This is a genomic window from Streptomyces halobius (genome assembly GCF_023277745.1).
In the GTDB taxonomy this organism is placed as follows: Bacteria; Actinomycetota; Actinomycetes; order Streptomycetales; family Streptomycetaceae; genus Streptomyces; species Streptomyces halobius.
Window position 1 is genome coordinate 3105432 of record NZ_CP086322.1, and the last position, 114182, is coordinate 3219613.

A 114182-nucleotide genomic window follows, 5' to 3' on the forward strand; every position below is an offset into this window, starting at 1 on the left:
CACCGGGTTGCACCTGCCATCGGGTTCTCAGTTCGTGGCCGGGGACCTCGCTGTTGGTGTGCCAGGGGGTGCCGGTGAGGCGGGCTGCGGCGCGTTCACGGGCGGCCCGTACGCGTTCGGCCACTTCCGCGGTGGATTCGGCGCCCCGGCCGAGGGCGATCAGTTCGGAGCGGGCGACCGGTTCCACGGCGATCCGCAGGTCCACGCGGTCCATCAGGGGACCGGACAGCCGGGCGCGGTAGCGGCGGATCGAGGAGGGGCGGCATTCGCATCCCCCGCCGCTGGTGCCGTGCCGCCCGCACGGGCACGGGTTGGCCGCGAGGGCGAGCAGAAAGCGGGCAGGCATCCGCATCATGCCCGCAGCGCGGGCGACGACGACATGGCCGGATTCCAGGGGCTGGCGCAGTGCGTCCAGGACCTTTGCGCTGCACTCCGCGGCCTCGTCCACGAACAGCACGCCGTGGTGGGCCAGCGATACGGCCCCAGGGCGGGGCAGTCCGGTACCGCCGCCGACGAGTGACGCCATGGTCGCGGAGTGGTGCGGGGCGCAGTAGGGCGGCCGGTCGACGAGCGGTTGTCCCGGCGGGAGGGTCCCGGCCACGGAGTGGACGGCGGTGACCTCCAGCGATTCCTTCGACGACAGTGGCGGCAGCAGCCCGGGGAGACGCTCGGCGAGCATGGTCTTGCCGGCTCCAGGAGGTACAGAGCATCGGAGTAAGAACCTCGGATGAAAGCTGACCCCGGCGGTGCGCTAACACCCCGGGGCCTGACACAGGAGTGGAAGCCTCCCAGTGCGCGTTCATCGTACGTCCCATGCCCGGGATTTTGTGATCATCCCGAACTCCGCCGCCCGACACCGGGGCCTGTCCTTCACGGCGCGCGGCATCCTCGTTCACCTGCTCTCCCTGCCTGATGGTGCCCGGGAAGACGTTCGTACCATGGCGGACCGCAACCCGGGCGTTGGCCGTCGGGGTGTGTCCAAGGCGGTCCAGGAGTTGGAGGACGCGGGGTACTACTTCCGCCGGACGATCCGTGATCCGGAGACGGGCCGGGTCTGGACGGAGACGTTCGTCTATGACACCCCGCAGGATTCGCCGTTTCCCGCTTCTCCGGGAACCGGTGCTCCGGGTGCTGGGAGCGCGGGAACGCTCCCTACGGGAGTAAAGAACCCGGTTGAAGAACCCTCCCCCGTGGCCCAGGAAGCGGCTAGCGCTCCGGCCGTCAACGGGCGGGAGGGGGAGGCGCCCAAGAACACGGACTACGCCGGCCGTGGGGCGGCCCTGCTGGCTCGCCTGGCCACGGCAGACTCCCGCCTGGTGCTGGGCACAGCCGAGACGCTGCTACTCGCCCCGCTGGCCGGTGAGTGGCTGGAGCGGGGGGCGTCGGAGTTGGAGGTCCGTAACACGTTGACGGCGGGTCTCCCTCCTGTCGTGCACTCCGCCGCCGCGATCCTGCGGGACCGGCTGACGCGGAAGCTGCCCGCACCCCGTACCCGTTGTGACGCCGCTGCTCCGGCTGCTCCGCTCCCGGAGTGCGCCGAGTGCGCCGCGCCGTTGCCGCGTCATCAGGAGACGGGCATCTGTGGCCAGTGCTCCGGCGTGGCCTCGGCTCCGTTCCCGGAGAACCCGACGGTGGGCCTGGCCGCCTTCCGTGCCGCGCGCCGGTCGCTCCGCGCTGCCCAGGGGGTGACTGCGTGATTATCGGGATTCAGTGCTGGGACTGTGGGGACGAAGACGGTCCGTTCGTTCACGTCGGACGCCACACGTACCTCTGTGAACCGTGCCGGGCGGATGCCCTGGCGATTCTCGACGGACTGAAGGACCTAGCGGCACTGATGAGCCGCCGGAACGACGGGGGCCGTAAGTGAGCACGACCAATTCCATGCCTTGGTACGCGCGTCCAGCTGCTGGGGTCGTTCTCCTGGCCGCGCTGATCATGTCCGCTCCCGGTGAATACGCCCTGGCCGTCCTGGCCGGGTGGTCGCCGTGGGTCGCGTGGCTCATGCCGGTCTGTGTGTCGGTGTATGCGGCCGTGGCGGCCATGTTCGTGGACTCCCGGCCCAAGGGGGCGCCTGGCCGGGGAACGGCCGTTTTGGGGGCCGCCGGGGCGCTCGCTCTGGCTCTGGCCGCCCAGGTGACCGCGCACCTGATATCGGCCGGGTTCGCCGCGTCGTCCGCTTGGCTGGTGGCCGCTGTGTCCGCTGTGCCGCCGGTTGTGGTCGCGCACATCATGCACATGGCGGCCAGGGCTCACACGGTGGCCAGGGAGGTGCCGGTGGCCACCGCGGATTCCGCCGAGGCGGCCACGGACGTGTCCGGCCAGGACTCGACGGACGCGGACACGGAGGCGGACGCGGGCCAGGAGTTGGCGGACACCGGCGCGGACGTGGAGGCGGACGTGGTGGACGTTCCGTCACGGCCGGCTGAGTTGTCCGTGATCGTTGGCGGGGCCGGTCAGGCGGACACGCTCCCGGGGCTGGATGTTGTCCGGAAGAAGTCCGGATCGCGTGGCCGGACGCCGGAGGAGATCCGGGAGGCCGTGGCCGCGTTGGAGGCGGACGGACAGCCGGTCAACGGCTCCACCCTGGCCGCCCATCTGAAGGTGTCCGACCGGACAGGGCGCCGGTATCTGGAGGAACTGGCCGCGTGACCGGTCACGGACCAGCCCGGCAGTCTTTTGGTTCCGGACACGGCCGCCGGGCAACGGCAAAACCCCGCCCATCCACCACGGGGGGAGCGGATAGACGGGGCCGTGATGATCCTATGCGGTTGACCGGTCACCGGATGGGCGTTCCTGGGGATTGTCCGGCAGAGCGTTGCCCGGTACGCGGTAGCCCTCGGCCTCCAGGCGCGCGATGATCTCGGGCACTGTGAGCCCTTCGGTGCGTAGTTCATACATGCGTTGGTTGATCTTGGCGCCGGGTGCGTCGTTCATGCTGCGCAGGGTAGGGGCGGGGTCTGACAGTGAGGATGTTGGTGGCATCGCTCGGGGGTCTGACTCTGGGTCTGACTGGCGCTTCGGCTGCCTGTGCGCGGCAGCCCCCATCCCCGCCTCCTCAGGCCGCACCAACCGCCACCGCATCAACCGTGGTGGAGACCGGCACGCCAACAGCGCTCTCTACACCATCGTCCTGGTCCGCATGCAATACGACCCACGGACCAGGGACTACGTCGCCAGACGCACCGCCGAAGGCATGTCCACCAAAGACGTCATGCGGTGCCTGAAGAGATTCGTCGCCCGCGAGGTCTATAGACACCTCAAAACCGCCGGTGCCCCAGCTCCGACGCCGGCCACGTGAACGAGGCGATCAGGGCTTCACAGCCGGCTTGACGAGCTATAGGAGCTTCAACGGGCGCAGAGAGGCCCCGCCCATGAGATGGGCCGCAGCACGGAGGCTTCACTGTCTGCCGGTTAGAGCGCGTTGTGGATCTCTGCGCATACCTCTGTCGTGGTCGGCCGATCGGCAGGCTTCGGGCTCATCATCTGTTCGATGAGGGGGCCCAGCGGCCCGGGTACGTTGATCGGCCGGTGTGGCTTGTCCACGATGGCCTGGCGCTGGTCCTTCCGGTCGGCGTCGTCCGGGTAGGACACGTGTCTCCAGCCGGTGGCGGAGATGAACCATGAGGCCCCCAGCGCGTACACGTCGGCCTCTTTCGTGGGCACAGCCGTGCCGGTCGTCAGGATGCCTTGCGAGATCTCTGGCGCTTCGTAGTGGACGAGGCAGCCCCGATATTGGAAGTCGTAGGCCGCGGGCACTGCGCCGCCCTGGGCCAGGCCCAGGTCGATAAGAAAGGCTCCGTCGGGCCTGAGGATGAAGTGATTGGGTTGCACGTCGCCGTGTGTCCATCCCCTTTCGTGGAGGTGGGCCAGAGCAGTAGCGCACGCGAGTGCATCGTTCAGGCTTGGTTCCTTGGGGTCTGTGGAATGCCGGCCCGGCTGCCATAGGTCGAAGAGAGAGGTTCCGTGGCGCCAGGGCTGGGCGCTCCAGGTGCCTTCGGCCCATTCGCCGAGGAGCACGCGCTCAGGGGAGATGAGCTGCCGAAGAATGGTGGCTTCACGAGCGGGTGCCAAGGCTGTCCACTTGTGAATTTCGGTCGGATAGCCGAGCTTGACCGCGTAGCGGCTCTCGGGGGTTTGCACGTCCCAAACGGTGGAGCCCCGCCGGTCTACGACGAGTTGCGTGCTTTGTGGTCCCAGGGCGCTTTTGACGTGTGTGGGGAGTTCGAACGGTCCGCTGGGCATCGTTGCGTCCTCTCATCGACAGGGGCCGGCCCCCGGCGGGGCGGAGGCCGGTCCGCAGATCGGAGCAGGCTACTGGTGATCAGTTGTAGTAGTCGCGTCCGTCGTCGCTGTCGCCGGTCGGCGGGTTGGGTTCTCCGGCGTCGTCTTCATCCTCGCCGCCGCTGGATACGACGTACGGGCGTCCACAGTCCGAGTCGCACTGCCCGGCGTTCCGGCCGTCTACGGTCCAGAGATCGTCCAGGACCGTGAACCCTGCCGATTTCATGGCACGCGCCGAAGCACTGATAGCTTCGAACGTGCGCCCGCCACCGCCGGGGCGCGGGTTGTGGTGCATCATGCGCCCGGCGTGCTCCTGGCAGAAATCCGCGTAGTCCTTGGTGTGCAGGATGAACGCGTGCAGCGCGTGATCCACGTCATCGGACGGGACCATGGGGACGGTTGCGGTTGCCGCAGTCGCGACGAAGGCCAGAGCCTGATCCGTCTGCCGTTCCGCGCGCTCCGGGGGCTGCCCGAAGTGGGTGACGACGAACCGCACGATACTGTCGAACAGTTCGGGACTGGCCAACGATCGGCCGGTCCGTAAATCGTTCAGTGTTGCGGTCATGCCGTGTTCCTCCTCCTTGTTGGAGTGGTGCACTGCACTTGCTGACCCGTCCCATCCTGGGACGGGGGTCTAGGGTCCGGGCTCAGCCGATGCGCGACAACACCGCCATCAGGCCGGCCCAGAGGACGAACAGGACCAGGCCAGCAGCAGTCGCTGCTACGACCAGGTTGATCGGGCGGACGTTGGCTTCGCGCTGCTGCTTTTCGCGTTCCTCCCCGGCCTTTCGGTGTGCGTCGGCATCACACTTGGGGCAGCCGGTTATCTCATGTTCTGCCACGCGTACGCCCCTTCTTGATTGGTGGAACCCGCCCCCTGCTGGGACGGAGGTCTATGCGGCGCGGCCACTGCGAGCGGCTTTCCCTCGGGGTTCGCCCCACAGGTCGAACTGCTGGGCGAGCCATCGCTCACCTGGGTGCCCCCAGTCACGGTGAATCTTGGCCATGGACACGCCGTCGCGGTACAGCCGGATCACGTCGTCTTTATGGACAAGCACGGATTCTCGGGCTGCCATCAGGTCTTTGTGTGCGCGTCCTTGCATCGCAGTTCTCCTTGTTCGTCGGTAGGGCCTGCCCCCTGCCGAGATCTTTCGGCCGGGGGAACCGGAAAGGGCGTCCGGCAGGGGGCGGGGGTCTGTGGCGGTCGCCCCGGGCCCCTGCTCAAAACTCCGGGGCGACCGCTTCGCGCTCCCCTCTGCGTCTCCCTCGCACTGTCAGAGGAGACGGGGCCGGGGGTCTTGGGGCCCTCCGCGAGGAGCGCGCCCGGCCATGACCAAGCCGGGGGGTAACGCACCGCTCCCCGGTGGTCGTGCATCATCGGCACCAGAGAGCGGGAGTTCATGAGAGCTTGCCCGCAGCGATGAGAGCGACGAAGAGCGTGACCGTGCCCCAAACGCACAGAAGGAGAATTCCGCCGACGAACGTGCCGTCCACGTTGATCTTGCGGCGTCGCTGTTGCCCTGTCATCTGCGGGCCTCCTCCTTGACGCAGTGGCCGCACGGTTTCCGGCCGTCGCGCTCCGCTTTGCTGCGGGATGTGACAGTTATGACCGGTGCGGGGCACTTGCCGAGGGTGTAGCAGCTCGGTACGGCGTGGTAGCGGGCTCCGCTGCTCTTGGCGACGTACACCCGGCCATCTGGACCCACTCCGCGAAGGGCGGAACCTCGCTCAACGGTCCGGGATCGGAAAGGGTGTTCACTGGCCGGACCGGGAGCGTGGAACACGAGCGTCACGCCATGCGTCTCGCAGCGGTAGGTCCATCGACTCAGCCGCTGCATGTCGTGAGCCGACTCCATAGGGCAGCGCATGGCTACCGCTTCCGGCCGGTGTTCTTGCCCGAATCGGAGCCGCCAGACGACTCTTTGTTCTTCTCGCGGTTCTTCCGGCTCAGGTCGTCGGTGGTGCCGCTCATCGCTGCTTCCCTGATGGTCTTTACGAGTAGCTCAGACTGGGCGTGATCCATCGACGGAGGGATGATCCGGGTAGCTGTCCAGGTGTTCCACAGGACTGCCGAGGGCGTATCCGTGTCGATTCCGGCCGTGTGCAGTGCGGCGTCCAGTGCCTTGGCTACCTCACGCGCCAGGGTCCCGGGTACCCGTCCGCCGATAGCCTGAACAAGGCTGATGGCCCAAGGGATTGAGAGCGTGGCGAGGCGGATTCGGTTGGTGACGACCCCCTCGACCATGTTCTGGGTGATGACGGAGGGTCCGGCATCGAGCCCCGCGAGGGCCAGCGCATCGTCCAGGCGCTGGCGTACATCCCTCACGGCCCGATGCGGCGTCCTCAGCATGGGGGCAGACATGATCACGCGCTCCTCTCCGTAGTGCTTCCACTACCGGGGCGACTCAGCGTGACCTACAGTCGGGAACCCTTCAAGTAATCAGAACCGAAGGATGGGTTGGGGAAGCCATGGTCAACCGCAGGGAGTTGGACCCTGAAAGCAGCCCGGAAGCGGGCTACGGGGCCCGTCTGCGCAGGTTGCGGGAGGATCGCGGTTGGGGTCAGGAAGATCTAGCCGGGATCATGGAATATTCCAGTCAGCATATTTCGGCTGTTGAAACTGCTCGGAAACCGCCAACCCTGCGTTTCTCGCGTAGCGCAGACCGCGCCTTCGGCATCGCGGAGACAGCGGACACGTTCGAGCGTCAGTGGCGCGAGATCAAACACGGCAGCCTGTTGGAAGGCTTCCCACAGTTCGTGGGCCATGAGGGGCGCGCAGCAGAGATCCGGCTATACGAAGTGGGCGTCATTCCTGGGCTTCTCCAGACACCGGAGTACGCAACGGTCATGGCGGACAGCGAGGTTCAACGGGGAGCGATCACCCCCGAGCAAGCTCACGAGCGGGTGACGCTTGTTGCGGAGCGGCAAGCCGCGCTCGTCCGCACGCCCCCGCCGCTGGTCATCGCCGTACTGGACGAAAGCTGTATCCGCCGGCCCATCGGCGAGCCTGCTGTCATGGACGCGCAGTTAGCGCGGTTGGCTCAGTTCGCCGAGCAGCCGAACACCATGCTCCAAGTCGCCCCGTTCAGCATGGGGGCTCGCCGACCGTTCAACCTGCCGATAACCGTGCTGACGATGCCGGACCGCTCGCTCATGTCGTACGCCGAGTCCGCCCAGCGTGGGCATCTCGAACGGGACAACAGATTCGTACTGCCCATGGTGACGGCCTACCATCAGCTACAGGCCCAAGCGCCTTCCCAGGCGCAGTCTGTGGCCATGATCAACGAGTTGCGAAAGGGCACCCCGTGACGACCGAATCCCCCCGCTGGTTCAAGTCCTCCTACAGCGCCAACGGCGGCCAGTGCATCGAGGTCGCCGCAAACCTCGTCGCCTCGTGCGGCGTCGTCCCCGTTCGGGACAGTAAGGCCCCGAAGGGGCCCGTCCTCTCCTTCCCCTCTACCTCTTTCTCTGCCTTCATTGCGGACATCAAGGCTGGCTCTTTCTCCAGCTGACCAGTGGGTCCTTCCGCCTTGTCCGCTATGAGCACGAGAACGGCCCCCTTCACCATCGCTAAGCGAAGGGGGCCGTTCTGTCAGGCTGCCAAGTAGCAAGCCACCTTCAGCACGTCGTCCAGGTTTGCGGCTGGGCCAGCCAGCTTCCGGGCCCTCAGGAACAACACCTCCTTGTCCGGCTGGCCGAACCCGGCGGGCGGTTCGACGGGGCGGAACAGATCCGCCACGGCCGCCCGGTGGCACCCGGGCCGCTCCGCACAATCCGCGGAGCAAGCCCCGTTGTCCTCGGGGCATAGCGCGGGGGCAGGCTCCGAGGCGGTAGTGGTCGGCACCTGCGGGGCCTGTTCCCCCTCCGCCGTGATAGACGCCAGTGTGACCGTACGGGCGAACCGGCGGGCGGCCTCCGGGGCCAGGTACACGTACGCCGGCGGTTCGGGCCCGTCGTCCAGGCGCTGGACTTCCACCTCCACGTATCCGTCCGGGTCCGCCTGCACCGTGGCGCACGTCCCGCCGTCGTAGTCGCACTCGAACTCTTCAGCCATCTGTGGTGCCTCCAGGGATCGTTACTAGCTGTTCCGCCGGCCGTCTACCGGGCGTGATCATTCGTCGGTGTCGTCCAGGTGCCAGGGGGCCGGGGCGTCCGGGTCGGTCTCCAGCTCCAGGTCCTGGCCGAGGTCGGTCATGGAGGCCCCGGCCAGCGTGGCGTCCTCCAGGGTCATGAATCGCATACGCACGGGGCGTGTCCTCCGGTGATGGCCCAACAGGCCAGGGTGTGGGTGTACTTGCTTGCGTTGCAGTCCCGGCAGGCGGCCACGACGTTGGCCGCCACGTCCCGCCCGCCCCGCGCGATGGGGAGCACGTGGTCCAGTTCCTCCGCCGGGCCGTCGCAGTAGGCGCAGCCAGCCCAGCGGGCCAGGATCTCCACGCGGTCGTACGGCGCGGGGCGTGGTCGGCGGGACGCCTGGCGGACAGGGAAGGGACGCCTTCGGCGTTGCCTCACGCGGCCAGGTCCATGTCCCGCTCTGCGCACTCCAGGACCAGCGTCTGGACGGCCGTGCGGAGCCGGTCTAGGGCCCGCTTCAGCGTCTGGCGGGAGGTGGCCACGGTGATGCCCAGCGCTTCCGCTATGGCGCCGTGGTCGGGTATCGGAAGGCCGTCGGCGTCGTAGCCGTTGAACAGATGGGGTTCCGGGTCGAACCCGAACGTCATGCGGACGATGCGGTCCGCGTTGCCGTGCAGGGTCGCCAAGAGGGAGTGCGCCAGGGCGTGCTTCCGTGCGCGGTCCTGGCGGACCAGGTCGGAGGGCTCCACCAGGTCGTCCGGCACGCCGTAGCCGTTGGGGTCCACCATCGACTCCCCGACGGGGCCGCCCTCGCGGCTGGTGGGGTCGGGGGCGTCCAGGGACTCCGTGCCTTCCAGGGCCAGGCGGACCATGTGCGCGGCGCCTGCGCTCAGGCGGTGGTGACGGGAGGGCAGGACGGTGACCAGGTACTCCGCCGCCTCCATGTCGCCGCCGACGATGCCCATGCACTTCTTGAAGGTCATCACGGCGTCCGCCGAGACGGCCGGGCCGGAGCGACCGGTGGAGCCGTCCCAGATGGCGCCCTTGATGCGGGTGTAGGCGTAGGTGCTGAACTTCGCCCCGCCGTCGGGGTCGTATCGGTGCAGGGCCTCCAGGGCTGCCACCCGGCCGTCCTGGCGGAAGTCGTCCAGCTTGTCCCCGTACCCGGCCGAGAGGCTCGGCGTGTGCGCCATGCGCTTCTCCGCCAGGCGGTAGACCATCCCCTCCAAGCTCTCCAGTGCCTGGGCGGCGGCCTCCGTGTCGCCGGTCTGGGCAGCACGAATCAGGGCGGGGTGGTGCATGGGGTGGTGCTCCTTGGAAGAGGACCCGGAATGACCGGCTTTGTGGTCATGCACTGGGGCCCGTGACAGGCGGAATGCGCACATCTGTTCGAATAAATGGACAGAGGGATGCCCGGGTCTGTCGCACGTGTGTTCGAATGGTGGGCAGGGCTGTGCCCTGGCGGTGCGCGGGCAGGGGGTATCGCCACGCGGCCCGCCGTGGGGCGCGTGGTCAGGGGGTGGGGGTCAGCTCAGAGCGAGCGGATACAGAAATGCCCCCGTCGCGGCGCTGAAGGCCGGTACGGGGGCTAGGAGAGTGGGAAGCCCGTCCGGCTCAGGGCTGGGACGGATTAGAAGTGCCGACGGCCTTGGACAGGCGGGCAAGGCGCGTCAGGGCGCACGCGCGGTCGCGCGGCACGCGGGCCACGAGGGCGTACAGGCGCCGCCGGGTGGCACGCGGCAGGTAGCGCAGGCGTCCCCCGTCGGGCGGGCAGGCGACGGAGGCGAGGCGGTAGAAGTTCACGCACACGGCGTCGCGGAGCTGCCACAGATGGAGGGCCGCCACGGCAGGGGGCCGGGCCCCGCTGCGCACCCCGGACATGCGCCGGAGGATGCCGCGCAGCTCGCCTGTGCCCAGGCCGGGGCGGCGTCGGATTTCGTGGTGTGTCGCGTTGAGTGCCACAATCCTGTCCGTAGTAAGCCGAGTCCCGCTCGCTCTCGCCAAAGGTTGGGCGGGTCCTCGAAAGCTGAAAGTAGCTCCCCTGCAAGGGAGTTACGGGACCGGCGCCCCGGGGGCTGCAACCCCTGGGCGCCGGTTCCCTTTACCGGCCGCAGTGACGTGCGGTACCGGACGGAATCGCGGGTGTCAGTGACCCATGCCGACTCCGCCGTCTACCGGCAGAACGGCACCGGTGATGTAGCCGGCATACAGGCCGTAGGATCCGGGGAACTGAAGCGGGGTCAGTTATCTACTCGCGCCTGTCTCTGGGCTCTGAACCGAGGGCGAGGCACGCGAGCGACGTGGCGATCGCCAGGATAATCAAAGCCGCTACTGTGAAGAGCAGTACCAGTTTCGACAGCGCTTCCCATACGGCAACGAGCGCGCACAGTGCGATCACGTTTCAGCCCCCTTCCCTTCTGCTTAGCTTGCCAGTGCCATTCCGTGGCGCGCGAGTTGCGCACCTCGCTCTGGGTCAAGCATGAGTTTGGCCATTACGCCATCGCTGACGATGGCAGGCAGGGTGTACTGCCACATGTCCGTCAGGTACTCGTCGAGGTCATGCCGCTTGGTGAACGCCTGTGACATGTTTTGCACTCCTGCAAAAGCTGCCACGAAATACCTGGAAGCCCTGTTAACGTCCACCTCGGGCCGAACTTCCCCCTGCTTTTGGGCCTCTGACAGGATCGATACCACGAAATCGATCCACATTTGCATGACCCGTGTCCGGTCGACGCGATCGGTACCCTGTTCCATCGTCAGGCGTGCGGCACCCCGCTGGATCGGGTTGATTCGCAGCCCATATACGAGCAGGTAGGTTGCGTCTACAAGTTCCTGCACCCGCAGATGTTGCGGAGGAACAGACATTCCCTCGAACTGCTCCTCGAAGATGGCAGCGGCGACGGCCTGCTTATCGCGGAAGTGGTAGTACAGGGCACCGCGCGTGACCTCAGCCTCTTTTGCGATGTCGCCCACCGTGGTCATGGGATAGCCGTGCCTATCGAAAAGGGTCGCTGCGCATTCGAGAATGCGGCTACGGGTGCGGATGGAGCGCTCCTGCTGGGGGGTCCGTTCCGCCCGGCCATCATGAGTCACTACACGTCTCCATTTCGTCTTCGTCGAGTTACGCGGTGCGTTCGAACTGCCAACGAAGGTAGATAACGAGTCGTTGAGATCACCAACGTGTAGGTTTTTTGGCGCATATCGAACAAGGCGCTCGAAATGATCTAGACATTGAACATTTCCGCAGGTCACAGCCCCGCCTAGGAGGATCCAGACAGTTCGTGATCAATGAGCGCGAGTGACGCAAGAGGCATTAAGAGATGTAGATCACTCGCCATACCTGCACCTAGGCCGAAAAAGCGAGAGGCCCCGCACAGGCGGGGCCCCTCTGTCAGTAAACCGTCTCCGATTCAGGCAAACACAGCCTCGAAATCACTACTCGCGGGCACCAACAGCCTCAACTGGCGCTGCGCATATGAAACTTCACGCACGCATGGCGTACAGGATTGTCACGGGAAGGCCGCTGGCCGACGCATGCCGGATGGCGTTTCGCTCTGCACGGTCGCGATGCAATCGCCGTATGCGGGCAAGTCCGGTCTCGCAGGCAAACAAGGCTCCGGAATCCCTCCCAGCCGGATAAGCGCATAAGCAATGCGCTTATAGACAAGGCAATTTACTCCTGTGACCGTACTTAAGGGCTGTCCCGCAATTGATCTCTGGCTCGGCGCGGGCAGGTTCGGCCGGGGGCGGTCGAGTGCACCTACCCGGCGAGGGTGAGGTTGTGGAGGCGTGCGATGCCGTGCACCGTGTGGTGGACGCCGTCGCCTTCCAGGTGGCTCAGCCCGGTGAACGGGGCTGTCCAGAACGGCTCCGATGTCGTGATCCACCAGCCGTGCCGGGATGGTCTCACCCCGGCATGGTGATCCTGGGCCTCTGCTCAGTCGGGCAGGTCGCCGTTGCCGCCGAGGTTGGCGACCATGCGGCGCAGGACGTTGATCGTGGTGACGAAGTCGGCTGTGGGGATGCCTTCGTGCGTCTGGTGATGCACACGCAGGTTGCGATCCCTGGCCCGGAGGCGGCCGGCCTCGCCGGCCTCGGTCAAGGTCATGGCCCCGTCCTCTTCTGTCAGCCATCCGCGGGCGACGAGGTCGTCGAAGACGCCGTTGAAGTCGATCCCGAGGTCCTCGTACCTGGCCAGCCGCTCGATCAACGTGGCGCGGGTCCACCTGCCCGGCTCACCGGCAACATGGTTGAGCGTCCACCAATGAGGCTGCGTGAGATTCTCCACCGCCAACTGCGCACGCAGAGCGCCGACCACCTGTCGGTGCGCCTCACCGCTCCACGCGCCGATGGGCTGGGCCGCCAGCTCTTCCTGCGAGTACTCCTTGAGCGTCACGTTCACGCACCTCCCGTAAGCGATCATCAAAACGCGATCACCGTAGAACCTCAAGATAACTTGATGTCAAGGGGCTGTCACTGACCGGCTCGCAGGAGCAGCGCGGCGCATCAAGCCCGAGATGGCCGGCTCACTGTCGAGATCACTTACGGGACAGCCCTCAGGCGGCTGGGGCCCACTCTGGCGGAAGGCCGTAGCCGCCAGCCCACGTACGACCGTAAACCTCCGCATCCGTGCCGATAGGAACACCGAACAGGTCCATGCGGACTGCCTCCGCTACCTCCCGGGCAATGTCGGCCGCCTCCGTTTCCAAGGCCGTGCCCAGCGCTTCGTCATGCACCCACAGGTTTAGATACTGGGTCAGGCCCTTGTCCTGAAGGTCGATGAGCGCCTGACCCATCGTGTCCCGCGCCGTTGACTGGCACATGTAAGCCACGCCCTTATAGAGCTTGTCCCGGTCGAGGACCAGGCGCCGACCGGAGGGCGTGCGGATCTCGCAGTTGTTCGCCAAGGCGTGGCGCTGGAGGCCGCGGGCCCATCGCTTGATTCCCGGGTACGCCTTGGCGTAGCGGGCCAGGGTGTCCCGCATAACCTCCACCGATAGCCCGGTCTGCTTCGCGAGGGTCTTGGCCCCACCCTGGTAGGAGGTCCCCAGGCCCGCGACTTTGGCAAGGCCGCGCTGGTGCTTCGTGAACTCGGCCCCGAACATCAACGTGGCCGTGTGATCGTGCAAGTTCCTGCCGCCTCGGATCGCGTCACACATGCGCGGTTCTTGTGAGAGGGCGGCCAGGACGACCAGCTCCACCGACGATTGGTCCACGCTGAAGTACACGTTTCCCGGCTCCGCAATCACGGAGCGGCGGATCTCCCAGCCTTTGGAAGGCAGCTGCTGGAACGGCGGGTCCGACACCGACGCGCGGCCCGTCTTGGCGCCCAGTGTGTTGATCTTCGGGTGTACGCGGTCCCCGGCGTCCCGGCGCTCCAGCATGGCCAGGGCGTACGACTTGCGCCACCGGCCCGCGCGCTTGGCGTGGAGCACGGCGTCCGCCAACGGATTGGGGGTGCGAACGTTCAGCCGCTCCCACTTGTCGTTCAGGTCCGCCAGGGGCAACAGGACTTCCTTGGCGACACTGAGCCCTCCGGAATCCGTGCGGTCGTCCCACTGCTCCCCCATTCCCTGGAGTGCGGCGGCCACCTGTCGGTCACTGTTGACGTTCTCGACTCCGTACCGGGCGGCCTTGGCCGCGTACCGATTCGCGGTTTCCAGAAGGCGGTCCACCAAGCCCTCTGTGTAGGGCACGTCCAGGAGCATTCCCCGCCGCTCCAGTCCTGCGCAGACGGCCATAAGCCGGTGTTCGAACTCCACCAGCACGGGCGGTATGCCGTGGCGGACCAGCTCCTGTTCCAGGTGTGGCCGGAGGCGCGCGGCCAGGAGCACGTCCAGGCCCGCGTACCGCTGGTACGTCTCGTCCTTGTACGGCACGCCGGCCCAGCCTGTTTCCTTGGTCAGCCCGTAGGCCCGGAACGTCTGGGTCAGGCTTTCCTGAGTGTCAGGGGCCGCCGGGTCCACGTACCACGCAGACAACGGCTTGAGGGAGATACCCACGCCTCCTTCGTAGTCCTGCCGGGAGTCCGCAAGATGCGCAAGGATCTTGGTGTCCCGCACGCGCGGGGCGACGGCTTCCAAGGGCGCCACACCGTGGCGGTCCAGGACCAGGAGGTCATACGCGGCGTTGTGGATGACCAGCTCCGGGCACCGGGCGACCACCGTCCGAGCCAACTCCATGAAGGCCGGGCCCCGCTCCACAGGGACGACGAACGCGAAATCCACGGTACCGTACTGGACCGTTCTGAGGCGGTGGCGGGGGCTGTAGGTGTCCAGGCCGGTGGTCTCGGTGTCCAGCGCGAGGGAGCGCGGTTGGTGAGCGGTCAGCCACTCCCGGGCCTGCCGGGTGTCCTCTTCCGTCTCCAGGGCGTGGATGGTCGTTGCGGCCCCGGCCAGGGGGTGGCGGTAGGTCTTCACTCCGGTGGTGCTCCGTCACTGTGCGTCGGTCGCCGGCCCAACGCTCCGTGACACGCGAAAGGGGCCGCCCCGTGTCGGGACGACCCCATGTCGCACGCTTACGCGGCGGTTCTGGGCTGGCCGAAGATGTCTGAGGTACCCCCATGCACTGGGGTCCGTGACACCGCACGGCAGTCCGCAAGGTTCGCCAGCCCCCGGACGCCGTTCACCTTGGCCTCCCGCACGCCGGGGAAGGTCCGCAACGCGTCGTAGAAGCGGTTTCGGGTCATCGGGTGGCGGATGCCGCACTCCTCCGTCCACGTCTTGTAGCGCTCCCAGGTGTCCGACCGCGGGACCTGGGCGCCCTCCTGGACCACGTACTCCTCCCCGATGAACCCGGACAGGGGATGACTGGTGTCTCGGTAGTGCGCGGTTCGCCGCTCCACCGACTCCGGAAACTCCAGGCCCCGGCCCGCCGTGTACTCCCGGTACCAGGCCACGGCCCCGCGCACCGCCCATGCCGCGATGCCCTCCCGCTCCTGGCGGAGCGTGGCGGCCAGGTGCTTGTCCTCGCGGCCCCGGAAATCCTCGTTCCACGGCACGACGCGCACGCGTTGCCATAGGGCGGCGTCCGTGGCGTCCACGTCGGGGACGTAGTTGGTGTCCACCTGGACCAGGCACACTGGCCGGAACGTGATCTCGTCCCTCGCGTATACGCCCCGGGCCGTGATCGTCTGGTCTCCGGTGACTGCTTTCATGAGCGCCTGATCCAATGGCATGTTGGCGGGCCACTCGGAGGAGATCACCAGGCGCCGGCCCCGCAGTCCCACCACGTCGGCGCGCGGCCCGCCGTTCTCCTTCCGGCGCTGGAACAGCGACGCGTCCGCCCGCTTGGTGGCTTCCCGGAACACCTCTTCCAGGGTGCTGGTGAACGTCGTCTTTCCGTTGGTTGTCGGCCCCACGTGCATTACGAAGATCCGTTCCACGCCGTACCCGGTGATGCCGTAGCCGGTAAGACGCTGCAGAAAGGCCGGCATGTCCGGCGAGTGAGGGTGGCACTCCTCCAAGAACCGTTCCCAGCGCGGGGCTTGCGCGTCGGGGCGGTAGTCCACGTCCACGAAGTAGGTGTTCAGGTCCGCCGGGTCGTGCGGCCGAGCCTGACCAGTCCGGAGGTCCACCACGGCATCCCGGAACGGGAGGAGGTTGGGGTCCGCATCAAAACGGTCCGCCGTGGCGTACACACCGGGAATGGAGGCCAGCATCTCCACCATGCCCTTGACCTTGCTCGCTTCCTGGGAGCGCATGACGTGCTTGGACAGCTTTTCAGGGTCGTGGCCGGACTCCTCCCCCATGGCGTTCACCATGGCGCGCACGTCCGCGTACAGAGCCTCCTTTGGCACGTGCCGCCAGTGCTTGCCCTGCCACTTGTAGACCCCGGCTCCCGGCACCATGCGCACATGTCCGCCGAGCTGGTGAAACAACCGCACGGCGTTCCCCAGGTCCGTAAGGGGGAGGGTGTCGGGAACCTGCGCCGTCTCCCCAGACGGAACATGTTCTGTCGCCTCCTGGTCCACAACGTGGAGCGGGGCACGGCGGACGGCCGCGTGGAGCTGCCCGGGGAAGGTGTCCGGGTCGCGGTGCCTCCAGTCGGTCAGGTCGTCCCCGGCGTGCGGGATCTCCAGACGCCGGACCATCACCCCGGCGCGAACCAGGGCGTCCGCAAGGGCGTTGGTAAACTGGGCTCCGGCGGTGTCGCGGTCCCCGGCCAGCACCACGTCCCGGTCCGCCAGCCCCCTGGCCAGCTCCTCCACCAGGGCGTCATTGCGGGCCAGGCCGGCCCCACGCACCGCCACGGCGTCGTACCCGACCCCCACGGCCGTCAACGCGTCGCCGGGGCCCTCGGTGACCAGGACCGTGTCAAACCCGCTGTGAGCGGTGAACACCCCGAACTTGGCCCATGCCGCGCCCTCCGGGGAGGTGATCGACAGCCACCGCGCCGGGCAGTGCCCCGTCAGGTCCCGGCCCTGGAGCCCGCGCGGACGGCCGCTGAAGTCGTGCAGGGGCACGGTGAGCCGCGCGTACTTCTGGTAGGCGGTGGAGCGGTAGGGGAACTTGTCGTCCTGGCCGGGGAAGTCCACGCCCAGGCCGAGGTCCACGGCCCGCTCCGGCTCCAGGCCGAAGCGTTCCACCACATAGTCCCGGGCCTCCGGGCGTTCCGGGTCCAGGAACGCCACGTTCGTGGTGTCCACGTACTGGGCCAGGGCGGCCAGGCACCCGGGGTCAAGGTCTCCGGGCTTCGGCTTGGCGGAGGCGTGCGCGCCGTCGCCGGGGGACCAGTCGAACAGGTCCGCTGACCGCATGCCCAGGGCCGCCAGGATGGCGTCCCGCTCGCACCCGGCCCAGCACCGCACCAACAGGCGCCCGTCTTCCTTGAGACGGAAGAACAGGCTGGGCCGGTGGTCGTCGTGCACAGGGCACGGGACCCCGTACTCCCCGCGCTCCTCGATGACCTCCGGGAAGCGGGCCAGGAACCGGGTCAGGTCCTTGTTCGGCACGGGTTTTCTCTCCTCAACGCAAAGCGGGCGTGTCCGAACCCGTTCACTGGGGCCCGTGACACGCCCGCACTGGGGAGGTCAGTGCTTACTGTGCGCGCCCGTCGGCCTCGCGGAACGTGGCCAGCACCTGGGCGAACGTCTCCAGGTCCATGACCGCGTATCCGTCCCCGACCGGCCGCCGAGGCGCCTTGACGATGGCCACCCCGTACGGGTATCCGGCGTGCGCAGCTTCGCGGTTGGCCTGGCGTACATAGTCGGCCAGCCGGATACCCTTCTCCGCCTTGCACTCCAGGACGAACGGACGGGCGTGGAGGTCTCCCACGTCCCGGGCTCCGATCTGAGCCGGCCGTGTCACGTTGTCGGGGTCGTGCGGGTCCCGCCAAGGGTAGGCCGCATCCTTCCAGTGGTCCACGTACTGGCCTAGGACCACGTTCAGATAGTGCCGGACCTCCGTCTCCCAACGGGTGCCCTTGGCCTTGTTCGGGTTGCTCACCGGCGCCTCCGGCGGATGAGTCGGACCAGGAGTCCCAGGGCCAGGAGCTGAAAGAGGACCAAGGTCAGGGCGACGACCGCCAGCACTTGGAGGAGCATGTCAGACACCTGCCAGCACCTCCCCCGGCACCGTCACGGCGACGTGTTCAGCCGCCACGGTCTCCACACGGAACGTGGACCGCTTAACCCAGCCGGACTCATTGCCGGTCGGCTTGACCTTCAGCATGGGGAATATGCGCCCCTTGTGCTGCTCGGTGTAGGTCCGCAGGACCGTTGCCTCCACCATGCGCACGCTGTTGCCCCGGCGGGCCGCGTAGACCAGGGTGTCCCCCTCGCGGATCTCCTGGCCGGTGAAGTCGTGGATATGGCCGCGCTTGGCCATGCTGCTCTCCTCTTGCTCTTGGTACAGAGACCGGCCAGGCGTCGCGGTTCGGGGCCTGGCCGGCCATAGGGGTGTCTGCCGGCCTCGCCGTGCGTGATCAGAACGGGGCGGAATCCGCGGTGGCCTGAGACAGGGACGGAACGGCCGTGGCTGTCTCCGCCGGGGCGGGACCGTGGACTTTCAGCACCGGCTTGCGGTAGGCCACGTCCACGCCGCTCTTGGTCTGGAACTCGACCAGCTCCAGAGAGAGCGTGCACAGGGCCGGGCCGCCGACGGCCTCCAGCTCCCGCCAGACGGATTCCAGAGACTTCATGAAATCCCAGGAGCCGGTCATCAGCCGGAACTTGCCCAGCTCCGGAGCATCATGGAGCCGAAATTCCACGCGCTGGTCGGGCTTCGGGCCTCGCTCTGCCTTGGCCGCTGCCTTGCGCTCCTGGAGCGTCTGAGGGCAGCCACACGGCTGGCCGTTACGCGGGTCTTCCTCGTCGGTGAACTCCACGCCGTCACAAACATGAATGGGTCGCCCGGTCATGCCGTAAAGCGCCATACGGAACGTCACGGCATCCGGGTCGTCCACGATCACCTTTACGGCGTCCGCGTCAGTCAGCACCTCCAAGGAATCCTCCTTGGTCGTCTCCCACGCCTGGGGAGCACCGCCGTACAGCTCCGCGACGGCCTTGCCCACCTCCGGGTCACCGGTCGTGACCCTCCATGCCTTTAGGCCAACGAGGCGGTTGTTGAGCTTCTGCCCCGCCCTGAAACGGCCCACGTAGTCGCTGGCGAACGTCTTGGGGCGGGCGTTGGGGTCGGTGTCAAACACGCGGAGGGTGCGGGCCACTGTGCTGGCTCTCCTTGGGAATTGCTGGGAAAGAGGCAGCGAAAAGGCCCGGCGTATGGCCGCCGGACCTCTCGCTGTTTCCATGCACTGGGGCCCGTGACACCGGCCCCCGCCGCTACGCCGCGCGGCGCTGCGTACCGGTCTCCACCTCCCCGCCCGAGGCCACCGGGCGCCCAATCACGCCCCGCTTGGTCCCGCGCTCCCAGTCGAAGACGGCCCGCAAGTGACGGAAGACCTGGAACAGCTCCGGCGTGTGGCGGACGGGGACCAGCTTCCAGCCCTCCGGGCGGACGTGGAGAACGGCCGCCGCGTCGATGGCCGGCACCGGTACGGATTCGCCCGTGTCGGCGCGGACGATGCGGTCTGCGTTCGCGTATGCGGTCAGCTGTAGGGCCAATTCCTCATGAACGCCGGAGCGGGTGGTCTTCCAGTCCAGGACCACCGTCTCCCCGCCGATGCGCGCGATGGCGTCAAACGACCCGGCGTAGTTGTGCCGATCGCTCCACACGGCATCTTCCAGGAACAGGAACTCCGGCTGGACCGTCTCCAGGAACTCCCGGAAGTGGCCGGCATAGGCCCGGAGATCCGGGTGAACGCGTGTCACGTCCTCGCCACGCGCCAGGCGCTCGAACACATCGTGGGCATCCGACCCAATATCTGCCGCCTGTTTGGTCACCCGGCGCGGGGCGCCCTTCAGGTAGTCGATCGCTCCGGCGCGGTCGTTCATGGCCAGGCCCACCAGGGAGCCGATGTTGTCCACGGCTGCCGTGGCCACCTCCTTGGCGGCCCAGAACTGAAGGAACCCCTTCGGGAGCATGGACAGGATGGAGGTCACACCGGGCGCTTTGGCCCCGGTCTCCGGGTCCACGTAGAACCGGCTGCCGGACCGGCTGATGGTGTTCAGTGCTGCCACGGGTCTCTCCGCTCGTCACGGGCCGCCAAGGGCCACTCAGGTGCCTACGGCGGCATTCACCGGGGGACGTGACAGGCGGAGTCAGGGGGCAAGAAAAGTGACCTGGGGACCTTCTTTCTCTGTCCTTCACAAGTAGGGAAAAGAAGGACCCGAGGTCACTTTTCTTGCCCCCAAAGACAGCAGGGGCCCCGTTCCGGAGTGGAACGGGACCCCTGGCGGGAGAGCGACGGGCCGGTTACTCCTCCAGGCCCTTCAGCTCCCGGAGGAGCGCGTCCGCCTGGTCCCGAGCGGCCCGTCACTCTTTTTTTCTGCAAGTACAGAAGGGCGCCATGGATAATGCAGTCATGAGCGATAAGAAGCCCACGGCCCCTTACGGCATCGGCATGTCCATCGGCCTGGCGCTGGGCGTGGCCTGGGGTAGCCTTACGGATAACCTCGGCACCGGAATTGCCATCGGTGTTGGCCTGGGAGTGGCGTTGGATGCCCAGCGCGCCAGACATGGCAACGACAAGTGAAACGAGTCCTAACCGCCTCTGCCTTTGTCATCGGCCGGTGCCGTCACCTGTCGAGTTCTCCAGCACGGTGGCCGGGTTGTACTTGGCCGCCACCTTCCGGGACGCGCCCTCGCCCAGGAAGAGGATCACCAGGAACGTGATCGCGTCCACGGCCTGGTCATTGACGGCCACGTCTGCCACGGCGGGAACGTAGTGGCCCACCAGGACCAGGAGCGCGCCGAGCGCGGTCCGTACCCGCACCGGGTTATCCCGGATGGCCTGGCGGATCAGGTCGAACATTCAGTCTCCCAACTTGTCGATCAATGCGCGGACGCTGTCTTGGAGTTCGGCCAGCGTTCCGCCGTTGTGGAGCACGTGGTCCGGCGTCACGCCGTCCAGCTCCGTTTCCGAGTGGTGGTTTCCGGCATCGCCCTCCAGGCCGGCGCCCGGCCGCTCCACGCGGACAACCACGGCTCCCGCCTCTCGGAGGGCCGCCAGTTCATTGACATACCGCACGTCCGTCACGACACACGGCATGTTCCATTCGGTGCCCTGGCGGGCCTGGGCCAGGACCGGGCGGACCCAAAATTCGGGGTCCTGGTCTCGGATGGCCTGGCCGTACTTCTGGAGGAGCCGCCGGACCTCCACCAGGGCCTTGGCGCCCTCCCATCCGCCGTGATCCTCCAGGGCGTCCGTCAAGCGGTAGTCCTCGTAACAGCAGCACGAGGTCACCAGGGGGTTAAGGCGGATCAGTGCGGCTTTCAGTTCGTCGGCGAACGCCAGCCGGCTGTAGGCAGACTGATGGCCGAGGATGGCGGCCACGGTGTCCTTGCCGGAGCGGGCCTTACCAATGAGTGCGACGTGGGGACGGGACAGGGGACCCTCCAGGTAGAGCGCGTTCCGGCATGGTGATCTCATGCACTGGGGGGCGTTACGCCCCTGCGGACTTCAGGGCCGCCACGATCAATGTGCCTAGGGACGTGACAGCAGCAAGGGGCAGGGCGTAGCGCCACCGCTCCAGGCCACGGAGCCGGGTTTCATGGTCGGTCAGGGTCTGGGTGACCGCCTCGTGGGTCTGGGACAGGCTCCGCACATCGCCCCGCAACGCCACCAGTTCGTCATAGATCTCGCGGGCCCCGATGGTGACACCGCCCAGCTCGTCACGCTCGCTCATCTCACCCCTTCACGGTGAACCCGTGCTTCACGCCCAGGAGCCGAAGCGAGGCGATACCGGGGATGCCGTCCGGCGGACCGCCGACGCGTGCCCGCTTCTGCCAGTTCGCGTACGCGATGCGGGTCATGGACCCGAACGAGCCATCGCACCACCGGGTATCCAACAGGCCCTCCGCCCTCAGAGCCGCTTCCACGTGGCGCACGTCGGCCGGGTAGGTGGTGCCGCCCTGGCTCAGGCCCGGGTCACGTACGGCAGCCGCGCGGATGTGGGACAGGGACACCACCGGCTTGGCCTTGGACGGAGGCTTGGCTCGCTTGTCCGGAACCGTGATCTTGTCTCCCGGGTGGATCAGGTCCGGGTTCTTCACCTGGGGATTGACGGCCAAGAGCGCCGCGAGGGAGACACCGGCGGAGGCGGCGATCTTGCCCAAGGTCTGGCCGGCCTTCACCGTCACGGTCTTGACCTTGCCCGAACCGGCATGGGAGCCGCCCGTGGTCGGTCCGGAGGCCGCGGCCTTGTATGTGAACCCTGCCTTCCCCTTCAGGGCCGGGTCCGCCGTGGTCACGCCCTCCGGGTACCGGGGCAGGCCGTAGCCGTGGACGTAGGCGGCCCGGCGCCTGCGGCGCTTGAGGTATACCCCGTCCCCCTCGGCGCTGCCGTTGGCGTTGGTGTTGCCCTCCACGGTGGTGATGTACGTGGAGTCGTAGGCCACGACAATGCCCGTGTGGGAGCTCGCCGACTGGCCGTAGATCACCTGGGCGCCAATGGCCGGATACGCCGAGTACCGACCGCGAGACCTGAACCAGTCGTATGCCGTCCACACGGATGCCGTCACCGGGAACAGGGAGGCCGCCCCGGCCTGCCTCGCGCACCAGCTGACGAACGTGGCGCACCATGCCTGATTCTGGGACCACTCCAGGCCCGGCACGGCCGGGCTGTAGCGCTGGTGGTTGTTCCAGTGACCCCCGCTGTATCCCTCGCGATAGCCGATCTCTCCGCGCGCTATGCGGATCATGTCTGCGGCCTTGCCCAAGCCGTCCTCCTGTTGGCATGCGAAGACCCCGCCGGTATGCCCGACGGGGCCCTGTGAATGGGTGCTGTGGTCGGGTCAGGACGCGACGCCGTACATGCGCTGGACGCAGGCCCACACGGTGGACGACGCCTTGGCCCGTGCCTGGAGCGTGATTTTCGGGTGCGCCCCGAACTCATAGCCGGGGATCTTGAACGTGGTCTGGATGGGCTTGCCGGTGGCGCCGGAGGCCACCACCTGACCGTCCACGGTGATGCGGATGTCCCCGCCGTTCCCGTTGCCTACGGCCTGGGCGAACACCTCCAGGCGCGGGTGTTGGATCTCCGGCCATGCCACTTGGAGGTCCGTCCAGGACGTGTCGCTGGTGGACGGCCAGTCGGTGGCCTGAGCTGGGCCCATGGGGATAGGCAGGTGGGGGCGGGCCAGGCCACCAGCCACCACGTCCTCCGACAGGAGTTCGTGGCCCTGGGCATCCTTGATGCGGACCGCCTGGGCCTGGTCGTCGGCGGTGGTGCCGTTCCACACCGACAGTGCGACACTGCCGTCCCTGCGGCGGACGATCAGGGCGTGTTCTCCGGCGATGGGTCCGGCCTCGCCCACGCGGAAGGTTTCCGCGCCGCCGGGCTGGCGGACGGACAGGCCGCCGCCCTCCCCGATCTGCACGTCGCCGTGCATGATCTGGTTGAGCGCCGGCCGACGGTTGGCCGCCGTCGTCAGGGCCCGCAACTCCGCCTCCAGGCGCCGGAGTCGGTCGTTGATGTCCTGCGGGATCGTCGCCACTATGCGGCCTCCAAGTACAGCTCCGCGGATTCCTGCTGTCCGCGCTGGGCCGGGGTCACGTTCAGTCCGACCACGCGAAAATCCGCGTCCAGACCATCGGAGAACCAGGTGTCCAGGATGCGGAGTCGCACAGCGGAGCCGATGAGCGCGGGCGTCACCTGTCCGTCCAGCCGGGTCCGGATGGACGGGATCACCACCGGGTCCTTGGCGCGCGCCAGGTCCGCCTTCGCGTGCTCGTTCAGGGTTCCCAGCTTCTCCACGGTGTTGTAGTCGCTGGATCCGTCCAGCCGGGGCCATCCGGCCTTCAGCTTGTCCGGGTAGGACCACACGGTGGACATGATCGGGTTGGACACGTCCGCCTGGTTCTGGTTATCCGTGGCGCCACGGCTCTGCCAGGTGTTGGCCATGCCGGTGGCGTCCTGGGGCCAGGAGTAGTTCAGGACGTTGCCCGGGTAAGTCAGCATGACCGGCGCGGCCCCCGCCGTGATCGTGGGGTATCCGAGCTGGAGCCGCTTCACGCGCTCCCCGGTCGAGGCATCGCGGTAGACCTGGACGCGCCATTCAAAGCCGTTCTCGACGGCCGCCAGGCGGTCCAGGGCCTCCCGGACCCGGGTGGCGTCGAACCGCGAGTACGTGCGGTCCCGCCGTACGCCTGCCGTCTTGGTGTAGTCGATGCGGATCCCGATGTCTCCGCCCTCCTGGTCCGTGGCGTACGTCGCCAGGTCCCGGGCAATGTCGAACTGGTCCATCTGCCTGGCCTCCAGGGTGTCCCGGAGGATGCAGTGGTCCCAGTAGGAGTCAAAGGTGGCCGCCTGAATGGTCACCGTCACGGCGCCACGATCGTCTACGGCCGGGGTCATGGTCCACACGATCCCGCCCCACCACAGATCCGATCCGCGCTCCACCCACAGGGCGGTCCGGCCGGGAACCACGGCCCGCTTGACGCGGGCGGCCATCGCGGCATCCGGTACCGGGATGGTGCCGGACAGGGCGCCGGTCTTGCCTATGTAGTCGTCGAAGGTGACGCCCTGGACAGGGAGCTGGTCCAACGTCTGGTCTGTGCGCAGGTCAGCGAACAGAAACCGGTACTGCGACAGGATTCAGCTCCTCAGAGGATGTACGTGGGGGTGATGCGAACGATGTTGCCCTTGGTGAGCGTTCCATTCGGCGCCCAGGTGCGGAGCACGACCGTGCCGCTCGGGCTGATGCGGCATCCGCCGTCAGCGAATCCGTCACACGCGATGGTCTCCACGTCATGAGCCGGACGGAACTGGCGAGGAATCGTGAGGATCGTTTCGTCCGGGATGTTTCCGGAGCCGTTCGCGGTGATAGGCGCGCCGGTCCGCTCTACTTCAAGGACGAAATGGGTCAGGCCGCACGTCTTCTTGCCCTCGAAGACTCGGACCTTCCAACCCGGTTGCAGCTTGAAGTAGCTACTGGATTTCTCCACCCGGGCCGTGAACCGCTCGTCCGTCACCAGCGTCTCGGCGCCCTTCCGGTACAGGCTCACGTCCCCCAGTTCCAGCCGGCCGGAGTAGCCGAGGCGGACCACCGGCTCCCAATCGGTCCCGTTGGAGCGCTCCAGGATGCCGCCGTAGTCCCGCCACTGCCCGGGGTAGGCCGCTGGCGCGTTGCCCAGGGCGATACCGCCCACGGCCACCGTGACCTCCCGGCGGTCTGCTACTGCGGTGGACCAGTGGATGCCGCCCGTTCCGGAGGACGCTCCGGCCGGGACCGTCACCTCCCACAGGGCCATGGCGGCTCCGGTGAGCGTCGGGGCGGTGGGCGCGGCGGCCGGATCGCCTTCCACCACCTCTACGGTGGCTTTCACCTCCCCGGAGGAGTCATACGGGTCGTCGTAGACCCGCAGCGCCACCACGTCCACGCGCGGAAATTGCGCGTCGCCAGGAGCAATGGTCACAGACTCCGGAGCCGTCACAGCAATCGGATAGGCGCCCTGATCCGTGGTGCCCTGGATGATCGCGCGGCCCACTCCCACGGTGAGGTCCATCTCTCCGGCGGCGTACAGGGCAAACGGGTTTCCGCCGGGGATGACGCCGGAGCGTGCCGTGAGTTCTCCGGCGGGTGCGAACGTTCCGATCGGGACCACGCGGGTGTCCTGTCGGGTCTGGCCCCCGCCGTCCGGTCCCCGCGTGACCAGCCATCCACTACGAACCGTCACAGCCGGCCCACCTCCCTTACCAATATGCGTGGCGCCACCGGACCGTCACCGAGGCGCGCGGGTCGTACGCGGCCATGTCCGCGCGAAATGCCATGGGCGTGGAGCCGGGCTCCACGATGAACGCTTGCTCCGGCTTGGAGACCCGGGTGGCCGTGTGAAGGCGGGAAGCCGAGCCGTTGAGGACGACCGTCCCGGCCGCGCAGTCCACGGTGAGCGTGTCGCGCTCCGCCAAGGTGATGTCGTACTCCAGCACCAGGCCGCTCCCGGTCTGCACCAGGGACGGGCGGACGACCGGGCCCCGGAACTCCACGATGGGGTGAGCCGGGGCGTCCCCGGCGTTCGTGGCGTTCACGGAGCCGGTGGACCCGGCCGGGCCCCAGTCCAGGGGCCATTCCAGGCCGCCACCCCAGTCCAGCCCCGGTTCCGACTCCGGGAGGCCGACGCGGGCCCGCATCTCCGTGACGGAGTACCTGCGCGGGTCGGAGCACTCCCACACGATGCTCCCCGACGGCTCCCCCTTGGTGTACTGGCGGTCCGCCGGGAGGGACCGGCGGGTGACACGTCCGCGCATCATCCGCCGGGCCCCGGCGAGTTGGACCACCAGCTCCCGTTCCTCCTGGCCCAGGGCGGTGGCCGCCCGTAGATGGTTCAAGATGGCGGGGAACGCCTCCGGGGCTTCCGGGAGGATGGAGAAATCCCACTGGAGGACCCGAGTGCCGGCCAGTATCTGGCCGAGCCACGCGCCGTGTTGTCCCGGCATGGCCACGTTGGCCACGTCCACGTCCGGGAGGTCATCCCAACCGGTCAGCCTCTCGCCGACGAACGGCGTGTGTTCCCCCAACAGGAGGTTGCCGAACTGGATTTGGCAGTCCTGCGCTATCAGGCCGTCGGCCATCAGCAGATGCGGCGCCAAGTTACCCCCTTGCCTTCATGCGCCATTCCAGTTCGCGGGCCACCTGACCAGGGGTGAGGTTGCCCGCGTTGAAGTTCTCGATGGTGAGTGCGGCTGTCGGTCCGGCGCCACTTCGGGCAGACGGAACATGTTCCGTCTGGACGCGCACCGGCTCCCCGACCATGGCCGGGATATCGCCGGTGATGCCGCCCAACTGCCGCTTAAGCTGGGGCACCTGGTCCTGAATGCCCCGCATGAAACCCTTCAGGAGAAGGCGACCGTTCGGAGTGAGGATGCGGGCGTCCAGCTCCGCCGGACCCTTCCAGTCCGGCAGCATGGACGTGATGCTGGACAGCTTGTCTCGCAGGCTGCCGATCATGGACGTGACGCCGTTGATGAAGCCGCGGATCAGGCTGGCTCCGGCGTTCCAGAGCGTGGAGCCAAGGTTGCCCAGGGCGTCACGCGCACGGCCGGGAAGGCCCCGGATCGTGGCCACGGCGGACGAGATTCCGGAGGAGATCCGGTCACCCATGGACGACAGTCCGGCGCGGGCCGCCGAAACGACGTTGGAGCCCATGTCCTTGACCGCCGACCAGGCGCGGGAGGCCATGTTGCCGAAGAACCCGACCACGGCACCGACGCCGGAGGACACGATGGAACCGATCTTGGAGAAGATCGTCCCGAAGAACGAAGCCAGCCCGGACAGAAGGGACTTGGCGGCGTTCAGCGCTCCGGAGAAGTCGCCGCGGAACAGCTTGACGATCATGTTGATCGCGGGCACGACGATGGACGTGATGTACTTCGCGGCCAGCTCGGCGAGCACGCCCGCGATCTTGCCGACGATCTTGATCACGGCCGTGATGATCGGCATCAGGGCCTGGAGGGCCCCGGCCAAGAGCGTGCCCAGGGCGGTGATCAAGGGGCCGCAGGCGGCCAGGAGTTGACCGAGCGCGGACCCGATGGTGGCCAGGGCGGGAGCCAAGGCGCTGACCAGTTGCCCGACCAAATCCCCCAAAATTGGGGCAAGTTTGGCCACAACGGACAGGATGGGGCCGACGATCGCCGGGAGCTGCGCTAGGACCGGCTTCAGGGCCGTGAGCAGCGCAGACGCGATCTGAGCGACCAGGCCGCCGACGATCTCCAGCGTGGGGCCGAGGACGCCCGCCAGTTGGACCGCGAGCTGGGCCGCGATCGGCAGGATGGCGGCCAGGGCCTGGGAGGCGACCTTGACGACGGGCGCCAGTCCGGCACCCAAACTCTGGGCGAGCTGGACGAACGCGGGAGTCAGGGTCTGGACCGCGTTCTGAATCGGCCCTGACAACGTTGTTACCAACGCGTGGACCAGCGGCAGGGCAGCCTTCAGGGCAGCCCCCAGGACCTGGGAGACGGCCTTTCCGACGGCCGAGACGGTCTCGAACAGGGCCCGGAACGTCTCCTGGGCCTCCGGTGTCGCCGTGACCTTGGCGGCCGTAGCCGCCAGGTCTGAGAGGACTTGGAGGGCTCCGCCTCCGGCGTCGGCCGCTGCCCCCAGGACGTTGCCCAGGGTCTTGCCGACATTGGCCAGGACGCCGCCGAACTGCTTGGCGACTCCCACCGCCGCCTCTATGGACGACTGCATGGCGCCCGACTCGAACGCCGTAGTCATCTTGGCCCGGAGCCGGTCCAGGCCCCGGCCCATGGAGGCCGTCATCCGCTCGAACGTCGGGGTGGCAGCCGCGCCGAGCTGGACCAGGCCCTGGAGGACCGTTCCCGGCAGGCCCCGCATGTTCTTAAGGCCCCGGGTTGCGCCGCTCAGCGCCTTGCCCAGCGTGCCGTCCTCGGCCAGGGTCCGCGCCGTGCCGGCCGCATCCTTGGCCATGGCGTTGAGCGCGGACGCGGTGCCGGTGAGCTGGGTCTTCAGGACCGGCAGGATGGAGTTTGCCGTCTTGGTGAGCGTGTCGCCCAGGCCCTGGAAAAGCGTCCCCTGGACGGAACGTTTCACCTCGTCCCAGGCAGGCGCCAGCGCCTTGGCCTGGGTCACGAAATCCTGTGCAGCGGGGGCCAGTTTGGCCATGGCCTCCGCGTCGCCCGACAGTGCATCGGAGACGCCGGACATGCCGACCTTGAGCGCGACCCCGGCCGATGCCAGGGCCAAGACGGCCGGGGCCGCCACACCGGCCGCCGGGGCCATGGACGCAATGGACGAGGTCAGGCCCGCCACCGCCGGGACGGAGGAGGCCATAGTGGCCAACTTGCCGACGGACCCCACCAGGGACAGCACACCCCGGGCCGCGCCGCCCGACCCACCCCCGAGAGACGAGACGTCTCTGCTCAGCGCGGTAAGGGCGTTGCGGTCCGCGTCCACGCGGGCCGGGAGGGCCAGCGGGGGCGTGATGTGCGCCAGCTGGCGACGGAGCCGGAGCACTTCCCGTTCGTTGACCTCCAGGCGGACGCCGAGGGCGGCGTTCGCGCCCTGGAGGCGTTCGCGGAGCCTGTCGCGGAAGGCGGACAGGTCCGGGTCCACGGTGACGCGGACCCGTGCCCGTATTCGTGCGAGCTGGGTATTCAGCCGCTCCCGGAATCCGGTCAGGTCTGGGACGGCCTGGACCTGGACGCGGGCCCGGCGCTCGATGCGGTCTAGGTACCGCTGGAGACTGGTGGCGAAATTCGCCGTGTTCGGCAGAACGCGGATTGCCAGCCGCCCGGCCTCGCGGCCTCCGGGCCCGGCCATGAACTACCCCCTGGGTGCAATGGGCTTGGCCAAGGGGTGTGTGGACAGGTCAAGGCGCGCACGCTTGGGCTTGTCCGCCTTGACCTGTGGAACGTTGACGGGAGTCGGCTCCCGTTTGAGTCGTCCGCCGGAGACGCGGACGTTATTGGCGTCGGCGAACCGCACGGCGTTCAGGAGCTGGGCCAGGAGGTGGGTTTGGACCGTCCACCCCCGGTGTTCGGGCCCGCCGGCCAACGATGCGGCCAGGGCGGAGTCCGGTGGTAGGTGCTCAGACAGTTGCCAGGCCCGGCGGGGCGCCAGCGTGCCTCTCCACACGTCGGCCAGATCCAGGCCGTAGAACCGTTGGAGGTCCGCCCGCAGCGCCCCGCCGTGGCCTTGGTCGATTAGCTGTCCGAGCGCGGAGCTTCCCCCACCTGGGTCTCCTCCTGCCAGTCACCGACCGTGCGGACGAACACGGCCAGGGGCCAGTCCTCCATCTCCGTCTTCAGCGCGGCGGGGTCGTCGGCGACTAGGAGGAGAAGGTCCCGGATCTGCGGGACCAACTCCTCCAGCTCCTCCGCGCCGGTCTCGCCGAACTTGCCGAGGATGACCCGGGCGGCCTTCAGGCCCTCGTCGGGAAGCATGAGGATATTGCGGAGCTGGACCGTCTTACCGGCCCGTGTCTCCAGGTCCAGGCCCGCGTACTCCGCCGCAGCCTCCGCCATCATCTCCGCGCAAGAAAGTGCCAAGGTGTGTCCCCAAAGTCGTTGGTGGTGCGGTCCCTTGGGAATGCAGACCTCCCGTCCGGGGGACCGTCCGGACGGGAGGGCGGTCACGGAGCGCTCAGCCGGCGCTCTACGCAACGTGAGGGCGTTACTCGCCCTCGCCGCCCGGGTCGGGCGGGGCCGGGGCCTCGATCTGGGCCCATTCACCGATGGCGTTGCCGATCAGGCTGGAGCCCAGGAACGTGGCCTTGATCGGGAACGACATGAAGTCGGTGGCCGACAGGCCCACGGCGTCCGATCCCAGGAGGGAGACGCGCGGATGCCACAGCGGCAGGTAGTTGGTGCCGTCCACCAGGACCACCAAGAGCGCCTTGGTCTGCGGCAGAGGCGTGGCGGGGATACGGAACGACTTGTCCGCCTGCACAGCCCCAGGGCCCGCGCCGAAGTAGAGCTGATAGGTCAGCGCCGTGGCCTGAATGGACTTGATGGTGACGGAGTACGTCACGTCCGGTGTGGTGGCGCGGAGCTTGGCATTCTGCCAACTTCCCTTGACCTCGGGGTCTTCGCCATCGCGGCCGAACTCCGGCAGGTCATCAAGGGACGTATGGCCGATGGACTCCCAACCGGCCCCCGGGGCCCGCGGGTCCAAAATTTCCTTGGGCTTGGCCGTGTCCGGGTCTGCGATGTAGATGTAACCGCCCGCCGGGACTATTGCGGCGTCGTCAATCAGGGCCAAAGGGGCCGCCTCCAGGGGTAAGTCAGATGGGCCGCGCGGTCACGCGGTACGTGGCCTGGAACCGGAAGAGGTCCGGTCCGGCCGTCGGTTCGCCGGTCCGGATCTCCGCCGGACCGCTCACGTCTGCAAAGCGGCTCAAGTAGCCGTCGGTGCCCCGGCACTGTCCCCGGCACGCGTCGGCCAGGACCACGCGCGCAACGCGGGCCAGTCGGGACGCTTCCCGCCGGTCCGTGGCCGCTGCCTGTACGTCGATCAGCGCCACGTCGATGCCGAGCGGGTTGGAGGAGCCTCCCGGCACCCGGCGGGCCACGATCAGCGGGAGTCGGTCGGCCCAGTCATCGGGCCAGGCCACACGGACCGTGGCGCCACTCAGGCCCTCGCGGAGGGCGTCGACCACCAGGGCGTCCACGTCGGGGAGTACCGGCCTCATAGGCCCGCCTCTATCGCGTGGATACCCGGCACCCAACGCCCGTTGGGCGCCACGTGGCCGTAGTTGATCGCGAACACCGCCGGGTCCTCCAAGGTCACCGTGGAGTCTGTGCGGTTCGTGCGGACGGTCATGCCGGAGGCAAGGGCCCCGGTGTGGCGGTGCGCTTCGACGACCGCCCGCACCCGGTCCGCCCGGTCCTCCAGCTCATCCGCCACGGCGTCCCGGACGCCGGGCAGGTGCGCCACGATGCTGTCCAGGTGGGGCTTCACCTCTGCCACGTCATCCCCGCTTTCGGATCGTTGCCACGTCGTGGGCCAGGCGCCGGGAGCCGCCGAAGTGCTGGGGCTCCCCGACCACGGCCCAGACGTGCCCGGCCCACTCGACGCGGGACCAGGGCCCGGCCGGGAGCGACCGCGAATAGACGCGGTACTCCGTCCCGGTCAGGTATCCCGGCTCCCCGCTTTCGTCCGTGGTGGCCGGGAGTACGCGGGCCCGGAGCGTCACCGGCTGGCCGGGGCCCGGTTTAGTGCCGCCGTAGCCGTCGTCCACGTCCACCGTGGGGTAGACCGTGACCTGATCCGGGCCGGAGTCCAAGAGGTTCACAGCGAACCCCCCAGAGACTCCACCGGCACCGCAAACACGCCGGACGCGCCGACGGCCGCGCGGATCAACCGGGCTTCACCGTCGGTGAGGCCGGCGCCAACGGGCAGTGATGCCGGAAGCTGGTACTGGTAGGCGCCTTGCAGCTCCGACCGGTACCCCTCCGGATTCCTCACCCGCCGCTCCGCAGCCGCCAGGGCGACGGCCACGACGATGGCCGGGGCCTTGGCCGGGTCGGGCCAGGCATCTCCGTACGCACGCACGGTGGCGGAGGCGTCCGCCAACGCCGCCTGCGCCTGCGCCCGCTCCTCTCCGACCAGCTCCCGCCCCAGTCGCTGTTCCAGGGCCGCTATGTCGGCCAGGGGAGTCATGCGGCCCCCTACTTGTCGGCCGGGGGCTTCGGTGGGGTCGGCATGTCCAGGCGGACCGCGCGGACCAGCTTCTTAGCGCTGCCGACCTTGTCCGTCATGACGTTGTATCCGGCGTAGACGTTCAGGATGGAGCGGTCCCGCAGCTTGGCCGCGTCGTAGTCGCGCACCCAGCGCATGGACAGGCCGTTGTAGGACTGGCTGGATCCGCTGGTGACACCGGCCGGAATGGCCGGGGCGCGGGTAGCCAGCACGAAGGCGGACGGGATGAACGCGTATGCGGCGCGCGGGTTGATGGCGTTGGATACCACCAGGTCGAACCCGGCCAGCCGGCCCAGGGTCGCCGAGCGGAGGGCCGAGTCCGAGCCGGACTTGGACACGTCGTTGATGCGGCCGGACTTCAGCAGGGCGGTTTCCACGTCCGCGCCCATCAGGATTGTGCGGCCCTCGGTGGGGACGTTTGCCTTGTTGAGCGTGGCGCGGGCGTCCACGATGCCCAGCCACGGGTCCGTCTCGTCCACGGTGACGGTGTTGGTGTAGTTGGCGCTCTCGATCATCGACGCCACGCCTGTGTCAATCGCCTTGGCCACGGCGTTGACCTGGGGCTGGAGAACCTGGGAACCGAAGTCCCGGATGTCCAGCGTTAGTTCCTCATCGGTGACCGCGATCGCCGAATAGATGTCCTTGTTGAGCTGGACCGTGGTGTAGTCCTCCGCCAGCTCGTCCAGGACGATGTCCGAGCTGCGGTCGTTGCGCCACTCGTATTCGCGGGCTGTGATGGTCGCCGGAATCCGAATCGTGACCGTGTCGTTCTTGGCGCCGGTGAAGTCGAACCCGCCGTTCGTCCACACCAGACGCGACAGAACCATTTCCCGCTCAAGAAGACCAAGGGCCGTAGCCGCGATCTTCTCGGACTTCAGAAAGCTGTTAGCCATGTGCTCCGCTCAGGGCTGGGGCCCCGGGCCAGCACGCAGCACAACCACCAAGGGCCCTTGGACATGAACCCTTGGTTTTTCTTCTTACGCGTTGAATTAGCGGCACTCTTATTGCCGGCGGCTGGCCAGCCGTGACGTTGTCGGCGTTCCCCCTTTTGGCGGGGGCGGTATCACTCGCTCAGGTGGCGGACAGTCGCGAATTAGTGAATCTCCCGCGTCGCTGCCTATGACGTGGTAACTGCCGGGCAGGGCGCATCCGAGGGCGCCCGGCCGCCTCAGAGCGACTGACGCGGGTGGACTTCGCACATGGTCGACACACATCCCCCAGGAGAAGAAACATGCCTACGACCATTCACCGTTCCGTGTCGGCCGCCGTGGCCGCGATCACGATGCCAGCCGCACTGACAGGCTGTTCAGCGGACGCCGAAGGCTCACCCGCCGACAACTCACCCGCCATGTGCTACGTCGACTGGGAGTTCACAGCACACGATGTGGCTCAGGGCAACAACCAGGCCAGACTCTACGCCAACTATTCGGGGGACGGCCTCGATTCCTCAAAGACACCCAATGAGCATTTCGGCAGGCACCAGAAATATTCAAAAGTAGGAAACTTCAAGTGCTCCGACGCAGCGAAAGCCTCACACTTCTATGTGTACTTGCTTAATCCGCGAGGCGATGGCAAATGGGGACTTGAGAAGATCAAGGCGGACATCCGCTTGCACAACGGTAATGATATTGTGCGCACTGTCACATTCACAAGCCCCGTGAAGGACGGATACTATCGCTGGAAGGATTGGCGCACATTCCCTTTCGACGGCTCCAAATAGCGTGACCTAATTAGGCGTTCCTGCCGAGGGTCAACCCGTTTAGCCATGCGCACCTTCGGGGAGAGCGCGGCCCAGCCGCAACCGAGGAAACCGAGGAAGTGTCGCACCCTGCCGATAATCCCCACGTAGGGACCGCGACATTACCGGCGGGCGCGTGGAATGCTCGCGGCCAGCTCCCCCGGATCGCTCGGGCTCGGAGTAGCCGAAGGGTCCAGGCCACCCCGGCCCACGCCATCTCCACGGTTGTGGAACAGCTCCGCCAGCGCCTTGGCGTCCGCTTCCCGGGTGTCGTCGTCAGCACCGAAGATCCGGGCCGCCAGCGCGTCCGGAAGGCTGTACTTGCGGGCCAGGCGCTCCCGCTGGAGTTCCGTTTCCAGCTCCGCCGCGCGGTCGGCCACCGTCTGGTACTCCTCCGGCGTCTTGGCCGCCTTCAGGGCCTCCGCCGTCTCCCGCGCCTTGACCCGGTAACGGGCTGCCTGGTCGCGGGCGGTCTTCAGCTCCGCGCGGAGGGCGTCGGCGTCCAGCTCCTGGCCGTCGTCCTGGCCCTCCGCTTCCGGCGTCTCCGCCTGGGCAAGGGCCCCCTTGCCGTCGTCAGACGGAACATGTTCCGTCTGGGAGTCCGTCGGGGTCGGGGTCGGGTTCTCCGCCATGTAGTGGCCTCCGGTCAATGTGATGATTCGATGTGGCGTCGCCAGGCTGCTCGCGCCTCCGCGCCTGCCTTGCCGCGCGTGACCTCCCGCCATTCCCGGTCGAACCGCCGGGCGTCGGGGGTCATGAAGTCGTTCCTGCTGAACACCGGGACCGTCTGGCAATGACAGCCGTAGTGGTACCGGGTCAGGTCTTCCCGGGAAACCGGGGGCCGCCGGTTCGCGCGGACCCGCCCGTCAGCCGATCCGCGAGGCTTCCTCCGCCCTCCGCCAGCTGCCGTGGCTTGGGACGAATAGATGGCGCCCCGACTGGCCAACATGGCGCAGAACGCGCACGGGTTGCCGTCGGTCACCCGGGCCCAGCCCACGGCCCGCCGGTCCCGTTTCGACGCCTGGTCGATCAGGTCCCGGCCGGCCCGCAGGGCCTCCCGGTCAGCCGCACCGGCGGACGTTCGCCCGGCGGTGTCCACAGCGTCCTCCAGCTCCTGGAGGAACCCGGCATCATCCAGCCTGCCGCGCGTCTGCTCGGTGGCCGCCTGGGCCACGCCCTGGCGCAGCTTGGCCGGTCCTTGGGAGACCAGGGACGCCACGGCCGCGCGGTCGTGGGCCTCCACGGGCTCCTCCGGCCAGTCGAACCCGTCCAGCCGGATTTCCTCGCTGTCGTCCGGCTCCGGCGTACGGATCGTGTCCGTCTGCGCCGCCCAGTCCTCCCGCAGCTCCCCGAGGGTCGTGGTCTCGCCCACGTGCTCCCCGGACAGGCGCGGGAGGGTGTGGCCGGTCTCCAGGGCCCGGTAGAGGCGGTAGAACGCCGCCGCCTGGTCGCGGGAGCGCCGCCGTTCACCACGGATCAGCGCCAGCATCCAGGCCAGCCACGCGGCCCCCGACTTCGCCAGGGATTGGGGATTCACGCGCGACCACTGGGCCAGGGACTGGGCGGAGACGCCCGCCCCAATGCTGGCTTGGGTCCGCCAGTGCTCATCCAGGAGGCCCGCCGTCGCTCTACTCAACGTCACCGCCGGCCAAACGCTCCGTGTGCGGCGCCGGGGCCACGGCGGATGCCATCGCGTCCGCCATGCGTAGGCCCGGGTCGTCCGCTTCCTGGATCTGCGCCCACTCCTCCACATCCCGAGCCGTCACCCCGGGGATGCGCGACCACATCGCGCGGGCCGGAACGTTGAGCATGGTCACGGCCTTGCCCAGCGCGTCCACCGTCTGGGCCAGCGAGCGGCTTTCCGCGTCCTTCCAGAGGACTTCAGCCCGGGGGTCCGGCTCCGCGCCCACCACCGTGGCGCACAGGAACAGGACCAGTTCCCAAGACTCCCCCATGGAGTGCTTGTACTCATCCACCGCACGGGACAAGGCCGACTCAGCAGCCGCCAGAGCCTCCGCGCTCAGATTGACCATGGCCCCCAACAGGTAATGGGGCGGGGTCTGGGAGAGCGCGGCCATGTGCTTGGTCCCCAGCTCGATAGCGTCCAAGAACCCCGACAGCGGAGTTTCGTCTAGCTGAGAGAACTTGGTGTCCGCGTCGGGCGCCACCAGGAACCGGCTCGCGTCCGCCTGAATCGGGATCACCTGGGGACGCCCGTTGGCGTCGTACAGGATCTCCCCGGTCTCGGGATCACGCCGGAACTCCGGCGCCAGACCGGAGATCGTCCGGACCTTGAACGACCCGAAGGTCTGGCTTACCAGCAGGTCAAACACCGTTTGATTGACCCGGTCCTGGATCGGGATCATGGGCTCTACAACGCCCGTGACCCGGCCCTCCAGGTCGATGTCCGGCGCGAACCGCACGACCGGGCACACGCCCATGCCGTGCGGACGGGACGCCAGCATCTTCGGGCCGCCCTTCCCGCCCACCAGGAGGTCATAGACGTGGGTGGCGTCATACAGCCACGCCCGCGCCTCCACGCCCTCCGCGTCGGGGACGGTCTCCACCTGGAGTGCCCACAGCGGGAGCGCGTCGGCCGCCGGGTCCTCGTACGAGGCGTACAGCAGACGCGGGGACACGCCCCGGATGACCGGTCGGGCCGGGTTCGCCGGGTCGCGTAGGACCGTGGCGAACGCCTGGCCGTAGGTGAGCGCTGCCCGGTGGACCGGGGTCTGGCGGGCATCCATGCGGTTGTCCTGCCAGGCCCGCCACTCCGCCGGAGTCTCTTCCGGGGCGTCCCCGTTTGGGCCGGCGCTCCGGCGGTAGCCGTCCACGGCCATAGCTTGGGACGGTGTCTTGACCAGGAGCGGCAGCCAATTGGAAATGGCCCGCTTGGCCAGGAGCTTGTATTCCTCCGTGGCACTTCGGGGGATGTAGGGCCCGTCGTGCTCGCCACACATGTACCGGTCTATTCGGTCCAGCCGCTCACGGTCCGCACGGAGCCGGGAGAACCCGATCTCCGCTCGCTTCGTCGGGGAGACGGTGGTGTCGGTCATGTGCTCCCTTCCGAAGGGTAGTCAGTTTCATGGAGATCACCTCGTTCCGTCTTCGGCCTGTTGCGGCCAAGACGCGGCGCGAGGGGGTGGGTGGCGCGGAGTGTCACCCACCCACCACGCCCAAGAGGCGGCCAGTGCAGAGTGCGTGTCGGCTGGGGGCGTACCCACGACTGGAACCGGAGGCACTCATGACACAGATGGCAGAGATTTCCCAGCAGATGAGGCAGTGCATCGACATGTGCCACGAGACGCACACCATGTGCGGGCAGGCCATGCAACACGCTCTCGCGAAGGGCGGGCCAATGGTGGAGCGCCAAATGATGATGGCGCTCATGGACTGCGCGGACATGTGTTCCATGTGTGCGGACATGTGTATGCGGCAGTCACGTATGGCACCGCAGATGTGCAAGATGTGCGCGGAAGCGTGCCGTGCGGCCGCCGACGCGTGTTCGAGGTTCGATGACCCACAGATGAGAACCTGCGCGGAGATGGCAAGGAAGTGCGCCGACATGTGCGAACAGGTGGCGGCCATGGCCCGCTAGCCAAGCGCCCTCCCGAATCTCAGAAGAAGTACACGGCCCCCGAGCGTTCGGAGGGCCGTGTCTTGCCGGATTCGATGAGTCGGTGTCTCGCCAGGTCGGCCAGCAGCGTGGCCGCGTACGCGTCGATCTTGTGGGCGGACTCCCGGTTGGCCTTGCCGAAGGACAGACCGTAACGGTTCGGCCGACGCCTGGTGTTCAGCACGTGCCGCCGCAGCGTGCGCCCCAGGGGAATCGTTTCTCCAAGGTGTCGCACCTGGCCGTTCTCCACGGCCGACACCAGCCGCTCATTGGCCAAGGTCAGTTCCTGGAGGCCGCCGCGCATGTCCCGACCTACCGCAGATTGCGGAGACGCCTTGATCACCAGGCGGTCCCGGTAGTCCTCCGACCACGCGTCGACGTAGCTCTCCCAGAGCGCCACATCCGCGTGAAACGCCTGAACGTCGTACCGCTCCATAGCGTTCCGAACCGCGCCGTCCACGACCTGACGGTCAACCTCCCAACCATCACCGGCCGGGCCGTCGGGCCGCTCCCACACGCCCAGGGGAATGATCAGGCGATCCCGCACGCGCATGGCCACCAGGGCCGTCGCGTCGTCGGTCCGCCCGCCATCGAACCCGAGGGTCACGGCGTCGCCGTCCTCCAAGCGGTCATCCACGGCGCACTCGTCCCAGTCCTCCGGGCTGATCAACTGGTCCTCTGCCGTGACCAACTGGTTCAGGAACATCCGCTGCGACCGCGAACACGGCATGTGGCCGGAGTAGATGGTGGAGACGATCCACTCCACGTCCAGCCAGTCCGCGTCACCCCGCGCCGCGAGGATGCCGGCCCGGAGTTGGTCCGGGTCCGCCAGGTCCACGGGCGGTGACTCCACGCTGTCGTAATACATACCGGAGTCCCGGGACTTGCCCTCTGACCACTTGCTCCAGGCATGCCATGTCTGCTCCGCCACGGAGTCCTCCCCGGGAAGGGGAGCGTTCGTGATCTCCATGGTTCGGGCGCCACCGCCACGGCTCTTGCCGACGTTGCCCGCGATGGTCATGGCCATTTCGTGGCCGCCGTTGGACGAGATCCAGTGATGGGTCTCGTTCATCACCACGAAGGTGGAGCGGTAATCGGCCGCCCTCCAGCGCGCGGGGCGAGCTGGTGACGGCCTCAATCACCCCGCCCCCGCTGGAGTAGATGATCTCCTTACCCAGGTCGATGCCGTATTCAGCGATCAACTCCGGGGAGAACATGCCCGGGAACAGGCGCATCGTGTTACGGGTCTGGTCCTTCGACACGGCACAGACCTGAACCCACGGCGCCGGGTGCGGCACCGCTATCGGGGTCCCGTCCTCCCGCCATCCGCCGAAACGGCACGGGCCGATGAACTCCACAGCGCAGATGGCCGCCAGGAACGGGTCCTTCCCCCAGCCCTTCAGGCGCCGGATGGTGCCCTGGCGACGAGTGAAGTTGCCCGCGTCGTCAATCTCGAACCAGCGGAGGACTATTCGGACCTGTTCATCCGTGAACCGCCACGGTGTACCCGCGTCGGGCCCGTCCGGTTGAAGAAGCCAGCGGGAAGTCCACGCCAGCACGTCCCAGCCCAGAGTCCGCGTCTCGTCCGGCACGGTGTCCGGCCACGTACGGACCGGTTCAAGCGTTTGGGCCAGCAAGGCATCACCTCCCCCTCGAATTCAGGGAGTGACGCCACTCCAGTTACTTGTCTGCTGCGGCTCTCCGGTACGTCTCCATGAGCGTCACCCGCGCCGCTTCCGCCGGGTCCTCCCCGCCGGCCTCCCGCTCCAGCTCCACGCGCGCCCGTCGCCGGGCGCCCTCCGTGGTCAGAAGGTCCGTCATCGCGGACATGACGCTCTGGAACAACTGGGCGGAGAAGCGGCCGGAGATGAGATTCCGGTTCATGGCCTCAGCGACGTAGTACGCCGTCGCCCAGTCGCTGGCCTCGTAGAACTGCGATTGACCGGACTCGGCGAGCGACGCGTACCAGTCGGCTGCGATCGGGTGCCAGTCCTCAGCAGCCGGCGGGGGCTCAGGGGCCGTGCCGCCAGAGGCCTTCACCAAGTCGGGGCCGTCGCTCTTGTTACGCCTGCGGCGCCGATCGCTGCGCTTCGGGACGGGGCCCGGCATGGTGTCACCTCCCAGGGCTATCCGGCCCCGAAGGGCGTTCACATGGTTCACATTCGCCATCAGCTGACCGCCCACGGCATCACTCGATTGGCCCATGCGGACCTGCCGCAGACCGAGCACCGTGAGCCAATGGGCGGGTAATCCATCCCGACTATCGGGATCTTGCGTGTCACATCAATGCGCTCAAGCATCACTTAGCAGAGAGGCACGACCATGCCTGAAGGCACCGTAAAGTCCTATAACCAGGATGAGGGGCACGGGTACATCGACCCCGGCGACGGATCGGAAATCTTCGTCCACTACAGCGCAATCATGTCGAGCGGCTACCGAACCCTGAATGAAGGCCAGAAGGTCACATTTGATGTCGCGCGAGGCCCGAATGGCGTGCAAGCGATGAATGTTCGTGTCGCCTGAAGCCGAATCCAGCCGAAGAGGATGGCAGACTGGGATTCGTTCACCGGCCGAGGACAACCCGGTGAGCGAACGGCCAGCCCACTAAGGGTTGTGACGACCCTGGAACCCGTACAGAATCCGAGCCGCTATCACGCTTCGGTCTTTCAGTCGATCGGAAGGGGGGCACCCCCGGGCCAAAATGGTTGGCGCGGACGGAACGCCAGCGAGTGCACCAGCACCTTGCTCCACTTGGACGACAGCGGCAGCTTCCGGTTTGCCAAGCGCGTACCGTGTCAAGGATGATCAATGCGCATTGCAGGTGTGCATGGCTTCCCTCGCCTCCGTGAACCTCAGGCCTTTCGGAGGTGGGGGAAAGCCCGGCATCCCATGTCTTTTCGCCGCCATCACAGTTCCCCAGGATGCCGATCTGCCGGCCTCTGCCTGGACACCCGCCTCCTCCGTGCCGCCGCGCCCTCCGCACTCGACTTCCGCGCGTGATGCCACCGACACAGAGACTGAAGGTTCGCCGGGTCGTGGTCGTCGCCCGGGACGATGTGGTCCACGTCCGTAGCCGGCGCCGTGCACCGCGCCCCGGTGTCCCGCAGCAGGGTCACGCACTGGAAGCCGTCCCGCTTCAACACGGACAGGCGCCGGACCGACCAGTCCGCCGGTAGGCGGAAGCGTCGGTTGCTGCCGTGCCAGAACATCGCAAATCCTTTTTCGATACCGTCAGTTAGCTACGCGACAGGGTCGCCCGCAGCGTCCGCCAGCCCGCGTCAGCTCGCAGCGGGGATGCTGCAAGGGCTGTTAGACGCACCCGGTACAGTCGGGGAGACCCATGAAAGGGGGTGTGATGGAACACGGACAGGGCTACTACGTCCCCAGTGAACTCCCGCGCCAACTAATCCTGGATCTCTCCGCAACGGAGCATTCCCTTGCGGACTGGCTCCAACGACCAGTCACGGACCCGGCAGTCGGTAGCGGTGACTTCCTGCGGGCTGCAGTAGTCGATCTCGACAAGCGCTTTGAAGCCCTCGTGGCCTCTTGGGGGGACTGCTGCATAGTCGTCGAAGCCAAGGCCCAACAAGCCCGAGCACGTAAGCGTGTGTGGTGTGCTGCCTTTGGTCTTCGTCTGGCCAAGACCACAGCACAGCGACGCGACGCCGCACGTGAGTATCTGGCAGCACTCGCCGAGTTGGTCACCCAACTCCTTCAGTTTCTCGCCGGAGTTCTGCTTCGACTGCTATCCCGAGCACTCGGGCGTATGCGCGCCGCGGACATTCCGGTGTGGCATCCCGAACCCATCGAAGAGTCACCACAGATCGCACCCAGAGGCCCCAACTGCGTTTTCCCCGTGGACACCTACCGGGGCGGGCATCACCGCAGCGCGCTGGGGAGCGCCGTACTCGCTGCCTGAGTGACCCGCCGACCGTCAAAGGTCGGAAGGCTTATACACCGTGTTCAACCTGCTGGAGACGGCCCCGTGGGGCGCCGTGCTGGCCGTTGCTGTGCTCGTAATCATCTTCTCTGGGCTGACCGCTCTTGCGCGAGCCTTGTGGCCCCAGAACTCCAAGGATAGGAAGGAACTGTGGCAGGAGTGGCGGCGTCGGAAGTAGCCCGACCGCTGGTGCGGTTGAGCGCAAGCGACCCCGGCCGGAATTGAACCGGCGGCCACCCGATCGACAATCGGGCGCTCTCCCACTGAGCTACGGGGCCAGACGCTCAACCCCCGCGCGGCATCCCGGAGGAGAGAACGGGGCGCGCGGGAGGAGCTGAACAGGCGCGGCGTTCTCGCCTCCACGTCAGACGCTGGAGTCCGAAGCGCGGGACCTGTCTCTATATGCATTAACTGGGGCCCGTGACACCCACGTTCGCCACCAGTCTGGTCTCCGCCCCCTGGGGGCACAAAAAGTGTCCTCCACTCCTTCTTTCTCTAAATACCTCACACAGAAAAAGAAGGTTCCTAGGACACTTTTCCTGCCCCCAACCGTCACGCTCCGCTTGGCCAGCAGGAGCACACAGTGAGGGAGTCGAGCCCCGGCGGGCCCGACTCCCTCACTCGGTGACGCGCGTCTCAATCCTCCACGTCGTACATGATCGCTTTCCGGCTTCATCCGCCTAGAGTGCGTCGTCGGCCAGTGCCTCAAGTTCCGCGCGCAAGGTAAGGGTGTCCGGAGCCGCCGCAATAGTGACCCTCTCCGGGCGCCACGTACGGGCTCCGTACGCCGGATCCACAGTCACTTGGACTCCGAACTCCAAGAGGAGCAACCGACGCTCTGCCGTGTCCCCCGCACCCCACTTAGAGGCCACTGACTGCCCCGTAGGGCGCTTCTCCCAGCGTTCGGGCTCGATGGGTCGAGCCTTCAGCTCTGCGAGCCTGTCAGAGCGCCCCTGAAGCTGCGACAGGATGGCGTCCAGGGCGGCGCCTCGGAGGCTGGCCGTTCGGGCGCTCAGCTCCTCCACATCCGTCTCCAGCTCCTTGATCTCCGCTACATGGTCAGCCCCGCCTACGCGGACACGTTCCATGTACTCCGCTCCTCCGAAGTTCTCCAGGAACCACTCTTCCACCATGGCCTCCACCTTTTCGGCATTGACCGTGACGCCGGGACAAGGACCCGTCTCCCGGAGCTTCTTGGATTTGGCGGCCATGCAGTTGTAAACATCCATACGTTTCGTCTGCGGGGCGCTCTCCGGCTTCGGCCGTTTCAAGTCGTAGCCGTACTCCCGGCTGTTGTAGTACAGCGTGGGGTCTTCACACAGGCGACATTGCGCGACGTGGAGCAACAGCGTTGCCTTGCGGCGGGGCCGCCTCGGGTTGGTCGCGTTCGCGTCCAAGGCGGCTTGCAGGGCGAACCACTTCTCATCGCTCACAAGTGCGGGCCCCACGCGGATCGGTTCACCGTCCGCGTCGCGCACCACTCGCCGGTCCTTCCGCTTGCCTTCCACCCGGTAACCCCGAAGGACCGGCGACCGTAGAAGTTCGTACAGCGGGGCGTACGTCCAATCCGACCGGACCATCGGCGGATGCCACGTGCCAGCCTTGGCCCGCCGGTAGTCCATCGGGGACAGGTGCGGACTGTTGTTCAGCCGTTCAATCTCGTTGGTGAGGTGATGACCTTCAATAAGCCGGTCGATCAGCTCTTCGAGCACCTGGGGGGCTTCGTCAGGGTCAACATCCAAGTACTTACCGCCGTCGGGATGCGGCACTATGACAAAGCCATACGGCGCGGCTCCCCCCAGCCAACGGCCTTGCTGGCGGAGCGCTACCCGCGAACGCAGGATGCGGGAACGGATGGTCTCGCGCTCCATCTCGGCAAAAGCAACCATGATCGTCGTGACGAAGCGGCCATAAGGTGACGTAAGGTCACACTGGCCCTGTACGTCCGCCAAGGTGGACCCAGCGCTGGTCAGCATCTCCACCAGTTCCGCAAAGTGAGCTGTGACACGTGAGAAGCGGTCCACTCCTCGCGCCACGACCACGTCCACCTTGTCTAGGTTTGCCAGGATCTCCCCGAAACCTTCTCTGTCGGCGGGTCGCACGGAGCCGGACACCCCGTCGTCCACGGCCACGAGGACCACGTCCCAGCCGCGCAATTCACAGAACTTGCGGTCGTCGTCCAACTGCGTCTCGACAGATGTGCTGTCGTCGGAGTCGCGCGAAAGCCGGGCGTAAATCGCAGCTCGCAGGCGCTGGCGGGATGGTTCCACGGGGTCCTCTCCTGATTAGCGTGTTGCATCTTACTCAGACACTCCGTACCCTCTCCGGGCGGGCCCTTGAAGAAGATGTGGTGGCGTCCGGCGGCGGCTACCTCCAGGGCTCGGCGGGCGTTGTGCTGGCCTGCGACGTCGGCCAGGTCGAGCGTGCGGTCTCCCGGTGGCAGGCCCGAGCCGATGCCTGTGCCCGGTACGACCAGGCCCGCCATGAGCGGGTCGGGGCGGCCTCCTTCCAGGGTTTCGTCCTCATCGGGGACCGGTTCGTCGGTGAGGACGGCGATGAGCTGGCGCAGACTGCGGACGCCGAGGACGGAGATGCCCGGGACGAGCGATGCCTCGGCGGCAGTCTGCTCCGGCACGACGACCTGGCGGTACCCCGCATCGGCGGCGGCAAGGACGGCGGGCAGTACGCCGCGTACGGGGCGCACCCGGCCGTCCAGACCGAGTTCGCCGATCATCATCAGGTCGGTGAGTTCGCGCGGGTCGAGGCGCTCGGCGGCTCCGAGGACCGCGCAGGCCACGGCCAGGTCGAAGCCGCTCCCGCTCTTGGGGACGGACGCCGGGCTGAGCCCGACGGTGAGTTTCTTCTGCGGCCATTCGGCGCCGGAGTTCGCCACCGCCGCGCGCACCCGGTCTTTGGATTCGACCAGGCTCTTGTCGGGGAGTCCGACCAGGGTGAAGTTCGCGACGCCGGGCTCCAGGTCGGCCTGGACCTCGACGACGACGCCTTCGACACCGACCAGGGCGACGGAGCAGGTGCGGGCGAATCCCATCACGCCACCCCCCGTACGTGTTCGACGACGGGCGCGCCTCGGGCAGGCAGGAGCACGCCTACGACATCGATGCGTACTCCGCCGGGTGGCGGGCCTCCGTGCCGTTCCAGCCAGTGTTCCGCCAGCAGTCGTAACCGTTCGGTCTTCTCGGCGCATACGGCCGCCATGGGCTGGCCGTACGGCCCCACGCGGCGGGTTTTGACCTCGCAGACCACCAGCGCATCGCCGTCAGCGGCGACGATGTCGATCTCGCCCTCGCGGCAGCGCCAATTGCGGTCCAGGATCCGCATCCCGCTCTCGCTGAGCCGCCGGGCCGCCAGGTCCTCGCCGTAGCGGCCGAGCGCACGCCGAGGGTCGGCCGGTGCGGGGACGGGAGCGGGGGTGGGAGCGGGAGCGGGAAGAGACGCGGTCTTCGTCCGCGCTTCAGGCTTCCTCCGGCGTTCGGCCTTCCTCCGGCCTTCGGTCTTCCCCCGACCCTCGGTCTTCCTCTGCCCCCCGGCCTGCGTCACGTCTCCGACCCGCGTCGGTTTCCCGGCCCCCCGGCCGGCCTGCATGGCGTTCATGCGGCACCACCTCCGGCACCGACTCTGACGCCCCTGCCCGGATCTATTGGATCTTGGTGGATAACCGGCTGGTTGTGGACAACTCCGTCACCCGCAGGTGGCCCTCCTCAGGTGGCCCTCCACAGACGGCCCCGCAAACGCCCCAGCGGCCGACATGGCGACCAGGAAAGAACCTCAGCGCACGCCATCGCTCCCAGGCCAAAGGCGCCGGATCACGTCTCTCATCTGGAGCACGCCGGTCACCTGCACCACGCCAGCCACACGACCGGCCCCGGCAGCCCGGCCGTCAGTTCGTCAGCCCCACCCGGCAACCTCATCGGGCCCTGCCCATCAGCTCGGCAACCCCACCCGACAGCCCCGCCCGTCAGCTCGGCAACCCAGCCCCGCAGCACCGCCTGGCAGCCCAGCTCATCAGCCCGTCAGCTCCCCGGAAGATCAAGGTCGCTCTTATTGAGCTCCTCGATATTCACATCCTTGAACGTCAGCACTCGCACCTGCTTGACGAACCGGGCCGGGCGGTACATGTCCCAGACCCATGCGTCGGCCATCGAGACCTCGAAGAACACTTCGCCCTGGACCGAGTGCACCTGCATCTCGTAGTCATTGGTCAGGTAGAAGCGACGCTCGGTCTCAATCACGTATTTGAACAGCCCGACGACGTCGCGGTACTCCCGGTAGAGCTTCAGCTCCATCTCGGTCTCGTACTTTTCGAGGTCCTCGGCGCTCATGGCAGATCCCCTTCAGCGGTGCGTCCCCCTATTGTGCGTCAGACCCTCTCGGTCTCCAGGAGCACCGGCGCACTCGGGGGCCCTTCGTCGAGCAGCGTGCGCAGCAGCTCGGCGAGTCTGGTCGGATACACCGTCTCATGCGACGCGGACAGTTCCTCCGAAGTCCACCACCTCAGCCCCGAGACGCTGCGTCGCTCCAGGTCCGTGTGGCCGCCGGTGTGCGTGACGGTGTGGTCGGTTCGTCCCAGGTAATACCATTCATCCTGCTCCCAGCGCCGCCCGTCGAACGGGAAGGAGCAGCGGCGTTTCCACAGAACGGGCCCGATGACGGCGTCTGTGATGCCGGTCTCCTCGGCGAGTTCGCGGCGGGCCGCCGCCTCGCGGGTCTCGGTGCCTTCCACGCCGCCGCCGGGGGTGAACCACCAGGTGTCCGTCGGGTCGTCCGGTTCGAAGCCGTGCAACAGCAGGATCCGGTCGTCGGGGTCGAGCAGGACGACACGTGCGACCTGGCGCACCTCGGCCGGCTCCTCGTAAGCCGCTCCCGGGCCCGCACCCACGCTCGGGTCCTGACTCATGCGATTGGTCATGCCCTGACTCACACCCTGGCTCGCACCCGGCTCACACCCCGACTCATCCCCTGCATCATCTCCCCCGGTCCGGCGCCCCGGCCCGGAGAGCCCGCGACTCGTACCGTCGTCCGCATCCTCCACGCCCGGCCCCTATCCACGACGCCTGCGCGCCTTGCGCCGGGCGATCGGCCCGTAGGCCGCGCCGACGAGGACGAGGACCGCGCCAACGAGGACGGCGAGAGTGAGGGGCTGTACCGGGCCGGGCCGGGAGGTGCCGCCCGGCAGCTCCGTGAATGCCGCGGGGCGCTGCATCACGCCGATACTGCCGAGCGGCCAGGCAAGGGCGTCCACCCGGGCCTGGACGGCGCTGCGCGGGACCGAGCCGTGGTCGCCGTCGGTGAGATGGCCCCGGGAGTCGAGGGAGTCGCTGCGGTGATCGCCGAGGAGGAAGAGCTGACCGGCGGGCACGGTGGCCTTGAAGCCGACGGGTGAGGCGGGTCCGTCGCCTTGCAGATACGGTTCCTCGACCGGGGTTCCGTTGATGGTGAGACGGCCGCCCTTGGTGCAGCAGGCGATCTTGTCGCCGCCGACACCGACGACACGCTTGACCATCGGCATATCGCCCCAGACCTTGTCCGTGAAGACGACGACGTCGCCGCGGCGGATCGCGGGGCCGTCGACCCTCTCGGCCAGCACCCGGGCCCCGGCGGAGATCGTCGGCGACATCGAATCCGTCGGGACCGTGTACGGACGGTAGACCAGCGCCCCCCAGACGAAGCCGCCGAGGAACAGCGCACAACCGAGGGCCACAGCGAGACCGGACAGCACACTGCCCGTGGTCCGGCCGCGGGCCGTGTGCTGTCCGGTCTGGCGTTCCGTGCTGCAGCTCATCCCAGCGCTCCCACCCCGCGGGCACGGCCCGCATCGAAGATCTGGGACGGCACCCTACCTGGGGGTACGTTCCCCGGTCAGCCTTCGGCGGCGCCACAGAACGATCGGCACGGCGCCGGCGAGCCCCAGCGCGGCCGGAGCCGCGGCCAATGTCTGGTTGATCCCGGACTGGTCGAAGGTACCGGGCACCGGGAGGGTCGACCAGCGGTTGACGGGCCAGGCGATGGTGAAGGCGCGGCCGACGACCTCGTTGGCGGAGACGGTGCCGCCGCCCTCGAGGTTCTGGTGGTAGCGGGAGTCGAGGGAGTCGTCGCGGTGGTCACCCATGACCCAGATCCGGTCCTTGGGGACGTGGATCGGGCCGAACGGGCGGTCGCCGCAGGGCGTGGCGCCGGGGTAGACGTAGGAATCCTCCTTGAGCGCCTTGCCGTTGACCTTGACCGGGCCGGTGCCCTTGCACTCGACGGTGTCGCCGCCGACCGCGATGACCCGCTTGATCAGGTCCTTCTCCTCGGCGGACGGCATCAGGCCGATGAAGCTGAGGACCTTCTGGACGGGGTTGGGCTCGGGCGTCGGCGCCTCGTTGAGCCAGCCGCCCGGGTCGTGGAAGACGACGACCTCGCCGCGCTGCGGCTGGGACCCGAACCACGGTGTCAGCTTGTCGACGAGGACCCGGTCGCCGCGCTGCAGGGTGTCCTGCATGGAGTCGGACGGGATGGAGAACGCCTGCACCAGGAACGTTTTGATCAGCAGCGCGAGGAGCAGGGCGATGCCGATGAGGATGGGCAGCTCTTTCCAGAAGGCGCGGGGCTTCTTGGCCTTCTTCACGCTGCCGCTCTCCTCCCCGTCCGCGGGCTCGTCGGGCTGTGCTGGCCCCTGTGACTGCGGCTTCGACTTCGACAGATGCACGGAACTCGTCGCCGGGTCGGGGGTCTTACCCTGCCCCTCCGGCTCTTCGGGCTCTTCGGTTCCGGACCGCGCACCGACCGCCAAGTCCCCCACATCTGCTCCTCACTCCGCGCCTTCGCCCGCCCGTCAACCGGTGCAGGCCCACCACTCCCATAACGAGCGGGAGTTCCGCAGGGGTCGGGAGTACGGTCAAACTCTCGGGGGACAGCCTATGCGGCGCTCCGGCCGCCGACGTCTTCGCGCCCGGCGCGTCGCGCACACTCGTGAAGGTGTCGTTCTGTTCGAGACGTCGCCAGTGGCCGACGGGCCAGGCGATCACGGTCGCGCTGCCGACGACATTCTCCACCGAGACGGTGCCACGGTACGGCTCGTCCAGGTGGAAGCGCGAATCGGCGGAGTCGGAGCGGTGGTCTCCCATCACGAAGATCCGCCCGACGGGGACGGTGACGGTGAACCGCAGCTGGGAGGGCGGGTTCCCGGGGTGCACGTACGGTTCGGTCAGCGGGGTGCCGTTGACGGTGACGCGGCCCTTGGTGTCACAGCACTTGACGGTGTCGCCGCCGACCCCGATGACGCGTTTGATCAGGTCCTGTTCGTCGGCGGACGGCAGCAGCCCGATGAACGCCATGAATTCCTTGAACTGCTTGGCGACCGGCCCGTCGTCGCCGATCCGGGCCTTCTCGGCCGGCGGCAGCCAGCCTCCGGGGTCCTTGAAGACGACGACGTCGCCGCGCTCGGGCTTCGAGCCGAACCAGGGCGTGAGCTTGTCGACCAGCACCCGGTCGCCAATCTTGATCGTCTGCTCCATGGAGCCCGACGGAATCACGAATGCCTGGACGAGGAAGGTCTTCAGGACGAGGGCGATGGCCAGCGCCACGCCGATGAGAATGGGGATTTCCTTGAGGTAGGAGCGCCGCCTGCGGCGTTTGATGCGCCGCGCCTGGCGGCGTCGCTCGGCCCGCCCGCCGGTCGCCGGGCGGCTCCCGGACGCGCCGTCGGCACCGCCCGGCTCCCCGGGGCCGGCATGGGCGCGGCGGCTGCCGTGGCCATGCCCTGTGGCGCGCTGAGCGCCGTGCCGGGGGCGTCCGCGTTTACCCATGGGGGCCTGCCGGCGCGGGTATCCCGTCGTAGGACCGCGGGCGGTCGAGGGTGGTCCAGCGGCTCACCGGCCAGCTGATCCAGTCCGCCCGGCCGATCACCTTGCCGACCGGGACGGTGCCGCCGCCCGGCTGACCGAGATGGTCGCGGGAATCACTGGATCTGGCGCGGTGGTCCCCCATGACCCACAGCTTTCCGTCCGGCACCACGACGTCGAATTCCACCGAGGACGGTGCGTCCCCCGGGTGGAGAAAGCCCTCGGCCACGGGCTTGCCGTTCACTTTGATCCGCCCCCGTTTGTCGCAGCAGGTCACACGGTCCCCGCCGACACCGATCACACGTTTGACGTAGTCGGTCTCGGCGGGCCGGGCCAGGCCCAACGCGGCGCCGGCGCCGCGCAGCAGTCCCGTGACGGGATTCTCCCCCGACTCCCTGTGAACGAACGACCCGGTGCCGTCGAACACCACGACATCGCCCCGGCGCGGCTCACCCCCGAAGCGGTACGCCAGCTTGTTGACCAGCACGCGGTCCCCGATCCGCAGGGTGTTCTCCATGGAGGAGCTGGGGATCAGAAAGGGCTGCATCACAAAGGTGCTGAGCAGCAGGAGAAAGGCCAGACACAGTGCGAGGAGGGTGACCGGCCGGCGTCCGAGGCCGGTGAAACCGGCGAGGAAACGCGCGGAGCGCGACCGCTGCTCCGGCCCCGTGGTGGGGACGGGAGAGTGGTCGCGCTCCGTGAGCTGTGCGTCGGTGTCCATCGGGTCCCGAGCCTATCCGGCCGGGTCCGGACACCCGACGTGAGCGTCGCCAGGCGTTGCCCGGCGCAAAAAAAATCGCGTCGGGCGCCGCGGCTCAGCTCTCGCGCTTCTCCTTGATCTTCGCGGCCTTGCCGCGGAGCGCACGGAGGTAGTACAGCTTGGCGCGACGCACGTCACCGCGGGTCACGACCTCGATCTTCTCGACGATCGGGGTGTGCACCGGGAAGGTGCGCTCGACGCCGACGGAGAAGCTGACCTTGCGGACCGTGAAGGTTTCGCGGACGCCGGCGCCCTGACGGCGGATGCACACACCCTTGAACTGCTGCACACGGGAGCGGTTGCCCTCGATGACGCGGACGTGGACGTTGACGGTGTCGCCGGGGCGGAACGCCGGGACGTCGCTGCGCAGCGACGCGGAGTCGACGGAGTCGAGAAGGTGCATGACCTGCTGCTTTCTTCGCTGATGCCACAGGTCATCAGCGGAATGTCGTAAGGAGTGTTTCGGCTGCCGTTCCGTCGGGCGGGCGTCGTTCCCCCTGTGGCAGGGGCGCGCGCCGGACGCACACAGCAGCGGCTCATTCTTCCACGGCCTCGCTCGTCCGCCCAAATCGGCCGTCCGTTCCCTGCGACCAGCCCAGTGTCGCGAGGATGTCGCGGTCCTTCTTGTCGAAGGCGGCGGGGTCGGCGCGCTCGATCAGATCGGGGCGGTTGGCGGCGGTGCGGCGGAGCGCCTCGTCGCGGCGCCAGCGGGCGATCTTCCCGTGGTGGCCGCTGAGCAGCACCTCCGGGATGCCGCGGCCGCGCCACTCCGGGGGCTTGGTGTAGACGGGGCCTTCCAGGAGGTCGGCCATCACCCCGGGGGCGAAGGAGTCGTCCTGGTGGGAGGCCGCGTTGCCGAGGACGCCGGGCAGCAGCCGGGCGACGGCCTCGACCATGACGAGGACCGGGGCCTCGCCGCCGGCCAGGACGTAGTCGCCGATGGACACTTCGCGGACGTCGCAGCGGTCGCCGTACTCCTCGATGACGCGGCGGTCGATGCCCTCGTAGCGGGCCGGGGTGAACACCAGCCAGGGCTGGGCGGAGAGTTCGACGGCGAGCCGCTGGGTGAAGGGCTTGCCGCTGGGGGTGGGGACGACGATCACCGGCCGGGCGTCGTCCGCCCCGGACGCGATGACGGAGTCCAGCGCCTCCCCCCAGGGCTCCGGCTTCATGACCATGCCCGGCCCGCCGCCGTAGGGGGTGTCGTCGACGGTGTGGTGCTTGTCGTGCGTCCAGTCCCGCAGGTCGTGGACGCGTACATCGAGCACGCCCCGGGCGCGGGCCTTGCCGACGAGGGAGACGTTCAGCGGCTCCAGGTACTCGGGGAAGATCGTGATGACGTCGAGCCGCATCAGCTGTCCTCGTGCCCGCCGGCACCGCGCCCCTCAGCGCCTTCGGCGCGGACTGCCTGGCTCTCGTCGAGCAGGCCGGGCGGCGGGTCGATCACTGCACGCTGCTCATCGAGGTCGATCTCCGGGACGATCTCGCTGACGAACGGCACCATGACCTCGCGGCCGTCGGGCCGCTTGACGACCAGCAGGTCCTGGTAGGGCAGATGCGAGATCTCCAGGACGCGGCCGACGACGGTGCCGTCCGGGGTGACCACATCGAGGTCGATCAGCTGGTGGTCGTAGAACTCCTCGGGGTCCTCGGGGACTTCCGCGGGGTCGACCTCGGCGATCAGCAGGGTGTTGCGCAGCGCCTCCGCGGCCGTACGGTCCCGGATGCCCTCGAAGCGCAGCAGCAGCCGACCGCTGTGCACCCGTCCGGCGGCGATGGTCAGCGGCCCCGCGGCGGGGGGGTCGGTGGCGAGGACGGCGCCCGGCGCGAGCCGCAGCTCGGGCTCGTCGGTGCGCACCTCCACCGTGACCTCGCCCTTGACGCCGTGGGCGCGGCCGATCCGCGCGACGACCAACTGCACGTGCTCTCCTTTGCGCCTGAGCCGGCGCCGTCCCCCAGCCGACGCTGGGAGGTGCCCCCACTCGCGGAGGTGGCTGGGCGCCGTCGGGGTTCCTCAATCAATGGTTGCGCTGATCGGCGATTGATGAATGCCGTGACAGGGGTGCCACGGTGATGGTCTGCCGCCGACGACAAAGGCCGGGGACGGCCGGAAGCCCTCCCCGGCCCGAGCCGGTGTTCAACTGCTCAGCGCACCTGGTCCACATCGACCAGGTCGACGCGGATGCCCCGGCCGCCGAGGGCGCCCACGACGGTCCGCAGGGCACGGGCGGTACGACCGTTGCGGCCGATCACCTTGCCCAGGTCGTCGGGGTGGACCCGGACTTCCAGGACGCGCCCACGGCGCAGGGTGCGCGAGGCGACCTGCACGTCATCGGGGTTGTCGACGATGCCCTTGACCAGGTGTTCAAGAGCTTCTTCGAGCATGCTCAGGCCTCGGTGGACTCGGAGGTGGACGCGGCCTCGGCCTCGTCCGCCTTCTTGTCAGCCTTCTTCGCCTTCGGGGTGATGGCCTCACCCTTGGGCCCGTCGCCGGAAGCCTTGGCGGCGGCCTCGAAGAGGGCGCGCTTGTCGGCCTTCGGCTCGGGGACCAGCAGCGGAGCCGGGGCGGGCTCGCCCTTGAACTTCTGCCAGTCACCGGTCTTCTTCAGGATGGCGAGAACCGGCTCGGTCGGCTGGGCGCCGACGCTCAGCCAGTACTGCGCACGCTCCGAGTTGACCTCGATGCGCGAGGGGTTCTGCACCGGGTGGTACAGGCCGATCTCCTCGATGGCCCGGCCGTCACGGCGGGTACGGGAGTCGGCGACGACGATGCGGTAGTGAGGCGAACGGATCTTGCCCAGACGCTTCAGCTTGATCTTGACTGCCACGGGAGTGGTGTCTCCTGGTCTTGACGTGGTGGGGCACAACGGGATGCCACGTGGGGTTGCGGTACTCGGAGTGCCCGACGGACGCGTCAGCCGGAGGAGAGAGGGGTCCTGTGCGGCTGTCGAGTACAGCTGTTCATTGTGCCACACGCCGTACGGTCAGCCGACCGCGGCCACCTCGGGGATCCGGAAGGGCTTGCCGCAGCCGCCGCAGACGATGGGCGCCTGCGCCAGCACCGACGGGACGACCCGGACATTGCGCCCGCAGTCGCAGACGGCCTTGACGCGGACGCCGCCTCCGGAGGAGCCGTGCCGGGCGGCCGGGCCGCGGAAGCTGCGGGTGGCGTCGGTGGCCGTCGCGGCGGTGTGCGCCTTGAGGGCTCTGGCCAGTCGCTCGATGGTGGGGCGGTAGCGCTTTCTGGCGTCGGCACTGAGCGTGACCAGGGAGAAGCCGCTGCTGGGATGGGGCTCGTCGACGTGGTCCAGGCCCAGCTCCTCGGCGATCGCCAGGAACCGGCGGTTGTGGTAGCGGCCTGCGCGGGAGGTGTCGCGGATGCCGCGGGCGGCGGCGATGCCGTGGACTGCCTCATGGAGCAGCCGTTCGAAGGAGAGCTCGGCGCCGCAGGCGGACGAGGACTCTCCGATCAGGGACTCGGGCGCGGCCAAGTCCGGCAGCTCGGGGTGGTGCCGTTGAATGTCGGCCCACGCGAGCGCCAGCTCGGCGGCGAGGACTGGTGGTGTCGTGCTCACGTCGTGACAACGAGCCGGGGTCGCCCAGTGTTCCGATTCCGGGCCATCCCAAATAATTTGCACGTACCAGTCAGTTTCTGGGCATGGGTTATGCGGTGGGCGCGGTACGCCCTTCTGCGGAGAAGGCCCGCAAGCCGGGAGGTACCCCCGCGTACGCGGCGCAGGGCAGTCGTATGCCAAGGCAACGAACTCTCGCGGCGATGTTACCGGCGGTCGCCCCGGCCCCGGCACCGGCCCCGCCGCGGGGCCGTCCGGCCTCCCCGCCGCATCATCCCGGTGCGGCCCACCGTAGGGCCAGGGCGCGCGGACCGGCGGGCGTTGCGTGGCGGAACGGCGCGCGCCGGGGCACCCTGGAACGGCGCTCCGGCTGCGGGCCCGGCGCAATGGGGGGCGCGCGGGAGACAACCCCGGCGCACCCCCTGGACGCCCGGACGGATGCGCAGTTGTCTGGATTGCGGGGGCGCACAACGCGCGAAAACAGGGGGGCGGACAGCACTGATCAGCTTCGGGTTCTCGGCGAATAGGGGCGCTTTCGATGTCACCCACGCTCGTGCGGCAGCAGCTTCCGACTTCGGTGTCCTTGGATTCCGACGGGCTTCCGGGGGCGGTGGGCCCACGGGCGCGCGCCCGTGACTGGGCGGAGATCCAGGAGCGGATGCTGGTCCCGCTGTATGAGGCTGCGTACGACCGTTTGGGTGTCGGTCCGGGCACCCGGTTGCTGGGGCTCGGCTGTGGTGCGGGGCTGGCGCTGCTGCTGGCGGCGGTGCGTGGTGCGCAGGTCAGTGGTGTGGACGCGGACGAGTGGCGCCTGGAGCTGGCGCGTGAGCGGCTGACGCCGGACGGCGGGCCGGGGGCGCACCGGCTGGTCAGCGGAGGGCCGGAGGCCGCTGCGGCCGGGAATGCCGCCTCCCTGTTCCATGTGGTGACCGCGTTTCATCCGGTGGGGTGTGTGAGCACCGTCGAGGGGTTGACGGCATCGCTCACCGCGGCGACCGGCCTGGTGGAGCGGGGCGGCGCGGTGGTGCTGGGCGGCTGGGGCCCGCTGGAGCGGTGTGCGACGGCCGGGGTGCTGCGGATGGCGCGGCGTCGGCTGGCCGATCCGCCGTGGGACGGCGTCGTCGGCTCGGCGGGCTGGCGGCCCGCCTACCGGGACGATCTGGAGGAGCTGGCGGAGCGGGCCGGGCTGCGGCCGGACGGATCGGGCCGGGTGGCCTGCCCCTTCGGGTACGCGGATCTGGCGAGCGCGGTGCGCGGGCTGCTGTCGACGGGGCTGTTCGACGCGGCGCTGGAGGTGACCGAGCGGCGGCTGGTGGAGAAGGAGCTGTCCGAGGCGCTGCGGCCGTATCAGCGGGCGGACGGCACGGTGTGGATGCCGAATGTGTTCCGGTATCTGGTCGCGAGGACGCCGTAGGCGAGTCGGTACCGGTTCCTCCTGTCGCGGCCCCTGGCTGCGGGCGGTGGGGTTCCCCCTGCTCCTTGATCCTGGGCATCCTCCGCCGGGCGCTGGACGACCTTGCGCGACGACCACGAGGCCCGCGCCCGCCGCTCCGCCAAGGACTGATGTGTTCCCCATCCTGTGCGTGGTCCGGTCCCACCAGGCCGGTTCCCTTACGACCTGGCCAAGTGGGCACGGCCAGAGGTGACGGGGAGGGCCCGGACCGTCTCTCTGGTGGAGCGGGGGCCGCCGTCGTCTGCGGCCTCTCGACCGGCACACCGAAGCTGACCGGCTGTTACGACCCGTGGGGGCGGGCCCTGCCGTAACGGGGGGGCCGCGGTAGGGGCGCGCCTATATACCCGCCGCCCACCCACGGCCTTTGGTTTTTCCCCGCCGCCCACCCCCCTTGGGGGGGTGGGCGGGTGTAGTCGGCGGGTTTTGTACGGCCCCCGGGGCGCGTGAAGAGGTGGGGCTCCCGGGGGCGCACGCGAGGCTGAGGTTCCCGGAGGTGGCCAGCCGTACGCCTCAGCCCATGAACTTCTTGAACTCCTCCGGAAGTTCGAAGTCCTGCGGGTTCTGACCGGCCTGCGGCAGGCCCAGCGGGTTGCCGGTGCCAGCGGCCTCGCGGCGCGCGGCCGCGGCCTGCTCCTCGGCCTTGCGCTTCATCGGGTTGCCGCTCTTGCGCTTGCCCTTGGCCTGCTTGACCTGCTTCTTCTTCCGGGCGGCGCCGCCCCCCATGCCGGGCATCCCCGGCATGCCCGGCATACCGCCGCCCTGGGCCATCTTCGACATCATCTTGCGGGCCTCGAAGAACCGCTCGATGAGGCTCTTGACCGTGCTGACGTCGACACCGGAACCCCGGGCGATACGGGCCCGGCGCGAACCGTTGATGATCGTCGGCTCCTGGCGCTCGGCCGGGGTCATCGACTTGATGATGGCGGCCGTACGGTCGACCTCGCGCTCGTCGAGGTTGTTGATCTGGTCCTTCATCTGCGCCATGCCGGGCAGCATGCCGAGCAGCTTGGAGATCGAGCCCATCTTGCGGACCTGCTCCATCTGGGCCAGGAAGTCGTCGAGCGTGAACTCCTTGGGGCCCTTCTGGAGCTTGGCCGCCATCTTCTCGGCCTCGGCCTGGCTGAAGGTCTGCTCGGCCTTCTCGATGAGCGACAGCATGTCGCCCATGCCGAGGATGCGGGACGCCATGCGGTCCGGGTGGAACGCGTCGAAGTCGTCCAGCTTCTCGCCGTTGGAGGCGAACATGATCTGCTTGCCGGTGACATGCGCGACGGACAGCGCGGCACCACCACGGGCGTCACCGTCGAGCTTGGAGAGCACCACACCGTCGAAGCCGACGCCGTCGCGGAACGCCTCGGCGGTGTTGACCGCGTCCTGACCGATCATCGCGTCGACGATGAAGAGGATCTCGTCCGGGCTGACCGCGTCACGGATGTCCGCGGCCTGCTGCATCATCTCCTCGTCGATGCCGAGGCGGCCGGCGGTGTCGACGATGACGATGTCGTGGACCTTGGTGCGGGCGAACTCGATCGAGTCCTTGGCGACCTGGACGGGGTCGCCGACGCCGTTGCCGGGCTCGGGCGCGAACACCGCGACACCGGCGCGCTCGGCGACGACGCCCAGCTGGTTCACCGCGTTCGGACGCTGCAGGTCACAGGCGACCAGCAGCGGGCTGTGGCCCTGCGCCTTGAGCCAGCGGCCGAGCTTTCCGGCGAGGGTGGTCTTACCGGCACCCTGCAGACCGGCGAGCATGATCACGGTCGGTGGGGTCTTGGCGAAGCGGAGCCGACGGGTCTCGCCGCCCAGGATCGTGATCAGCTCATCGTTGACGATCTTGATGACCTGCTGGGCGGGGTTCAGCGCCTGGGAGACCTCCGCGCCGGTGGCCCGCGCCTTGACCTGCTTGATGAAGGCGCGGACGACGGGCAGGGCGACGTCGGCCTCAAGCAGGGCGATACGGATCTCACGCGCCGTGGCGTCGATGTCCGCCTCGCTCAGGCGGCCCTTGCCCCGGAGGTTTTTGAAAGTACTCGCCAAGCGGTCGGAAAGCGTATCGAACACGGCGGTCGTCGATCCTCGGGGTCGGGGGCGGAGGTAATCGCCTCCTAGGGTATCCGGCCGGGCAAGCGGGCCGTCGAGGACCGCCGGAGTGCGGGCGCCCGGCGGCCCGCGGGGATGGTGACGCGGGTCACTCCAGGGCGCTCTGCACCCCGCGGGCGACGGCCGCGGCCCGCTCGGCCGGCAGTGGGGCGCCCTCCGTGTCCGTGACATAGAAAGCATCCACGGCGTTGGCCCCGAGCGTGCTGATGTGCGCGCTGCGGACGCTGACCCCCGCCTCCTCCAACGCCCGCCCGATCCGGTGCAGCAGCCCATGGGCGTCCTGCGCGCGGACCTCGATGACGGTCGCGGTGCGGGACGTCCCGGGGGCGACGGTGACGCGGGGCGGCGGGGCGGGGACCGCGCGGGCGCGGCGGGCGTAGGCGCGTTCGCGTTCGGCGAGGCGGGCGGGGATGTCGAGGGAGCCGTCGAGGGCGCGGACCAGGTCGGCGCGGAGCCGGACGGCCTGCGGCAGCGAGCCGTATTCGGCGGCCACCCGCCAGCTGAGGAGCAGGACGGGGCCCTCGCCGATGGGGTCGAGGGTGCGCAGATCGGCGGCGCGGACGGTGAGGCGGTGCAGGGCCAGCACACCGGCCGCGACGGCGAGCACGCCCGGCTGGTCCGGGACGGCGATGAGCAGTTCGACGCCGACCGGCTCCTGGCCGCCGTCGGGCGCGGGAGCGTCGTCGGCGGGCGCCTCGTCGCGGGGGTGCAGGGCCAGGACGGGGCCGCCGGTGCGGGCCGCCTCGATCGCCAGCCGCTCCTGCTCGGCGGTCGGCTCGTCCGTCGTACGGCCCTCCGGGACGGCCTCGCCGGCGAGCTGTGCCGCGACGCGTTTGACCAGGTCGGCGACGAGTCCGCCGCGCCAGGCGGACCAGGCGGCGGGCCCGGTGGCGAGCGCGTCGGCCTCGGTCAGGGCATGCAGCAGTTCCAGGGTGCCCGCGCCGCCGACCGCGTCCGCGACCGCGCCGACCGTCTCGGGGTCGTCGAGGTCGCGCCGGGTGGCGGTCTCGACGAGCAGCAGATGGTGCCGTACCAGGGTGGCGATCACGGTGACATCGCGGGCGTCGAAGCCGAGCCGGGTGGCCACGTCGCGGGCGATGGTCTCGCCGGCCACCGAGTGGTCGCCGGGCCGGCCCTTGCCGATGTCGTGCAGCAGGGCGGCGGTCAGCAGCAGGTCGGGGCGGTGCACCCGACGGGTCAGCGCGGACGCCCGGACCGCGGTCTCGACGAGGTGACGGTCGACGGTCCAGGTGTGGACGGGGTTGCGCTGCGGACGGCAGCGGACGCGTTCCCAGTCGGGCAGCAGCCGCGTGATGAGGCCCTCGGCCTCCAGGGACTCCCATACGGGCACGGTGTGCGGGCCCGCGCCCAGGAGCGTGACCAGCTGCTCGCGGGCCTCGGCGGGCCAGGGCACGGGCAGCGGCCCGGCCGCGGCGGCCAGGCGGCGGACGGCGTGCGGGGAGAGCGGCAGTCCGGCCTGCGCGGCGGCGGCCGCGGCGCGCAGCACCAGCACCGGGTCGCGTTCGGGGCGGGCGGTGCGGGCCAGCACCGCCTCGCCGTCGAGTTCGACGACGCCCTCGGCGAGCGGTGAGCGCTCCCCCTTGCCGGCGGTACGGCCGGACAGCAGCCCGCGCAGCGTGGGTTTGACGGACCGGGCCCGCAGAACGCGGCCGACCTCGCGCCAGGTGACGTCGGCGGCGTAGGAGAGGGTGCGGGCGGCTTCGTAGGTCTGCCGCAGCAGGGCGTCGGCGTCCAGCAGGCCGAGTGCCTCGGCGACCTGGGTCTGCTCCTGGAGGGAGAGCCGGTCGGTGGCGCGCCCGGTGACCAGGTGGAGCGCGTCGCGGGTGTCGAGCAGGCGGGTGCGGGCGGCTTCCAGGCCGTCGCGCGGGGCGTCGGCGAGCCAGGACGCGGCGACCGCCCGGAGCGCGGTGGCGTCCCGCAGCCCGCCCCTGGCCTCCTTGAGGTCGGGTTCGAGGAGGTACTGCAGTTCGCCGTGCCGGTCGGCGCGGTCCTGGCACAGGTCGTGGAGTTCCGGCAGCCGCTTGGGGGCGGCCGCGCGCCAGTCGGCGTATGCGGCGGTGCGCAGGGCGGCGGTCAGGTCGGCGTCGCCGGCCAGGTGGCGGGCGTCGAGCAGGCCCAGCTGCACCTTGAGGTCCTCGCGGGCGGTGGCGCGGGCCTCGGCGGGGGTGCGTACGGAGTGGTCGAGTTCCAGACCGAGGTCCCAGACGGGGTACCAGAGGCGGTCGGCGAGGGCGGCGACGGCACCGGCGTCGGCGCTGCCGTCGTGCAGCAGGAGGAGGTCGAGGTCGCTGCGCGGGGAGAGTTCGCCGCGGCCGTAGCCGCCGACGGCGACGAGGGCGGCGCCGTGGACGCCGGAGGCGCCGGCGGCGCCGGCCAGGAGCGCGCCGAGCCATGCGTCGGTGAGCCGGGCGAGGCCGGCGCGGCGGTCCGGGCCGGTCGGGGCGTCGTCGTGGAGGAGCCGCAGCCGGGCCGCCGGATAGCCGCCCTCGGGGGCGGGCGCGGGGGCGGTGTACTGGCCCGGTACTCCGCCGGGACCTGCCGTTTCCTCGACGCTCTCCGTCAACTCGGGTGCTCCTTGGTCGTGTTGTCCCCCGCTGTCACAGATGTCCCCCACGTTCCCGCCGTCTCCCCCGCCCCGTAGGTGCTCCGGCTCCGGCCTCCGGAGGCGATTGCCGCGCCGGAGGCCGGAGCCGGGTCACTGGAGGACTCGGACGAGCCGGGCGTCCTCGGTGCAACGCGGTTACAGCGCGTCCGGGCCGCGCTCGCCCGTCCGTACGCGTACCGCCTCCTCGACGGGCACGCTCCAGACCTTCCCGTCGCCGATCTTGCCGGTGCGGGCCGCCTTCACCACGACGTCCACCAGGTTGTCGGCGTCCGCGTCCTCGACGAGCACCTCGATCCGGACCTTGGGCACCAGATCGACGGTGTACTCGGCGCCGCGGTACACCTCCGTGTGCCCGCGCTGCCTGCCGTAGCCGCTGGCCTCGGTGACGGTCAGACCGTGCACACCGAATGCCTGCAGGGCTTCCTTCACCTCGTCCAGCCGGTGCGGCTTGATTACTGCCGTGATGAGCTTCACGCGTCCACCTTCTTCGTCGTGCCCTGCTTGCCGGCCGGCTCCGCGGTGGCGGCGCCGGTCGCGGGGACCGCTGCCGTACGGGCCACCGTGCCACCGCCCGCGCCGGTGAAGTCATATGCCGTCTCGGCGTGCGCGGCCTGGTCGACGCCCGAGATCTCCTCGTCCTCGCTGACCCGGAAGCCCATCAGCAGGTCGATGACCTTGGCAAGGACGAACGAGACGACCAGCGAGTAGACCAGCACGGCCGCCACACCGACCGCCTGCTTGCCGAGCTGTTCGAGGCCGCCGCCGTAGAAGAGGCCCTTGGCGTCGCTCTGCACACCGCCGGTGGCGAACAGGCCGATCAGCAGCGATCCGACGACACCGCCGACGAGGTGCACACCGACGACGTCGAGCGAGTCGTCGTAGCCGAGCTTGTACTTGAGGCCGACGGCCATGGCGCACAGCACACCGGCGATGATGCCCACCGCGATGGCGCCGAGCGGGCTGACCGAGCCACAGGCCGGGGTGATCGCGACGAGACCGGCGACCGCGCCGGAGGCGGCGCCCAGCGTGGTGAACGAGCCGTGCCGGACCTTCTCGTACGTGAGCCAGCCGAGCATCGCCGCGGCCGTGGCGACCTGGGTGTTGACGAACGCGACCGCTCCGATGCCGTCGTCGTTGCCGAGCCAGGAGCCGGCGTTGAAGCCGAACCAGCCGAACCACAGCAGACCGGCGCCGAGCATCACCAGGGGCAGGCTGTGCGGCCGCATCGGGTCCTTCTTGAAGCCGATGCGCTTGCCGACGACCAGGATCGCGCCGAGCGCCGCGGCACCCGCGTTGATGTGCACGGCCGTACCGCCGGCGAAGTCGATGACGCCCATGTCGAAGAGCCAGCCGCCGTCACCCCACACCCAGTGCGCGACGGGGAAGTAGACGACGGTGGCCCACAGGGCGATGAACAGGGCCCAGGCGGTGAACTTCACCCGGTCCGCGAGCGCACCGCTGATCAGCGCGGGCGTGATGATCGCGAACATCAGCTGGAAGACCGCGAACACATAGATCGGGATGTTCGTTTCGCCCCACAGCTCGGTCACGCCGATACCGCTGAGACCGGCGAAGTCGCCCTCCCAGCCGATCAGGCCGCCCTTGTCGGTGCCGAAGGCGAGCCCGAAACCGTAGAGGACCCAAAGAACTGTCACGATGCCCAGGCTGATGAAGCTCATCATCAGCATGTTGAGCACGCTCTTGACCCGGACCATGCCGCCATAGAAAAAGGCGAGGCCAGGCGTCATGACCATCACCAGTGCGGAGCAGATCAGCATGAACCCGGTGTTCGCCGGGCTGAGTGTCACCTTGTCTGCTGCGAGCGTCAGGATGCCTGGGGGCATCGGCGTCTCCTCGTCGTCGATGCGGCCCGTGCGGGCGTGTTTCTGGTGGGCCGACTTGGCCATGAGGTTGTCGCAGGGTGGTTTCCGCCATGCCTTACCGGTGTTTCACGACCGTGACGAAGACGGCGCCAGTGTTACGCCCCGGTGAACTGCAAGATCAACACACGCCCGGCCGTTTCACTTATCCGAAACCGCCGCTTGAGTACCGAAACCACCGCTTGAGCAACCCCAACGGCGGGCAACCGCCTCCGCGAGTGGGGGCACCCCCAGCGTCAGCTGGGGGACGGCGCCGGCTTGGGCGCAAAGAGGGGCCGCGACATCCGACCCGGCCACGGCTCCCACCCTCGTGACCAGGCGGCGGGGGAGCCGAGTCGGGCTGTACGGGGCGGGTGGCCGTGGCCGGGGGTCCTGGGGCGCGGTCAGCCGACCTCCGCTGCGTTCTCCGGCAGCTGACGGGAGAGCTCGTCGCCCAGCTGGATCACCTCGGCGACACCGCCGAACTCCCGCGTCGCGGTGTCCACGGTCTTGCGCAGCCGGTTGTTGACCCGCTCCGAGCGGACCTGCCGGGCGAACGGAATGGCCTTCTGCGCCATCTCCGCGCAGGCTTCCGGCTCCTTCTGCAGCAGCCGCACCGTGGCCATGCCGATCAGATTGAGCGCATACGACCGCTGATGCTCGGAGTCCTCCCGGAAGAGGTCCACGGCGCGCTCCATGACGGGCTCGGCGAGCGAGGCGTACGTGGGGCTGCGACCGGCCACATACGCCAGGTCGCGGTAGGAGTGGGCGTTCTCGGCGTTCAGCTCCGCCTCGGAGAAGAAGCGGATCCAGTCCGGATCGGGCTCGCCGGGCATGCAATCGGAGAAGGTGTCCTCGGCCATCCGGACGGCCCGCTTGACCTTGCCGGGCTGGCCCATCCCGGCGTACGCGCGCGCCTCCATCGCATACAACATCGCCTGGGTGCGTGGGGTGGCCGTCTCACGGCTGCCGTACTGGGCGAGATGGATCAGCTCCAGCGCGTCCTCCGACCGGCCGAGATGGATCATCTGGCGGCTCATGCTGGAGAGGATGTACGAGCCCAGGGGACGGTCGCCGGCTTCCTTGGAGGCGTGCAGCGCGAGCACGAAGTACTTCTGGGCGGTGGGCTGCAGCCCGATGTCGTAGCTCATCCAGCCGGCCAGCTCGGCGAGCTCGGCGGCGACCTTGAAGAGCCGCTTGGCGACCGGCTCGGGATGCGGCTCCTGGAGGAGGTCGGTGACCTCGTGCAGCTGGCCGACCACCGCTTTGCGGCGCAGCCCGCCGCCGCACTGCGCGTCCCACTGCCGGAACATCGCGGTCGTCGACTCCAGCAGATCCAGCTCCGGCTTGGACAGCCGGACGGCACGCCGCGGCCGGTCCGGCGATGACTCCGCGTCGCCCGGCCCGGCGGGCACCGGCACCAGCCAGCGCTGCATCGGCTCGATGAGGGTCGGTCCGGCGGCCAGCGCCAGCGAGGTGCCCAGGAAGCCGCGGCGCGCGAGCATCAGGTCGCTGCGCGAGAACTCGCTGATCAGGCTGACCGTCTGCGGCCCGGCCCAGGGCAGGTCGACACCCGAGACGGACGGGGACTGGTGCGCGGAGCGCAGCCCGAGCTCCTCGATGCCGACCACGCAGCCGAAGCGTTCCGAGAACAGCTCGGACAGGATGCGCGGAATGGGCTCGCGCGGCTGCTCACCGTCCAGCCAGCGGCGCACCCGCGAGGTGTCGGTGCTGATGTGGTGGGCGCCCATCTGCCGCGCCCGGCGGTTGACCTGGCGCGCCAGCTCGCCCTTGGACCAGCCGCTGCGTACGAACCATGACCCCAACTGCGCGTTGGGACGCTTGACGGCGTCGGTGCCGCCTGACCCGCCGGAACCGGCGGTGCCGCCGTTGCCGCCCACTGGAACGCCCCTCCCGATAGTCGCCTCGTCGCGAACCACCCACAGGCTGCTGCCTGTTGCGATGCCCCCCGGCTACATCTACCCGATGCCGGAATCCGGCCACACCTCCAGCCGGTGGACTACCGGCGAGTTGCCACCGGCATACCCGTGCGAATGATGCCCCTCCGGGGTTCGCGCACCGAAAGTAATCCTACGATCACGCCCCCCGCGAGGGAGATTGTGGAAACGCCACCATTCGCCACCCCTTCGAATGAACTCCCCGGCAGGCTCTCGCGATTGACTTGACACAGGGCGACAACGGCCGGGCGGACCGAAGCACGCGAGGGCGTGCGTACCGCCCCGCACCACCCGGCGCACGACATCGTGGCACCGGCAACGCGGAGCGACGACGGAGCGTGACCGCTCCGTGTCAACCCACCGACTCGTAACCACAGGCACGCACCACCCGTTGGAGGGGGCATGGGCTTCACGATCGGCGGCATCCGGGAACGTTCCGGCTCACGGCGCCGCGCCCGCTCGACCGAAGGCACGGCGGTGGCGGAGTACACCGGACTGTGGGGCTGGGACGTCGTCCCCGGCGCCCGCGCGGTCCGCGCCGGCAGCGGCCGTACGGACTGCTCGTGCGGCCTCACCGCCTGCCCGGCGCCCGGCGCCCACCCCCTGGACTTCGGCCAGGAGCTGGCCGCCGGCGCGACGCTGGAGAAGGCGGCGGACGCCTGGGCGGAGACCCCGGGCGCGGCGGTGCTCCTCCCGGTGGGCCGGGCTTTCGACATCCTCGACGTACCGGAGGCGGCCGGACAGTGCGCGCTGGTGCGCCTGGAGCGGATGGGGCTGCCGCTCGGCCCGGTGGCGGCCACTCCGACCGGCCGTGCACTGTTCTTCGTCGCGCACGGCGCGGCCGCCGGTCTGCCCGGGCTGCTCTACCGGATGGGCTGGGACGACGCCGATCTCGATCTGCGCCCCCTGGGCGAGGGCGACCACATCACCGCGCCGCCGTCGGACTTCGGCGGCCACGGCCCGATGCACTGGCTGCGCGCCCCGACCCTGGACACGGCGGGCCGCCCACCAGAAGCGCGGTTACTGCTGGGGACGCTGGCTTACTGCTCGCTGCGGCTGGAACGATGCGGGTCCCGCAGAAGCGTCTCGCCCCCCTTCGCACCGTGACCGGCGCCTCCCCCAGCTGACGCCGGGGTCCCTGGGAGATCCCCTGAAGGCTCCCCCACGAGACACGCGAAGGCCCCACCGCTTGTCCGCGGTGGGGCCTTCGCGTCATCGCGATCCCGGTGTGTCCGGGGACGGGCGCGGTCCTGGTCGCCGATACCGAGGTCCTAGTCGCCGATAAGAGCATCGACAAACGCCTCGGGCTCGAACGGCGCCAGGTCGTCCGCTCCCTCACCCAGACCGACCAGCTTGACCGGTACGCCCAGTTCGCGCTGGACGGCGACGATGATGCCGCCCTTGGCGGTGCCGTCGAGCTTGGTCAGCACCACACCGGTGATGTCCACGACCTCGGCGAACACCCGTGCCTGCACGAGGCCGTTCTGGCCGGTGGTGGCGTCCAGGACAAGGAGCACCTCGCCGACCGGGCCGTGCTTCTCGACGACCCGCTTGACCTTGCCGAGCTCGTCCATCAGACCGGTCTTGGTGTGCAGCCGGCCGGCGGTGTCGATCAGGACGACATCGGCGGTCTCCTCGATGCCCTCCTTCACCGCGTCGTAGGCGATCGACGCGGGGTCGCCGCCCTCGGGGCCGCGGACGGTCCGGGCGCCGACCCGTTCGCCCCAGGTCTGCAGCTGGTCGGCGGCGGCGGCGCGGAAGGTGTCGGCCGCGCCGAGGACCACGGACTTGCCGTCGGCGACGAGGACGCGGGCGAGCTTGCCGGTGGTCGTCGTCTTGCCGGTGCCGTTGACACCGACGACCAGGACGACGCCGGGGATCTCGCCGCCGCCGTTGCCGATGCCGTTGGCGGTGTGCACCGAGCGGTCCGCGTCGGTGCCGATGAGGGTGAGCAGCTCCTCACGGAGGAGGCCGCGCAGCTCCTCGGGCGTACGGGTGCCCAGGACCTTGACCCGTTCGCGCAGCCGGTCGACGAGCTCCTGGGTGGGGGCGACGCCGACATCGGCGGTCAGCAGGGTGTCCTCGATCTCCTCCCAGGTCTCCTCGTCGAGGTGCTCACGGGAGAGCAGGGTCAGCAGGCCCTTGCCCAGGGAGGTCTGCGACCGGGAGAGCCGGCTACGCAGCCGGACCAGCCGACCGGCGGTCGGCTCGGGGACCTCGACCTCCGGCACGGCGGGCGCCTCGGGTGCGGCGGCCTCGGCAGCCGGCGCCTCGGCCTCGGGGGCCTCCGCGGTGGGCAGCCCGACCTCTTCGATGGTGCGACGGGGTTCTTCGCGTGGGGCCTCGGCCTCCTCGCCGACATGCGGTTCGGCGGGGGGCGCGGTAACGGGGGGCGTGGCGGGGGCAGCCGGCGGGGGCGGCGGCAGCTGCTTCTTCTTGCGGCCGCTGACGACGAGCCCGCTGATCGCGCCGAGCACGACCACGGCGATGACTACAGCAAGGATGACGATTTCCATAACCCCTCCAGTATGGGGGTGCGCTGCGCTTTGCCTGGGCCGACTTGGTGCTCGCCTTGTCGGCTTTCCCGCCGTGGGAGTGCGCCTGCGGCGGGCGCGGGCCGTTTTCGGCTTTCCGCCCCCGTCCCCTCCCGTGGGTGGGAGGAAGAGGCCGGTGGGGGCGCGCCTTTCGTATCAAGCATCTGTGATCGCGTCCGCAGGCCGCGCCTGACCGGTCAGCTGCGGCCGGCCTCGTGGGGTGATCCGAGTGGCGAATAGTGCAGAAGTTGGATCAAAGTACGATGGTCCACGGCCACGCAACGCGCGTAGAGTCCTGGCAACCACCTGGCCAGGCACCACAGCCGCTGCCTGCACCTCCTCCCGGGGGTGCCTCCCAGACACCCCCGCACGGAGACACCTGCACCATGTCCGCTCTCGAAACCGAAGGCGCCGTCGAGACCCGGGGCATCGAACCCGTTCCCGACAACGAGCGCCGGGGCCGCGTCCGCGAGCTCTTCCCGACCTGGGTCGCCGCCAACATCAGCGTGCTGCTGCTCACCATGGGCGCCTCGCTCGTCGTCAACAACGGGCTGAACTTCTGGCAGGTCCTGCTGGTGGCCGCGGTCGCCTCCGCCGTCGCCTTCGGCATGGTCGGTGTGCTGTCGGTCTCCGGGAAGTGGGGCGGAGCGCCCGGCGCGATGCTCTCCCGGGCCGCCTTCGGCGTACGTGGCAACTACTTTCCCGGCGCGATCCTGTGGGTCGCCCGCTTCGGCTGGGAGACGATCAACGCGGTCACCGGCGCGTTCGCCGTGCTGACCGTGCTGAAGCTGTTGTTCGGGATCGAGAGCAACAACGTCCTGGTCGTCGTCACCCTGCTCGCCTTCGTGGCCGTCACCTACCTGGTGAGCGGCCTGGGCCGCAAGGCGCTGAACGTCTGCAACACGTACTCGACGTACCTCTTCGGCCTGTTCAGCATCATGGTGCTGGTCTATCTCGTCGCCACGATGGACTGGGGCGCGATCTTCGCCAAGGAGCCGGGCACCACCGCCATGGTGATCGCGGGCATCGGCACCATCGCGGCCGGCGGCATCAGCTGGGTCCCGACCGGCCCCGACTTCGCGCGTTATCTGCCGCACTCCGCGTCCGGCAGGAAGATCGTCGGTGCGACGGTCTCCGGGGCGGCGCTGGTGCTGGTCCCGATGGTGCTGATGGGCGGCGTGATGGCGGTCTCGGACCCGAAGCTGGCCGGCCGGAACACCGACCCGATGTCGTTCCTCGGTCACATCCTGCCGGGCTGGCTCGCGGTGCCGTACCTGATCACCGCGCTGGTCGGAATGGTGCTGATCAACAGCCTCTCGATGTACTCGGCGGGCTTCACCGCGCAGACCATGGGCGTCAAGCTGCCGCGTGCCCTGGCGGTCAGTGTCAACGCCGTGATCAGCCTGGTCGGCGGCCTGTTCATGATGCTGGTGGCCAAGGACTTCATCGGCCAGTTCATCGCCTTCCTGACGCTGCTCGCGGTGTCCTTCTCCGCCTGGATCGGCGTCTACGGCATCGACATGGCGCGACGGCGCAAGATGGCGGTCCGCTACGACGGCGACAGCCTGATGAACACCGGCCGCACCAGCCGCTACTGGTACGTCGGCGGCTTCTGCTGGCAGGCCATGACGGCCTGGGCGGTGGCGCTGGCCGCGGGCCTGTGTTTCACCAAGGTCCAGTGGTTCACCGGCCCGCTGACCACCACCTGGATCGGCGAGAACGGTCTGGGCTGGGCGGCCACGATCCTGATCGCCGCAGTGGTGTTCGCTGCGCTGCCGACGCCGAAGGAGACGGCCACGGCCGTGCCGGCCGTGGCCGACGAGGCCGCCCGGGAACCGCGGCCGGCCGAGGTCGGCTGACCGCCCGCACCCCAGGGAGACCTGACGTCACGTCAGCCAACGCCCCCTCGCCACCGTCCTGGCGAGGGGGCGTTTCTTTGCACCGCACGGGCCGCAGTCGAGGCGTTCGACTGTCCCGCCATGGCGCTTGCTGCGGGCGTCCGCTGCGCTGTGTCTGAGCCCCACGTTGTCGGCTGTCCCGCCGTGAGGCTGCGCCTGCGGCGTGCCTGCGCCGACGTCTTTGGCTGTCCCGCCGTAGCACTTGCTGCGAGCTGTGTTCCGCTGCGCGGGGCTGTTCGGCAGCGGCACCGGCCCTCCGGACTCCGTCCTGCGGACCGGCACCTCCCGAAGGGGTGGGGAAGAAGACCGGTGGGGGTACACGTAGCCGGTCATCTGCACCCTGTGGTCGCGACCACAGACACATGACAGACCACATGTGCCCCCACCGGCCCTATCCCACCCACCGACGGGAGGATGGGGGTACCTCCCATGCCCTTCAGGCTATGGGGGAGGGCCGCAGGACGGAGTCCGGAGGCCCGTCACCGCACCCGAACCCACGCCCGCCGCAGGCGAACCCCTCACGGCGGGACAGCCGACAACGTGGGGCGCACGCCCGCCGCAGGCGACCCCCACGGCGGGACAGCCGACAACGTGGGGCGCACGCCCGCCGCAGGCGAGCAACCATGTCGGCCCAGGCCGAGCGCAGCGGAACACCGCCCCGGCTCACACCATGAGCCGGGGCGGTGCCCAATACCGAGGAGAGAGGCTGGCGGGGGTTTAGCCCATCTCCTCCAACGCCTTGCCCTTCGTCTCCTTCACGTACTTCAGCACGAAGGGGATCGAGAGCAGGGCGAAGATCATGTAGATCACGTAGGTGCCGGACAGGTTCCACTCGGCCAGGCTCGGGAAGCTGGCCGTGATGGCCCAGTTGGCGACCCACTGTGCGCAGGCGGCGACGCCGAGCGCGGCGGCGCGGATCCGGTTGGGGAACATCTCGCCGAGGAAGACCCAGACCACGACGCCCCAGGAGAGGGCGAAGAAGAGCACGAAGACATGTGCGGCGATCAGTGCCACGGCGCCTTCGGTGGCCGGCAGGGTGCCGGCCGCGGTCTTGGCGGAGAAGGCCCAGGCTTCCAGGCCGAGGGAGACGGCCATACCGAGCGAGCCGACCAGCGCCAGCGGGCGGCGGCCGATCCGGTCGACGAGGAGCATCGCGATCACGGTGCCGACGATGTTGATGATCGACGTGGTGAAGCTGTAGAAGAACGAGTTGCTCGGGTCGATGCCGACGGACTGCCATAGCGTCGAGGAGTAGTAGAACGCGACGTTGATGCCGACCAGCTGCTGGAAGACGGAGAGTCCGATACCGACCCAGACGATCGGCATGAGGCCCATCCTGCCGCCGAGCAGGTCCTTGAAGGTCGACTTGTGCTCGCTGCGCATCGCCTCCTCGATCTCCCGGACGCGGGTGTCGAGGTCGGTGCCGCTGCCCTCGACCTCGGCCAGCACCTCCTTGGCGCGGGAGACCTTGCCGACGGAGATCAGGTAGCGCGGCGACTCGGGGATCGCGAAGGAGAGCAGCCCGTAGAGGACGGCCGGGACGACCATCACGCCGAGCATCCACTGCCAGGCTTCCAGGCCGGCGAGGGTGCCGCGCTGGTCGCCGTCGGCGAGGTTGAGGATGCCCCAGTTGACCAGCTGGGAGACGGCGATGCCGATGACGATCGCGGCCTGCTGGAACGCGCCGAGCCGGCCGCGGTAGGCGGGCGGGGAGACCTCGGCGATGTAGGCCGGGCCGATGACCGAGGCCATACCGATCGCGAAGCCGCCGATGACCCGCCAGAAGGCGAGGTCCCACAGGCCGAAGGGCACGGCCGAGCCGACGGCGCTGAGGACGAACAGCACCGCGGCGATCTGCATCACGCGGATCCGGCCGATACGGTCCGCGATCCGGCCGGCGGTCGCGGCACCGATGGCGCAGCCGATCAGCGCGACGGCGATCACCTGGGCCAGCACGGCGGATCCGACCTCGTAACGGTCGCGGATCGCCTCGACCGCGCCGTTGATCACGGAACTGTCGTAGCCGAAGAGGAAGCCGCCCATCGCGGCAGCCGCGGTGATGAAGATGACATGGCCGAGGTGGTCCGGCTGGGCCTTGCGGCCTTCCACTGCCGTCGGCGGCGCGGTGCTGGTCAACGTGAACTCCAGTGGCCCGGCTGCGCTGCCGGGCGTCGGGGGCTGGCCCTTCAGGTGGCACATGAGGTCAGGACACCCACCACTTGAAGGTAAAAGCAACGTTGCAGAGACTATGCCTTCAAGTTTCGAAGTCAATAGGACGTGATGAATTCGTTTCTCGACAGCCCTAGGGGCATCTCGTTCAAGTTGTGAAGAGACTAGGGAGGTGGAGTCCTGGGCAGCACCGGGGCCGTTCAGTGCAGGCGCTGGCTGATGACCTTCGACACACCGTCCCCCTGCATCGACACCCCGTAGAGCGCGTCCGCGACCTCCATCGTCCGCTTCTGGTGGGTGATCACGATCAGCTGGGAGCTCTCCTGGAGCTCCTCCATGATCCGGATCAGCCGCTGCAGATTGGTGTCGTCCAGCGCCGCCTCGACCTCGTCCATGACGTAGAACGGGCTGGGGCGCGCCTTGAAGATCGATACCAGCAGCGCCACGGCGGTCAGCGACCGCTCACCGCCCGAGAGCAGCGACAACCGCTTGACCTTCTTGCCCGGCGGGCGCGCCTCCACCTCCACCCCGGTGGCCAGCATGTCGTCCGGGTCGGTCAGGACCAGCCGCCCCTCGCCCCCGGGGAAGAGCCGCGCGAAGACGCCCTCGAACTCGCGGGCGGTGTCGTGGTACGCCTCGGTGAAGACCTGCTCCACCCGCTCGTCGACCTCCTTGATCACCTGCAGCAGGTCGGCACGGGTCTTCTTCAGGTCCTCGAGCTGTTCGCTGAGGAACTTGTGGCGCTCCTCCAGCGCCGCGAACTCCTCCAGCGCGAGCGGGTTCACCTTCCCGAGCTGCTGGTACGCCCGCTCCGCGGCCCGCAGCCGTTTCTCCTGCTCGGCCCGCACATAGGCGACCGGCTGGTTCCTCGGGTGCTCCGGGTCGTCCGGCAGCTGCTCGCCCTCGGCCGGCGGCGACGGCGGTACGGGCTGATCGGGCCCGTACTCCGCGATCAACCCGGCCGGCTCCACCCCCAGCTCCTCCAGTGCCTTGGTCTCCAGCTGCTCGATCCGCAGCCGCTTCTCCGCGCCCAGCACCTCGCCCCGGTGTACCGAGTCGGTCAGTTTGTCCAGCTCGGCCTTCAGTTCCCGGCCCCGGTTGCGCTCGGCCACCAGCGCCGCTTCGCGCTCCGCCTTGGCCCGCTCGGCGGCGCCGCGCTCCCCCTCGGCCCGTACGACCGACACCTCGACGTGCGCCAGCAGCTGGCGGGCACCGGAGGCCACCGCCCCGGCCACCGCCGCCTCGTGGCGCAGCCGGGCGCGCCGCCGCTCGGCCCGTGCCCGCGCCTCCCGCTCGGCGCGCGCGCCGCGGTCCAGCGCATCCGCCCGCCCGGCGAGCGCCTTCACCCGCTCCTCGTGCGTACGCGCCTGGAGCCGGGCCTCCATCTCCGTCTGCCGGGCGTTGGCCCCGTCGGCGGCCAGCCGGTCCCGTACGGACGTATCGGGCTCCTCGTCGCCGACGCCCGGGGCCTCCTGGGCCGCGGCGAGCCGCTCGGCCAGTTCCTCGGCCTCCTCGGTGGCCCGCAGCAGGGCCTTCTCGGCCTTGGCGGCCGCCGCACCGGAACGTTCCGCCTCGCCCGCCGCCGCCCGCGCCTGCCCGGCGAGCCGCCCCAGATCCCCCGCGATCTTGGACTTCTCCCGGTCCGCCGCGCGCCGCCGTTCGCCCAGCTCCTCGACCAGCGCGGCACATTCCGTACGCCGCTCCGCCGCCGCCCGCTGCGCCTCGGTGAGCTCCTCGCAGCGCTCCGCCAGTTCCGCCAGCTCCGCGGCCGCCTCGTCGACGGACGCCTGCACCTCCAGCAGACTCGGCGCGCCGGCCGACCCGCCCTGCGCGAAATGCGCCCCGAGCAGATCGCCCTCACCGGTCACGGCCATCAGCTCCGGACGCGCGGCCACCAGTTCCTCGGCGTCCTCCAGCGTCCCGACCACCACCACGTCCCGCAGCAGCCGGGCCACCGCGGCCATCAACTCCTCCGGCCCGCGCACCAGTTCAGCGGCGCGCACGGGCGCGGAGCGGGGACCGGGCACACGGTGCCCGGACGCGCCGGCGGCACCCGCCGCCTCGCCGTCCCGGGGCGCACTTTCCCGGCCCGTCGACTGCGGCCCGATCACCGGCCGCTCCGGCCCCGCCCCGGCCCGCGCCGCCACGTCGGCCTCCCCTGCCGGGCCCGGCACCCGCGCCGTGTGCTCCGTGCCCACGGAACCCGCCGGACCACCGACGCGCCCGGCCTGCACACTCGACTCCCCCGGCTCACCGTCCACAGCAGTCCCGACAGCCTCCGCAAGCCCAGCCGTCTCGGAAACCGCCACGGCACCAGCGGCCGGCACGCCCCCCAGCACCATCGCCGCCCGTCCCCCGTCCTGCTTCCGCAGCAGGCGGATGGCGTCGGCGGCGGTGGCCGGGCCGGTGACGGCGATGGCGTCCGCGGCCGCGCCGAGCGCCGCCGCGACGGGAATCTCGTAGCCGGGGGTGACCGTCAGCAGCTCCGCCGCCGGGCCGAGCAGGCCGGTGAGCCGGTCCGCGGCGGCCAGCAGCGCGCCGGTGCCGTCCTTGCGGCGCAGCCCGAGCGCCAGTGCGTCGTGCCGGGCGGAGGTCGCGGCGCGCTGGCGCTCCGCCGCGGTCAGCGCCTCGCGTGCGGCGGTCAGCGCGGCCTCCGCCTCCGCCAGCTCCCGCCGGGCCGCGTCGTGCCGGCCCGCGAGCTCCTCGTCGTCCGCGTCCAGCCCGTCGACCTCGGCCTTCAGCTGCTCGTACGCCTCCTGGGCCGCGGCCGCCCGCTCCCGTGCGCCGTCCCGGGCCTCGGCCAGCCGGCCGATCTCCGCCTGGGCGGAGGCGGCCCGGCCGCGGGCCGCGGTGACCTGCCCGTTCAGCCGGGCGAGCCCCTCCCGCCGGTCGGCGATGGCGCGGGCCACATCCCGCAGCCGCCGCTCCTCCTCCGCCAACTGCCGCTCCAGCGCGGCACGGTGCTCGACGGTGTCCTCCAGCGCCCGGCTCGCCGCCTCCAGCGCGGCCTCCAACTCCGCCTCCTGCTCACGGATCCGGGCCGCCTCGCGCTCCATGTCCTCGGGGTCGCGCCCCTGCCGCTCGTCCGGCGGGGCCGGCGCAGCGCTCTTGACCCGCGCTTCGGCCAGCGAGATCGTGCCGCGCACCCGCTCCGCGAGCTGCGACAGCTCGTACCAGGTCTGCTGCGCGCGCTGGACCCGCGGTGTCAGCGTGCGGACCTCCTCCTCCAGCGCCGCCTCGCGCTGCTGGGCGGCGCGCAGCTGCGCCTCCGCGGCCTCCTTGCGTTCCTTGAGCGCCGCCTCGTCCGCGATCTCGGCGCGCAGCGCCTCCCGCAGGGTGACGAGATCGTCGGCGAGCAGGCGCAGCCGGGCGTCCCGCAGATCGGCCTGGATGACGGCGGCCCGCCGGGCGACCGCGGCCTGCCGTCCCAGCGGCTTGAGCTGGCGGCGCAGCTCGTCGGTCAGATCCTGTACGCGGGCGAGGTTGGCCTGCATCGCGTCCAGTTTCCGCAGCGCCTTCTCCTTGCGCTTGCGGTGCTTGAGGACACCGGCCGCCTCCTCGATGAACGCCCGGCGCCCCATGGGATCGGCGTGCAGCACGGAGTCGAGCTGTCCCTGCCCGACGATGACATGCATCTCGCGCCCGATACCGGAATCGGAAAGCAATTCCTGGATATCCAGCAGTCGGCAGGTATCGCCATTGATCTGGTATTCGCTGCCGCCATTACGGAACATGATCCGGGTAATGGTCACTTCGGCGTACTCGATGGGCAGTGCGCCGTCGGAGTTGTCGATGGTGAGCGAGACCTCGGCCCGGCCCAGCGGCAGCCGGCCGGTCGTCCCGGCGAAGATGACGTCCTCCATCTTGCCGCCGCGCAGCGACTTCGCCCCCTGCTCGCCCATGACCCAGGACAACGCGTCCACGACATTCGACTTGCCGGAACCGTTGGGGCCCACGACGCAGGTGATACCGGGCTCGAAGCGCAGCGTCGTGGCGGAGGCGAAGGACTTGAAGCCTCGCAGGGTCAGACTCTTGAGGTGCACGCCGTTGGACTCTACCGGCCATGCCTCGGCGGGCGGCCCCAACATTCCGCTGCCCGCTCCGGCCGGTACGGGGCCGGGTGCGCGGCGCCGTTCGTTTTCGGTTTCACAGGTGAGGGGTCAGGGCACACCAAGCGGTAAGGACGGACCCCGGACAGAAGTCGAGCGGGAATCGAGACGGCGGGGAAGCGACCGAAAAGCGGCGGACCGGGAAGCGGCGGGGAGCGGGAAACGGCGGGAACCAGAAACGACGAAGGGACGCCGAAGCGTCCCTTGCAGATCTTGACGAGAACTGCAGATCTTGAGGGCGATGCCTCAAGCGGCTGGCGAAAAGCCCGCCCGGCCCAGGGGTGCGGGTCAGGTGAGCGCGGGCTCCGCCTGGGGTACGTCGATGTCCAGCATCGAGTCGTCTCGACGTGCGGCAGCGGACAGCATGTCGTTTTCGGCCTGCATCCGGATCAGCTCGGATTCCAGGTCCTGCACGCGCTGCTGAAGCCGTCGCATCTCGGAGAGGACTCGGGGGTCGGAGCCGCCGACGTAACCGAGAAGCGCCTTTGCCATGATGGATGGTCCTCCACACTGAGTGACCGACCGAAGCGGTGTGGGTCGTGAGGGATTCGCACCCGCGGTGCTTGTCATTACTAGGTGTCTTCAATGCCAAACAGCTAAGGTGCGCGGGGATTCCAGAGTCTCACCAAACGGTTTGAGGGTCAACACGATCACACCCCGTATCCTCGGCACCTGGGAGCGCGCGGCCGTGCGAGCGCTGCACCCGACTCCCCAGAAAGGTCCCGCGGGGTGTTGGAGATCATCCGTACAGCGGCAGCCTTGCACGGGTCGGCCGAGTTGGCAACCACCAGCGCTTATCTCCCGTAAGCAGCTGACAAAGGCATACCCCCGAGATCGTTCTTGACGGCCGTACGGCTGGTGTCGCGGCCTTCTCAGCGGATCTCGAAGCCGTCGTATCCACCGCGCGGGGTGTCCCAGATCCCCGTTACTCCATCGACCCGCCCGGGCGTGTCTCCGGTACGCAGCCATTCCAGCAGCTGCTCGCAGCGGTCCTTCGGCCCCTCGGCGACCACTTGGACGCGGCCGTCGCCGAGATTGACCGCGAACCCGGCGAGTTCACCGATACGCAGGGCGTTGGCGCGGGTGAACCAGCGGAACCCGACACCTTGGACCTGACCGCGCACCCACGCGGTCACCCGGACATCTTCGTTCATGTGTGCACGCTAACCGGCCAATTGCCCGGCAAACACCTCGGCCCCGCGCGCCATGGCGTACAGTCCCCCGACAGCGAGACTCACTCGTATGGGTGAATCATGTTGCCGCCAGAAGGCTATGCGGCGGAAGCCGCTCCAGCGGACCCGGTGCTTGCACCGGGGGAAGGAAGACAGCGGATGGGCCGCCATCGACGCTCTGCTCCCCAAGCGCCTGGATCCCGAGGGGCGGCGCCCGCTGACGTGGCCCCGCCGACCGCACCTGCCTCGCCCCTCTCCTCCGTCTCGTCCGGCGCACGCCCCCCGGCGCGGCACGGCGCCCATCGCGCGGCGCGCGGCCGCCGGACGGCACCGCTCCGTACCGGACTGCTCGGCGCCTCCGCGGCCGTGGCGATGGGTGCGGTGGCGGTCGCGTCCGGGCTGATCCCGGGCCATGGCCGGTTCGAGGCGGGCGGGAACGGCGAAGGTGGCGACCGGGTGCGTGCCGACGCGCTGCCGGACGCGACGGGACAGGGCAGCGAGTCGGCGACGCCGGTGGACCGCGGCACCGAGGCGGCGAGCCGCGGCAGTGCCCGTCCGAAGGCCCCGGAGACCGACCGCCCGTCCTCGGCCGCGGCCCCCTCGACCTCCCCCTCGCCGCACCGGCCCAGCCAGTCCCCCAGCCGGGAATCCGGTTCGCCCGCCCCGGCGAAGAGCCCCGGCCGGACGGCCTCCGCGACGCCGGAGCCCTCCGCGACACCGTCGAAGACCCCGGACGCCGGGACGTCCGCCGAGGCCCAGGTGCTGTCCCTGGTCAATCAGGAGCGCGCCCAGGCCGGGTGCTCTCCGGTGACCGCGGACAAGGAACTGGCCGGGCTGGCGCAGCAGTTCAGTGACGACATGGCCGCGCGCGACTTCTTCGGCCACACCGACCCGGACGGCGACACGCCCTGGGACCGCGCCCGTGACCTGGGCATCACCGACCTGGGCGGCGAGAACATAGCCCGGGGCCAGGCCAACGCCCAGTCCGTGATGGACACCTGGATGAACAGCCCCGGCCACCGCGCCAACATCCTCAACTGCGACTACAAGACCATGGGCGTCGGCGTGCACTTCGGCTCGGGCGGCCCGTGGTGGACGCAGGACTTCGGCTTCTGAGCGGGCCGGAGCCCGAACACCGCTGAGCGCGGCGCGGGCCGACGGGCAGGGGCGGGGGCCGCCCCGTCCGTACGGACGCCCCGGACGCCGTCCGACGGCCGCGGTGGTGACGCCCTCAGCCGGTCCGGGCCGGCCGTGGCGGGCGCTGGCAGCGGGGGCAGAAGTAGCTGGAGCGGTTCATCCAGGAGCGGCGGCGGATGGGGGTGCCGCAGCGGCGGCAGGGCTCGTCCTCGCGGCCGTAGGCGTCCAGGGAGCGCTCGAAGTACCCGGATTCGCCGTTCACGTTGACGTACAGGCTGTCGAAGCTGGTGCCGCCGACGGCCAGCGCCGCGTTCATCACGTCCCGTACGTGGCCGAGCAGCTCGGCGGTGCGGGGGCGGGTGAAGGTGGCGGTCGGGCGGTCGTAGTGGAGCTTGCCGCGCCACAGCGCCTCGTCGGCGTAGATATTGCCGACGCCGCTGATCAACGACTGGTCGAGCAGCGCCCGCTTGATGGTGGTCCGGCGGCGGCGCAGCGCGTCGTGGAAGGCGGCGTCGTCGAAGGCCGGGTCCAGCGGGTCGCGGGCGATGTGCGCGATGACGTCGGGCAGCTGGTCGGGGTCGCCGGGGACGGTGTCGTGCACGGAGAGGCCGCCGAAGGTGCGCTGGTCGACGAAGCGGAGCTCGGTGTCGAGCGCGTCGGCGAAGCGGATCCGGATGCGCAGGTGCTTTTCGTCGGGGGCGTCCTTCGGCTGGACCAGCAGCTGGCCGCTCATGCCGAGGTGGGCGAGGATCGACAGGCCGTGGGTGACGGACGGCGTGACGATGGGGGCGATGCCCTCGGCGGCGGTCTGGGCCGCCGGGCCGCCGCCGGTCACCGGGAGCCAGAGGTATTTGCCGCGGCGGCGGGCCGTGCCTATCCGCAGCCCCTTGAGCCGGGCCGCGAAATCGGCCGCTCCTGCGGCGTGCCGGCGGATCGCGCGCGGATGCAGGACCTCGACCGCGTCGACGGTACGGCCGCTTACCCAGCGTTCCAGTCCACGGCGTACGACCTCGACCTCGGGCAGCTCGGGCACGACGGCTCCTCGGGACGCGGGGCCCGCGCGGGGCCCGGGGCTCGGAAAGGCCGCTGACCCTGTCCGGACGACCGCGGGGCCGTCCGGACAGGGTCAGCGGGGTGGTTCAGTGTGCCGACGACGTGGTGTCGCCGGAAGCCGGAGCCTGATCCTCGGCGGCGGGCATCCCGGCGTCGCCGGAACCCGCCGCGTCGGCCTTGGCCGCCTCGTCCGCCGCGGCGCGGATCGCACGCCACGCGGACTCCGCCGCCTGCTGCTCGGCTTCCTTCTTGCTGCGGCCGGTGCCGGTGCCGTACGAGACACCACCGACGCGGGCGGCAGCAGTAAAGATCTTCTCGTGGTCGGGGCCGGTCTCGCTGACCAGGTACTCCGGGACACCGAGACCTTCGGTCGCGGTGAGTTCCTGGAGGCTCGTCTTCCAGTCCAGGCCCGCGCCCAGGCTGGAGGACTTCTCGATGAGCGGGTCGAAGAGCCGGTGCACCAGCTCGGCGGCCGCGTCGAGGCCCTGGTCGAGATAGACCGCGCCGATCACCGCTTCCAGGGTGTCGGCGAGGATCGATGCCTTGTCCCGGCCGCCCGTACCCTCTTCGCCCCTGCCGAGGCGGATGAAGGCGCCGAGGTCCAGGCCGCGGCCCACCTCGGCGAGCGCACGCGAGTTGACCACCGCGGCCCGCAGTTTGGCCAGCTGGCCTTCCGGCAGGTCGGGGTGGACGCGGTACAGCGTGTCCGTGACCACCAGGCCGAGCACCGAGTCCCCGAGGAATTCGAGCCGCTCGTTGGTGGGCAGACCGCCGTTCTCGTACGCGTACGAGCGGTGCGTCAGCGCACGTACCAGAAGGGCGGACTCAAGTTTGTACCCGAGCCGCCCTTCCAGAAGCGTGTGGGACGAGGCCGTGTCCGCCGGAGTCGGTTCACTCCCGCGACTGCGGGGAGCCGAATTGGCGTCTGACATAGAGCCTGTCACCAGCCGCTCAGACTTCGAGGACCTGGCGCTTGTTGTAAGTGCCGCAAGCGGGGCACGCGATGTGCTGCTGCTTCGGCTCGTGGCAGCGCTCGCACGCCACCAGGGTGGGGACCGCAGCCTTCCACTGCGACCGGCGGTGGCGCGTGTTGCTGCGCGACATCTTCCGCTTCGGAACAGCCACGGCTACTTCTCCTGCTTCTCGTCGACGCCCGCTTCGGCGCCGCCCATGTTGTCCTTCTCGCCGTCCTTGATGGTCTCGGCGAGTCCCTGCAGTGCCGCCCAACGGATGTCGACGGCGTCGTGGTGGTGGTCCGGTTCGTCCGCCAGCCGCACTCCGCATTCGGAGCACAGACCAGGGCAGTCGTCCTGGCACACCGGCTGCATCGGCAGTGCGAGCACCACCGTGTCACGCAGCACGGGTTCGAGGTCGAACATGTCGTCCTCGATGTAGAGGGTGTCCTCCTCGTCCTCGACGTCCTCGCCGGCGTCCTTGTCGTGGACGTGGGCATCGGCGTCGGGGTAGGCGAACAGCTCCTGGAAGTCCGCTTCGAGCTCTCGCTCCAGCGGCTCCAGACACCTTACGCACTCCCCCTTCACGGTCGCACGGGCGGTGCCTGTGACAAGCACCCCGTCCATGACCGATTCCAGGCGGAGGTCGAGCTCGACCGGCGCGCCCTCAGGCGCTCCGATGACCTCGTTGCCGAGGTCCCGGGGGGCCTCGACAGTGCGGGAGAGCCGCTTGAGCGCACCGGGACGACGGCCCAGCTCGCGTGTGTCGAACACGAGCGGGGAGCGGTGGTCGAGGCGGGCGTTGATGGCTTCCTGCTTTCTGTACTGCTGGTTTGCGGGCTGCCCGGAACCGGAACGGCGGATGGGCAGCAGAGATCGCGGACGTGCACACGACCGAACAGTCAGGATACTGGACGGGCCTCGATAGGCCCAATCCGCCCGCGGCCGGGCACCCTGTTCACCGGCGTCTTCCCGCCGGTGGCTGCCGGCCGGCTTACTGCCGGCGTCCCTCTTCGTACTGCCGGAGCTGGTCCAGGTTGATCATGCTGGTGTCGAAGAGGCTGGTCTCGTCGAGTGCGCCGGGCTGGGCACCGTGATCCTGCGGAGCCTGCTGGGGCACCTGCTGCTGGGGAAGATAGCCGGCATGGGGGTCGTAGCCCTGCTGCTGGGGCTGCTGCCAGCCATAGCCGTACGGATCCTGCTGCTGGAGGTACGGATCCTGCTGGGGCTGCTGATAGCCGTAGACATCCTGCTGCTGGTAGGCGGCCGGATCCTGGTAGTAGCCCTGCTGGAGCTGCTGGGCCTGGGGCTGGAGCTGCTGGTCGCCCTGGTACTGCTGGTGCTCCTGGGGCTGGGGTTGCGCCTGGGCGACCTGGGACGGCTGTGGGGCCTGGTCGGCGCCGATGCCCGCCAGCTCGGCGAGATATTCGGCGTCGGCCTGCGGCTGCCCGGCCTGCGGGCCACTCTGCGTCGCCAGGTGGGCACCGAGCTCATCGGTCGCCCGCGCGCCCTGGAGCTTGTCGCGGCCCCGGCCGACCGCTTCGAGCGTTTTGGCCAGCACGGCCTGGAACGCGCCGAACTTGGCGTCCACATAGGCGTCGGCGCGCTGCGTGAGGGTCTCCGGGTCGGCGCTGCGCTCCGGGGCCTCGGCATCCGCCTGGCCGTATTCGTCGAGTCCGGGCCCCTGGCCGAGCAGCTTCTCGCGGCCGCGGTCGACGGATCCGATGGTCTTGGTGAGGACGACCTCGAAGTTGGCGAGCTTGCTGTCGACGTAGTCGTCGGCCTCGGCGCGGATCTCCGCCGCCTCCCGGCGGGCCTCCGCGAGAATCCGGTCGGCCTCGTCCTGGGACTGCCGGGCGACCTCGGTGTCGGAGATCAGCGAGCCACGCTGGGCGTGCGCGGACTCGATGATCCGCTCCGCCTCGGCCCGCGCCTCCTCGACCATCCGCTCCCGGCCGCCGAGCAGCTCCCGCGCCTGCGCGAGGGAGCCGGGCAGCGCCGCGCGCACCTCTTCCAGCATGGCCAGCAGCTCGGTGCGGTTGACCACGCAGGAGGCCGACATGGGCATGGACCGGGCGTTGCCGACGGTGTCGACGATGTCGTCGAGCTTCTTCTGCACGTCCACCTTGGACTCGCCACTCTCTGAAGGGAAGGAACGACGGAACGGGACGACTGTACGGCCACCGGCCCCCGGCCCGACACCTGACTGACGTCGCGTCAGCCCGGCATCGGATCAGCGCCTCATGTGCCGTGTCACTGCTGCTCCTTGAGGCGCTCGGTGAGGGCATCGAGGACGATCGGCGGGACCAGATGGGCGACATCGCCGCCCCAGGCCGCGACCTCCTTCACGAGGCTGGAGGACAGGAAGCTGTAGGTGGGGTTGGTGGGGACGAAGAGGGTCTCCACCCCGGACAGGCCGTTGTTCATCTGGGCCATCTGCAGCTCGTAGTCGAAGTCGCTGACGGCGCGCAGGCCCTTGACGATCGCGGGGATGTCCCGCTGCTTGCAGAAGTCGACGAGCAGGCCGTGGAAGGACTCCACCTCGACGTTGCCGTACTCGGCGGTGGCCCGGCGGATCAGGTCCATCCGCTCGTCGACCGTGAACAGCCCCTTCTTGGACTGGTTGATCATCACGGCGACATGGACCACGTCGTACAGCTTGGAGGCACGGGCGATGATGTCCAGGTGCCCATTGGTGATGGGGTCGAACGACCCCGGACAGACGGCGCGGCGCAACTTCGGTTCCTCGCTCTCCGATCCGGTCATGACACGCTTGTTGACGTCGGTGCGGCGGACGTCGAAGCGGCGCGACCGTACCAAAGCGTCCCTTCGCCGTAGCGACGGGCCTTGATCGCTTCGAAACCGTCCGGCCATGGAAACGTGCCGCCTCTGCTGCTGCGCTCCACGGTGACGAGTGCGTCCTCCGCTAGCCACCCCTGACCACGGAGTGTGAGCAGGATCTCGCGGAGATCCGCGTCGGACATGTCGTACGGCGGGTCCAGGAACACGATGTCGTAGGGCTCGCCCTGGGCCGGGCCCGCGGCGGTCTGCTCGGCCTTGCCGACCCTCACCTCGGCGCCGGGCAGGCCCAGCGTCCGGACGTTCTCGCGGATGGTGCGGGCGGCGCGGGCGTCGGCCTCGACCAGCAGGACATGCGCGGCGCCCCGGGAGAGGGCCTCCAGGCCGACGGCGCCGGAGCCGCCGTACAGATCGAGCACCCGGGCACCGCTCAGGGTGCCTTCGAGCGACTCCCAGGTGGAGAACAGGCCCTCGCGGGCCCGATCGGAGGTCGGGCGGGTGCCGTTTCCCGGTGGTACGGCCAGGCGGCGGCCGCCGGCGGTACCGGCGATCACGCGGGTCATGGGCCCGTCCTTACGTTGTGCGTGGTCGATGGTGGGCGCGTGGTCGGTGGTGAGCGGTGGGAGCCGGGTGGCTCCGCTCTCCCACGATATTCCGTCAGGTCGGGGTGGGGGCCCGGCGGAGTGCCCGGCGGCCGCGGGAGCGGGGTGATCGATCTCACGGGGCGGGCGGCGCGCCGGCGCGGGGGACCCCTCGGCCCCTGGCCCCGGCCTTTCTCAGCCCTTGCTCTTCCCTTCTCGGCCTTTGTCAGCCTTTCTCCAGATACTGCTCCCGTTCGTCGTCCAGCAGGGCGGCGAGCGCGATCCGCAGCTCCGGGCAGCCGGTCAGCTCGGGGTCGGCGGCGACCAGTGCGGTGGCCTCCTCGCGGGCCGCCGCGATCACCTCCTCGTCGTCGATGACCGTGAGCATCCGCAGCGACGACCGGACGCCGGACTGCGCCTGCCCCAGGACATCGCCCTCGCGCCGCTGCTCCAGATCGATACGGGAGAGCTCGAAGCCGTCCAGGGTGGCGGCCACCGCGGCGAGCCGGGCACGGGCCGGGCTGCCCTCCGGCATATCGCTGACCAGCAGGCACAGGCCGGGCGCCGAACCCCGGCCCACCCGGCCGCGCAGCTGGTGCAGCTGGGAGACGCCGAAGTGGTCCGCGTCCATGATCACCATGACGGTGGCGTTCGGGACGTTCACACCGACCTCGATGACCGTCGTCGCGACCAGGACGTCCAGCTCACCGGCGGCGAACCGGCGCATCACGTCGTCCTTGTCGTCCGGGGCCATCCGGCCGTGCAGCACCGCCACCCGCAGGCCGGCGAGCGGTCCCCCGGTGAGCTGCTCGGCGACGTCGAGCACCGCGAGCGGCGGGCGCTTCTCCGCCACGTCCTCCGGTGAACTCGCCTTGGCCGCCGCGCTCTTGGCGCCCGCGCCCTTCTTGGTCCCCTTGGATGCCTCCTCCTCGTCGTCGCCGATCCGGGGGCACACCACATACGCCTGGTGCCCCGCCTCGACCTCTTCGCGGACCCGGTCCCAGGTCCGCGCCAGGAAGTGCGGCTTGTCCTTGGCGGGCACCACATGGCTGGCGATCGGCGAACGCCCGGCGGGGAGTTGGTCCAGGACGGAGGTCTCCAGATCGCCGAAGACCGTCATGGCCACCGTGCGCGGAATGGGTGTCGCCGTCATCACCAGGAGATGCGGTGTCTGCATCTCCCCCTGGGAGTGGCCCTTGCCGCGCAGCGCGTCCCGCTGCTCGACGCCGAAGCGGTGCTGTTCGTCGACGACGACCAGGCCGAGGTCGCGGAACCGCACCTCGTCCTCGATCAGGGCGTGGGTGCCGATGACGATGCCGGCCTCGCCGGTGACCAGGTCGAGCAGCGCCTGACGGCGGGCGGCGACGCCCATGGAGCCGGTCAGCAGCACCACCTTCGTGCCGTGCTCGGCGACGCCCAACGTCCGCCCGTCGCCCACCACCGCCCTTGGGTCGAGACGCTTCGCGTCGCTGTGATGATGGGCCAGCTCCCCCATCATCTCGGTGATCGAGCGGTGGTGCTGCTGGGCGAGGACCTCGGTCGGCGCGAGCATCGCGGTCTGGCCGCCGCCGTCCACGACGCCGAGCATGGCGCGCAGCGCGACCATGGTGTTGTGCGTGACCGTGAAGTGGTCGGTCACATAGGCGCGGTCCGGGTGCGCGACGCTGATGCACTGGACGGGCTTGCGGCCGACGTACTCGATGGCCTGGACGGTGCGCCGGAAGCGGGCGTCGCCCAGGGGCCGCCCGGGGGGCGCGTCCGTCACCCGGGAGAGCGGGTACCCGTCCGGCAGTGCCACGGCGACGTCGTACCCGCCGCGCGATCCGGCCGCGGGGACCGGGCGGACGCTGCCGCCCAGGGAGCGCACCAGCCAGCCGAGGTCATCGGCGAGCGCGGCGGTGGCCCCGCGGAACGCCGCGCCGTGGCCGGAGAACTCACCGCCCGCGTCCATCAGGCCCTGCACCAGGGCCAGCCGGTCCTTGACCGGTGCGTTCCGATAGGCGTCCGGGACCCGGCGCCCGTCGTGGGCCAGCGCCCTGCCCCGCTCATACGGATCGAGCGGCCGGTCCTCGCCCCCGTCGAGGTCCACCGGGGTGGCCGGGGCGATGGACCACTTGGGCCGGCTATCGGCGGTGCGCGGATCGGCGCGCAGCTCGCGGGTGGACAGCACCCGCTCCCCCGCGCCGTCGGCCCCGACGATCCACAGATGCTCGTCGTCGCACTCGACGGCGCTCCCGTCCGACAGGACCAGCCGCCACACCTCCCGCTCGCCCTGCGGAAAGACGCCGTCCACCACGGCGATCTCGCCGGTCGGCACCACCACTTGGGTGCCGACGGCCATCTCCCCCATGGGCCGGAAGCCGCACGGGGTGAGCACCAGCGCGTCCAGCGGCTGCGCCTTGCCCGAGCCGACCTCGCCCTGGAGGAGGCGGTGCATGGGGTGCGCCGTCGCCAGGTCGTCGAAGATCTCCTTGCTGACCTTGCGCTGCCCCTCGGTGAGCGAGAAGGGCAGCCTGGAGTCGAAGTCGTCGAGAATGCCGCCCTTGACCAATTGCCGTGGCACGGCGGGGAGTTGGGTCTCGGCGAGACGGCGCCGGGCGAGCGCGACCTGGAGGACGAACGCCTCGTCCCACTTCAGCCGGGCGCGCGCGTCGGCGATATCGGCCTTGCTGCCCGGCCGGTGGATCTTCAGCAGCGCCTCGGTGAGCGGGACCAGGCCGCGGTCCTCGCACAGGGCGACCGGCAGCGGGTCGACGGCGTCCTGCGCGCTGGGCAGCACCGCGTCGACCGCCTTGGCGATCTTCCAGGAGGCCATCTGCTGGCAGGCCGGGTAGATCGGCAGCAGCTGGTTGGCGAAGGCGTCCACGGCGCCGCTGTCGGCGTCCCGGTCGAGCAGCTCGTACTCGGGGTGGGCGAGCTGGAGTTTGCGGTTGAACACGGAGACCTTGCCGGCGAACATCGCGCGGCGGCCCGGCAGCAGCTCCTTGTGCGGTTTGTGGATGCCCTTGCCGAAGAAGACCAGCCGGAGGCGGCCGCTGCCGTCGGTGAGGGTGACCTCCAGCCGCTGTCCTCTGCCGCCGTTGAACTTCAGTACGCGGGCGTCCTCGACCTGGGCGACGACCGTGACATGTTCGTCCAGGGGCAGATCGGCGAGGCGGGTGAGCTCGCCGCGCTCGGCATAGCGCCGGGGGTAGTGGTGCAACAGATCGCCGACCGTATGCAGGCCGAGATGCTCTGCCAGCACCTTCGCGGTGGTGCCGCCGAGGATTTTCTTCAGAGGTTCGTCGAGCGCTGCCACGTCGTCCATTGCACACCACGCCACTGACAACGGCCAGAATCACCGCTTTCCGCGCCGCCGTCGCACAGGCTTCGGGCTTTCCCCCAGCGGGCCTTGCGGCCCTATTCGACGCCGATCAGCAGCGGCGCCGCGTACGGACCGCCCTCGTAGACGACCGTGTCCACGGCGAGATACCGCTCGCGCACATGCCGCTCCAGCCGGTCACCGAGGGATTCCGGAACCTCCGCGCCGAGAACGAGCGTGACCAGTTCCCCGCCCGCCGAAAGCATCCGGTCGAGCACGGTCATCGCGGTGCCGGCCAGCTCGGAGCCGATCACCGCGACATCGCCGTCGATCAGGCCGAGGACGTCCCCGGCCTGGCAGACCCCGGCCATCGTCCACGACTGCCGCTCCGCCACCGCCAGCTCGGCATAGCGGGTGGCGCCCGCGGCCGAGGTCATCGCGACCACGTCCTCGTCGAAGCTGCGGCCCGGCTCGTGCACCGCCAGCGCCGCCATGCCCTGCACGGCGGAGCGGGTGGGGATCAGCGCGACCCGTACGCCCTCGGTACGGGCCTGCTCCGCGGCGGCGGCCGCGGTGTGCCGCAGCTCCGGGTCGTTGGGCAGCAGCATCACCTCCCGGGCGTGCGCCTGCCGGATCGCCTGCACCAGTTCGCCGCTGGCGGGCGGCTCCCCGGGACGTACGGACACCACGGTCGCGCCCGCCTCCGTGCACAGCCCGGCGAGCCCGTCGCCCGGCACCACGGCGACGACGGCCCGATCCGCCGGCTCCCGCTCCTTCGTACGGGTGGCGCCGAAGTGCGTGATGGCGATCCGGTACGGGCGGCCGGCCTCGATGCCCGCCTCGACGGCGGCTCCGGCGTCGTCGACATGGACATGGACGTTCCACAGACCGTCGCCGCCGACCACCACCAGGGAGTCGCCGAGCCCGTCGAGCCGGGTCCGCAGGCCCGCCACGCCGTCGTCGTCGGCCTCCAGGAGGTAGATCACCTCGAAGGCCGGCCCGTCCCCGTGCGGGTCCCCGCAGCCGCCCGTCTCCCCCGGGGCCACCGCCTCGCAGCCCGCCGCCTCCAGGGGCGCCGCCTCGGCCCGTACGACGACGGGCGCCGCGGAAACCTCCCCGGACAGCGCGTCCGCGAGCGCACCCAGCAGCGCGACGACCCCGCAGCCACCGGCATCCACCACACCCGCCCGGCCGAGGACCGCGAGCTGCCCGGGAGTCGCCTGCAGGGCGATACGGGCACCCTCGTGGGCGGCCCGCGCCACCTCGGAGGCTTCGCCGCCGGCCCGCTCCGCGGCCTCCGCGGCGGCGGTCGCGACCGTCAGGACGGTGCCCTCCACCGGGTGCGCCACCGCCTCGTACGTCGATGCCGCGGCCCGGCGCAGCGCCCGCCGCAGTACGGCGGCGCCCGGCTCCTCGGCGCCGCCCGCCGCCGCGGCCGTCAGCACCTCCGTCATCCCGCGCAGCAGCTGCGCCAGGATCGTGCCGGAATTGCCGCGGGCCCCGATGAGGGCACCGTGCGCCATGGCCCCCATGGCGTCGGCGAGTCCGGGTGCGGTGCCGGTGGAGGCGTGCCCGTCGAAGGCGGCCTCGACGGCGCGGGTGGCGGATTCCACCGTCAGATAGAGGTTGGTGCCGGTGTCACCGTCGGGTACCGGGTAGACGTTGATCGCGTCGATCCGCTCGCGTTCCCGGCCGAGCGCCTCCAGGGCCAGCCCGCACCATGCGCGCACCGCCACGGCGTCGAGCGGATACGGCACGTCGTCCTCCTGGTTAACGGGATGCACCCGCACAGTAGCCGCGCACGGTCGGGGAGGCCGGGGCGGGGCCCGGAGGGCGCGTGGTAGTTTCGTTCTACGGGAGCGGCCGTTGTATGCTGCTCCGGTTGCCCGATGGAAATCGGGCCATTCCTCTCCTGGCGGCGCCGGCGGTCAATGCACTCGGCTCGTCGGGATTTCACCGTAAGTGCATCTGAAGTCTTTGGAGTGACCCGTGGCTGCCAACTGCGACGTCTGCGGCAAGGGGCCGGGCTTCGGCAAGAGTGTCTCGCACTCGCATCGCCGTACCAACCGTCGTTGGAACCCCAACATCCAGACGGTGCGTGCAGTGATCGGGCGCACGCCGAAGAAGCTGAACGCCTGCACCTCGTGCATCAAGGCCGGCAAGGTCTCGCGCTGACGTCTTAACCCGTAGCGCAGCCGGCCGGTTGCTGGTGAAGCCGGTCCACCGAGTGGTGGGCCGGCTTTTGCCGTTCCCGGACGCCGACGGGCGCCCCCTCCCGTAAGCCCTAGCCGCGTCGGCACCAGCCATGGTCCACGGGCCCGATGCCCGCGCCCAGCCGGAAGCCGCCCGCGATGGCGCCGGTGACATAGTCCTTCGCCGCCGCGACCGCCCGCGGGACGGTGTCCCCCTTGGCGAGCTGGGCGGCGACGGCGCTGGCGAGGGTGCAGCCGGTGCCGTGCGTATGGCGGTTGTCGAGGCGGGGGGCGCGCAGCCAGTGTTCCTCGGTGCCGTCGGTGAGCAGGTCGACGGCGCTGTCCGCGCCCGCGTCCCCGGGGCCGGCGGGCAGATGGCCGCCCTTGATGAGCGCCCAGCGCGGTCCGAGGTCCAGGATCGCGGCCGCCGCCCGGCGCATGGCGGCCTCGTCCCCGACGCGCAGGCCGGTCAGCTGGGCGACCTCGTCCAGGTTGGGGGTGGCGACGGTGGCGGTCGGCAGCAGCTTGGTGCGGACCGCGTCCAGGGCGGTGGCGGCGAGCAGCGCGTCGCCGTGCTTGGAGACCCCGACCGGGTCGACGACGACCGGCACCCGCAGCCCGGCGAGCAGTTCCGCGACGGTCTCGACGAGTTCGGGCGAGGAGAGCATCCCGGTCTTCACCGCCTGGACGCCGATGTCGTCGACGACGCTGCGGAACTGGGCCCGTACGGCCTCGGCGGGCAGCTCCCACGCGCCCTGCACGCCCAGCGAGTTCTGCGCGGTGACGGCGGTGAGCACGCTCATGCCGTGGGTGCCGAGCGCCAGCATCGTCTTCAGGTCGGCCTGGATGCCCGCGCCGCCGCCGGAGTCGGAGCCGGCGACGGTCAGCACCCGTGGAGGTATGCGCATGGCGCCGAATCTACTCGGCGTCCCCGTTGTCCCCGAAGTGGTCCCAGCCGGCCTTCGCCCAGGACGCGCCGTCCACCGTCACCTGGGGCAGCGCGGAGGGATTGAGCACCTCGCCGATGACCTTCCACCGGGCGGGCAGCTTCACATCCGGCGGGAAGGTGGCGACGATCGCATGGTCCTCGCCGCCGTTGAGCACCCACTGCATCGGGTCCACGCCGACGGCGGTGCCGATGTCGGACATCTGCGAGGGGATGTCGATCTTGGCGGACCGCAGATCGATACGGACCTTGCTGGCCTCGGCGATATGGCCGAGGTCGGCGACCAGCCCGTCGCTGACGTCCGTCATGGCGGTGGCGCCGAGTCCGGCGGCCGCCGGGCCCGCGTGGTAGGGCGGTTCGGGGCGGCGGTGCGCCTCCACGAAGGCGCGCGGGGAGCGGAAGCCGCGGGAGAGGACGGCGTGCCCGGCGGCGGACCAGCCCAGCCAGCCGGTCACCGCGACCACGTCGCCGGGCTGGGCACCGCCCCGGGTGACCGGCTCCGCGTTGCGCAGATCGCCGAGCGCGGTGATGGCGATGGTGATGGTGTCGCCGCGTACGACATCGCCGCCGACGACGGCGGCGCCGGCCACCTGGCACTCGTCGCGCAGCCCGTCCATCAGCTCGGTCGGCCAGGTCGCGGGGAGTTCCGCGGGGACCACCAGGCCGAGCAGGATCGCGGTGGGCACCGCGCCCATCGCCGCGATATCGGCCAGATTCTGCGCGGCGGCCTTGCGGCCGACGTCGTACGCGGTGGACCAGTCGCGGCGGAAGTGCCGCCCTTCCAGGAGGATGTCCGTACTGGCCACGACCCTCCGGTCGGGCGCGGTGACCACCGCGGCGTCGTCCCCCGGCCCGATCCGTACGGCCGGGGTGGTGGTGAGGCGGGCGGTGAGCTCCCGGATCAGCCCGAATTCCCCCAGCTCGCCGACGGTGCCCTTCATGCTGTTGCCCTTCCCATGTGTACGGACGGTCCGTACGTGGCTGACGACTGCGCCGCACTTGCCGAGTTCACCGCGCGGGTCTCCCCGCTCCGCTCGGTGACGCGGTACCGTGGCGTCCCTTCTTCCCACATGATCCTCGTAGCCGCCCTGGAGGTTCCGTGGTACAGGCGTACATCCTGATCCAGACCGAGGTCGGCAAGGCCTCCGCCGTAGCCGAGGTGATTGCGAAGATCAACGGTGTGCTGACCGCCGAGGATGTCACCGGTCCCTACGACGTCATCGTGCGCGCGCAGGCCGACACGGTCGATGAGCTGGGGCGCATGGTGGTCGCGAGGGTCCAGCAAGTGGAAGGCATCACGCGCACGCTCACCTGCCCGGTCGTCCATCTCTAGCTCCCCCGTATGCTCGGCCGGGTGATCTCTCCGCGCCGTCGATACCTGGCCCTGCCCGTGCTCACCGTGCTGTTCGCCGCGGTGGGCTGTTCTTCCGGCGAGGTTGCCGTGCCCTCCCCCAAGGGCGAAGCCGCATCGCACTGCCGGGCGCTCCACAAGGAGCTGCCGCGGACCGTGGACGGACTGCGGCGGGGTACCGCCGAACCTGTCTCCGACTTCACTGCCATCTGGGGCGATCCTGCCGTGCAACTGCGCTGTGGGGTGCCGAAGCCCGACGTTTTGACGGCCGGGAGTGAACATTACAACCCCAGGGCGGACGGCGCGGTAGTCAACGGCGTCCGATGGCTCGTCGAGAAGCAGGACGACGGCTACCGCTTCACGACGACGCTGCGCAAGACGTATGTCGAAGTGACGGTTCCCGGGAAGTACGCGCCCGAGGTCAATGTGCTCACCGACCTCGCGGACGCCGTGAAGAAGACCGTTCCCGAAGGGGTTTGAGGCCCGGCCGGGGGTGCGGCCCCGGCCGGGTGGCGGCCTAGCGCAGGCCCGTCGAGCGGCGCAGCGCCGCCTGGATGAGCCGGTCGATCAGCTCCGGGTAGCTCACTCCGGTCTCCTGCCACATCCGCGGGTACATCGAGATGGGCGTGAAGCCGGGGAGCGTGTTGATCTCGTTGATCACGAACTCGCCGTTGTCCTGCAGGAAGAAGTCCGCCCGGACCAGGCCCTCGCAGGACGCCGCCTCGAACGCGGCGACGGCCAGCTCCTGGACCTCGGCGGTCTGCCCGTCGGTCAGCGGCGCGGGCACGATCCCGTCGGCGGAGTCGATGTACTTGGCCTCGAAGTCGTAGAAGTCGTGCGCGGTGACCGGCGGGATCTCGGCCGGCACGCTGGCCCGCGGGCCGTCCTCGAACTCCAGCACCCCGCACTCGATCTCGCGGCCGCTCAGCAGCGACTCCACGATGATCTTGGGGTCGTGGCGGCGGGCCTCCTCGACGGCCTCGTCCAGACCGGCGAGGTCGGCGACCTTGGTGATGCCCATGGACGAGCCGGCCCGCGCGGGCTTCACGAACAGCGGCCAGCCGTGCTCGGCGGCGAAGTCCACGATCTTCCTGCGGGCGGCCGCGGGGTCGTTCTCCCACTCGCGGGGGCGGATCACCGCGTACGGACCGACCGGCAGCCCGAAGGAGGCGAACACCCGCTTCATGTAGTCCTTGTCCTGGCCGACGGCGGAGGCGAGCACGCCCGAGCCGACGTAGGGGACGCCGGAGAGCTCCAGCAGGCCCTGGAGGGTGCCGTCCTCGCCGTACGGGCCGTGCAGCACGGGGAAGACGACATCGACCTCGCCCAGCACCTTGGGCACCGAGCCCGGCTCGCTGTAGACGACCTCGCGGTTGACCGGGTCGACCGGGAGCAGCACGCCGCCCTCGGTGTTCTCGGCCAGTTCGGCCACGTTGGGCAGCCGTCGGTCCGCGATGGCCATCCGCGCGGGGTCGTCGGCGGTCAGCGCCCAGCGTCCGTCGGCCGTGATGCCGATGGGCAGCACGTCGTACTTGTCGCGGTCGATGGCGGCCAGCACGGCTCCGGCGGTGACCACGGAGATGGCGTGCTCGGAGCTGCGGCCGCCGAACACGACGGCGACGCGGGGCTTGTGGGAGGGGGTCTCGCTGCTCATATCGCGTCGAGGGTACCTGCTGACCGGCCCCGAGTCAGTGCTTGCGGCGGCCGCTGTCACCGCCGCGTCGCCGCTGGTGCGGTGGGCGGGTGACGGGCCGCGCGGCGGTGTGCCGGGGCCGGAACCGCTCCCGTACCGCCGCGCACCGCTCCGCACGGTCCACACGGTCTCCCGTGCCGGTCCGTACGGCCCCCACGGCCTCGTCCTGTCCCGGACCGGTCCGTCCCGTTCCGGGCCCTTCAGTGCCTCTCGGGCTTCGCGGTGCGCGCCATCAGGTCCTTGAGGGCCAGCATCGGCGGCTTGCCCTCGTGGACGATCTCCACGACCGTCTCGGTGAGCGGCATGTCGACGCCGTGCCGGCGGGCCAGATCCAGCACGGACTCGCAGGACTTGACGCCCTCGGCGGTCTGCTTGGTGACCGCGATGGTCTCCGCCAGCGTCATCCCGCGGCCGAGGTTGGTGCCGAAGGTGCTGTTGCGGGACAGCGGCGAGGAGCAGGTGGCGACGAGGTCGCCCATGCCGGCCAGGCCCGCGAAGGTGTGCGCGTCGGCGCCCATGGCGAGGCCGAGTCGGGTGGTCTCGGCGAGTCCCCGGGTGATCAGGGACGCCTTGGCGTTGTCGCCCAGGCCCATGCCGGTGGCGATGCCGACCGCCAGCGCGATGACGTTCTTGACCGCGCCGCCCAGCTCACAGCCCACCACATCGGTGTTGGTGTACGGGCGGAAGTACGGGGTGTGGCAGGCGGTCTGCAGCCGCCGGGCGACCGCCTCGTCGGCGCAGGCGACGACGGCCGCGGCGGGCTGCCGGGCGGCGATCTCCTTGGCGAGGTTGGGCCCGGTCAGCACCGCGACGCGCTCTGCGGGGACCTTGGCGACCTCTTCGACGACCTCGCTCATCCGCTTGGCGGTGCCCAGTTCGACGCCCTTCATCAGGGAGACCAGGACGGTGTCGGGGGCCAGCAGGGGCGCCCATTCGGTGAGGTTGGCGCGCAGCGTCTGCGAGGGGATGGCGAGGACGGTGAAGTCCGCGCCCCGTGCCGCTTCCGCCGGGTCGGTGGTGGCCCGTACGGACGCGGGCAGCTCGACACCCGGCAGGTAGTCGGGGTTGGTGTGGCCGGTGTTGACGGCGTCGGCGAGGGCCGCGCGGCGCGCCCACAGGGTCACCTCGCATCCCGCGTCGGCGAGCACCATCGCGAATGCGGTGCCCCAGGACCCCGTGCCGAAGACGGCGCAGCGCGTCACTTGCTTTCATCCTCCTGTGCCTGCTGGGTGCTTCGGGTCTGCTGCGTACCGGCGGCCGGTGCCACGGGGGCGTCCGCGGCGGCGGGGGACCGCGCGGCGGGGATGTCCTCGGCCGCCCGCGCGGCCTCCCGGGCGGCGCGCCGCTCCTGGGCGACGACCTTGCGGTAGTCGAACGGTTCGGCCGGCGCGGGCTGGCCGCGGAGCTCGGCCAGCTGCTCGGTGACCGCGGTCATGATCTTGTCGGTGACGGCGCGCAGGACCTCTGCGGTCGGCTCCTTGCCGTAGAACTCGCTGAGGTCGACCGGCGGTCCCGCCTGTACCCGCAGGGTCTTGCGGGGGAAGAGCCGGAGCTTCTTCTCCTTGGCGTACGGCGGCATCACGTCATGGGCGCCCCATTGCGCGACGGGAATGACCGGGACCATGGTCAGCAATGCGACCCGTGCCGCACCGGTCTTGCCCTGCATGGGCCACAACTCGGGGTCGCGGGTGAGGGTGCCCTCGGGGTAGAAGGCGACGCATTCGCCCCGGTCGATCGCGGCGACGGCGGCGCGGAACGCGGTGGCGGCGTCGGTGGTTTCCCGGTAGACGGGGATCTGTCCGAGGTTGCGCATCATCATGCCGACGAAGCCGCCTTTGAAGAGGCCGGCCTTCGCCAGGAATCGCGGGACCCGCCCGGTGTTGTACTGATAGTGGGCATAGGAGAGCGGATCGAGATACGAGTTGTGGTTGACCACGGTGATAAATCCGCCGTCAGCCGGAATGTGCTCCATTCCGCGCCAGTCCCGCTTGAACAGAACCAAGAGCGGCGGTTTACAGATGACCGCTGCCAAGCGGTACCAGAAGCCGATTCTGCGGCGGGACACTGGAACACCCTCCTTGTGGGACCTGCTGAGCTGCTGCGAGCCGGCAGCCGCACGATTGTCGCCCCGGGTACCCGCTATGTCGAGAACACCGTAACCCCGTGCCTGACGAACGGCGGCGGCATCGGGGGAGAATGACGCCGATGCGAAGAGACGGAGCGGATGGCGGAGCAGCGGCGGCCTGGAGCCTGGTGATACCGCTGAAACCCCTGGTGCGGGCCAAGAGCAGGCTCTCTCCGGCCACCGGCGAGGAGTTCCGGACCCGGTTGGCGCTGGCATTCGCCCTCGACACCGTCGCCGCGGCGCTGGCCTGCGCATACGTACGGGATGTGGCGGTTGTCACGGATGATCGACTGGCCGGGGAGCGACTCGCGGAGCTGGGGGCGCACATTGTTCCCGACACACCGGCCCGCGGGCTCAACGCCGCGCTGACGCACGGAGCGAGCACGGTCCGGGCGCGCCGCCCCGGTGCCGCCGTCGCCGCGCTGAACGCGGATCTTCCCGCACTGCGTCCGGCCGAGCTCGGTCTGGTGCTCCATTCCGCCGCGGAATTCCCCCGCGCTTTTCTCGCGGATGCGGCGTATATCGGGACAACACTTCTGACCGCGACTTCCGGAGTGGAATTGGACCCGGCATTCGGGGGGCCGTCGCGGGCCCGTCACCTCGCTTCCGGAGCACGCGAGATCCGCTCGGCGGAGGTGCCGTCGGTACGCCGGGACGTGGACACCGGCGCGGATCTGCGGGCCGCGCTGGCGCTGGGCGTGGGCCCGCACACGGCACGGCAGGCCCCGCCGCTGGAGGACGGGGCGGCTGTGGAGGCGGGCGCTCCCTGAGGGGGTGGGTGGCCTGCGGGTGGGCGGTGAATCCCCTAGGGGCCGTCCCCTAAGGGTTGCGTGCGCCCCTTGCAGGCCACAACGTGGCGCGCGTGCGTCGGTATTCCCGCCGCCGGGGTCGGTATTCGTCGGTACGCCCGCAGTTCAGCGCGTCCGAAGGGGGATTCGAAGCCTCTGGAGCGGGTCTGAGACCGTCCGGAGCGGGATCCGGAGCACCCGGAGCGGGTTCAGCGTCCGGAGCGGGACAGGGGCACCGGAGCGCGGGATCAGAGCGTCTGGAGCGTGATGAGGACGATGCGGCGGGCGTCGCCTTCACCCTCGACGTCGATGCGTACCCGCTGACCGGGCCGCAGCAGCCGCAGGCCGCCCGCGTCAAAGGCCGCCGCGTCGAACGGCAGCGGGGTCCCGTCGTCCAGGAGCACACTGCCGGAGCGGGTCTCGGGGTCGTAGGTGTACGAGGTGGCCTGCATGACAGAGAGCCTAGACGGGCCCCGTCCTCCCATGCACCGCGGGCCGGGCTCCCCGAAGGGAGACCGGCCCGACGCGTTGCGTCGCCGCTGCTGAATTACCGCTTGCGGGCGGTGGTCTTCTTGGCGGTCGTCTTGCGTGCGGTGGTCTTCTTCGCCGGAGCCTTCTTGGCGGCGGCCTTCTTCGCGGGGGCCTTCTTCGCCGCTGCCTTCTTGGCGGTGACCTTCTTCGCCGGTGCCTTCTTCGCCACCGCCTTCTTCGCCGCGGCCTTCTTCGCCGGTGCCTTCTTCGCCACCGCCTTCTTCGCCGCGGCCTTCTTCGCGGTCACCTTCTTCGCCGGTGCCTTCTTCGCGGCCTTCTTGGCGGCGGCCTTCTTCGCGGCGGCCTTCTTCACCGTGGGCTTGGCGCCCGTAAGGCTGCCCTTGGGCGCCTTCTTGACGGCGACCTCGCCGCCCTTGGGGAGCTTCTTCGAGCCGCTGACCAGATCCTTGAAGCCCTGGCCCGCACGGAAACGCGGCACCGAAGTCTTCTTGACCCGCACGCGTTCACCCGTCTGCGGGTTGCGGGCATAGCGGGCCGGGCGGTCGACCTTCTCGAACGAGCCGAATCCGGTGACCGAAACGCGGTCGCCGCTGACAACTGCACGGACGATTGCGTCCAGTACCGCGTCCACCGCATCCGCGGCGTTCTGACGGCCGCCGAGCTTGTCGGCAATGGCCTCTACGAGCTGCGCCTTGTTCACGTCTTCCCCTTCGGAGACATTGCTGGAACGAAAGTTTCCAAGCTTTTTCGCACGTTAGGCAGATATATACCGCAAATCAAACACGAAACGGGCTTATCACCCTTGTGCCGCAACGGACTCGACCTTCACGGACTTCCGTCGGTGTGCACATCTTCGGGATAACGACCTTCGTCGAGGTCTTCCATGAACCACTCCAGACGCCTTGCCGCGTCCGCAAGATCGTGTTTAGCCGCGGCCGTGATGACGAGCAGCTTCCGGGTCAGCGCCATCCGTACGCCCTCCGGGACTTGCAGTGTCCGCACTCTTGCGTGTGCGACCTTGAGCCGGTCGGCGACGACGCCGTAGAGCTTGAGTTGGTCGTCGCGTTCCATGCGCTAATTGTGCCATCTGCGGCGAGTTGTCGCTTCACGGGGCCTCAACAGCCGCCCCGGCACACGGATGCGCCCCCTGCCAACTGCACAGGGGGCGCATCGTACGCAATATGGCTTTGAGCCATAAAACCCGAGGTCAGACCTCTACCGTACGCGGTGTGAACGACGGCCTGTTCGCCTCGTACGCGGCGATGGCCGACTCCTCCCGAAGGGTGAGGCTGATGTCGTCCAGTCCCTCCATCAGACGCCAACGGGCGTTCTCGTCCAGCTCGAAGTCCGCGGTGATGTCTACCGCGCGGACCTGTCGGGCGACGAGGTCGACGGTGATCTCGGCGGTCGGATCGGTCTCCGTCAGTTGTTGCAGCCGGTCCACGGTCTCCTGCGGCAGGACCACTGTCAGCAGGCCGTTCTTGAGGGAGTTGCCGCGGAAGATGTCCGCGAACCGCGAGGAGATGACGGCCTTGAAGCCGTAGTTCTGCAGTGCCCAGACGGCGTGTTCACGGGATGAGCCGGTGCCGAAGTCGGGGCCGGCGACCAGCACCGTGGCGCCGTTGTACGCCTCCTGGTTGAGGACGAATGCCGGGTCCTTGCGCCATGCCTCGAACAGCCCGTCCTCGAAGCCGTCGCGGGTGACCTTCTTCAGCCAGTGGGCCGGGATGATCTGGTCGGTGTCGACGTTGCTGCGGCGCAGCGGGACGGCCCGGCCGGTGTGGGTGGTAAAGGCTTCCATGGTTCAGACTCCCGCGGGCGTGGCGACGTCGACGTCGGACAGGTCGGCCGGTGAGGCCAGATGGCCGAGAACCGCCGTTGCGGCGGCGACCTGGGGCGAGACCAGGTGGGTGCGGCCGCCCTTGCCCTGCCGGCCCTCGAAGTTGCGGTTGGAGGTGGACGCGGAGCGCTCGCCGGGTGCCAGCTGGTCGGGGTTCATGCCCAGGCACATCGAGCAGCCCGCGTGCCGCCATTCGGCCCCGGCCGCGGTGAAGACCTTGTCCAGTCCCTCGGCGACGGCCTGCAGGGAGACCCGCACCGAGCCGGGGACGACCAGCATCCGTACGCCGTCGGCGACCGTGCGGCCCTGAAGGATCGCGGCCGCGGAGCGCAGGTCCTCGATACGGCCGTTGGTGCACGAACCTACGAAGACGGTGTCCACGGTGATCTCGCGCAGCGGCTGTCCTGCCGTCAACCCCATGTATTCCAGGGCCTTTTCGGCGGCGTGGCGCTCCGAGGCATCCTCGTACGAAGCAGGGTCGGGGACGTTCGCCGAAAGCGGCGCGCCCTGGCCGGGGTTGGTGCCCCAGGTGACGAACGGCGCCAGCGAGGAGGCGTCGATGACGACCTCGGCGTCGAAGACCGCGTCGTCGTCGGTGCGCAGGGTCTTCCAGTAGGCGACCGCGGCGTCCCAGTCGGCCCCCTGAGGGGCGTGGTCGCGTCCCTGGAGGTAGTCGAAGGTGGTCTGGTCGGGGGCGATCATGCCCGCGCGGGCACCGGCCTCGATGGACATGTTGCAGATGGTCATCCGGGCTTCCATCGACAGCTTCTCGATGGCCGGGCCGCGGTATTCCAGGACGTAGCCCTGGCCGCCGCCGGTGCCGATCCTGGCGATGATCGCCAGGATCAGGTCCTTGGCGGTCACCCCCTCCGCCAGCTCCCCGGTGACCGTGACCGCCATGGTCCTGGGGCGGTCCAGCGGCAGCGTCTGGGTGGCCAGCACGTGCTCGACCTGGCTGGTGCCGATGCCGAACGCCAGCGCGCCGAAGGCACCGTGGGTGGAGGTGTGGCTGTCACCGCAGACGACGGTGGTGCCCGGCTGGGTCAGGCCCAACTGCGGTCCCACCACATGGACGACGCCCTGCTCGACATCGCCCAGCGGGTGCAGCCGGACACCGAACTCCGCGCAGTTCTTGCGCAGCGTCTCCAACTGGGTACGCGAGACCGGATCGGCGATCGGCTTGTCGATGTCGAGGGTGGGGGTGTTGTGGTCCTCGGTGGCGATGGTGAGATCCGTCCGGCGCACCGGGCGGCCGGCCTTGCGCAGACCGTCGAACGCCTGCGGGCTGGTCACCTCGTGCAGCAGGTGCAGATCGATGAAGAGAAGGTCGGGCTCGCCTGCCGCGCGCCGGACGACATGGTCGTCCCAGACCTTCTCCGCGAGTGTCCTACCCATCGCAATCCCTCCGGCCGGCCACTGTGCCGGCCTTGCTCGTCCATGCGCGATCGCCCGCGGGAAACCCCTGCCGGGCCCTACGCCGTGCCCTGGTCGAGGGCCACGTCTCCAGAGTGACGAGTTCCCTGGAAAATTGAACTTGCGTTTCACACTGTGAGACGTGAGTATCGTTGCATGGACAACTCTAGCGGCGTCGGCGTTCTCGACAAGGCAGCTCTGGTTCTGAGTGCCCTGGAGTCCGGTCCGGCCACCCTCGCCGGGCTGGTCGCGGCGACAGGGCTCGCACGACCCACGGCACACCGGCTGGCCGTGGCTCTGGAACACCACCGGATGGTGGCGAGGGACATGCAGGGCCGGTTCATCCTCGGCCCCCGGCTGTCCGAGCTGGCCGCGGCGGCCGGCGAGGACCGCCTCCTGGCCACGGCCGGACCGGTACTCACCCACCTGCGCGATGTGACGGGCGAAAGCGCCCAGCTCTATCGACGGCAGGGCGATATGCGGATCTGTGTGGCGGCGGCGGAACGGCTGTCCGGACTGCGGGACACCGTCCCGGTCGGCTCCACCCTGCCCATGAAGGCCGGCTCCGCCGCCCAGATCCTGATGGCCTGGGAGGAGCCGGAGCGCCTGCATCGCGGTCTCCAGGGGGCCCGCTTCACGGCCACCGCGCTCTCCGGCGTACGCCGCCGCGGCTGGGCCCAGTCGATCGGCGAGCGGGAGCCGGGTGTGGCGTCCGTCTCCGCGCCCGTACGCGGCCCCTCCAGCCGCGTGGTCGCCGCCGTCTCGGTCTCCGGACCGATCGAGCGGCTGACCCGCCACCCGGGCCGGATGCACGCCCAGGCGGTCATCGACGCGGCCGCCCGCCTCACCGAGGGCCTCCGGCGCAACAGCTGAGCCTCAGCCGTTGCGGTCCACGCGCCCCACCACCGCAACGGACAACGGCTCCTGCCCCGGCCCGCCCCGCTGCGGGGTGCGCTGCCGTCCGTACGCTCGGGGCGGCATCCCGTCCCGCGGGTCCGTCAGGACGACCGCGGGCCAGGAGGCCGCCCCCTGACGTCTTGGCCGACGCTCAGGACGCCAGCCGCTCGGCGGCCCGCTCCCCGCGCCGCCCGACCGGCACCACGCCCACCGCCGCCCCGAGTCCGTGCGCCGGCATATTGCCGTAGATGGTCTCGTACGAGCCCGCCGGCACGGCATACGTCTCGTGCCAGAAGCCGACCCTGCCCCGGCCCGCCCGCAGCCGGCGGTTGTACGCCGCCCAGGCCGGCCGGTGCTCACCGCTCTGGTCGGAGGCGTAGGCCAGCAGCTTCTCCGTCGACTCCCAGTACTGGACGACGGTGAAGTGCCGCGGGAATCCCATCAGCAACCGGGTGCCGAGCATGCCGATACTCCGGTCACGGGAGAGTTCCCTGATCATCCGCGGCATCGCGGTGAACACGGGCACCCAACTCCGCACCGCCCACCAGTTGTTGACGCGCATCCCGATCAGGAAGACGACCACGTCCCCCTCGGCGTCCGCCGTCATCCGCCCGGGAATCGGCTTCCCGTTCCCGCCCCTCTTCTTAGTCTCGCCGCTCTTGTCGCCCATGGCAGCTCCCCCTGTGCCTTGATCCGCAACGTTGGATAGCGCCACTATCCCGTCTTCCATGTTTGGATAGTGCCACTCCCCAATGAGAGGTGCAAGAGGATGCGGCTGGCGGAGTTGAGTGAGCGCAGCGGGGTGTCCACCGCCACGATCAAGTACTACCTGCGCGAGCGGCTGCTGCCGCCGGGCCACCGGATCAGCGCCACCCAGTCGGCGTACGACGAGGACCATCTGCGCCGGCTGCGGCTGATCCGCGCGCTGATCCAGGTCGGCCGGATCCCCGTGAACACCGCCCGGGAGGTGCTCGCCGCCGTCGAGGACGAGTCCCTCGACCAGCACATGCGGCTCGGCGCGGCCGTGGAGGCCCTCCCGCACGGCCCGGAGCCGAACGATGCGGACCCGACGACCGCGGCGGCGCGGCGGACCGCCCGGGAGCTCCTGGAGCACCTCGACTGGCGCTTCAACCTCGACGTCGCGGAGGTCTCCGCCGCCTTCCGCATGCTGGTCTCCGCCATCGCGGCACTCAACCGCCTCGGCTACGACTGCGGCCTCCCGCGCCTGCTGCCGTACGCACACCAGGCGGCGCAACTCGCCGTCGTGGAACTGGATCTGATCGAGGAGTTCGAGAACCCGACCGAGCGGGTGGAGGCGGCGGTGGCCTGCACGGTGCTGTTCGAGCCGGTGCTGCTGAGCCTGCGCCGGCTGGCCGAGGCCGAGGAGTCCAACAGGCGCTTCGGGCAGAGCTGTTGAACGCGAGAAGGCCCTCCGCGCGAGGCGGAGGGCCTTCTCGTGACGTACCCCCGACCGGATTCGAACCGGCGCTACCGCCTTGAGAGGGCGGCGTGCTAGGCCGCTACACAACGGGGGCCTGTTTTGCTGCAGTTGAGCCGTGTCGCAAGGACACACTGCGCTGGGCTACCAGGACTCGAACCTAGACTAAATGAACCAGAATCACTCGTGCTGCCAATTACACCATAGCCCATGGTGGTATAGACCAGTACCCCCGACCGGATTCGAACCGGCGCTACCGCCTTGAGAGGGCGGCGTGCTAGGCCGCTACACAACGGGGGCTCTAGCGATCCTGCGTGAGAGGCAGCGGGTGCGACCCGACCACCTCCCCGGGAAGGATCTGTACCCCCGACCGGATTCGAACCGGCGCTACTGCCTTGAGAGGGCAGCGTGCTAGGCCGCTACACAACGGGGGCTTTGCAGATGAGCTCTGCGAGCTGGCCTACCAGGACTCGAACCTAGACTAACTGAACCAGAATCAGTCGTGCTGCCAATTACACCATAGGCCATCAAAGCGCAACCCCCGGCGGGGGGCTTGTTTTGATCTGCGCTTCCCGGCCGGGCCTCTCGGCCCTCTCGGGCGGCGCAGGAAGAACATTACCTGATCGTGGACGGGGCACCAAAACCGATAACTCCGCGCAGCAGGCCCGGCAGCTCGGCCAGACCGGCGATGCGCCGCACGCCGGGCGGCAGGTCATCGGCGGTGTCCGTACGGTCCAGCCAGACGGCCGTCAGACCGGCGTCCCGGGCGCCGAGCGCGTCGATGTCGAGCTTGTCGCCGACGTAGACGACGTCGGCGGGCGGCAGGCCCAGGGCGTCACAGGCACCGTGGAACGCCTCCGGGGCCGGCTTCGCGTGCCCCAGCTCGGCGGAGCACAGCACCGCCTCGAAGTGCGCACGGATGCCCAGCGCGGTCAGCTTGCGCTCCTGGTTGGCGGTGGAGGAGTTGGACAGCACCGCCTGGCGGAGCAGAGGCGCCAGCGCCTCCAGAGCGGGCTCGGAGTCCGGAAAGAGCGTCCACGCCGCTTCGTAGTGCGCGATGTACCGCCTGAACCAGGCGTCCGCCTCCTCGTCGGAGAGCTCGGTCCCCAGGAACGTCCTGGCGCGCCCGCGCCGGTGATCGAGAAATCCCACCTCACCGGCGAGGAAGCGGGCGAACTCGGTCTCCATGGCCTCCTGCCACCGCTTCAGCGCCGGCTCCGCGCCGCCGTACGCCTCCAGCAGCCCTTCGGCCTCGATGTGCCGCAGCGCACCGGTGCGGTCCGAGCCGGTGTAGTCGAAGAGGGTGTCGTCGATGTCCCAGAGGACGGCGCGGAGGGGCATGGGGGCAATCTAGCCGGTGGACGGGCAGGGAGCGTCCGCTCCCGGATACGCCGGGGGCCCGGAAGCCGCAACGGCTTCCGGGCCCAGGGCGCTCGTCGGAGATCAGCCCGCCAGCTTCGCCAGCGCGGCGTCGATGCGGGCGATGGTGCGCGCCTTGCCCAGGACCTCCAGGGACTCGAAGAGCGGGAGGCCGACCGTGCGGCCGGTGACGGCCACGCGGACCGGGGCCTGGGCCTTGCCGAGCTTGAGGCCGTGCTCCTCGCCGGCGGCCAGGACGGCCGCCTTGAGGGGCTCGGGGCCGGAGGCCCAGTCGGCGGCGGCGAGGTTGGCGCGGGCGGTGGCGAGGAGGGCCGCCGGGTCGCCCTTGCCCATGGCCTTCGTCCAGGACGCCTCGTCCTGGACCGGCTCCTTGCGGAAGAGGAAGTCGACGTTGGCGGTGATGTCGGAGAGGACGGTCAGGCGGGTCTGGGCGTGCGGGGCGATGGCCTCCCACGCCGCCTGGTCGAAGTCCTCGGGGGCCCAGTTGGCGTGCGGGGCCGTCAGCCAGGGCTCGCAGGCCGCGATGAAGTCCTTGACGTCCAGCCGCCGGATGTGGTCGGCGTTGATCGCCTCGGCCTTCTTCAGGTCGAAGCGGGCCGGGTTGGCGTTGACGTCGGCGATGTCGAACTTCTCGATCAGGTCGGAGATCGAGAAGATGTCCTGGTCGGCGGAGAAGGACCAGCCGAGCAGGGCGAGGTAGTTGAGCAGGCCCTCGGGGAGGAAGCCGCGCTCGCGGTAGAGGTTGAGGGACGCCTGCGGGTCGCGCTTGGAGAGCTTCTTGTTGCCCTCGCCCATGACGTAGGGGAGGTGGCCGAAGGCGGGGACCGCGGAGGCGATGCCGAGCTCGATCAGGGCCTTGTAGAGGGCGATCTGGCGCGGGGTGGAGGAGAGCAGATCCTCGCCGCGCAGGACGTGGGTGATACCCATCAGGGCGTCGTCGACGGGGTTGACCAGGGTGTAGAGGGGCGCGCCGTTGGCGCGGACGATGCCGTAGTCCGGGACGTTGTCCGGGGTGAAGGTCAGCTCGCCGCGCACCAGGTCGGTGAAGGTGAGGGGCTCGTCGGGCATCCGGAAGCGGACGATGGAGGTGCGGCCCTCGGCCTCGTAGGCGGCCTGCTGCTCGGCGGTCACCGTGCGGCACGTGCCGTCGTAACCGGAGGGCTTGCCGGCCTTCCGGGCGGCCTCGCGGCGCTCGTCGAGCTCCTCGGTGGTGCAGTAGCAGCGGTACGCGTACCCGCCGGCCAGGAGCTTGCCGGCGATGTCCCGGTAGATGTCCATGCGCTGGGACTGGCGGTAGGGCGCGTGCGGGCCGCCGACCTCGGGGCCCTCGTCCCAGTCGAAGCCGAGCCAGTGGAAGGCGTCCAGCAGCTGGTTGTAGGACTCTTCGGAGTCGCGGGCCGCGTCGGTGTCCTCGATCCGGAAGACCAGGCTGCCACCGGTGTGCCGGGCGTAGGCCCAGTTGAACAGGGCGGTGCGGACCAGGCCCACATGGGGGTTGCCGGTCGGGGAGGGACAGAAACGGACGCGTACGGGGGTCGCGTTAGCCACGCTTGATCACCTTGTTGGTGAGAGTGCCGATGCCTTCGATGGTGACGGCGACCTCGTCGCCGACGTTGAGCGGGCCGACCCCGGCCGGGGTGCCCGTGAGGACGACGTCGCCGGGCAGCAGCGTCATCGCCTCGGTGATGTGGACGATGAGGTCCTCGACGGAGCGGACCATGTCGCTGGTACGGCCCAGCTGGCGCTGTTCGCCGTTGACCGTGCACTGGACGGTGAGGCCCTCGGCGATCGCGGCGGGGTCCAGTGCGGTCTCGACCCAGGGGCCGAGCGGGCAGGAGCTGTCGAAACCCTTGGCCCGTGCCCACTGCTGCTCGCGCTGCTGGACGTCGCGCGCGGTGACGTCGTTGGCACAGGTGTAGCCGAGGATGACGTCCTTGACACGCTCGCGGGGTACCTCACGGCACATCCGGCCGATGACGACGGCGAGCTCCGCCTCGTGGTGCAGTTCCTGCGAGAAGGCGGGGTACGCGATGGGGTCGCCGGGGCCGACCACGGAGGTGGAGGGCTTGAAGAAGGTGACCGGTACGTCCGGGACGGTGGTGCCCAGTTCGGCGGCGTGTTCGGCGTAGTTGCGGCCGATCGCCACGACCTTGTTGGGCAGCACCGGGGGCAGCAGACGGATCTTGTCGAGGGGGACTTTCTGTCCCGAGCGCTCGAATTCCGCGAACGGGTGCCCCTTGATGACGTCGAGTTCGTCGCCTTCGACGACGCCGAAGCCGACGTTGCCGTCGATGGAGAATCTGGCGATGCGCACGAGTTGCCGCTGCCCCTCAATTGATCTCTGGCCGGAGTTGACACTCCAGGCTATCGCGGGGCAACGGCCACTCCGCCTCCCGTCAATCGGCGGCGTCCTGCTGCGGCGCGTCCATCAGGACGGTGCGGCGCGGGTTGGCCGTCTGGGCGGGCAGTTCGACGGTGTGCTCCGGTGCCTCGGGGGCCGCGGTGCCGAGTTCGTCGGCGTCCTTGAGGTGCGCCAGGGTCGTGCGCCGCGGGTTGGCTATGTTGCGGAACATCATCGTGGTCTTCACTGCTTCATGCCTCGCGAGGAGATGAGGGATTAAGGGAAGGGGACGGCAATGCGGCGGGCCGGCGATGGCGCACCGGGCATGCCGAAAGGGCTGCCCTTGTCATTCCGGGCAACCCTGTAAAGCGTCAGGGTATGCGGGCTATTCCCTGCGAAGTGGCGGTCAAGTCAACGATCTTCCTGTGAGTTTCCTCACGAAGGGTGTGACAAATGACGCATTTCCCATGATCAACATCCATGGGCGAATCGGACATTGCCGCATTGAAGCGCACGTTCCGCTCCTGATCACCGCACCTGGGACAGCGCACCCGGGCGATCGACTCGCGGGCAAAAGTCCGTTATCAGTAGCCCGATCCTCTACATGCCGTAACGCGCCCCATACAATGCGTCACCCATGTCACAGCCGTCCGCTCCGCTCTTGTTGGAGATCCGGCACTGTGCTGGAATTCCACGGACCGCCGCACGTTTAAGCCGGCGCGCAGGGCGCAAAGTAGCGCCGCGCGGTGGTGCCGCTCTCTCGGCCAGAGAGGGAAGCCCGCCGGTCACTCACGACCGCCATGGGGGACTCAGCGGTCCCCCATCGACTCGACACCGTCCCGCCGTTAGCGCGGGGGGACGCCTGGTCCAGAGGTTGCGACGCTAGTGCAGGGACGTTTCAAGAGGGATGGCAGCGCTGCGGCGGACCCGGAGCTGCGCGGCGGGACCGACCGCGCCTCCACGCCCCAGCGCGCCCAGAGCAACGGTCAGACGGACGGCGGCAGTGCGCCGTCCGACCACAGCGGCCAGGCGCCCGGCGCCGACTCCGCCGACAGCGGCAAGCCCCAGGCCTCGAAGGGCCCCAGCGGGCCCGGCTCGCGAATAGCGCTGCGCAACTGGCGCATCAGCACCCGTCTGGTCTCCCTGCTCGCGCTCCCCGTCGTCGCCGCGACCACGCTGGGCGCGTTCCGTATCCAGGATTCGATGGAGAACATCGACCAGCTGGACAAGATGCAGCTGCTCACCGAGATGACGCGGCAGGCGACCGAGCTCGCCGACGCGCTCCAGGTCGAGCGGGACAAGTCGGCGGGTCCGCTCGCCGGCAGCGGTAACACCAAGGACGACGCGAACGTCCTCGCACCCCGTGAGGCGACCGACCGCGCCAAGATCAACTTCAACCAGGCCGCCGGGGAGATCCAGGGCCAGGACGCGGCGATGACCGGTGTCCGGGCGAACCTCGTGGACATCGGGCGCCAGCTCGGCACCCTCAACGAGATCCGCACCAGCGCCTACAAGGACGAGGGCAACGCCGCGCGGACGGTCACCAGCTACAACCAGCTGATCACCACGCTGCTCGCGCTGTCCCAGGACATGGCGCAGGCCACCAGCAGCCCGGAGATGATCCAGAGCACCCGTGCGCTGGCGGCGTTCTCCAACGCCAAGGAGTACGCGTCGATCCAGCGCGCCCTGGTGAGCGCCGGCCTGGCCCACCCGGGCGGCCCGGAGCTGTCCTCCAACGACCGGCTGGCCGGCCGTAACGCCGAGATCAACGAGAAGGCGGCCCGGGATCGCTTCTCGAAGATCTACACCAACAACGCCGGCGCGCTCACCCGCGGCCTGGACGGCAACAACGACGAGATCAAGTCCGCCTCCGCCTTCGCGCACCGCGCGTTCGCCAGCGCCGGCGGCATCCGCACCCAGGACTACAAGTACCTCGACTGGTTCGACTCCGACACCGTCAAGATCGCGGAGATGAAGCGGATCGAGTCGCAGCTGCTCCACGAGATGGAGCTGAAGTCCAAGGAGCTGCGCAACGAGGCCACCCAGGAAGCCATCATCAGCGGTGCGCTGATCCTGCTCGTCCTCGGTGTCTCGCTGGTCGGCGCGTTCGTCGTGGCCCGGTCCATGGTCCGCTCGCTGCGCCGCCTCCAGGACACCGCGCAGAAGGTCGCCCAGGACCGGCTGCCCGAGCTGGTCAAGCAGCTGTCCGAGGCCGACCCGCAGGACGTGGACACCTCCGTCGAGTCGGTCGGTGTGCACAGCCGGGACGAGATCGGCAAGGTGGCCGCGGCCTTCGACGACGTGCACCGCGAGGCCGTCCGGCTCGCCTCCGAGCAGGCGCTGCTGCGGGGCAACGTCAACGCGATGTTCACCAACCTCTCGCGCCGCAGCCAGGGGCTGATCCAGCGGCAGCTGTCGCTGATCTCCGAACTGGAGTCCCGCGAGGCCGACCCGGACCAGCTCTCCTCGCTGTTCAAGCTGGACCACCTCGCCACGCGTATGCGCCGTAACGGCGAGAACCTCCTCGTCCTCGCGGGCGAGGAGCCGGGACGCCGGTGGACGCGGCCGGTGCCGCTGGTCGACGTGTTGCGTGCGGCCGCCTCCGAGGTGGAGCAGTACGAGCGGATCGAGCTCAACGCGGTACCGCAGACCGAGGTCGCGGGCCGGGTCGTCAACGACCTCGTGCACCTGCTCGCAGAGCTGCTGGAGAACGCCACGTCGTTCTCCTCGCCGCAGACCAAGGTCAAGGTGACCGGTCACGCGCTGCCGGACGGCCGCGTCCTGGTCGAGATCCACGACACCGGTATCGGCCTCTCCCCCGAGGACCTGTCGGCGATCAACGAGCGGCTGGCCAGCCCGCCGACCGTGGACGTCTCGGTGTCCCGGCGGATGGGTCTGTTCGTGGTCGGCCGGCTGTCGCTGCGGCACGGCATCCGTATCCAGCTGCGGCCCTCCGACTCCGGTGGCACCACCGCGCTGGTCATGCTCCCGGTGGACGTCGCACAGGGCGGCAAGAAGCCCGCGCCGAACCCGGCCAAGAGCGGCGCCGGCGATGCCGGCGGCACCCCGTCCAGCCGGCTCGCGGGGCTGACGCCACGCGGTCAGGTCGGCTCGGGTCCGTCGGCCGGCGGGCGCCCCGCGCTGCCCTCTCGCGGCGGCCCCGGTAACGGCCCCGGCGGTTTCGGTGCCCCGGCTCCGGCGGGCCGTCCCGGTGCGCCTCAGGTCGGCGACCAGCGGCCCGGGGGCGGCCGTCCGGGCCTGCCCGCCCGCGACGGGAACGAGCAGCAGTCGCCGAGCGTGGCGCCGCCCACCGGCGCGCCCCGGCGCGGGGAGCGTCCGCAGCTGCCGCCGCGGGGTGCCGCCGCCGCACTGCCGGGGGGCGGTGCCGGTGCGCCGGGCGCCCAGGACGGCCCGGGCGAGCCGCAGCCGGGCACCACGAGCTGGGGTGCGCGCCGTGAGCGCGGCGACTCCGACGACTGGCCGCTGGCGCCCCGCCCGGCGCAGGACCGGCCGCGCGGCCACGAGGAGCCGACGCCCACCGGCGGCTTCGAGCGGCCCACGGCCTCGGCCGGCGGCCCCGCGGACACCGGGGCGTTCGCCCGCCCGGAGTTCCACGGCCCGCCGCCGGGCACCGCTCAGGGCGGGCGCGGCCCGGCCGACGGCGGCCGGTTCGCGCCGCAGGACGGCCGCGACGCGGGCGAGTTCGCCCGTCCGGCCGGTCAGGGCACGGCCGGCGGCCCCGGTGACACCGGGCAGTTCGCGCGTCCCGACAGCGACACCGGTCAGTACGAGACGGGCCAGTTCCACCAGACCGACAGCGACACCGGCCAGCTCCACCAGATCGACAGCCACACCGGCCAACACCAGACCGGCCAGCTCCACCAGATCGACAGCGACACCGGCCAACACCAGACCGGCCAGTTCCCGGTGGCGCAGCCGCAGGACCGCGGTGCGCCGTCCGGCGACGCGCTCAGTGGCTCGGCCGCCGGCCCCGGTGACGGCCGTACGCCGATCTTCGACACCGTCGAGTCGAACTGGTTCGGCACACCGGCGGCCGCGGCCGCCGGTGTGCCGCCGCGGCAGTCCGGTCCGTCCGACGCGCCGGCACCGCGCCGTGGCACCGCCCGCGACGAGGGCCCCGCGAACGACGTACCGGCGCAGGGTCCCGGGGCTCAGGGGGACGGCGGGGCGCAGTGGCGCAGCACGCCGAACGACGAGACGTGGCGGCAGGCGGAGCAGATCCGTCAACCCGCCGCGGGCGGCGTCACCACCTCCGGGCTGCCCCGCCGTGTCCCCCGCGCCAATCTCGTGGCGGGCACCGCGCAGCAACAGCAGCCCGCCCAGACAGGTCCGCAGGTCTCGCGTGCGCCCAGTGATGTGCGCGGGCGGCTGACCAATCTCCGTCGGGGTATCCAGCAGGGCCGGCAGGCCGGGTCGAATACCGGCACGCACGGCGTTGTTGACCCCACTCACCAGCAGGAGCGTTAGTTGAGTCCGATGAGCCAGGCGGCGCAGAACCTGAACTGGTTGATCACCAATTTCGTGGAGAACACCCCCGGGGTGTCCCACACGGTGGTGGTCTCCGCGGACGGGCTGCTTCTCGCGCTGTCCGAGGGATTCCCGCGCGACCGTGCCGACCAGCTGGCGGCAGTGGCCTCCGGCCTGACGTCGCTGACCGCCGGCGCCTCCCGCATCTTCGAGGGCGGGAGCGTCAACCAGACCGTGGTGGAGATGGAGCGCGGTTTCCTCTTCATCATGTCCGTCTCCGACGGATCGTCGCTGGCCGTGCTCGCACACCCCGAGTGCGACATCGGCCTCGTCGGTTACGAGATGGCCCTGCTGGTCGACCGCGCGGGCACCGTCCTGACGCCCGATCTCCGCGCCGAACTCCAGGGCAGCCTGCTGTACTGAGACGTCCGCAGCGTCTCCGGTAACCGGGCACCGCGTCCCGTAGTCATCCGTCCATCCCGCCGCACCCCCCACCGGCCCAACCCGACGACACGTCAGTTGTCCCGTCCGGAGGATCCATGACCCCGCCACCTGCCACTCCCGGCCCGTACGGCGCCTACAGCCAAGCGCCGTACGGGGACGAAGGTGACCAGCCGTTGGTGCGCCCGTACGCCATGACCGGAGGCCGGACCAGGCCGCGCTACCAGCTGGCCATCGAGGCGCTGGTCAGCACGACCGCCGACCCCTCCCAGCTGCCGGGGCTGCTGCCCGAGCATCAGCGGATCTGCCACCTGTGCCGTGAGGTGAAGTCGGTGGCGGAGGTCTCGGCGCTGCTGCAGATCCCGCTCGGCGTGGCGCGGATCCTGGTCGCGGACCTGGCGGAGGCCGGGATGGTGGCGATCCACCAGCCCGGTGGCAGCGGCGAGGCCGGTGGCACGCCGGATGTGACCTTGCTGGAGAGGGTGCTCAGTGGGCTTCGCAAGATCTGACGAGGTCGGCGGCGGCACGGCCCGTGCCATGACCTCCGCGAAGATCGTGGTGGCGGGCGGCTTCGGCGTGGGCAAGACCACGTTCGTCGGCGCGGTCTCGGAGATCAATCCGCTGCAGACGGAGGCCGTGATGACCTCCGCCTCGGCGGGGATCGACGATCTGAGCCATGTCGCGGGCAAGACCACGACGACCGTGGCGATGGACTTCGGCCGGATCACGCTGGACCAGGACCTGATCCTTTACCTCTTCGGTACGCCGGGCCAGGACCGGTTCTGGTTCATGTGGGACGACCTCGTGCGCGGGGCGATCGGCGCGGTCGTCCTCGTCGACACCCGCCGGCTCGCCGACTGTTTCCCGGCCGTCGACTACTTCGAGAACAGCGGCCTGCCGTTCGTCATCGCCCTCAACAGCTTCGACGGACACCAGCCCTACCGGCCGGAGGAGGTTCGGGAGGCGCTCCAGATCGGGCCCGGTACGCCGATCATCACCACCGACGCACGGCAGCGCGGCGAGGCCAAGAGCGCGCTGATCACGCTCGTCGAGCACGCGCTGATGGCGCGGCTGGGGTAGCGGGCACCGACGGCCCGCTCCGCGGTGGCGCGGGCCGGGCGCCTCTTGTCCGCAGCGGAAAGCCGTTTCCACAGGACGATTTCGGCCGCCTTGAAAAGGTTCCCTCCACCGACGCGGGGATCTGTGTCCTTCGACACGCCCACAAGAGCGTTCATAACGTTTCGACAGTGAATCAGTCGCCCGTCGACACCCCTCGCGTTCACACGGCTCCGCTGTGCTCACGTTTCTCCTTCCTTTTGCTGCCACTCGTCCCTTAACGCCCCTTTTATCTCGGTCGATTCGGCACCTGCTCCGACTTTGTCCGGTGTTTGGAAGGCACCGCCCTGACGTGCTGAAATTCGCTGAACTCCGGAGTAGAAACGCCCAGAAGAAACGGCACAGCAATTACCGTGCCGGCGCCGAGAGGTTGTTGGTCCAGTGAGGCGAAGCAAGTCGAGCCCCGAGCCGCCGGAACCACGGCGGGGCAACTTCACGCCGCCGTCGCGAGGTACGGCCGCACCCGCTTCCGACGCGTCCGAGAACACGGTCGCGAAGCCTCCGGCGAGCGGCGGAAAGTTCGCCCCGGGGAACTGGCGGGTGACCACCCGCCTGAACGCCATTCTGCTGATCCCCGTGCTCCTCGCCCTCGTCTTCGGCGGCCTGCGGGTGAACAGCTCGGTCGACACCTGGCGCGAAGCGCAGGACGCGGAGAACACCGCGAAGCTCGTCCGCGCCGCGCTCACCTACAGCAACGCCCTCATCGACGAGCGTGACCGCACCACGGCGCCGCTGCTCAAGGGCCAGAAGGACGACCCGGTCGTGGACGAGGCGCGCCGCGCCACCGACGACGCCGCGGACTCCTTTCACGAGGCCGTCAAGGCCATGCCGGACAAGCCGGGCCTCAAGCGCCGTCTCGCCACGTTCGAGAAGAGCGAGCCCAAGCTGACCCAGCTGCGCGAGGACGCCTTCACCGCGAAGCTGCCCGAGGTGCAGACCGAAGAGGGCTATGTCGAGATCCAGCACCCGCTGATGGAGTTCGCCAACGAACTCGGTCTGGGCACCGGCAACATCACTTCCTACGGCCGCACCGTCTACGCCATCGCACTGGCCCAGGCCGCCGAGTCACTGCAGCGCTCCATCGGTACCCACCTCCTGATCGACCCGGCGTCCCCACAGGGCGGCAAGGAGCACAAGCGCCAGCTGACCGCCTTCTCCTCGTACGCCTACCTGGAGGGGATCGCCATCGGCGAGTACAAGTCCGGCGGCACGCCCGACGACGTCGCGCGGCTGAACGAGGACGGCGCCAAGCTGAAGGAGTCGGCGAAGCAGAAGATCGCCCAGGCGAAGGCCCAGGCGAAGGCCGCCGGACGGCCGTTCGTCGCACCGCCGGACATCGCCACCATGATCGGCTACATCACCAGCGGCGCGTCCCCCGAGGCGCTCGCCGCCAAGGGCGTCACCCCCGACACCTGGTTCGCCGCTGCCACCGGCAAGTTCAACATGTACCGGAACATCGAGAAGGACCTGGCGGACAAGGCGGTGAACGAGGCGGCGCAGATCTCCTCCGACGCCAAGCGGTCCACCTTCATCGACTCCTCGATCGCGGTGGCGGCGCTGGTCATCGCCTTCCTCGTGGCCGGCATGATGGCCCGCCGGATGAGCCGCAACATGCGCCAGCTGCGCAACGCCGCGTTCAACATCGCCGAGCAGCGGCTGCCGATGCTGGTCGACCAGCTCTCGCGCACCGACCCGGGCCGGGTCGACACCCGCGTCCAGCCGATCCCGATCTCCACCACCGACGAGATCGGCGAGGTCGCCCGCGCCTTCGACCAGGTGCACCGCGAGGCCGTCCGGCTCGCCGCCGAGCAGGCGCTGCTGCGGGGCAACGTCAACGCGATCTTCACCAACCTCTCGCAGCGCAACCAGGGCCTGATTGAGCGCCAGCTGACGCTGATCACCGAGCTGGAGAACAACGAGGCGGATCCGGACCAGCTGGAGAACCTCTTCAAGATGGACCACCTCGCCACCCGCATGCGGCGGAACGGCGAGAACCTCCTGATCCTCGCGGGCGAGGAGCCCGGCCGCCGCTGGAACCAGCCGGTGCCGCTGATCGACGTCCTGCGGGCGGCGACCTCCGAGGTCGAGTCCTACGAGCGAATAGAGCTCAGCGGCGTCCCCGAGAGCGAGATCCACGGCACCGCCGTGACCGACCTCGTGCACCTGCTGTCCGAGCTGCTGGAGAACGCCACCACGTTCTCCTCCCCGCAGACCAAGGTGCGGGTGGCCGCGACCCGACTGCCCGACGGCCGGGTCATGATCGAGATCCATGACAAGGGCATCGGGCTGACCCCCGAGGACTTCGCGGACATCAACCACAAGCTGGCCAACCCGCCGAGCGTGGACGCCGCGATCTCCCAGCGCATGGGCCTGTTCGTGGTCGGCCGGCTGGCCGACCGGCACGGGATCCGGGTCCAGCTGCGCCCCTCGGGCGAGCAGGCCGGCACCACGTCACTGGTCATGCTGCCCGAGGCGATCACCCACGGCGGTGGCGGCGAGGAGCAGTTCGAGGACGACTTCACGGTCTCCCGGATCGTGCCCGAGCACCGTCAGCCGGCGTACGAGGGCGGCCACCGGACCGCCGCCGAGCTGGGCTTCGACGAATCCCGCTACGTCCCGGCCGCGGACGCCGCGGAGCTGGACCCGGTGGGCCGCTCGCTGCTCCGTGAGGAGCGTCGTGCGGCGCTGGAGGCACAGGCCGGCGAACAGATCGGCCAGCCGCACTTCCGCGACGAGGCGCCGTCCGACGGCGGTTTCCAGGGGTACCCCGATGCGGCTCATCCGGAAGCCGATCGACCGCTCTACGAGGACCGGTCCTTCGGCGGCCAGGCGTTCGGCGACCCGAGCGGCCAGGCCTTCGGCGACCCGAGCGGCCAGGCGTTCGGCGACCCGAGCGGCCAGGCCTTCGGCGACCCGAGCGGCCAGGCGTTCGGCGCCCCGGGCTTCTCCGAGACCACCGGCCAGCAGCCATATGTCTCCCCCGAGCCCGCCCGGCAGGACGATTGGTCCGAACAGCCCGCATTCAGCGGCTACTTCGGAACCGAAGCGGAATCTGACCGGAATACACCTGCCGCTCCCGCCGATGCGTCCGAGCGCGTAACATTCGAGCGTCCGGGCTCCTCCTCAGGCGACTCCCACTCGCGGACCGACGCCGGCCTTCCGCGCCGCGGAGGCGGCTCCCCGCAGGCCCAGCAGTGGCGGCAGCCTGAGGAGCCGGTCGCGTCCCCGCAGCAGCGGAACGCGCCGGAGAACGGCCGGGACGGCACCGACTGGCGCAGCTCCAACGACGAGCGCTGGGAGCGGGCGGAGCGGCTGCGCGAGCCCAAGGCGGGCGGCGTCACCGCCTCCGGCCTCCCTCGGCGCGTGCCCAAGGCCAACCTGGTCGAAGGCGCCGCGGAGCCGACCCCGATGGGCGGCCCCCAGGTCTCCCGTGCCCCGGAGGACGTCCGCGGCAGGCTGAGCAATTTGCGCCGCGGTGTGCAGCAAGGACGCAGCGCCGGCACGGACCGCTCGGAGGTTCCCCAGAATGACCAGCAGGGCTTCGGCCCCGGCAGCACCTACGATCAGGAGCGTTAGTGTGAGCCCGATGAGCCAGGCGGCGCAGAATCTGAACTGGTTGATCACCAACTTCGTGGACAACACCCCCGGGGTGTCCCACACGGTCGTGGTCTCCGCGGACGGGCTGCTCCTCGCCATGTCCGAGGGATTCCCCCGGGACAGAGCCGATCAGTTGGCGGCGGTGGCCTCCGGCCTGACGTCGCTGACCGCCGGCGCCTCCCGCATCTTCGAGGGCGGGAGCGTCAACCAGACCGTGGTGGAGATGGAGCGCGGTTTCCTCTTCATCATGTCCGTCTCCGACGGATCGTCGCTGGCCGTGCTCGCGCACCCCGAGTGCGACATCGGCCTCGTCGGTTACGAGATGGCCCTGCTGGTCGACCGCGCGGGCACCGTGCTGACGCCCGATCTCCGCGCCGAACTGCAGGGCAGCCTGCTC

General features: G+C 69.7%; 112 protein-coding genes, 6 tRNA genes and 4 pseudogenes (2 of these 122 cut by a window edge). 24 read left to right on the plus strand and 98 right to left on the minus strand.

The genetic code is table 11. The features are described from left to right. Nucleotides 1-700 (minus strand): annotated as a pseudogene (locus K9S39_RS14110) (ATP-binding protein) (its annotated part extends 194 nt beyond the left edge of the window); the annotation flags it as partial. A 238-nt stretch (nt 701-938) separates the two neighbouring features. On the opposite strand from K9S39_RS14110, the gene K9S39_RS14115 reads away from it, so the two are divergent. Together K9S39_RS14115 and K9S39_RS14120 are read left to right on the plus strand one after the other, a co-directional pair. Further along, nucleotides 939-1697 (plus strand): hypothetical protein, encoded by a 759-nt coding sequence (locus tag K9S39_RS14115; protein WP_248863694.1) that lies wholly within the window; start codon nt 939-941, stop codon nt 1695-1697. A gap of 184 nt (nt 1698-1881) precedes the next feature. Beyond that, complete coding sequence (locus K9S39_RS14120) at nt 1882-2649, plus strand: hypothetical protein (protein ID WP_248863695.1); 768 nt, start codon at nt 1882-1884, stop codon at nt 2647-2649. A gap of 111 nt (nt 2650-2760) precedes the next feature. Here the strand turns inward: K9S39_RS14120 and K9S39_RS14125 are convergent, their stop codons facing one another. Next, on the minus strand, nt 2761-2934 hold the full coding sequence (locus K9S39_RS14125) for a hypothetical protein (protein ID WP_248863696.1): 174 nt from the start codon (nt 2932-2934) through the stop codon (nt 2761-2763). An 82-nt stretch (nt 2935-3016) separates the two neighbouring features. On the opposite strand from K9S39_RS14125, the pseudogene K9S39_RS14130 reads away from it, so the two are divergent. Further along, nucleotides 3017-3298, plus strand: a pseudogene (locus tag K9S39_RS14130) (transposase); the annotation flags it as partial. 113 nt (nt 3299-3411) lie between these two features. On the opposite strand, the gene K9S39_RS14135 reads toward K9S39_RS14130, so the two are convergent. The 5 genes and pseudogenes from K9S39_RS14135 to K9S39_RS14150 form a co-directional block, all read right to left on the minus strand. Continuing rightward, on the minus strand, nt 3412-4140 hold the full coding sequence (locus K9S39_RS14135) for a protein kinase domain-containing protein (RefSeq protein ID WP_319949556.1): 729 nt from the start codon (nt 4138-4140) through the stop codon (nt 3412-3414). A gap of 274 nt (nt 4141-4414) precedes the next feature. Then, nucleotides 4415-4846 (minus strand): annotated as a pseudogene (locus K9S39_RS14140) (hypothetical protein); the annotation flags it as partial. A gap of 82 nt (nt 4847-4928) precedes the next feature. Continuing rightward, on the minus strand, nt 4929-5123 hold the full coding sequence (locus K9S39_RS14145) for a hypothetical protein (RefSeq protein ID WP_248863698.1): 195 nt from the start codon (nt 5121-5123) through the stop codon (nt 4929-4931). Nucleotides 5124-5679: 556 nt separating this feature from the next. Then, nucleotides 5680-5808, minus strand: coding sequence for a hypothetical protein (locus K9S39_RS42075; RefSeq protein ID WP_283112316.1), 129 nt, complete (start codon nt 5806-5808; stop codon nt 5680-5682). A gap of 343 nt (nt 5809-6151) precedes the next feature. Beyond that, on the minus strand, nt 6152-6649 hold the full coding sequence (locus K9S39_RS14150) for a hypothetical protein (RefSeq protein ID WP_248863699.1): 498 nt from the start codon (nt 6647-6649) through the stop codon (nt 6152-6154). 101 nt (nt 6650-6750) lie between these two features. Between K9S39_RS14150 and K9S39_RS14155 the strand changes: the two genes are divergently transcribed. After that, on the plus strand, nt 6751-7590 hold the full coding sequence (locus K9S39_RS14155; protein WP_248863700.1) for a helix-turn-helix domain-containing protein: 840 nt from the start codon (nt 6751-6753) through the stop codon (nt 7588-7590). Further along, entirely contained in the window at nt 7587-7793 is a 207-nt protein-coding gene (locus K9S39_RS14160) for a DUF397 domain-containing protein (protein WP_248863701.1), read from the plus strand. The genes K9S39_RS14155 and K9S39_RS14160 overlap by 4 nt, the downstream gene beginning before the upstream one ends. Nucleotides 7794-7873: 80 nt before the next feature. Here K9S39_RS14160 and K9S39_RS14165 read toward each other — a convergent pair whose 3' ends face one another. The 14 genes from K9S39_RS14165 to K9S39_RS14225 all read right to left on the minus strand — a co-directional run bounded on the left by K9S39_RS14165 (nt 7874) and on the right by K9S39_RS14225 (nt 19933). Then, the gene (locus K9S39_RS14165; protein WP_248863702.1) at nt 7874-8335 is read right to left on the minus strand and encodes a hypothetical protein; all 462 of its coding nucleotides are present in this window, start codon (nt 8333-8335) and stop codon (nt 7874-7876) included. 57 nt (nt 8336-8392) lie between these two features. After that, nucleotides 8393-8527 carry a hypothetical protein gene (locus tag K9S39_RS42080; protein WP_283112317.1) on the minus strand — a complete coding sequence of 45 codons (135 nt, stop codon included), beginning with the start codon at nt 8525-8527 and terminating at the stop codon, nt 8393-8395. Further along, nucleotides 8509-8823, minus strand: coding sequence for an HNH endonuclease (locus tag K9S39_RS14170; RefSeq protein WP_319949557.1), 315 nt, complete (start codon nt 8821-8823; stop codon nt 8509-8511). Before K9S39_RS14170 ends, K9S39_RS42080 begins: the two co-directional genes overlap by 19 nt. Continuing rightward, nucleotides 8790-9656: a sigma-70 family RNA polymerase sigma factor gene (locus tag K9S39_RS14175; RefSeq protein ID WP_248863703.1), complete on the minus strand. Its 867-nt coding sequence runs from the start codon at nt 9654-9656 to the stop codon at nt 8790-8792. The genes K9S39_RS14170 and K9S39_RS14175 overlap by 34 nt, the downstream gene beginning before the upstream one ends. Nucleotides 9657-9969: 313 nt before the next feature. After that, nucleotides 9970-10317: a hypothetical protein gene (locus K9S39_RS14180; RefSeq protein WP_248863704.1), complete on the minus strand. Its 348-nt coding sequence runs from the start codon at nt 10315-10317 to the stop codon at nt 9970-9972. Nucleotides 10318-10776: 459 nt separating this feature from the next. Then, nucleotides 10777-11448 (minus strand): ScbR family autoregulator-binding transcription factor, encoded by a 672-nt coding sequence (locus K9S39_RS14185; RefSeq protein ID WP_248863705.1) that lies wholly within the window; start codon nt 11446-11448, stop codon nt 10777-10779. Between the two features lie 667 nt (nt 11449-12115). After that, nucleotides 12116-12265 carry a hypothetical protein gene (locus tag K9S39_RS14190; RefSeq protein ID WP_248863706.1) on the minus strand — a complete coding sequence of 50 codons (150 nt, stop codon included), beginning with the start codon at nt 12263-12265 and terminating at the stop codon, nt 12116-12118. Nucleotides 12266-12292: 27 nt separating this feature from the next. Next, nucleotides 12293-12757 (minus strand): MarR family transcriptional regulator, encoded by a 465-nt coding sequence (locus tag K9S39_RS14195; RefSeq protein ID WP_248863707.1) that lies wholly within the window; start codon nt 12755-12757, stop codon nt 12293-12295. A 154-nt stretch (nt 12758-12911) separates the two neighbouring features. Beyond that, nucleotides 12912-14774, minus strand: a complete 1863-nt coding sequence (locus tag K9S39_RS14200) for a DNA polymerase (RefSeq protein ID WP_248863708.1) — start codon at nt 14772-14774, stop codon at nt 12912-12914. A gap of 98 nt (nt 14775-14872) precedes the next feature. Then, nucleotides 14873-17308 (minus strand): phage/plasmid primase, P4 family, encoded by a 2436-nt coding sequence (locus tag K9S39_RS14205; RefSeq protein ID WP_248863709.1) that lies wholly within the window; start codon nt 17306-17308, stop codon nt 14873-14875. Nucleotides 17309-17393: 85 nt separating this feature from the next. Next, nucleotides 17394-17801 carry a hypothetical protein gene (locus K9S39_RS14210; protein WP_248863710.1) on the minus strand — a complete coding sequence of 136 codons (408 nt, stop codon included), beginning with the start codon at nt 17799-17801 and terminating at the stop codon, nt 17394-17396. A gap of 99 nt (nt 17802-17900) precedes the next feature. Continuing rightward, nucleotides 17901-18182 carry a hypothetical protein gene (locus tag K9S39_RS14215; RefSeq protein ID WP_248863711.1) on the minus strand — a complete coding sequence of 94 codons (282 nt, stop codon included), beginning with the start codon at nt 18180-18182 and terminating at the stop codon, nt 17901-17903. Nucleotides 18183-18279: 97 nt separating this feature from the next. After that, nucleotides 18280-19020 (minus strand): recombination directionality factor, encoded by a 741-nt coding sequence (locus K9S39_RS14220; RefSeq protein ID WP_248863712.1) that lies wholly within the window; start codon nt 19018-19020, stop codon nt 18280-18282. 115 nt (nt 19021-19135) lie between these two features. Beyond that, nucleotides 19136-19933 carry a PD-(D/E)XK nuclease family protein gene (locus tag K9S39_RS14225; protein ID WP_248863713.1) on the minus strand — a complete coding sequence of 266 codons (798 nt, stop codon included), beginning with the start codon at nt 19931-19933 and terminating at the stop codon, nt 19136-19138. Between the two features lie 344 nt (nt 19934-20277). On the opposite strand from K9S39_RS14225, the gene K9S39_RS14230 reads away from it, so the two are divergent. Then, entirely contained in the window at nt 20278-20448 is a 171-nt protein-coding gene (locus K9S39_RS14230) for a hypothetical protein (protein ID WP_248863714.1), read from the plus strand. A gap of 27 nt (nt 20449-20475) precedes the next feature. Here the strand turns inward: K9S39_RS14230 and K9S39_RS14235 are convergent, their stop codons facing one another. The 16 genes from K9S39_RS14235 to K9S39_RS14310 all read right to left on the minus strand — a co-directional run bounded on the left by K9S39_RS14235 (nt 20476) and on the right by K9S39_RS14310 (nt 32968). Beyond that, nucleotides 20476-20727: a hypothetical protein gene (locus K9S39_RS14235; RefSeq protein WP_248863715.1), complete on the minus strand. Its 252-nt coding sequence runs from the start codon at nt 20725-20727 to the stop codon at nt 20476-20478. Continuing rightward, the gene (locus K9S39_RS14240) at nt 20728-21345 is read right to left on the minus strand and encodes a deoxynucleotide monophosphate kinase family protein (protein WP_248863716.1); all 618 of its coding nucleotides are present in this window, start codon (nt 21343-21345) and stop codon (nt 20728-20730) included. A 13-nt stretch (nt 21346-21358) separates the two neighbouring features. Next, on the minus strand, nt 21359-21601 hold the full coding sequence (locus tag K9S39_RS14245) for a hypothetical protein (RefSeq protein ID WP_248863717.1): 243 nt from the start codon (nt 21599-21601) through the stop codon (nt 21359-21361). Between the two features lies 1 nt (nt 21602). Continuing rightward, nucleotides 21603-22634, minus strand: a complete 1032-nt coding sequence (locus tag K9S39_RS14250; protein WP_248863718.1) for a LysM peptidoglycan-binding domain-containing protein — start codon at nt 22632-22634, stop codon at nt 21603-21605. A gap of 75 nt (nt 22635-22709) precedes the next feature. After that, entirely contained in the window at nt 22710-23411 is a 702-nt protein-coding gene (locus K9S39_RS14255; protein ID WP_248863719.1) for a hypothetical protein, read from the minus strand. Continuing rightward, nucleotides 23411-24460, minus strand: a complete 1050-nt coding sequence (locus tag K9S39_RS14260) for a hypothetical protein (RefSeq protein WP_248863720.1) — start codon at nt 24458-24460, stop codon at nt 23411-23413. Before K9S39_RS14260 ends, K9S39_RS14255 begins: the two co-directional genes overlap by 1 nt. A gap of 59 nt (nt 24461-24519) precedes the next feature. Further along, a complete protein-coding gene (locus K9S39_RS14265; protein ID WP_248863721.1) occupies nt 24520-25521 on the minus strand; it encodes a hypothetical protein in 1002 nt (333 codons plus the stop codon). An 88-nt stretch (nt 25522-25609) separates the two neighbouring features. Beyond that, the gene (locus tag K9S39_RS14270; protein ID WP_248863722.1) at nt 25610-26506 is read right to left on the minus strand and encodes a phage distal tail protein; all 897 of its coding nucleotides are present in this window, start codon (nt 26504-26506) and stop codon (nt 25610-25612) included. A gap of 1 nt (nt 26507) precedes the next feature. Continuing rightward, complete coding sequence (locus K9S39_RS14275) at nt 26508-29195, minus strand: hypothetical protein (RefSeq protein ID WP_248863723.1); 2688 nt, start codon at nt 29193-29195, stop codon at nt 26508-26510. A gap of 383 nt (nt 29196-29578) precedes the next feature. Next, on the minus strand, nt 29579-29923 hold the full coding sequence (locus tag K9S39_RS14280; protein WP_248863724.1) for a phage tail assembly protein: 345 nt from the start codon (nt 29921-29923) through the stop codon (nt 29579-29581). Between the two features lie 124 nt (nt 29924-30047). Continuing rightward, a complete protein-coding gene (locus K9S39_RS14285) occupies nt 30048-30635 on the minus strand; it encodes a phage tail tube protein (RefSeq protein ID WP_248863725.1) in 588 nt (195 codons plus the stop codon). A gap of 22 nt (nt 30636-30657) precedes the next feature. Next, complete coding sequence (locus K9S39_RS14290; protein ID WP_248863726.1) at nt 30658-31065, minus strand: phage tail termination protein; 408 nt, start codon at nt 31063-31065, stop codon at nt 30658-30660. Next, the gene (locus K9S39_RS14295) at nt 31062-31343 is read right to left on the minus strand and encodes a DUF5403 family protein (RefSeq protein WP_248863727.1); all 282 of its coding nucleotides are present in this window, start codon (nt 31341-31343) and stop codon (nt 31062-31064) included. Before K9S39_RS14295 ends, K9S39_RS14290 begins: the two co-directional genes overlap by 4 nt. Before the next feature lies 1 nt (nt 31344). Next, complete coding sequence (locus tag K9S39_RS14300) at nt 31345-31668, minus strand: hypothetical protein (protein ID WP_248863728.1); 324 nt, start codon at nt 31666-31668, stop codon at nt 31345-31347. Next, on the minus strand, nt 31665-32036 hold the full coding sequence (locus tag K9S39_RS14305) for a hypothetical protein (RefSeq protein ID WP_248863729.1): 372 nt from the start codon (nt 32034-32036) through the stop codon (nt 31665-31667). Before K9S39_RS14305 ends, K9S39_RS14300 begins: the two co-directional genes overlap by 4 nt. Nucleotides 32037-32044: 8 nt before the next feature. Continuing rightward, complete coding sequence (locus K9S39_RS14310) at nt 32045-32968, minus strand: P22 phage major capsid protein family protein (RefSeq protein ID WP_248863730.1); 924 nt, start codon at nt 32966-32968, stop codon at nt 32045-32047. A gap of 338 nt (nt 32969-33306) precedes the next feature. Between K9S39_RS14310 and K9S39_RS14315 the strand changes: the two genes are divergently transcribed. Continuing rightward, nucleotides 33307-33795, plus strand: a complete 489-nt coding sequence (locus tag K9S39_RS14315; RefSeq protein ID WP_248863731.1) for a hypothetical protein — start codon at nt 33307-33309, stop codon at nt 33793-33795. Nucleotides 33796-33935: 140 nt separating this feature from the next. On the opposite strand, the gene K9S39_RS42085 is transcribed toward K9S39_RS14315, so the two are convergent. From K9S39_RS42085 to K9S39_RS14340, 5 genes are all read right to left on the minus strand, one after another. Then, a complete protein-coding gene (locus K9S39_RS42085; protein WP_283112318.1) occupies nt 33936-34445 on the minus strand; it encodes a hypothetical protein in 510 nt (169 codons plus the stop codon). Between the two features lie 14 nt (nt 34446-34459). Further along, entirely contained in the window at nt 34460-35350 is an 891-nt protein-coding gene (locus K9S39_RS14325; protein WP_248863732.1) for a VG15 protein, read from the minus strand. 91 nt (nt 35351-35441) lie between these two features. Further along, nucleotides 35442-36869: a phage portal protein gene (locus tag K9S39_RS14330; RefSeq protein WP_248863733.1), complete on the minus strand. Its 1428-nt coding sequence runs from the start codon at nt 36867-36869 to the stop codon at nt 35442-35444. A gap of 561 nt (nt 36870-37430) precedes the next feature. Next, the gene (locus tag K9S39_RS14335) at nt 37431-38501 is read right to left on the minus strand and encodes a terminase (protein ID WP_248863734.1); all 1071 of its coding nucleotides are present in this window, start codon (nt 38499-38501) and stop codon (nt 37431-37433) included. 608 nt (nt 38502-39109) lie between these two features. Next, nucleotides 39110-39538, minus strand: a complete 429-nt coding sequence (locus K9S39_RS14340) for a phage terminase small subunit (RefSeq protein ID WP_248863735.1) — start codon at nt 39536-39538, stop codon at nt 39110-39112. A gap of 213 nt (nt 39539-39751) precedes the next feature. Between K9S39_RS14340 and K9S39_RS14345 the strand changes: the two genes are divergently transcribed. Further along, entirely contained in the window at nt 39752-39952 is a 201-nt protein-coding gene (locus tag K9S39_RS14345; RefSeq protein ID WP_248863736.1) for a cold-shock protein, read from the plus strand. A 1623-nt stretch (nt 39953-41575) separates the two neighbouring features. Here K9S39_RS14345 and K9S39_RS14355 read toward each other — a convergent pair. The 16 genes and pseudogenes from K9S39_RS14355 to K9S39_RS14430 form a co-directional block, all read right to left on the minus strand. Then, nucleotides 41576-41647, minus strand: a tRNA-Asp gene (locus tag K9S39_RS14355). Nucleotides 41648-42049: 402 nt separating this feature from the next. After that, nucleotides 42050-43552: a recombinase family protein gene (locus K9S39_RS14360; RefSeq protein WP_248863738.1), complete on the minus strand. Its 1503-nt coding sequence runs from the start codon at nt 43550-43552 to the stop codon at nt 42050-42052. Nucleotides 43553-43668: 116 nt separating this feature from the next. Continuing rightward, nucleotides 43669-44418, minus strand: a pseudogene (locus K9S39_RS14365) (magnesium chelatase domain-containing protein); the annotation flags it as partial. Beyond that, the gene (locus tag K9S39_RS14370; RefSeq protein WP_248868744.1) at nt 44418-44738 is read right to left on the minus strand and encodes a YraN family protein; all 321 of its coding nucleotides are present in this window, start codon (nt 44736-44738) and stop codon (nt 44418-44420) included. The pseudogene K9S39_RS14365 and the gene K9S39_RS14370, both read right to left, overlap by 1 nt. 662 nt (nt 44739-45400) lie before the next feature. Further along, nucleotides 45401-45709, minus strand: coding sequence for a DUF2469 domain-containing protein (locus K9S39_RS14375; protein WP_003980220.1), 309 nt, complete (start codon nt 45707-45709; stop codon nt 45401-45403). A 38-nt stretch (nt 45710-45747) separates the two neighbouring features. Beyond that, a complete protein-coding gene (locus tag K9S39_RS14380) occupies nt 45748-46284 on the minus strand; it encodes an NUDIX hydrolase (RefSeq protein WP_248868746.1) in 537 nt (178 codons plus the stop codon). Between the two features lie 144 nt (nt 46285-46428). Beyond that, nucleotides 46429-47169, minus strand: a complete 741-nt coding sequence (gene lepB / locus K9S39_RS14385) for a signal peptidase I (RefSeq protein WP_248863739.1) — start codon at nt 47167-47169, stop codon at nt 46429-46431. Nucleotides 47170-47223: 54 nt separating this feature from the next. Continuing rightward, the gene (gene lepB, locus K9S39_RS14390; RefSeq protein WP_406707932.1) at nt 47224-48171 is read right to left on the minus strand and encodes a signal peptidase I; all 948 of its coding nucleotides are present in this window, start codon (nt 48169-48171) and stop codon (nt 47224-47226) included. Then, a complete protein-coding gene (gene lepB / locus K9S39_RS14395; protein WP_248863740.1) occupies nt 48104-49177 on the minus strand; it encodes a signal peptidase I in 1074 nt (357 codons plus the stop codon). The genes lepB (K9S39_RS14390) and lepB (K9S39_RS14395) overlap by 68 nt, the downstream gene beginning before the upstream one ends. Beyond that, nucleotides 49170-49934, minus strand: coding sequence for a signal peptidase I (gene lepB, locus K9S39_RS14400; RefSeq protein ID WP_248863741.1), 765 nt, complete (start codon nt 49932-49934; stop codon nt 49170-49172). The genes lepB (K9S39_RS14395) and lepB (K9S39_RS14400) overlap by 8 nt, the downstream gene beginning before the upstream one ends. Before the next feature lie 94 nt (nt 49935-50028). Continuing rightward, nucleotides 50029-50376: a 50S ribosomal protein L19 gene (gene rplS / locus K9S39_RS14405; RefSeq protein ID WP_248863742.1), complete on the minus strand. Its 348-nt coding sequence runs from the start codon at nt 50374-50376 to the stop codon at nt 50029-50031. Nucleotides 50377-50509: 133 nt separating this feature from the next. Continuing rightward, complete coding sequence (trmD, locus tag K9S39_RS14410) at nt 50510-51325, minus strand: tRNA (guanosine(37)-N1)-methyltransferase TrmD (protein ID WP_248863743.1); 816 nt, start codon at nt 51323-51325, stop codon at nt 50510-50512. Continuing rightward, on the minus strand, nt 51325-51894 hold the full coding sequence (gene rimM / locus K9S39_RS14415) for a ribosome maturation factor RimM (RefSeq protein WP_248863744.1): 570 nt from the start codon (nt 51892-51894) through the stop codon (nt 51325-51327). Before rimM ends, trmD begins: the two co-directional genes overlap by 1 nt. A 224-nt stretch (nt 51895-52118) precedes the next feature. Then, a complete protein-coding gene (locus tag K9S39_RS14420) occupies nt 52119-52358 on the minus strand; it encodes an RNA-binding protein (protein WP_052859899.1) in 240 nt (79 codons plus the stop codon). 2 nt (nt 52359-52360) lie between these two features. Beyond that, entirely contained in the window at nt 52361-52801 is a 441-nt protein-coding gene (gene rpsP, locus K9S39_RS14425; RefSeq protein ID WP_248863745.1) for a 30S ribosomal protein S16, read from the minus strand. Between the two features lie 156 nt (nt 52802-52957). Next, on the minus strand, nt 52958-53548 hold the full coding sequence (locus K9S39_RS14430) for a hypothetical protein (RefSeq protein WP_248863746.1): 591 nt from the start codon (nt 53546-53548) through the stop codon (nt 52958-52960). Nucleotides 53549-54083: 535 nt separating this feature from the next. Between K9S39_RS14430 and K9S39_RS14435 the strand changes: the two genes are divergently transcribed. After that, the gene (locus K9S39_RS14435) at nt 54084-54959 is read left to right on the plus strand and encodes an SAM-dependent methyltransferase (RefSeq protein ID WP_248863747.1); all 876 of its coding nucleotides are present in this window, start codon (nt 54084-54086) and stop codon (nt 54957-54959) included. Between the two features lie 549 nt (nt 54960-55508). Here K9S39_RS14435 and ffh read toward each other — a convergent pair. From ffh to nsdA, 5 genes are all read right to left on the minus strand, one after another. Next, a complete protein-coding gene (ffh, locus tag K9S39_RS14440; RefSeq protein WP_248863748.1) occupies nt 55509-57059 on the minus strand; it encodes a signal recognition particle protein in 1551 nt (516 codons plus the stop codon). 127 nt (nt 57060-57186) lie between these two features. Continuing rightward, nucleotides 57187-59583, minus strand: coding sequence for a [protein-PII] uridylyltransferase (locus K9S39_RS14445; RefSeq protein ID WP_248868750.1), 2397 nt, complete (start codon nt 59581-59583; stop codon nt 57187-57189). Nucleotides 59584-59859: 276 nt separating this feature from the next. Next, entirely contained in the window at nt 59860-60198 is a 339-nt protein-coding gene (locus K9S39_RS14450) for a P-II family nitrogen regulator (protein ID WP_248863749.1), read from the minus strand. Then, nucleotides 60195-61568, minus strand: a complete 1374-nt coding sequence (locus K9S39_RS14455; protein ID WP_248868751.1) for an ammonium transporter — start codon at nt 61566-61568, stop codon at nt 60195-60197. Before K9S39_RS14455 ends, K9S39_RS14450 begins: the two co-directional genes overlap by 4 nt. 419 nt (nt 61569-61987) lie before the next feature. Beyond that, on the minus strand, nt 61988-63484 hold the full coding sequence (nsdA, locus tag K9S39_RS14460; protein WP_248863750.1) for a transcriptional repressor NsdA: 1497 nt from the start codon (nt 63482-63484) through the stop codon (nt 61988-61990). Nucleotides 63485-63943: 459 nt separating this feature from the next. On the opposite strand from nsdA, the gene K9S39_RS14465 reads away from it, so the two are divergent. Continuing rightward, on the plus strand, nt 63944-64648 hold the full coding sequence (locus K9S39_RS14465) for a bifunctional DNA primase/polymerase (protein ID WP_248863751.1): 705 nt from the start codon (nt 63944-63946) through the stop codon (nt 64646-64648). Between the two features lie 164 nt (nt 64649-64812). Here the strand turns inward: K9S39_RS14465 and ftsY are convergent, their stop codons facing one another. Beyond that, entirely contained in the window at nt 64813-66057 is a 1245-nt protein-coding gene (gene ftsY / locus K9S39_RS14470) for a signal recognition particle-docking protein FtsY (protein ID WP_248863752.1), read from the minus strand. A gap of 404 nt (nt 66058-66461) precedes the next feature. Between ftsY and K9S39_RS14475 the strand changes: the two genes are divergently transcribed. Continuing rightward, the gene (locus tag K9S39_RS14475) at nt 66462-67934 is read left to right on the plus strand and encodes a purine-cytosine permease family protein (protein ID WP_248863753.1); all 1473 of its coding nucleotides are present in this window, start codon (nt 66462-66464) and stop codon (nt 67932-67934) included. A 756-nt stretch (nt 67935-68690) separates the two neighbouring features. On the opposite strand, the gene K9S39_RS14480 is transcribed toward K9S39_RS14475, so the two are convergent. From K9S39_RS14480 to K9S39_RS14495, 4 genes are all read right to left on the minus strand, one after another. Next, nucleotides 68691-70109, minus strand: coding sequence for a sugar porter family MFS transporter (locus tag K9S39_RS14480; protein WP_248863754.1), 1419 nt, complete (start codon nt 70107-70109; stop codon nt 68691-68693). A 233-nt stretch (nt 70110-70342) separates the two neighbouring features. After that, a complete protein-coding gene (locus K9S39_RS14485; protein WP_248863755.1) occupies nt 70343-74185 on the minus strand; it encodes an AAA family ATPase in 3843 nt (1280 codons plus the stop codon). 354 nt (nt 74186-74539) lie between these two features. Then, nucleotides 74540-74743: a hypothetical protein gene (locus K9S39_RS14490; protein WP_006602857.1), complete on the minus strand. Its 204-nt coding sequence runs from the start codon at nt 74741-74743 to the stop codon at nt 74540-74542. Between the two features lie 380 nt (nt 74744-75123). After that, nucleotides 75124-75405, minus strand: a complete 282-nt coding sequence (locus K9S39_RS14495) for an acylphosphatase (protein ID WP_248863756.1) — start codon at nt 75403-75405, stop codon at nt 75124-75126. A gap of 177 nt (nt 75406-75582) precedes the next feature. Between K9S39_RS14495 and K9S39_RS14500 the strand changes: the two genes are divergently transcribed. Next, on the plus strand, nt 75583-76539 hold the full coding sequence (locus tag K9S39_RS14500) for a CAP domain-containing protein (protein ID WP_248863757.1): 957 nt from the start codon (nt 75583-75585) through the stop codon (nt 76537-76539). Between the two features lie 115 nt (nt 76540-76654). On the opposite strand, the gene mutM is transcribed toward K9S39_RS14500, so the two are convergent. The 9 genes from mutM to K9S39_RS14545 all read right to left on the minus strand — a co-directional run bounded on the left by mutM (nt 76655) and on the right by K9S39_RS14545 (nt 87004). Continuing rightward, complete coding sequence (gene mutM, locus K9S39_RS14505; protein WP_248863758.1) at nt 76655-77593, minus strand: bifunctional DNA-formamidopyrimidine glycosylase/DNA-(apurinic or apyrimidinic site) lyase; 939 nt, start codon at nt 77591-77593, stop codon at nt 76655-76657. Nucleotides 77594-77699: 106 nt separating this feature from the next. Continuing rightward, the gene (rnc, locus tag K9S39_RS14510) at nt 77700-78545 is read right to left on the minus strand and encodes a ribonuclease III (protein WP_248863759.1); all 846 of its coding nucleotides are present in this window, start codon (nt 78543-78545) and stop codon (nt 77700-77702) included. A gap of 19 nt (nt 78546-78564) precedes the next feature. Beyond that, the gene (gene rpmF / locus K9S39_RS14515) at nt 78565-78738 is read right to left on the minus strand and encodes a 50S ribosomal protein L32 (RefSeq protein WP_028802425.1); all 174 of its coding nucleotides are present in this window, start codon (nt 78736-78738) and stop codon (nt 78565-78567) included. A gap of 2 nt (nt 78739-78740) precedes the next feature. After that, nucleotides 78741-79373: a YceD family protein gene (locus K9S39_RS14520; protein ID WP_248868752.1), complete on the minus strand. Its 633-nt coding sequence runs from the start codon at nt 79371-79373 to the stop codon at nt 78741-78743. Between the two features lie 187 nt (nt 79374-79560). Then, a complete protein-coding gene (locus K9S39_RS14525) occupies nt 79561-80691 on the minus strand; it encodes a cell division initiation protein (RefSeq protein ID WP_248863760.1) in 1131 nt (376 codons plus the stop codon). Nucleotides 80692-80819: 128 nt separating this feature from the next. Beyond that, nucleotides 80820-81302 carry a pantetheine-phosphate adenylyltransferase gene (gene coaD / locus K9S39_RS14530; protein ID WP_248868754.1) on the minus strand — a complete coding sequence of 161 codons (483 nt, stop codon included), beginning with the start codon at nt 81300-81302 and terminating at the stop codon, nt 80820-80822. Between the two features lie 26 nt (nt 81303-81328). Continuing rightward, nucleotides 81329-81928 (minus strand): 16S rRNA (guanine(966)-N(2))-methyltransferase RsmD, encoded by a 600-nt coding sequence (gene rsmD / locus K9S39_RS14535; protein ID WP_248863761.1) that lies wholly within the window; start codon nt 81926-81928, stop codon nt 81329-81331. A gap of 244 nt (nt 81929-82172) precedes the next feature. Continuing rightward, nucleotides 82173-85253, minus strand: a complete 3081-nt coding sequence (locus K9S39_RS14540) for a helicase-related protein (protein WP_248863762.1) — start codon at nt 85251-85253, stop codon at nt 82173-82175. A gap of 92 nt (nt 85254-85345) precedes the next feature. Beyond that, nucleotides 85346-87004 carry a DAK2 domain-containing protein gene (locus tag K9S39_RS14545; protein WP_248863763.1) on the minus strand — a complete coding sequence of 553 codons (1659 nt, stop codon included), beginning with the start codon at nt 87002-87004 and terminating at the stop codon, nt 85346-85348. 232 nt (nt 87005-87236) lie between these two features. On the opposite strand from K9S39_RS14545, the gene rpmB reads away from it, so the two are divergent. Further along, the gene (gene rpmB / locus K9S39_RS14550) at nt 87237-87422 is read left to right on the plus strand and encodes a 50S ribosomal protein L28 (protein ID WP_006602870.1); all 186 of its coding nucleotides are present in this window, start codon (nt 87237-87239) and stop codon (nt 87420-87422) included. A gap of 109 nt (nt 87423-87531) precedes the next feature. On the opposite strand, the gene thiD is transcribed toward rpmB, so the two are convergent. Continuing rightward, nucleotides 87532-88347, minus strand: coding sequence for a bifunctional hydroxymethylpyrimidine kinase/phosphomethylpyrimidine kinase (gene thiD / locus K9S39_RS14555; protein WP_248863764.1), 816 nt, complete (start codon nt 88345-88347; stop codon nt 87532-87534). Nucleotides 88348-88357: 10 nt separating this feature from the next. Further along, complete coding sequence (locus K9S39_RS14560) at nt 88358-89326, minus strand: thiamine-phosphate kinase (protein ID WP_248863765.1); 969 nt, start codon at nt 89324-89326, stop codon at nt 88358-88360. Between the two features lie 158 nt (nt 89327-89484). Between K9S39_RS14560 and K9S39_RS14565 the strand changes: the two genes are divergently transcribed. Then, on the plus strand, nt 89485-89718 hold the full coding sequence (locus K9S39_RS14565; protein ID WP_248863766.1) for an Lrp/AsnC ligand binding domain-containing protein: 234 nt from the start codon (nt 89485-89487) through the stop codon (nt 89716-89718). A 9-nt stretch (nt 89719-89727) separates the two neighbouring features. Continuing rightward, nucleotides 89728-90216 (plus strand): DUF3515 domain-containing protein, encoded by a 489-nt coding sequence (locus K9S39_RS14570; RefSeq protein WP_248863767.1) that lies wholly within the window; start codon nt 89728-89730, stop codon nt 90214-90216. A gap of 37 nt (nt 90217-90253) precedes the next feature. On the opposite strand, the gene K9S39_RS14575 is transcribed toward K9S39_RS14570, so the two are convergent. The 4 genes from K9S39_RS14575 to K9S39_RS14590 are packed head-to-tail and all read right to left on the minus strand — an operon-like array spanning nt 90254 to nt 93494. Then, complete coding sequence (locus tag K9S39_RS14575; protein ID WP_248863768.1) at nt 90254-91390, minus strand: D-alanine--D-alanine ligase family protein; 1137 nt, start codon at nt 91388-91390, stop codon at nt 90254-90256. A 34-nt stretch (nt 91391-91424) separates the two neighbouring features. Beyond that, on the minus strand, nt 91425-91586 hold the full coding sequence (locus K9S39_RS14580; RefSeq protein ID WP_248863769.1) for a hypothetical protein: 162 nt from the start codon (nt 91584-91586) through the stop codon (nt 91425-91427). Nucleotides 91587-91629: 43 nt separating this feature from the next. Then, nucleotides 91630-92631 carry an NAD(P)H-dependent glycerol-3-phosphate dehydrogenase gene (locus K9S39_RS14585; RefSeq protein WP_248863770.1) on the minus strand — a complete coding sequence of 334 codons (1002 nt, stop codon included), beginning with the start codon at nt 92629-92631 and terminating at the stop codon, nt 91630-91632. Beyond that, nucleotides 92628-93494, minus strand: a complete 867-nt coding sequence (locus tag K9S39_RS14590; protein WP_248863771.1) for a lysophospholipid acyltransferase family protein — start codon at nt 93492-93494, stop codon at nt 92628-92630. The genes K9S39_RS14585 and K9S39_RS14590 overlap by 4 nt, the downstream gene beginning before the upstream one ends. 131 nt (nt 93495-93625) lie before the next feature. Here K9S39_RS14590 and cofC point away from each other — a divergent pair, with 131 nt between their 5' ends. Further along, a complete protein-coding gene (gene cofC, locus K9S39_RS14595; RefSeq protein WP_248863772.1) occupies nt 93626-94324 on the plus strand; it encodes a 2-phospho-L-lactate guanylyltransferase in 699 nt (232 codons plus the stop codon). A 266-nt stretch (nt 94325-94590) separates the two neighbouring features. Here cofC and K9S39_RS14600 read toward each other — a convergent pair whose 3' ends face one another. The 5 genes from K9S39_RS14600 to leuC form a co-directional block, all read right to left on the minus strand. Then, entirely contained in the window at nt 94591-94794 is a 204-nt protein-coding gene (locus K9S39_RS14600; RefSeq protein ID WP_248863773.1) for a hypothetical protein, read from the minus strand. Between the two features lie 95 nt (nt 94795-94889). Next, nucleotides 94890-95534, minus strand: coding sequence for an HU family DNA-binding protein (locus tag K9S39_RS14605; protein ID WP_248863774.1), 645 nt, complete (start codon nt 95532-95534; stop codon nt 94890-94892). Between the two features lie 125 nt (nt 95535-95659). Next, nucleotides 95660-95905: an SCO5555 family protein gene (locus K9S39_RS14610; protein ID WP_248863775.1), complete on the minus strand. Its 246-nt coding sequence runs from the start codon at nt 95903-95905 to the stop codon at nt 95660-95662. A gap of 136 nt (nt 95906-96041) precedes the next feature. Continuing rightward, entirely contained in the window at nt 96042-96635 is a 594-nt protein-coding gene (leuD, locus tag K9S39_RS14615; protein ID WP_248863776.1) for a 3-isopropylmalate dehydratase small subunit, read from the minus strand. A 3-nt stretch (nt 96636-96638) separates the two neighbouring features. Beyond that, complete coding sequence (gene leuC, locus K9S39_RS14620; RefSeq protein ID WP_248863777.1) at nt 96639-98069, minus strand: 3-isopropylmalate dehydratase large subunit; 1431 nt, start codon at nt 98067-98069, stop codon at nt 96639-96641. A 174-nt stretch (nt 98070-98243) separates the two neighbouring features. Here leuC and ndgR point away from each other — a divergent pair, with 174 nt between their 5' ends. Then, nucleotides 98244-98960: an IclR family transcriptional regulator NdgR gene (ndgR, locus tag K9S39_RS14625; protein ID WP_248863778.1), complete on the plus strand. Its 717-nt coding sequence runs from the start codon at nt 98244-98246 to the stop codon at nt 98958-98960. A gap of 175 nt (nt 98961-99135) precedes the next feature. Here ndgR and K9S39_RS14630 read toward each other — a convergent pair whose 3' ends face one another. Beyond that, a complete protein-coding gene (locus tag K9S39_RS14630) occupies nt 99136-99591 on the minus strand; it encodes a DUF4188 domain-containing protein (RefSeq protein WP_248868755.1) in 456 nt (151 codons plus the stop codon). 162 nt (nt 99592-99753) lie between these two features. Here K9S39_RS14630 and K9S39_RS14635 point away from each other — a divergent pair, with 162 nt between their 5' ends. Next, nucleotides 99754-100401 carry a MerR family transcriptional regulator gene (locus K9S39_RS14635; RefSeq protein ID WP_248863779.1) on the plus strand — a complete coding sequence of 216 codons (648 nt, stop codon included), beginning with the start codon at nt 99754-99756 and terminating at the stop codon, nt 100399-100401. Nucleotides 100402-100446: 45 nt separating this feature from the next. Here K9S39_RS14635 and K9S39_RS14640 read toward each other — a convergent pair. The 9 genes from K9S39_RS14640 to K9S39_RS14680 form a co-directional block, all read right to left on the minus strand. Then, nucleotides 100447-100519: transfer RNA gene (locus K9S39_RS14640), tRNA-Glu, on the minus strand. A gap of 42 nt (nt 100520-100561) precedes the next feature. Beyond that, nucleotides 100562-100633, minus strand: a tRNA-Gln gene (locus K9S39_RS14645). Between the two features lie 16 nt (nt 100634-100649). Continuing rightward, nucleotides 100650-100722: transfer RNA gene (locus K9S39_RS14650), tRNA-Glu, on the minus strand. Nucleotides 100723-100783: 61 nt separating this feature from the next. Continuing rightward, nucleotides 100784-100856: transfer RNA gene (locus K9S39_RS14655), tRNA-Glu, on the minus strand. A gap of 21 nt (nt 100857-100877) precedes the next feature. Next, a tRNA-Gln gene (locus K9S39_RS14660) sits at nt 100878-100949 on the minus strand. 88 nt (nt 100950-101037) lie between these two features. Next, the gene (locus K9S39_RS14665; RefSeq protein ID WP_248863780.1) at nt 101038-101763 is read right to left on the minus strand and encodes an HAD family hydrolase; all 726 of its coding nucleotides are present in this window, start codon (nt 101761-101763) and stop codon (nt 101038-101040) included. 102 nt (nt 101764-101865) lie between these two features. Next, nucleotides 101866-103350 carry a glutamate--tRNA ligase gene (gene gltX / locus K9S39_RS14670; protein WP_248863781.1) on the minus strand — a complete coding sequence of 495 codons (1485 nt, stop codon included), beginning with the start codon at nt 103348-103350 and terminating at the stop codon, nt 101866-101868. Beyond that, nucleotides 103343-104116 (minus strand): fumarylacetoacetate hydrolase family protein, encoded by a 774-nt coding sequence (locus K9S39_RS14675; RefSeq protein WP_248863782.1) that lies wholly within the window; start codon nt 104114-104116, stop codon nt 103343-103345. The genes gltX and K9S39_RS14675 overlap by 8 nt, the downstream gene beginning before the upstream one ends. 82 nt (nt 104117-104198) lie before the next feature. Next, on the minus strand, nt 104199-104390 hold the full coding sequence (locus tag K9S39_RS14680; RefSeq protein WP_248863783.1) for a hypothetical protein: 192 nt from the start codon (nt 104388-104390) through the stop codon (nt 104199-104201). Nucleotides 104391-105028: 638 nt separating this feature from the next. On the opposite strand from K9S39_RS14680, the gene K9S39_RS14685 reads away from it, so the two are divergent. The 6 genes from K9S39_RS14685 to K9S39_RS14710 form a co-directional block, all read left to right on the plus strand. Further along, complete coding sequence (locus K9S39_RS14685) at nt 105029-108631, plus strand: sensor histidine kinase (protein WP_248863784.1); 3603 nt, start codon at nt 105029-105031, stop codon at nt 108629-108631. A 9-nt stretch (nt 108632-108640) separates the two neighbouring features. After that, entirely contained in the window at nt 108641-109054 is a 414-nt protein-coding gene (locus K9S39_RS14690) for a roadblock/LC7 domain-containing protein (protein ID WP_248868757.1), read from the plus strand. Nucleotides 109055-109170: 116 nt separating this feature from the next. Further along, nucleotides 109171-109581 carry a DUF742 domain-containing protein gene (locus tag K9S39_RS14695; RefSeq protein WP_248863785.1) on the plus strand — a complete coding sequence of 137 codons (411 nt, stop codon included), beginning with the start codon at nt 109171-109173 and terminating at the stop codon, nt 109579-109581. A 28-nt stretch (nt 109582-109609) separates the two neighbouring features. Next, complete coding sequence (locus K9S39_RS14700; protein ID WP_248863786.1) at nt 109610-110152, plus strand: GTP-binding protein; 543 nt, start codon at nt 109610-109612, stop codon at nt 110150-110152. A 417-nt stretch (nt 110153-110569) separates the two neighbouring features. Then, nucleotides 110570-113764, plus strand: coding sequence for a nitrate- and nitrite sensing domain-containing protein (locus K9S39_RS14705; protein ID WP_248863787.1), 3195 nt, complete (start codon nt 110570-110572; stop codon nt 113762-113764). Between the two features lie 10 nt (nt 113765-113774). Then, nucleotides 113775-114182, plus strand: the 5' portion of a protein-coding gene (locus K9S39_RS14710) for a roadblock/LC7 domain-containing protein (protein ID WP_136742879.1). It continues 6 nt past the right edge of the window; only the first 408 of its 414 coding nucleotides appear in the window; its start codon is at nt 113775-113777; the stop codon falls past the right edge of the window.

Bases quoted from the DNA above. Each gene is read 5' to 3' on its own strand.
- K9S39_RS14600 (WP_248863773.1), bottom strand. From the start codon at position 94,794: ATGCAGGCCACCTCGTACACCTACGACCCCGAGACCCGCTCCGGCAGT.
- K9S39_RS14380 (WP_248868746.1), bottom strand. From the start codon at position 46,284: ATGAGTCAGGACCCGAGCGTGGGTGCGGGCCCGGGAGCGGCTTACGAG.
- K9S39_RS14630 (WP_248868755.1), bottom strand. From the start codon at position 99,591: ATGACGGCGGACGCCGAGGGGGACGTGGTCGTCTTCCTGATCGGGATG.
- K9S39_RS14375 (WP_003980220.1), bottom strand. From the start codon at position 45,709: ATGAGCGCCGAGGACCTCGAAAAGTACGAGACCGAGATGGAGCTGAAG.
- K9S39_RS14175 (WP_248863703.1), bottom strand. From the start codon at position 9,656: ATGCACCACCCCGCCCTGATTCGTGCTGCCCAGACCGGCGACACGGAG.
- K9S39_RS14495 (WP_248863756.1), bottom strand. From the start codon at position 75,405: ATGAACGAAGATGTCCGGGTGACCGCGTGGGTGCGCGGTCAGGTCCAA.
- ndgR (WP_248863778.1), top strand. From the start codon at position 98,244: ATGGACAACTCTAGCGGCGTCGGCGTTCTCGACAAGGCAGCTCTGGTT.
- lepB (WP_248863739.1), bottom strand. From the start codon at position 47,169: ATGAGCTGCAGCACGGAACGCCAGACCGGACAGCACACGGCCCGCGGC.
- K9S39_RS14695 (WP_248863785.1), top strand. From the start codon at position 109,171: ATGACCCCGCCACCTGCCACTCCCGGCCCGTACGGCGCCTACAGCCAA.
- K9S39_RS42085 (WP_283112318.1), bottom strand. From the start codon at position 34,445: ATGGCGGAGAACCCGACCCCGACCCCGACGGACTCCCAGACGGAACAT.
- K9S39_RS14475 (WP_248863753.1), top strand. From the start codon at position 66,462: ATGTCCGCTCTCGAAACCGAAGGCGCCGTCGAGACCCGGGGCATCGAA.
- K9S39_RS14330 (WP_248863733.1), bottom strand. From the start codon at position 36,869: ATGACCGACACCACCGTCTCCCCGACGAAGCGAGCGGAGATCGGGTTC.
- K9S39_RS14420 (WP_052859899.1), bottom strand. From the start codon at position 52,358: ATGCTCGAAGAAGCTCTTGAACACCTGGTCAAGGGCATCGTCGACAAC.
- lepB (WP_248863740.1), bottom strand. From the start codon at position 49,177: ATGGGTAAACGCGGACGCCCCCGGCACGGCGCTCAGCGCGCCACAGGG.
- K9S39_RS14575 (WP_248863768.1), bottom strand. From the start codon at position 91,390: ATGAGCAGCGAGACCCCCTCCCACAAGCCCCGCGTCGCCGTCGTGTTC.
- cofC (WP_248863772.1), top strand. From the start codon at position 93,626: ATGACGCCGATGCGAAGAGACGGAGCGGATGGCGGAGCAGCGGCGGCC.
- rnc (WP_248863759.1), bottom strand. From the start codon at position 78,545: ATGTCAGACGCCAATTCGGCTCCCCGCAGTCGCGGGAGTGAACCGACT.
- K9S39_RS14455 (WP_248868751.1), bottom strand. From the start codon at position 61,568: ATGCCCCCAGGCATCCTGACGCTCGCAGCAGACAAGGTGACACTCAGC.
- K9S39_RS14690 (WP_248868757.1), top strand. From the start codon at position 108,641: ATGAGCCAGGCGGCGCAGAACCTGAACTGGTTGATCACCAATTTCGTG.
- K9S39_RS14235 (WP_248863715.1), bottom strand. From the start codon at position 20,727: ATGTTCGACCTGATCCGCCAGGCCATCCGGGATAACCCGGTGCGGGTA.
- K9S39_RS14435 (WP_248863747.1), top strand. From the start codon at position 54,084: ATGTCACCCACGCTCGTGCGGCAGCAGCTTCCGACTTCGGTGTCCTTG.
- K9S39_RS14275 (WP_248863723.1), bottom strand. From the start codon at position 29,195: ATGGCCGGGCCCGGAGGCCGCGAGGCCGGGCGGCTGGCAATCCGCGTT.
- rplS (WP_248863742.1), bottom strand. From the start codon at position 50,376: ATGCACCTTCTCGACTCCGTCGACTCCGCGTCGCTGCGCAGCGACGTC.
- K9S39_RS14165 (WP_248863702.1), bottom strand. From the start codon at position 8,335: ATGGCTGAAGAGTTCGAGTGCGACTACGACGGCGGGACGTGCGCCACG.
- K9S39_RS14125 (WP_248863696.1), bottom strand. From the start codon at position 2,934: ATGAACGACGCACCCGGCGCCAAGATCAACCAACGCATGTATGAACTA.
- K9S39_RS14315 (WP_248863731.1), top strand. From the start codon at position 33,307: ATGCCTACGACCATTCACCGTTCCGTGTCGGCCGCCGTGGCCGCGATC.
- K9S39_RS14290 (WP_248863726.1), bottom strand. From the start codon at position 31,065: ATGAGGCCGGTACTCCCCGACGTGGACGCCCTGGTGGTCGACGCCCTC.
- K9S39_RS14635 (WP_248863779.1), top strand. From the start codon at position 99,754: ATGCGGCTGGCGGAGTTGAGTGAGCGCAGCGGGGTGTCCACCGCCACG.
- K9S39_RS14570 (WP_248863767.1), top strand. From the start codon at position 89,728: ATGCTCGGCCGGGTGATCTCTCCGCGCCGTCGATACCTGGCCCTGCCC.
- trmD (WP_248863743.1), bottom strand. From the start codon at position 51,325: ATGCGGCTCGACGTCATCACGATCTTCCCCGAGTACCTGGAGCCGCTG.
- K9S39_RS14305 (WP_248863729.1), bottom strand. From the start codon at position 32,036: ATGACTCCCCTGGCCGACATAGCGGCCCTGGAACAGCGACTGGGGCGG.
- K9S39_RS14340 (WP_248863735.1), bottom strand. From the start codon at position 39,538: ATGCCGGGCCCCGTCCCGAAGCGCAGCGATCGGCGCCGCAGGCGTAAC.
- K9S39_RS14215 (WP_248863711.1), bottom strand. From the start codon at position 18,182: ATGGCCAAGCGCGGCCATATCCACGACTTCACCGGCCAGGAGATCCGC.
- K9S39_RS14245 (WP_248863717.1), bottom strand. From the start codon at position 21,601: ATGAGCGAGCGTGACGAGCTGGGCGGTGTCACCATCGGGGCCCGCGAG.
- K9S39_RS14490 (WP_006602857.1), bottom strand. From the start codon at position 74,743: ATGGCAAAGGCGCTTCTCGGTTACGTCGGCGGCTCCGACCCCCGAGTC.
- rsmD (WP_248863761.1), bottom strand. From the start codon at position 81,928: ATGACCCGCGTGATCGCCGGTACCGCCGGCGGCCGCCGCCTGGCCGTA.
- K9S39_RS14155 (WP_248863700.1), top strand. From the start codon at position 6,751: ATGGTCAACCGCAGGGAGTTGGACCCTGAAAGCAGCCCGGAAGCGGGC.
- K9S39_RS14310 (WP_248863730.1), bottom strand. From the start codon at position 32,968: ATGGCTAACAGCTTTCTGAAGTCCGAGAAGATCGCGGCTACGGCCCTT.
- lepB (WP_248863741.1), bottom strand. From the start codon at position 49,934: ATGGACACCGACGCACAGCTCACGGAGCGCGACCACTCTCCCGTCCCC.
- K9S39_RS14115 (WP_248863694.1), top strand. From the start codon at position 939: ATGGCGGACCGCAACCCGGGCGTTGGCCGTCGGGGTGTGTCCAAGGCG.
- K9S39_RS14230 (WP_248863714.1), top strand. From the start codon at position 20,278: ATGAGCGATAAGAAGCCCACGGCCCCTTACGGCATCGGCATGTCCATC.
- K9S39_RS14120 (WP_248863695.1), top strand. From the start codon at position 1,882: ATGCCTTGGTACGCGCGTCCAGCTGCTGGGGTCGTTCTCCTGGCCGCG.
- K9S39_RS14540 (WP_248863762.1), bottom strand. From the start codon at position 85,253: ATGGACGACGTGGCAGCGCTCGACGAACCTCTGAAGAAAATCCTCGGC.
- leuC (WP_248863777.1), bottom strand. From the start codon at position 98,069: ATGGGTAGGACACTCGCGGAGAAGGTCTGGGACGACCATGTCGTCCGG.
- K9S39_RS14335 (WP_248863734.1), bottom strand. From the start codon at position 38,501: ATGAACGAGACCCATCACTGGATCTCGTCCAACGGCGGCCACGAAATG.
- K9S39_RS42075 (WP_283112316.1), bottom strand. From the start codon at position 5,808: ATGACAGGGCAACAGCGACGCCGCAAGATCAACGTGGACGGCACGTTC.
- K9S39_RS14345 (WP_248863736.1), top strand. From the start codon at position 39,752: ATGCCTGAAGGCACCGTAAAGTCCTATAACCAGGATGAGGGGCACGGG.
- K9S39_RS14240 (WP_248863716.1), bottom strand. From the start codon at position 21,345: ATGAGATCACCATGCCGGAACGCGCTCTACCTGGAGGGTCCCCTGTCC.
- K9S39_RS14700 (WP_248863786.1), top strand. From the start codon at position 109,610: ATGACCTCCGCGAAGATCGTGGTGGCGGGCGGCTTCGGCGTGGGCAAG.
- leuD (WP_248863776.1), bottom strand. From the start codon at position 96,635: ATGGAAGCCTTTACCACCCACACCGGCCGGGCCGTCCCGCTGCGCCGC.
- ftsY (WP_248863752.1), bottom strand. From the start codon at position 66,057: ATGGAAATCGTCATCCTTGCTGTAGTCATCGCCGTGGTCGTGCTCGGC.
- K9S39_RS14665 (WP_248863780.1), bottom strand. From the start codon at position 101,763: ATGCCCCTCCGCGCCGTCCTCTGGGACATCGACGACACCCTCTTCGAC.
- thiD (WP_248863764.1), bottom strand. From the start codon at position 88,347: ATGCGCATACCTCCACGGGTGCTGACCGTCGCCGGCTCCGACTCCGGC.
- K9S39_RS14500 (WP_248863757.1), top strand. From the start codon at position 75,583: ATGGGCCGCCATCGACGCTCTGCTCCCCAAGCGCCTGGATCCCGAGGG.
- K9S39_RS14465 (WP_248863751.1), top strand. From the start codon at position 63,944: ATGGGCTTCACGATCGGCGGCATCCGGGAACGTTCCGGCTCACGGCGC.
- K9S39_RS14610 (WP_248863775.1), bottom strand. From the start codon at position 95,905: ATGGAACGCGACGACCAACTCAAGCTCTACGGCGTCGTCGCCGACCGG.
- K9S39_RS14560 (WP_248863765.1), bottom strand. From the start codon at position 89,326: ATGAAGGGCACCGTCGGCGAGCTGGGGGAATTCGGGCTGATCCGGGAG.